The following is a 108,516-nucleotide window of genomic DNA, read 5'->3' on the forward strand; positions in this document are numbered from 1 at the left end:
GTAGATCTAATCCAGTGTACAATTTCATACAGCACCTCCAAGGTTAGATTGGACTCTTTCCTTGAAGCATACCAGAGTGCCGATGCGCTCTGGTATGCTGAGGTGCCTTCATATGATTATCAGGTCTCCTGTGATAATGTTCATTTCATAAGGTAACGGGCTGTTGCCCAAACCCCTTTCACCCTTCGACAAGCTCAGGGCGAACGGTATAGCTTTTGATATTATGAACTTTGTCCGTTCGTGCTGAGCCTGTCGAAGCACACAATCGGTTTGGGCAACAGCCCGGTAAGAGGTGACACCTCTTACACTCAACAACCCCGCACATGATGAATTGTCAGAAAGTACAACTCGATGAGGTTCCCTTGCCAAGATACCAGACGTGACCATATAGGTTCACAGGGCATTCGACGCGTAGAGGAGGGCCATGGGAGAAAAATATCAAAGCCCCATTGAAATGGCAAACCGTAAAGACCGGTTCCTAAGATGTTCTGATTCTGAGCCTGACTATTTGACTATTATTTCTTCAGCGTCTTCATGAGCCCAAAAACAGTGCATGCGGCTCCCGCGATGAACAAAAAGAGGACCCTATCCGAAACGCCGGCGCCCATCATCCTGCCTGCACGAGACCCGAAGGTTCCGTACTCATTGAATCCCAGTACCAGCAGAACAATTCCTACGACGAGAATGACAACGCCTATGGTGTTATTCTTCATGGCAAGCCCCCTTTTTGTTGCCTTTACACGCACCTGAACATACCAAGTCTATCGCAGGCGTTGATGAGTGTCAAGGAACGTTCGCGGCCGGGAAGCCTCATGGTCACTCACTGAGTATATTTCAAGATCAAATCCCAAGATGTTTCGAAGGCTTTCTGTTCAACGCTTCGCATCTTTCAGCCCGATGAAGACCCGCGCGAAACTGTCGGCGATGATCTCCTCGATCTCGTCCAGCATCGTTGCTGCTGAATCCGGGTCCCCCGCTCCTGCCGTCGGGTCCAATGCCGCACACACAGCGATATTCTTTTCCAATCTCGCGAACGCCTTCGTGAGTTCATGCATCGCATCGACAGCATCCGCTGAAAAATCGTCTTCTTCCGTTCCGCCCAGGTTAAGCCCCACGATGAAATATTTCACTATCGACGCATCGTCGGTCAGGTGCTGCAGCACGCCCTGATAATTGTCCGGATACTCTTGCTCCGGAAAGTAAAAGGGGGCCACTTCCGGCTTCCATTGGGCAATGAAGTTCCAGAGCGACAGCAGATTATTACTCAGTTGTTCAGCATCTTCTTCTGAAACAGGATCGGCAGGGTCTTCCTCGAAGATCACGGGCAGATACTCTCCAGGATCGGCTGGATCCGGCGCGGCCAGGCCTCCGTAAAAGAGGCCGTAGATCTCATGAAGCGTTCGTTCCGATCCGACCCTGGCGAGCGCTTCGCGCGTTAGGTTGTCGTCTGTGTAGCTCGTTAAAGTATTTCCCATCGTTCGCATCCCCTGTCGCGTCGTGTCGTTATTATAGAGGTGCTTATTATTATACGTCATGAGCGATACATTCGCAGGTAGAATAAATGGTCCACGTACGGCGCAACCGGCCGGGTATCTATGAAATGAGGATCATTCGGCTTTTGTGAGGGTCTTTTTTCACCCTATATCTTTTTTTTGCATATCCCTTCGTGGCCTGAACGGACCCCATGTGCATGTTGCACAGGGCCGCTTCGGGGACATGCGGGGTTGGTTTAAAGACGTTTCACCAAAAGCTTCCCATGCGAAAATCTAGGCATGCGACCGAGTCCGAGGGTTAAACATTTCGGACTGTCTGAGCCCAAAGGGCGAGTTTCCGAAATGTACCGAGGACGACCGAGCATGCCGTAAAGGATTTTCGCCGGGTGCCCTTCTTTGGGTCCCTTTCTTGGGCACGCAAGAAAGGTGACAAACATGAAATATGGGCGCCAATACTACATAATAAGTCATATAGATGCTTATTCCACTCACATGAAAGTCAGAAGAGCCTGAAATGACAAGGGATGTACGATATGCTCCAGAGGAGACCCGGGTGGCGTCTTGCGCGTGCGTTTGTTTTCCGGACCGGATGTTCCCGGAGCAAGCAGGCCACTATGGCCAAACAATAGCGGAAAAGGGAAATGTCAAAATAAAAGACCAGATAATCGTATAAAGGACACCTCCTATGGGTTCTCGAATCAGATCGTCAAGATACAAGACGTGATCCTAAAAGGCCGCTTTTTACTTGAAGCGTGTTCGTCGTCTGATGGTCCTTTTTCTGCTGCATTTCATGCACATGCTTCACTGTTTTCTGCTTCTGGCTCTTATCTTTGTCCTTCTTGCCGCCCTTGTCTCCCATCGTACTCCTCCTTTGTGCACCTGGATATAGTGTATATAGGTATTATATCATATTTATTGTCTTCTGTTAGTTGCAGAGGGAAGATGCAGTGCGGGATGCGGAGTGCGGAGTGAAATCGGTAAAGCATGGAGCATAGGGCAGTAAAAACATGTTCAAAGTTTTGAGTTCTCCGCTTGGAGTGCAGGGCGCTCAAGCTCTACGAGCAGTGGACAATGATCGCTGTGTTGTTTCCAGTTGTCATATGACCCAATCTCAACGCGGCGCACTTCTTTCGTCCATGTCTCGGGGATAAAACAGTAATCTATGTGGAATGGCTGCTGCTCGTTCCAGCGAAAGTAGCAGGTAGGCCTGGTCTCCTTCCCGTGTGCCTCTCCGCAGAAGGAGTGGTATGCGCTGACCAGACCCAGCTCTGACAAGAGCACAACCAGGGCAGAGTGATTCAGTTCGCGCGGGTGCTTGGTATCCCAGATAACGTTTGAGTTCAAGTCGCCAATTATAGCAAACGCAATAATTAAGGTCTTAATTCTTCCTTCTTAATTTTTATATCTTACTTCTCTGTCAGTGATATCCGCGCTCTCCGAATGGCTTGAGCTTCTCCAGCCACATTTCCTCAAGCGCTTTCAGATCGTCCCGGTAATCGTACCCCGGATCATCAACGGGCTTGAGTTCGTCCAGAACCTCCATAACGAAGTTCTGCTCTCCCAGCTCCTTCCAGTCCTGTGCAAGGCCGGCACTGGGGAGAAAGGTCCCCATCTTGAGCTGAAAGCGGATGCTGTTGATCGTGCCCGGGGTATTGGCGCTTGCCGTAAGATACACGCGGTTGTTCCTGATGTTCCTGACCTGAACGATCCCCATCGGCTGGATGCTGTTCTTGTATTTTTTGATCAGTTCCCTGCGATCCATCATGTTCTTCCTTCCATCTTTTACCGCGACCGCGCTCATTCCCTCATGCCCACCCGGGGGCAAGCCCGTGGGTGACCTCGTCATTGATGAACCGGCGGATGATCTCCCCTCCCCGCGGCATGATATTCTGAAACTGCAGTCCGACACCGGTCAGGCCCGGGATTCCCGCACGGTCCGTGTCGCGGTAAATGACGCGGGCATCCACCCAGACGATCTGTCCGTAGAAGTTGATCTGGATGGACACCGGCGCGTTCAGCGGATAGGACTTCAGCGTCCGTATATACATGCCTTTCGCGGAGAGCATGACCGCACATTCTCCCCGATCGAAATCGAGCGGCGCGCCATCCACAATAACGGACAGACGGGTCCGGATGCGGACGTTTCTGCGGCGCGATCCGGGCTCGAGGATCGGATGGACCATCCGGTATAGATCATCTGCCTGGACCGGCTTGTTGAGACAGCCCGCCGCACCTTCCTGAAGGCACTGCTGTTCGAGTTCCGGAGTCAGCTCCCGTGTCATGATAATGACCGGCACGGTACGGGTAACGGGCTCCTGCCTTATCCGGCCCATCAGTTCGAGGCCGCTCATTCCCCTGAGATTCATTTCCGCAATGATAAGGGACGGCGCTGATACGGTTGCCATCTCAAGGGCCCTTTGGGCGTTATTTGCCGAACAGGCAGGGTATTCGAACCGCTGGAGGATCATGGACATGAAGACAAGGTTGTTGGCGTCGTTGTCCGCGACAAGCACGAACCGTGTTGCGCCTGAAGCGTATGCTGGGTCGGGTTGTATATGCATAGGCGAGGTTTCCGGATGCAAAGTTACTATAAAAGAAGGGATTTGTCAAAGACATTAACGGTGTTGAATTCAGGGGTCGGGGATCAGGGTTCAGAGAACAGACTACAAAGATCGGCCAGTATAACTTCGGATTGCGGGATGGAACTGAGGGAAAATGTGTATCTACAATCAGTCGGCGCCCAGGTCCGCGAGCAAAGACCGCGGATCCCAAAACGTCTCCTCATTGACAAGAAAAAGGGGCTACAGCAAATGCTGTAACCCCTTGACTTATTTGGTAGCGGGGGCCGGATTTGAACCGACGACCTTCGGGTTATGAGCGGCAAAAAGCCATTTTTTAGAGACCTTTGATTAAATCCTGGTTTCCCGTTTTGCTTTGATAATCGAGTCGTTATCTGCGTTACAATGATTATGCCTTTTACGGTGATTTCGTGCTAAAAGGAATTTTTTATCACATTTTTATCACACGAAAAAAGGCACTGACCTTCGCGCTTTCAACACGACGGTCGCATTTAATCAGGCGAAAAGCACCGACACGTTGCCTGTCTTACGCCGCCTTTTTAATCTTTAATGACTTCGACGGTCTAATCTTAGGCTCGATAGACATTTTCAGTCCCATGGAGTGCAGCAGGGTAAGGATGCTCTTGATCTCGGGATTTCCTTTTTTGGAAAGCATTCGGTACATGCTCTCCCGGTTCAACTTCGCCTTTTCAGAAACCGCAGCCATGCCGCCGTGCGCCTCCGCCACGTTCCGCAGGGCAAGAAGGAACAGCGCCCGGTCACTTTCTTCCATCGCCGCACTGAGATAGGCGGCAGCCTCGCGGGGATCCTTCAAAGCCTCGATGAGGTCTTCTTGATAGGTTGTCGTTTTCTTAGCCATTGCTCTTTCTCCTCTTGTGGTCCTCCCAAAACGTACGGGCCTGGGTGATGTCTTTTTTCTGAGATGACTTGTCCCCGCCCAGCAGAAGTAGGACCACGGTTTTCTTGTCCAGTCCGTAATACACCCGATATCCCGGACCGTAATCGATTTTCAATTCGTAGACGCCCTCTCCGACAGAACGATTCTTGCCGAGGTTGTCACGCCAAGGCGTGATCGAGCCGGATACGAACTTTCTGCCGCGCCACAATATCCTTAAGGCCATCGAGCCATTCCTTAAACGGCTTCCCGCCCGCTTCGGTCAGATAATAGGATATCGTGTAGAGAAAGGCTTCCACAGGAAGCAATGTAGCATATAAGCTACATTTATGCAAGAGCTTTTTTAGCAGGTTAGTACTCCTCCGGCAGCAGAACCGTGAATCCCTCATACTCTGAAAAGCAAAGCCACAGCGTGACAGTAGCAGACCGGCGCAGATCTGTCTGGTAGATGACTTCGAAGGGCACGAGGGTCTTCTCCCCTGCCCGCTTGAAAGCCGCTGCAGCCAGAAACAGCGTATCCCATAGCCGCCCGCTGTAGTCCTGCCAGCCGGAGAGCAGCTCCGGCACCTGTACGAGCGCATGTACACCCACGGTGATGCAGACCGGAACCTTGAAGCCAGCCTCGCGCGCCTCTGGCGTATCGCTCACATCGAGCAACTGACCGTCTTCGATAGCCTGTTCACGCGTGTACATATGAATCACGCCCCACCCATGAGCAGAAGCAGTGCAACCCCCTCGAGGACCGAACAAGACTTGCGATTTTAAGTTATCTGCAGTTATCGCGGGAAGGATGAAAGAGATTGGACAGTATTAGCACAAATTTATCACAGGGCAAGAAAAAGGGGCTACAGCAAATGCTGTAACCCCTTGATTAGGTTGGTAGCGGGGGCCGGATTTGAACCGACGACCTTCGGGTTATGAGCCCGACGAGCTACCGGACTGCTCCACCCCGCGATAAGAAATGCATATTAAAGGAGAGCAGCGATATTGTCAAGTTAATTATAGCATCTTCGGCTGGTTGGAGACAACCTTGAGGGCAAAATGCCATTCTTTTGTAAAGATCATCATGCCCTAACCAAAGAAAGGGTTGACAGGCGGCCTATATTTTGTTGCCAAAAACAGTTTTTTGAGTTATAATTACATCAATGGGCGTCAGGCTAAGGTTAAGATCGTTTTTTTGTCACTCTCATCTCAATGAGGTCGTGATGAAGCGGAAGGCTGCACTCATATTGATATGCATTGCGTTGCTGTTCTTCCTTTGCCGGCCGCGTGCCGGCATGGCCGATATCTATCAGTACACCGATAAGAACGGCGTGGTCCATTTCAGCAATGTGGGCGTCGGCAGTGCCAAAAAATATAAGCGCTTGAAATCAACGGTTACGGCAGAACAACGCATGAAAACCCAGGCGCGTTCCTCCGCCGCGTCACGGACGCAGCTCTCATCGTCAAACCTTCCAAGCGCCTATATCGATATTATCAATACCGCCTGCAGCCGCCACGGCGTCGACCCCGCGCTCGTGCACGCGGTTGTGAAAGTGGAATCTGATTTCAACCCCTATGCGCTGTCACGAAAAGGCGCAATGGGACTGATGCAGCTCATGCCCCAGACCGCTCTGGTGATGAACGTCGGCAACTCATTCAACCCCCATGAGAACATCGACGGCGGCGTGAAATACCTCCGGTATCTGATAGACCGCTATGAAGGGAACCTGCGGCTCGCGCTTGCGGCATACAATTCAGGCGAGACGGCGGTGAAAAAATGGGGGACCATCCCGCCCTACCGGGAAACACAGAATTATGTGCAAAAGATCATGAAGCTCTACAATGGCGAAGAACTGGCATTCAGAGCGCGGCACACCATCTATATGTACTATGGCGAAGATGGCGCGCTCACACTTACCGACGATCCTTCAAAACAGAATAATTTCAAGCGCAAAACCTCGAAGAGCCTGTAATCCTTCCTTCAAAGCATTCAGCCGCGACGTGCATGGATCTCCCCGAATGTCTTTCCCGCAAAAAGCGATCTCATCCCGGATCCCAGAGAACAGCCCCGACGATGGATACTGATATTCACCGATCTTAGTGATGATGAAGTCAGCCCTGGCCTCGGGCTCTTATCCGCGATCATCCGGATAAACGAATTTTTTCTTTTCCCCTTTCAAAGTCCCCTCTTACCTCCGCCGGATGGTTCGTCATACCCGGGCTTTGCGAAAATGACACCTCATCGCGCCCACGGTGATCATGATCACATCATTAAACACGTGATGCAGGTATTGTAAGCATCTTTTTACAACCACCGCACGCAGGCGCCTATTCGGACAGTCATAGTGCGTCTCAAATTTGAACTAGAGTTTGACTAATTCCAATCTGAGCGTTATTTTGTTCAGAGAACCATCACGGTTGGTTATGTATTTTTTCTAATGCTCAGACTGTTCTTGCATCAACGGTTTTTTCAACAAAAAGAGACACGAACTGTCGCAGGCCCGGACAGCCGGAATGATGGTTTCCGGTCACATCAGCTTCACTATTACAGGGGGGCGTACCTACGTGCGAATACGTTCATATATCTGGTTTTCTATCTTGTTTGCGTTCATTTCGATCTCCTCGATCGCTTCGGCCCTTGACGTCACCGGCCAATCCCGGACCTACCTGCTGAGCCGGGAGACCGCGGACTCCAGGCAGTTGATGCCGCTCTACGAATACCTCAATTTCCGGGTGGACAACTCAGCCAGGGATTCCGTGTCATTCAACTTCGGCGGGTGGTACCGCCATGATCTGCAGAACGAGAGCTACAACGGCAGATCCAACGATGACCTCCAGTACGCTTATCTCAGCATAAAAAGATGGGCCGGCAACACACAGCTCGATCTCGGCAGGGTGCGGGTGAATGAGGGTGTGGCTTCCCTACTGGTCGATGGTGTTCATGCCCGTACTGAACTGAAGGGCGGGCTCACCATCGCGCTCTATGGAGGAAGCCCCGTTGAAACAGGATTTGACACGAGGAGAGGCGACTCGGTCGTGGGCGGAAGGATCTCAGAGTGGATCCCGGGATACTTCATCCTCGGCGTATCTCATCTCGATGAAAAAAACGGTGGGAACAGCTTCAGGAGAGAAGAAGGTGTCGATATCTGGCTCCGGCCGGTATCGACGCTGGAAATTCAGGGAATGTCTTCGTACAATGCCATCGGTCGCGGCTGGATGCAGCACAATTATTATGTGACCATCGGTCCCTTCGGCGATCTGCGCCTGAATGGCGAGTACACCAAAGTCGATTATCAGCAGTACTTTTCCTCCATGACCGTGAGCGCCTTCACCTTCCCTTTCATCGATCCCAATGAAACGATGACAGCGACCGGAGGATCGATAGACTATGCCGTCACCAGCACGATCACCGCGGTAGCAGATTACAGGAACTTTCATTACCGCATTGCCGGTATAGCCGACTACTACGGCGGGAAAATTGCCTATGCCGGAGAATCCACCGGCATGGGGGTCAGCGGTCACCGTATGGACGGCGCGACCGATCGTCTGAAATATGATGAGCTGGGAGCATACGTGTCCCGGAAAATCGCCAGGGCGGACGTCACGTTGCAGTTTCTTCATCTTGCCTACAAGCAGGAGATCAACGGGGTCAATAATGCGGACAGTGCTTCTGTGGCGCTGGGATTTGCCCTTACGCCGAAAGCACGGCTCGTGGCCGATGTGCACTATAGCAGGGGCCCTGAGTTTAAACGTGATGTCCGCGGCATGGCCACGTTTGTGTATTCTTTTGACGCCCATTACGAATCCGGGATGAAAAATGCTCAGCCTGCGGTCAAAAAAAGGCGAAAGCACCAGGAAACCCTAAGACGACCTCTTCAGGAGAGCTCATGATGAATACCCATGATAAGACGATCATCCTTGTAATTCTGGCCCTGACCGGCGCCCTGCTGTTTTCCTGTGCCGTTCACCGGAACACCGCACTGAAGCACCCCGAAAACATCGGAGACACGCAAATGTGCAGCGAATGTCATACCGACTGGAGGGCGGCACTGGACCACCTTGATCACCGGTCTGGTTACATGAGAAAGCACAAGTTCTACGCGTCTCAGCATAAACAGGCCTGCGAAGTCTGCCATGCGGAGTCCTTCTGCGCCGACTGCCACACGAACAAGGAAGAGATCAAGCCGAGCGACAAGTTTAAGGAATCCCCGGGACGGGACTTGCCGCACCGGGGCGATTATCTGAACCAGCATAAAATTGACGGCAAGATAAATCCTGCATCCTGTGTCCCCTGCCATGGTCGTCAGAATAATGAGAGGTGTATCGTATGTCACCGATAATCATGAAAGCCGGAGTTGCACTGGGCGGTGCCCTGCTGCTCCTTTCCGTTGGATGCAGCGATGCACGATCACCCCGGTCCCTGATCAATCCGGAAACGGGAAGACACGCCGCAGCATGGGAAACACCTGATTCACACGGTGCGGCCGCAAAGGCAGCCGTTACTTCGACTACGGGTTTTTCCACCTGTCAGGAATGCCACCGTGATGATTTCACCGGGGGAATGTCCAACATCACCTGCATGAACACAGCCGGCTGTCATGGGGCCGGCGTCAACGCGCCGCACTCTCCCGCGCCCTGGAGAGGCGGGACGCGGACCCACGTGAACACTGATCAAAGCAACGCCCCGATCTGCGCCTCATGCCATACGAATGGAGCAAACTCTTCTGTTCAACCTTCGACGTTTGATCCGGCGGCAGCTCCCGGATGCTTCAATAACACGCTCTGCCACTCTACCCCGGTCCATCCTGTAGGCTGGCAGAACCCGGATTCCCACGGTGTGACCGCAAAAGGAACGCCAGGGGCGACAGCAGGATTCAGTCTCTGTCAAACCTGTCATGGGAACGACTTTGCCGGGGGAACTGCGCTGAAGACCTGTTTGAACACGGCGGGATGTCATGGATCGGGCGTCAATGCTCCGCACTCACCCATACCATGGAGGGGCGGAACGAGGACCCACACGTCAACAAACCCGAATAATGCCACGGTCTGCGCCCTTTGCCATACCAATGGGGCCAATTCAACGGTTCAGCCGTCACCCTATGACCCGATTGCATCGCCCGGCTGTTTCAACAACACCCTTTGCCATGCGGATGTCGGCGCTCCTCACGCAGTGCCGTTCATTGATCCCACGCTCCACGGACCTCTTGCAAAGGCGGACCTGACATACTGCCAGGCGTGTCACGCCGATCCATCCAACAGCGGCGCGGGAAGCAACCCGAGATTCAATGTCGCCAAAGGCAGCCTCGCTACCGGCTGTGAAGGGGCCTCATGCCATGCAACGAATACCGCGCATCCTGTGCCCTGGAAGTGGGCAACTGCGACCAGCCATCAGACAGCGGGCAATATGACAAATGCCTGCGTTCTATGCCATGGTGTGGCTCTCGCCGGCGGTGCGGGTCCGGCATGTTCAACGTGCCATACGGCCGGATCGCCATTGACACAAACAAACTGCACGTCATGCCACGGCAAACCTCCGACCGGCGCGGTTTCTCCGAACGTCGCGGGCAAGCACGGCAAGCATGATGCCCTTGCGAACATCACCGGCGTCTGTAATACCTGTCACAACGGGGCGGGAACAAACACTGCGAATCACGACTACAGCGGTGGTGTGGTCAATGTCGCATTCCTGGGGACAACCTATAATGCAAAGACCGGTACTGCCTCGTATAATGCAGGCGGTTTCACTTGTTCCAATGTCAGCTGCCATGGAGGCCAGACAACGCCAAGCTGGCTTACTGGCACGATCACGCTATGCACGTCATGCCATGCTTTCGGTACATCTCAGTACAACAGCTATGACTCGGGAGAGCACTCAAAACATCTCGTAGACGTGGGAGCCGATTGCATCGACTGCCATGACACTTCAAAGCTTGCGACTGTCCATTTTAATGATCTGAATACAACAATAATGCTCCAGTCTGGACAGACAATGACTAATGTTTATAACACATCAGGTAAATATTGTGCCTTTACTTGCCACCTTTACGGAACGGACAAATTACACGATAGTGAGATGAAGTGGTAACACCTCCGCATTAACGAAAAAGGCCGCTCCTCTTATGAGAAGCGGCCTTTTTTATGCACACAACTTACTTTTCTTTCTTCAACGTTGATATCCCCAGCGGCACATAAAGCGGACAGAAAGCAACAATGCTCGTCACCAGCATGATAACGGCGAGAAGGCCCAGGATCAGGGCCGCCGTGCCGCTGATGGAATCCGCTAAATAGAGGACACCGACCACAATCGCGAAGATCACGCGGACTACCCGGTCAATCATACCCATGTTTTTTTCATGGAGTTCACCCCCTTCCCTATTTTATTCATTGACTGATCATAGTCTTAATAAAGACTGCATCAAACTTTTTTATGACTTGTTCCATTTAGTCGTCATTCCGGTATGATACCAGCCGGAATCCAGTGTCTTTGATCTTTTGTTATCTTGAATAAAACCTGGATCCCCGATAGAAACATTCGGGGATGACGAAGAAGTGCAGGTGTAGTATCAGCATGTGACTATTATAGCATTGATCGTCCGGAACAGCGTTGCCCTCAAAACATTCTTCAACGCTGGACACCTCGCGCGATATCAGCTATACTCTCTTCTGGGAGATCGCCATGGACATACTCAATCCTTTTTTGCTCTGCCTCATTCCCCTCATGGTCGCGCTGGACGCTCCGGGAGTGCTCCCGCTCTACGTGGCCATGACCGAAGGAATGAAGAAAAACGAACGCAAGATCATCGTCCGGCAATCCATCCTCACGGCATTCCTGATCACCATCGGCTTCGTGCTGATCGGCAGGGCAATTTTCACCGCGCTCGGCATCATGGTCGAGGATTTCATGATCGCGGGCGGGATCGTGCTCATGATCATCGCGGTCCTCGATATCGTACGCGCGGGCGAGAAAAGAATAAATATCAGCCCAACGCTCGGCGTGGTCCCGCTCGGCACCCCGCTCATCGCGGGTCCGGCCACGCTCACGACGACCCTGGTTCTCGTCGGCAGCTACGGATATGCGCCTGTCATCCTGTCACTCGTGCTGAACATTCTCCTGGCCTGGCTCATCTTTTCCCAGGCGGACCGGATCATAAAACTCATCGGCATCAACGGATCGCGCGCCTTTGCCAAGGTCGCGGCCCTGATCCTGGCGGCCATTGCCGTCAAGATGATCAGGAGCGGGATAGTCACGATCATCGGAGGGTGACATGCAGGTGCAACATGCACAGTGAGGGGTAGATGATGAGAAGATACGGGAACAAGGCATGAAGGAAACTCCTGACGAAATAAAACCATCAGGAATCCGCAACCGCCGCGTCCACATGGCGAACGAGCGGACGTTCCTCGCGTGGATACGGACAAGCATCGCGATCATGGCCTTCGGGTTTGTGGTGGAAAAATTCTCGCTCTTCGTGAAGCAAATGGGGTATTACCTGGGGAGGGAGACTGTTCCCCCGACCGCGGGTTACTCGCCGATCATCGGGATCGTTCTCGTCGGTCTCGGCGTCGTGATGGGAGTACTGGCGTTCATCCGGTACAAGATGGTGGAGCGTCAAATTGACGAAGATACCTATAAACCGTCGATCATCTTAAGTGTGCTCCTTGCCATATCGATCCTTGCGATCGGCTTTTTTCTGGTCTTGTATCTGATTCACACCCTGTAGACCACCGCGAGAGGGTCAAAACGTGGAATACATTTCTCTGCTCTCCGGGCAATTTCCCTTGATCGGACTTTTCCTTCTGCTCATCCTGGGCGCGATAGGACTGCCCTTTCCCGAAGACGCGACGCTCATCCTGTGCGGTTACCTTATCTCCCACGGCGTAATACCGCCCTTCCGCGCGCTCATCATGGTGTATGCAGGTCTGCTGATCGCGGACACGATCATCTATCATATCGGGAAGAAATACGGCCGTTTGATCGTTACCCACCGCTGGTTTTGCCGGTTCCTTTCGCCGCAAAAACTTCAATCGCTGGAAAAGATGTTCAATCGCCGGGGGATCTTGATCATTCTGTTCGGACGGCAGGTGATCGGCCTGCGGGGCCAGATCTTTCTCGTGGCGGGAATCATGAGGATGAGATACCTGAAATTCATTCTTACTGATGCGGTCTCGGCGCTCGGGACCATCACGCTCATGGTCGGGATCGGTTACGCGGGGGGGAACAGCCTGGAACATATTCAGAAGGACATGGAGAGCATGGCGCATTGGGTGATCGTTATCGCGCTGACCGTCGTGACGATCTACCTGATAATCAAATACTTCAGGTCGCGGCGGGAGTTATCGCACTAAGAAATCAGCGCGTCTTGATGATATACCCTGCGATCATCAGGTCCTGCCCGACGCTTCGCGAGGTGACGTCCCGGAGCCTGACCGCCCGGCTGAGCGTTGCCGGAGAACTGCCGCCGATACAGCACAGGGAGTCCGTTCCCGCCATGATCATGGGCGCGATGAACAGGACGACCTTGTCGACGATACCCGACTTCAGCGCCGATGCGTTCACCTCGGCCCCGCCTTCAATAAGCACGGACGTGATCCCGAAGCTGCCGAGCATTTTCATGAGGTATTTCAGATCCACATGCCCTTTCCTTCCCCTGGCCAACAGTATTTCCACGCCGGCGTCCAGAAGCTTGACGAGCTTGTCTTTCGGCATGCTCTCGAGCGCTGCAATACAGGTCTTTGCCGATGATCGCTGAGTGATGACCTTTGCCTTCAACGGGGTTCTGAGCCTGGAATCAACAATAACGCGGATGGGATCGCGGCCTCCGGGAAGCCTTGTGGTAAGGGAAGGATCGTCTTTCAGGACCGTGTTGATGCCGACGAGAATGGCATCGTTGCGGTCGCGCAGTCTGCGCCCCTCTTCTCTCGCCTTTCCGCCGGTGATCCATTTCGACTCGCCTGAAGCCGTGGCGATCTTGCCATCAAGGGTCTGGGCGATCTTGAGAGTAACGAAGGGCGTTCCGGTCGTGATATATTTTATGTACGCCTCGTTCAGCTTTTTTGCCTCCGCCTCCAGCACACCGGTGGTGACTTCGATGCCCGCCTTCCGCAGGGTTTTGATGCCGCCTCCGGAAACACGAGGGTTCGGATCGATCATGGATACCACGACCCTCTTCACTTTGCTCTGCAGAACGAGCGGTATGCAGGGCGGCGTCCGTTTGTTCGTGTGTGAGCATGGTTCGAGCGTCACGTAAAGCGTGGCGCCCTTGGCTTTCGTCCCCGCCTTTTTGAGCGCGATCGCCTCGGCATGCGGTTCGCCAGCCTTGTGATGGTATCCGCTGGCGATGACCCGGCCGCCCTTCACCACGACGGCGCCGACCATGGGATTCGGACTCGTGCGGCCTTTGGCCTTTTCGGCCAGCCTGAGCGCCATGCGCATGTATTTTTCGTCGAGAGATCGTATATTCATATTTTTGCACCGGACCCTATCGAGCAAGAAAGCCGCGCTTTGAATTCACCCGGTAACCCACGGGAATAATGGCGTCAAGGTAGTAATGCTTGATTGTCCTGGAAACCTGTCGTTTTCCCTCGGCTTGAACTACTAAGAAATCCTTAGTAGTTGCCTCTTCATTGAGTTCGGCGTCCACAAATATGCGTTTCAGATGCATAGTGATATTTTCGGGCGTTGTCTCAAAAAGTTCCGACATCTGCTTTTGCGTCAGCCATACCGTCTCACCGTCCAGCCGGACCTGAACCGCGCTCTGTCCGTCAGCGTCTTCGTAGATAATTATTTCACTCATGTTCGATAGCTCCGGCATGTCATTACGATAATACGGGGGAGAGAAGTCGGGTTTCGCTATGCTCTACCCGACCTACCAACTTTTTTTGTCATCTGAGTTCCATAGGTCGGAAATTTTTCCATTGCGTTTAATCATATTCTTTTTCTTGATCTCACGACTTTATAATCGGCCGCGGTCTCAGCAACACCGTTTCCTAATCCGGCGGATATATTCACGGTCAACTTTTTCCCCAGCGCTGAAGCAAAACGCTCCAGTGTCGATAATTTAATGTCTTCCGCATGGTTTTCAATACGGGAAATCGCCGTCTTTTTGGTTTTTAATTTCCTCGCCACTTCATCCTGGGTCATTCCTGCCGACTCCCGAGCTTCCCTGAGAACAACTCCGACTTTAAACAACTCATACCCTTCTTCATACCCTCTGGCAAATGCGCTGTCGCGCTTTTTTCTTTCTTTAATATATTTTTTTAAACTGATCATTTGTGCCTCCGCAGATAATCCTTCCGATACGCCTCCGCCTTATCAATTTCACTTTTCGGCGTCTTTTGAGTCTTTTTTCTGAGCCCATGCGTCAGAACAACAACTGTTCCACTCAACATAAAACAAAATAGCCGATAAGCGTTCGAACCGAGTTGAATCCTGCATTCCCAAATTTCATCGCTACCCGTCAGCTTTTTGAAATACGTTACCGGGATAACATCCAAATCCTCCAGCAGTCGAAGAACCCAGGTGACTTTCTGCGCCACTTTCCCGGGCAACGCATCGAGAAAATCTTTTACCGGGCATTTGCCATCGGCAGTTGAATATAAGATTACAGTTCGCTTCATTCCGTCATCGTGAGGTTAACATTGACGTTAACTTTTGTCAAGAATAATCGATTTGCTTTCGCGCAAACAAAAAGGGCGGCTCTCGCCGCCCTTTTCAGACTTGGATGAAATATTACTTGGTCCCCGACCCGCCCACGCCCTTCTCTTTGAGTTTGGCGTGCGCCGCGGCAAGCCGCGCGATCGGCACGCGATAGGGTGAGCAGCTCACGTAGTTGAGCCCTGTCCGGTAGCAGAATTCCACGCTCGCCGGATCGCCGCCATGTTCACCGCAGATGCCGACCTTGAGGTTTGGCCGGGTTTTGCGGCCCTTCACAACACCCATCGTTACGAGCTGGCCCACACCTTCCTGGTCCAGGGTCTGGAAGGGGTCCTTTTCGAGAATGCCGTTCTCGGTGTAGTAACCAATGAACTTGCCCGCATCGTCGCGGCTGAAGCCATAGGTGGTCTGCGTCAGGTCGTTCGTGCCGAAGGAGAAGAACTCGGCCTCCTTCGCGATCTCATCCGCAATGAGTGACGCACGCGGGAGCTCGATCATGGTCCCGATCATATACTCGATCGTTACCCCCTTCTTTTTCATCACCTCTTCCGCCGTGGCCTTGATCAGTTCCTTCTGGTTCTGGAACTCTTTCATGATGCCCACGAGCGGCACCATGATCTCAGGCACGACTTTCTTGCCCTTTTTCGCCAGCTCGCAGGCGGCCTCAATGATGGCCCTGGTCTGCATGCGGGTTATCTCGGGATACACGATGCCGAGACGGCAGCCACGATGGCCGAGCATGGGATTGAACTCGTGCAGATCTTCGACCCGGTGGAGGAGTTTTTCCTTCTTCGCGATAGACGCCTTGGGCGCCTTCTTTGCCTGCATCACGGCGACCTCGACCATAAGCTCCTCGCGCTTGGGCAAAAATTCATGGAGCGGCGGGTCCAGGAGACGGATGGTGACCGGGAAACCGGCCATGGCCTCGAAGAGCCCCTTGAAATCGGAACGCTGCATCGGCAGAAGCTTCATGAGCGCCTTCTCGCGCGCATCGGTGTCGTTCGCGAGGATCATCTGCTGCACGAACGGCAGCCGGTCCGCGGCAAAGAACATATGCTCGGTCCGGCAAAGCCCGATGCCCTCGGCGCCGAACTGGCGCGCCATCTTTGCGTCGCGCGGAATATCCGCGTTCGCGCGAACGCCCATGGTGCGTATCTCATCAGCCCATGTCATGAGCGTGCCGAAGTCGCCGCTCACCGTGGGTTCCACGGTCGGGACCTTGCCGAGAATGACGCGGCCGGTGCCGCCATCGATGGTGATGCTGTCTCCCAGTTTTACGATCACCCCGTTGACCGTGAACTTCTCTGCCTTCAGGTCGACCTTGATGGTTTCACAGCCCGCAACGCAGGGCTTTCCCATGCCGCGGGCCACGACCGCCGCGTGGGATGTCATACCGCCGCGCGCCGTGAGGATGCCCTTGGCCGCGTCCATCCCGTGGATATCGTCGGGAGTGGTCTCGGGCCTGACGAGAATGACAGGATACTTCTTGGCCTGTTTCACGGCTTCGTCCGCGGTGAACACGACCTTGCCGGAAGCAGCGCCCGGTGACGCGGGCAGGCCCTTGGCGATCACCTGGAGCTTCGCCTTGGGATCGATGATGGGATGGAGGAGTTGGTCCAGAGACGCGGGCTCAACTCGGAGCACCGCCTCTTCCCGGGAGATAAGCTTCTCGCCGACCATGTCCACGGCGATCTTGACCGCCGCATGGGCCGTGCGTTTGCCCGTGCGGGTCTGGAGCATGTAAAGCGTGCCGTCCTGCACCGTGAATTCGAAGTCCTGGATATCGCGGTAATGCTGCTCCAACCGGTTCGTGATATCGCGGAGCTGGCGGTACACCTGCGGCATTTCTTTTTGAAGGTCCGCGATGGGATGCGGAGTCCGGGTGCCGGCCACCACGTCCTCGCCCTGCGCGTTCGTCAGATACTCGCCGTAGAACTCCTTGGCCCCTGTCGAAGGATCTCTGGTGAACCCGACGCCCGTGGCCGAGGTGTCTCCCATGTTGCCGAAGACCATGGCCTGGATGTTCACAGCCGTGCCGAGGGTGCCCGGAATATCGTTCAGTCTGCGGTAGGTGATCGCGCGGGGGTTATTCCAGGAACCGAAGACCGCGTCGCGCGCCATCAAAAGCTGTTCCCAGGGGTCCTGCGGAAATTCGCGCTTCATGACCTGCTTCACCTTGGCCTTGAACTTGTCCACCAGCCCCTTCAGGTCCCCTGCCGTAAGATCGATGTCGAGGAGAACCTTCCTTTTCTTCTTCGCGTCATGGATAAGCTGCTCGAACACGTCCTTCTCGATGCCCATCACCACATTGCCGAACATCTGGATAAAACGCCGATACGCGTCCCAGGCAAAGCGCTCGTTGCCGGACATGCGGATAAGTCCCTTGATCGTGGTGTCGTTCAGGCCAAGGTTCAGGACCGTATCCATCATGCCTGGCATGGAGAACTTGGAACCGGACCGCACGGACACGAGCAGAGGCTTGTCCGCGTCGCCGAACCGGTAGCCGCTGACGGCATTCTCCATCATTTTCATGTACTCGCGCATCTCCGCGTCGAGGCCGTCCGGCACGCGATTACCGATCTCATAGAACAGATTGCAGACCTCGGTGGTGATCGTGAACCCCGGAGGGACCGGCACACCCGCATTCGTCATCTCAGCGAGGCCCGCGCCCTTGCCTCCGAGCAGGTCTTTCATCGTCCCTGTCCCGTCGGCCTTACCCTTACCAAAAAAATAAATATACTTTTTTCCTGTAGCCATAGAACTATCCTCCCTGAAAAAGTTTGGCATCTTCTTTTTTTTACCACAAAGACACCAAGACACGAAGTTAAATTTTTTCTTAGTGCCTTCGTGTCTTCGTGGCATGATCCGGTTTATGTATTCTTCGTTTCTTCCGTTCCCAGCACCAGCCGCGAGAAATCCGCGATCCCGGCGAAAAGCCCCGTAACGCCGGCGAGAAGCGCCAGGCGGTTCTCTTTCACTTCGTCGTCCTTGTCCATGACCATGACCGTATCAAAGAAGTCGTCAACCGGCCTCCTGAGCGACGCGATGTCGGCGAGCGCCCCCCGGAAATCGAGCTTCGCCGTCTTCTCCTTCACCCGGTCCTTGATCTCCGTGAACGCCGCGTGGAGGGCCTTCTCGGCGTCCAGTTTGAGGACGCTCTTCTTGACCGTGCCAGTAAAATCCTTCGGCAGGATATTTCCCGCCCGCTTGAGCGCCGTGACCAGCGGTTGATAATCTTCCGACATCCTGAGGCCGTCAAGCGCCCGCACCTTCTCCCGCGCGATAAGCGGGTCGTCGAATCCGACCGACAACGCCGCATCCACCACGTCGGAGCGGATGCCCTCCGCGGAAAGGATGCCGGCAACCCTTTGACGGAAGAAATCGAGCGTGTCTGAGCCGACACGGGACTTATCCTGCTTCGCGAGGTCGTATGCCTTGCACGCCTCGGCTATGAGATCGGCCAGCGACAACCGCAGTCCGCGCTCGAGCAGCATGTTCAGAATGGCGACGGACTGCCTTCGAAGGCCATAGGGGTCTTCGGACCCGCTCGGGATAAGACCAACGGAGAAACAACCCGTGATCGTATCGATCCGGTCCGCGATCCCGACACAGACTCCTTCAAGCGTCCCGGGCAGTTTGTCGCCCGCGAAACGAGGCAGGTAATGTTCAAGAATCGCGTCAGCCACCCTCGGATCTTCTCCTGAAAGGAGGGCATACTGCCTGCCCATCACACCCTGGAGTTTGGGGAACTCCCCCACCACGCCGGTCAGCAGATCGGCCTTGCACAGTTCGGCGGCCCGCTCGGCCACCTTGACATCCGAGTTAAAAAGCCCCGCGAGGTACGCTGAAAGGGTCTTTACGCGCATGGTCTTGTCAAAGGTCGTACCGAGTTTCTCCTGATAGGTGACCTTATTGAGCCCTTCAACGTGTTGATGCAGCGGTATTCGTGAGTCATGATCAAAAAAATAGGCCGCGTCCGAAAGTCGCGCCGCGAGCACACGCTCGTTCCCGGCACGAATGATCTCCATGTCCTCGGCCCGCGTGTTGCTGATCGTGATAAAGCATGGCAGCAGGCTGCCATCAGGGGCTACCACGCTGAAATACCGCTGGTGCTCGCGCATGGCCATGATCAGGACCTCTTTCGGCACCCTGAGGTAATCCTTGTTGAACGTACCCATGACCGCGACCGGAAACTCCACAAGATTCGCCACCTCGTCCACCAGGCCCGGGTCATCGAGCACCGCACCGCCCTGTGCTTTCGCGAGGTCCTGTATCTGCGTTATGATCCGCTGTTTCCGCACCTCGGGATCGATCACGACAAAGTTCGGTTCGATCTGCGCAGCATAGGACTTGAAATCCTTGACCAGGAACGCGCCGGGACTCATGAACCGGTGGCCGCGTGAAAGGCTGCCGCTCCTGATTCCGCCCAGCTCGAAGTCCACCACGGAACCGCCCCACAGGGCAAGCACCCAGTGGATGGGCCGGGCGAACCGGATGTCCTTGTCCATCCAGCGCATGGTCTTCTGGAACGGGATGGAAAGGATGAACCCCGGCAGCGCCTGTTTGAGCCATGCTGCCGTGTCCCCGCCCTTTTCATCGATGCGCGCCACCACGTATTCGCCTTTGTCCGTGTTCTTGATCGCGAGCGCGCTCACCGGGATGCCGTTTTTCCCCGCGAACACGGTCGCCGCTTTTGTGGGATTGCCTTCTGCGTCAAAAGCGATTTTTCGCGGAGGGCCGGTCACTTCCTTCGAAATATCCGCCTGGCGCTCGTCCATCTCGGGAACGTACAGGACAAGCCGCCGCGGCGTGCCGTAGACCTTCAGATCACCGCGCGATGCAACGCGCCCCGAGGCAAGAAGCGCGGTGAACAGTTCTCTCATCTTCTCAAGCGCCGGGATAACGAACCTCGACGGGATCTCTTCGGTGCCGATCTCTAATAAGAATTCTTTGGACAACGAATACTCCTTAAAAACTTTTTCTCGCAGAGGCGCAGAGCTCGCAGAGAAAATAATATGAACCTAACTGGCTGTTGAAAAACTACTTTATGTCATCCTGAACAAAGTGAAGGATCTCTCATCTGTTTGGAAATACGAGATTCTTCGCTGCCGCTCAGAATGACAGACAGATTGGACGCGTCAATTTGTCTTTCTCCGCGTCCTCTGCGCCTCCGCGAGAGACGAATTTCGCTTTGCCTTGACTCATCTTTTCAACATCGGAAACCCCTTCGCCTCGCGGTCCGCCAGGTACGCATGGGCGCACAAACGCGCGAGCTTCCGCACGCGTCCGATGTAGCCCGTGCGCTCGGTCACGCTGATCGCGCCGGCGGCATCCAGCAGGTTGAAGGTGTGAGAGCACTTGAGACAATAATCATAAGCCGGGAACACGACCCCCGCCTTGATAAGCTTCCCGCTTTCCCGCTCATAAGCCTCGAACTGCCGGAAAAGCATCTCCCGGTCCGAAAGTTCGAAGTTATATTTCGAGAACTGAACTTCCGTGTCATGGTGGATATCGCCGTACTTCACGCCCTTGGTCCATTCGAGGTCATACACATTGTTCACGCCCTGAAGATACATGGCAAGTCGTTCCACACCATAGGTAAGCTCGGCGGAAACAGGTTTAAGATCGATGCCGCCCACCTGCTGGAAATAGGTGAACTGGGTCACCTCCATGCCGTCAAGCCATACCTCCCACCCGAGGCCCCAGGCCCCGAGCGTTGGTGATTCCCAGTCGTCCTCGACAAAACGGATATCGTGCTTCAGGGGATTGATGCCGAGTTGAACAAGGCTCTCGAGATAGAGTTCCTGGACATTTTCCGGATGGGGCTTCAGGATCACCTGGAACTGGTAGTAGTGCTGCAGGCGATTGGGATTCTCGCCGTAGCGCCCGTCCGTGGGCCTGCGTGAGGGCTGGACGTAAGCCGCTTTCCACGGTTCAGGGCCGAGAACGCGAAGAAAGGTGGCGGGATGGAAGGTCCCTGCGCCGACCTCAGTATCATACGGTTGATGAATGACACAGCCCTTCGAGGCCCAGTAGTTCTGTAACGTGAGAATAAGGTCCTGAAATGTCAATGATTGCCCCTGCCCGGATTAAAACGGAAAGATAGGAAAATAGAGTGCTATTATACAAAAACCTCTTCTGTTGTCAAGAAAATATCAGATTGCGCTCCATTAAGAGCAGGCCAACGATAAATGATGATTATTTGGATGGCCGGATCAGTTTACAATTCGGAAAATGAGACCGCTTAACAAAGAAGCAGCCACTGCAAAACTTCATTAATGATATTTCATCTGGTGTCTTGAGATGTAGGTTAAGACATTTGTCCCCCTTGATGATTTGAGCCTTTTCACGTTACGTTGGAATTCTTTCAAAGTTAAGATAACGTGGAATTAAAGAAAATTAACTTTGCTCGAACACACCGCTATTAAGCCCGCATATTTATCGTCTTGATTCTTAACGTTTTTTTTTGATGCCTCATTTGCAAGTCCGAGAAGTTGTAACCTTTCCCGACTACTTTTCACGACCGTTCTGTGCTTCTTCTTTAGGCAATATTCAGAAAGAGTTTAAATTTCAAGACAATATGCAATAACAGATAGTGTAAGGTTTCTAGACAAGAGAGCAATAGAGGCAGGTATTTTATCTTTATATTGGACCATTCCCACGGTAATTTTTTATAATATCATGCCCTGAGAGATTTCCATAACATTCTAATATAATTATGAAAATACTATTTTTATCTGGACGAATATTAAGATATTCTTACTCTTATATATTCTGGCAGTATTATTGCTACGTTAGTAGTATATAAACAATTAATTTCATTTGTATCTCTATTCTCCGCACACCTTTTCCCTTATTCGTGACGCAGCAGAATAGCAATAATGAAAGGAGAAAACCATGAAGATCATGATACGGATATTGTTGGCGACCGCTTTTCTTATAGCGGGTTTTGCAGCCGGCTTCCCTGCCGGAAAGAGCGCAGGATTTACATCGGGGAGCGAGTGGGCTCTTGTGCAGGCCAACATCGTCGCACGTGAGGCCGGGGTGTTCATGCCTGTTTCTTTGTACGAGGGGGAGATCCGGGTAGTGATCAAACAGCCGAGACATCTCTATAAACGAGCGTGGGAGCTGGCCGACAAAAATGAAAACGAGATGCGCCGGGTGAACCGCGGGGAGAGATCCTTGAGTAAAACCGTTCTCTTGGTGCAAAATGTGTCCATGATGCAATAACCGATTCACCGTTCCACAGTAAACGTTGCGTGGAAAAGCCGGCATGGTCTCTGCTTTCCGTTATTCTGATCAGTTATCGTCTGCTTTTTCACCTGATGCGGCAGGGGGTTTTTCGTGTAAGGCTCGAAAAACTCGAACGCGAGGGTGGCTGTCTGTCATATTCAAAACAACTTACTGCAGACAATGCCTTCCTCTTCAAATGCAATTCCCAGGTCCTCGCCCTTTTGTTCGAAGAAACTATCGTCCATGGCCCCTTGCATCCCGTGTTTTTTATACGCCCAGTCCGCATAATGATAATTCAACCGGTCGATGAGGACATGGTCCACCTTGCCTTTCAGGAGATCAACCAGCCCCTCGGCGCCGGGAAGCAAGGGAGCAACCATGACAAAGGTCTTTATCCCTTCCGCGTGAAGGATCGCCAATGCCTCGACCCTTTTGGCTATTGGCGGCGCGCCCGGCTCGAATATTTTCCTTATCTTTTCGTCCGCGGTGGTTATGGTGAACCCAACCTCGCAATCGACTGACCTCTTCAGTATATCGATGTCCCTTACCACCAGCGGGGATTTGGTCTGGATGGTACACGGCCAGCCATGTTCCACGAGGATCTCGAGGCATTTCCTCGTGATCAGGTATTTCTTTTCCACAGGTTGATACGCATCACATACCCCGCTTATCCAGACCCTTCCGATTTTCTTTTTCTTCACCTCATGAAACAGCAATTCGGGGGCATTGATCTTTATATCGACAAAATTCCCCCATGGTTCACGGTGTCCTGTAAATCTCTTCATGAATTTGGCGTAGCAGTAGACGCACGTATGCTGACATCCAACGTACGCATTCAAGGCATAGTCATAGATCTGTGACTTCGACAGGATGCTTTTTGCCTGTATCTCTTTGATGATCATTGACTACTCGTATTGAGGATACTTTAATTATTGAAGGGGAATTACCGCACCAGCAATTCTCTGAACGCCTTGATAAGACGCCTGTTGTCCCACCAGGTCCGCACCGCGATCCTGATATAGCGTCCGTCGAGCCCGGGAAAGGAAGAGCAGTCCCGGACAAGAATCCCGCGTTCGCCGAGTTTATTGATGAACGTCGGCACGTCCAGGGAGGTGATCTTAATGAGGATGAAATTCGCCGCGCAGGGGAAGGTCTCCACGCCGGGCAGGATCCTGAGGGCGGAGAGAAGACGTCCGCGCTCTTTCTCGATCAGCCGGCGGGTTTTCTTGATATAGGGCCAATCGCCCAGGGCCGCGATCGCGGCCTGTTCCGAAGGGATGCTCACGGTCCACGGTTCCTGCCGGTCACGCAGGACCGCAATGGTCTTCTCATCGGACACGGCGTATCCGATCTGGAGTCCCGGCATGCCGAAGAACGCGGTAAAGGTCCTCAGACAGATGAGATGGGACGATTCCACGGCTTCTTTGATGATCGAATCTGAGTCCATGAAGTCGAAGTCCATGAAAGCTTCGTCCACTACCAGCCGCACCCCGTGCTGGAGCGCAAACCGCGCGATCTCGAGCATCTCCGCTTTGGGGACGATCGGGCCGGTCGGGTTGTTTGGATTGCAGAGGAAGGCCATATCCACATCTTTGAGCGCAAAGGACATCTCCAGGGGGTCCACCCGGAAACCTTCACGCTCCAGGAGAGAAAACGGAACAACTTCGCCGCCCGCGTCTTCCACCGCGACAGCGTATTCCGTAAAGGTCGGAAATGGTATCAATACCTTCTTTGGCCTGAAAACGCGCGGGATGAGGTGGATGAGAGCGTTCGAGCCGTTGCCGCAGATGACGTGTCCTGATTTTATGCCGAAATACCGCGCGATCGCCGTGCGCAACTCAAGCAGGTCAGGGTCGGGATAGCGGCCGATGGAAGAAATCGCTTTTTTCGCCGCCCGTTTCGCGGCCGACGACGGCCCCAGGGGATTCATGTTCGAGCTGAAATCGAGGATCTTGCTCTCCGCATAACCGTAGCGCCGTGCCGCCTCGTAGATATTCCCGCCGTGGGTTCGAATCGTCTTCCGAGCGATCACCTCGGCATTTATCATAGTATCGATTTCTGTTTCCGTATTCTGCACTGCGCGTGTCCCCTTTTCTTTTGGAATGCGGAGCTTGAATTGAAATGCAAGGGGCAGTTGCCTCTCCTTCCGCAATTCGCTTTCCGTACGCCGGATTTCCATTACAATTCCGCTGCCAGATCGGGGAACCGTTCGCTCATGAAGTTTTCAGCCGTTTTTCTGGCCAGGGCGGCCGTGGGCTGCTGCATGACGAGCGACGCAAGTTCGACGGCGTCCTGCATGCGGACCGATCTGACCACCTTTTTTACCCAAGGGATCGCGGCCACGTTCATGCTCAGGTGCTGGAACCCCATGCCGAGAAGGATCGCGGCGTACAACGGATCCCCTGCCATCTCTCCGCACATCGCGAGGGTGATGCCGGCGTGGTGCGCGGCCTCGGACACCCGCTGGAGCAGCCGGAGCACGGCAGGATCGAGCGGCTCGTACATATATGCCACGTGCTCGTTCTGGCGGTCGATCGCAAGCGTGTACTGGATCAGATCGTTCGTGCCCACACTGAAGAAGCTGACTTCCCGGGCGAGAAGATCGGCGATCAAGGCGGCTGATGGTATCTCGATCATAACGCCTATCTGGACCTTCTCGTTGAACGCCTTGCCTTCCTCCCTGAGTTCCGCCTTCACGGACTCCATGATCTTCTTGGTCTCATACAGTTCGGGCAGGCCGGAGATCATCGGGAGGAGGATCTTGATATTCCCGTGGGCCGTCGCCCTGAGGAGCCCGCGCAGCTGGGCCTTGAAGATATCGCGATTCTGGAGGCAGAAACGGATCGCGCGCAGCCCGAGCGCGGGGTTCGCCTCCTTGTCGAAACCGCCGAGCAGTCCGATCTTGTCCCCGCCCACGTCGAGCGTGCGGATCACCACCTCATAGGGGGCCGCCTTCTCCACGACATGGCGGTAGGCTTTGTAATGTTCCTCCTCGGTCGGCAAAGTCGTCCTGTTCAGGAACAGAAACTCCGTGCGGTAGAGACCGATGCCGGTGCCGCCGTGGTCCGCCGCTGATGCCACTTCCTCCGGCAGTTCGATATTGCCCTGGAGCTGGACCACATGACCATCAAGTGTCTCGGCGGGCAGCGACTTGATCTTTTCGAGGTCCTTTTCAAAATATTTGTATTTCTGCTGCTTCTTGAGATAGTCGAGAAACGTATCTTCTTCGGGGGCGGTGATCACAACGCCGTGAATACCGTCAAGAATGATTGCGTCGCCGGTCTTGACCGCCGCCGTGATGTTCTCAAGGCCCACCGTGGCGGGGATGCCGAGTGATCGCGCAAGGATGGCGGTATGCGACGTCCGGCTGCCGGCATCGGTGGCGAAACCGAGGATTTTGTCCTTCCGCATCATCAGGGTGTCGGTCGGCGCGAGGTCATGGGCGATGATTATGGCCTCTTGACTGATGTCGGCAAGGCTCTCCTGCTTATAACCGACGAGATTACGGAGGACCCGCTCGCCCACCTGTTCAATGTCCTGCTTGCGCTCTCGAAGATACTCATCCTCGATCGTGTCGAACTTAAGCCCGATTTCAGTGATCGTTTCCTTGAGCGCGCCTTCGGCGTTCAGATACGACTCCTTAATGCGCTTGATCGAGCCGTCAACGAGCATCTTGTCCTCGAGCAGCATGATGTGCGTTTCAAGAATATAGCGGTGGGACTTGCCGATGTCCTTGGTGAAGCGCTTTTTAAGGTCCTCGAGCTGGGCCTTGGATACCTCCACCGCCTTCTTGAACCGCGCCACCTCATCCTTGACGCTGACTTCCTCGATCCTCCGGCCCGCCACCACCACTTTGCGACGGTCGAGGAGGTACGCCCTGCCGATCACGATACCCGGCGATGCTACAATACCTCTGTAGATTTTTTCGTGCGTCATGCTTATTCCTATCCTCTGCTCTGAACGTTATACTCTGAACGGAGCCTGCCCTAAAATCATGTCCTCGAATAATTCTATCGGGGAGATCTTATCGGGGGAACTCCGAACTCTAAACTCCGAACGTTATTCTTTCTCCCCAAACTTGTGCTTGAACAGGTTCTCCATCCCTTCCACGGCGAGATCCTCGTCTTCTCCATGCGCGTGAAGCAGTATGGTGCTCCCTTTGGCCGCGGCAAGCATCATGATTCCCATAATGCTCTTGCCGTCCACTTCGAGACCGTCCTTGACCAGCGTAATCTTGGACACGAACGCGCTCGCACACTTCACGATCTGGGCCGCGGCCCGTGCATGGAGTCCCAATTTATTCTCGATCAACAGATCTTTTTTCTTCATTCAATGACTCCCGCGTAAGACAGGGCAAGACAGAGCGCTGCCAGCCCCAGCATAAGTTTTATCGGCGAACCGCCCCGCCGCAGAATCACAACCAGTATCAGGGAGACAACCAGCCACACGAACGCCATCTGCAGGAGCGGCATACTGACGGCCGGCTGGAATTCCGTCCTCCAGTCCGGGACCATCCCGATAATGCCTCCGAGAACGGTAAGCGTGATCAGTTTCAACCGTTTTGCGATGTTCATCAGACTGTGCCTTGCCATGAGCGCCATGGCATCACCGCCGCTCCGGTACCCCCAGAACAGCATGCCGGCCCTGAGGCCTACATGCCACACATTGTAGAACACCAGAAACAGGAGCGGCGCCCACCAGTGTCCGGTCATGAGCAGCGCGACGGCCACGACTGCCGTAAACGGCTTGAGCGCGCCCCAGAAGAAGGTGTCTCCGAGCGCGCCCAGCGGCGCCATAAGCGCCGACTTCAGGCTGGAGACGTCTTCACTCACCTTCCTGCCGAATGACCGGTCCTCCTCGATCCTGACGACTGCACCCAGGATGAAAGAAGCAAAGTACGGCTGGGTATTGAAATACTCCAGATGGATACGCAGCCGGGATTCGTATTCGGCTTGTTCCGGATAAAGCTTTCTCAGCACGGGTTCGATGGCAAACGCGAAGCCAAGCGACTGCATAAGTTCGAAGCTCCATGACGCCTGGATCAGCAATGCCCTTCGAAACACTCCGAACAGGTCACGAGCGCTTATTCCCTTATGAACGTCGTTCACGGTATCGTGCCCCCAACCACCCGCCGGTCACGGTAAGCAGTATGATAATAAGCGCCGGGGCATGGAAGAGCAGCCCGGCCAGCGCCGCTATCATGAACCCGCTGAAAAAGAAAAGATCGACCGTTCTCATGGAAAGTTTGCCCACCACCAGCGCCGCCCCAACCAGGGGAAGAAGTTTCACGAACAGGGACATTGCCCGGTGAACACGCTCCGGCATATGATTAAACGCTGATACCGCTGCAATGCCCGCCGGCAGGAACACCAGCAACAATACAAATGACTTCAGAAAAAATACCGGGAGTCCGGACAGGTGTGCGTGGACCAGCGCGCGTCCGGGATACGGTCCCGGGCCGGTGACGAGCGCGTCGGCCAGCCGCGAGTTCCAGTGCCTGACGATGCCGTCGGCCTTCATGGTTGCCGGCACCATCGCCGCGGTCAGGAGAAGACTGAATCCGATGACCGGCAGTGACGCTTCCCCCGGGCTCCCCAGCGCCGCGATCGCAGTCGCGGACACCGTGCTGATCGTTGCATCCGCAGGCACAAAAGAGCCGATCGGCATATCAAGCACCCAGATGAGCTCAAGAACGACGCCCACGACAACACCCGCGCCCGGATCACCGAGCATCCATCCCGTCAGGGGGCCGACAACGATAGGTTGCGAGATCATGAATTGTCCAACCGCGGTCCGGTCAAGCCCGACGAGTCCGCCGGCCAGCGCGATGCCCGCAATCGTGAGGATCATAGGTAAATCGAATATCGGCATAGGACACCCTTACCATTACTCCGCACTCCACAATCCGAATTACGCATTCAGTCAGACATGGCAGACCGTGAATACCTTTTCGAGCGCCACAGGCCGCTGGGTCGGGACCGTCTGGATAGTGACCCTGATACCCATCGCGGCAAGCTCCTTGAGCGCCGCCAGATCCTCGTCATCGACCGCAAGCACATCCATGAGCTTGCGTTTTCCCGGCACATAGTGCATGCCGCCGATATTGATCTCCCGGCAGTCCAATCCTGACTTTATGGCCCGAAGGACGTCGGCGGGATTCGAGAACAGCAGGATGATGCGGTCGGTATTGAGCGCCGCGGCGCGCACCTGACTGCAAATGTCCTCAATCCGGCCGATGGCAACTCTCAATCCCTGAGGCACGGAGAGTTCCATGATGGAACGCTGGAAAGCGTTTGACGCAACCCGGTCGTCGGCAACAAAAATACAGGTCGCCTTTAAATAATTTACCCAGCCCTCCACCACCTGGCCATGGATCAGGCGGTCATCGATGCGGCTCAATACTATCATGAGAACTTACTTTTTCCCCTTCAACATTTGACTCGCTATCACGATGCTCTTCTGCGCCGCTTCCTGGACGAGCCTGGCAAGCTCGGGAAGCGATCTTTCATCACGGTGGTTCGCGAACTTGATCAGCATCGAAAGGTTTACGCCGGTGACCACTTCGACTGATTCTCCCAGAAAGGCGAGGGCAATATTGGAAGGAGTCCCGCCGAACATGTCGGTAAAGAGCATGACGCCTTTTTTATTGTCCACTTTTTTGATCGCGGCCTGGACCTCGTCCCTGAGCAATTCCGGAGCACTCTCCTGCTTCACGCTGACCGTCGCAACCGCATCGACCTTTCCTACGATCATCTCAGCGGCCTTCACCAGCTCTGCGCCCATATCCTCGTGACATACCACCACCAGTCCGATCATGCTCGAATCTCCTTTTGAAAGAGTCTCTATCGTTCATTGAGCCGACTCATCAGACCGATCGGACAGATCAGACTGATTAGACAAACTCCATAAACTCTTTCACACTCCCCTGTCCCTATGTTTAATAATGACCTCGTAACCACTCAGTCTGAGACGCTCCGCGATCATCAGTGAGACCGCGATCGACCGGTGCCTGCCGCCCGTGCATCCGAATCCGATCGTGAGATAGCTTTTCCCCTCGCGCCGGTAGCGCGGCAGGAGGTACTCGATAAATCCCTGGAGCCTGGCAAGAAACTCCGTGGAATCGGGTTGCGCCATGATGTACTCCCTGACCCCCGGATCTTCCCCCGTCCGGGGCCGGAGCGCAGGCACAAAATGCGGGTTCGGCAGGAACCGCAGATCGAACAGGAGGTCGAGGTCGTAGGGGACGCCGAATTTGTACCCGAACGTAAGCAGGGTAATCACCATGGGCCGGCCGGCGTCTCCCGCGGCGTACTGCCGCTCTATCGCCTGACGAAGATCATGGACCGTGTAGTCCGTGGTATCGATGATCCGGTCAGCCAGTTTCCTGACCTCGGCAAGCACCGTCCGTTCCTCTCGAATACCGTCCAACAACGCTGTCGCTCCCCGCGCCAGAGGATGAGGTCTTCTTGTCTCACTGAAACGCCGCACGATGGCCTGGTCCGAAGCGTCCAGGAAAAGCATTTCAATGGTGATGCCCTGGGTCTTCAGATCCCGGTAAAGGGCCGGAAACCTTTCGGGGAAGCCTTTTTCCCGGATATCGATACCGATAGCCGAACGGGAGGCCTCCTCCGATCCCCGGGCGAACTCAACGAACGCGGAAAGCAGCGCGAGGGGGAGGTTGTCCACGCAGTTGAACCCCATGTCTTCGAAGGCCTTCAGCGTTGCGCTCCGGCCTGAGCCGGAAAGGCCCGTAACGATCACCAGGTGCGTACGATTCATTCCGTGAGCTTCTTTCTGAGCTTTTTGTCAAGGTCCCGTGCGGTAAAGATGCCGCTTTTTTTCAACATCTGATTTCTGGCAGCCACTTCTATGAGCGTAGCCATGTTCCTGCCCGGCTTGACCGGCAGTTTCAGATAGGGCAGGTTTACCCCGAGGATCCGGTAGCGTCGTTCGCGCAGACCGATGAGGCTGTACTGATGCCCCTTCTGCCACTCTTCCAGCTCCACGACCAACCGTATCTTGCACGCGCCGATCGTCGCCGATTTTCCGAACAACGCCCTGATGTCGATGATCCCGAGCCCCCGGATCTGCAACAGGTCCATACTCATTTCCGGCGGCCTGCCGCTGATCTCGCTGTTCTTCTTTTCCAGGATTACGATGTCATCGGCGACAAGTTTGTGTCCGCGAAGCACCAGGTCGAGTGCGGCCTCGCTCTTTCCGACGGCGCTTTCTCCAATGATGAGCGTACCGAGATCAAAGATCCGCACGAGCACGCCATGAAGACTGGTTCTCGGCGACAGTTTATCCAACAAAAGACGTCGAAGGTCCGGCAGGTTCTTGCTCTTGAGCACTGGGATCTTCGAAGCTGACGCCGAATCAAGAAGCTCTTTGCAGATTTTGCCGCAGCTGACCAGAATGCACGCCGGCTTCTGTTTCACCAAGGCACGGGCAAGCAGGATCCGCTCGTTCACGGGAAGAGACCGCAGGTAGATGACCTGGCTTGGACGAAGATACATGACGCTCGAGGCGGTCCACCTCCCCGAACCCGGCGACGAAAGCTCAGGGGCCGTCATCTGCGCCGACAGGATCTCCCTGCCGAGACCGGCGCGTCCCGCAAGTACCGTCGTGGTTCCCGTCAATGCCTCGACCGTAACCTTCACTTTTTCAGTACGGCCTGCGGCTGCGGATATTTGCTGTCCTCTTGATATATCAGCCTCTGAAGATCCAGTCGATGGGGCGCCGTTCTCAGGCCTTCCCGTAAAACAGGATTTTTTAAAATCCGGGATATCCGGGCCAGCGCCTTGAGGTGATCTCCCGGTTTGTCTTCGGGCGTCACGAGCAGAAAAAAAAGAAAGACCGGTTTCGAGTCCATGGACTGGAAGTCGACCCCCTTGCTTGATCTGCCGAACGCGACGATCATCTCTGAACCCACGGGCAGCTTGCCGTGCGGGATCGCCACCCCGTCGCCGATGCCGGTGCTGCCGAGCGATTCGCGCTCGAGCAATGCGCACAGAAGTTTCTCTTCATCGTCGACCCTGTTCATGGATTTGAGCAGCCGGGCAAATTCGCGGAGGACCCCCCTTTTGTCGACTGCCTCAATCTCTTCAAGAATCAGGTTATCCTGTAATAAATCCCGAATCGTCGGCATCTCCATCCATCCTTATTGAGCAGGCTCAATGAGTCCGACATTCCCGTCTTTTCTTTTGTAGATGACATTGACATGACCGCTGCCGGCGTTCGCAAAGATGAAAAAATCCTTGTCCAGAAGCTCCATCTGCATAACAGCCTCTTCCGGCTGCATCGGCTTGAGATCAAAACGCTTGGTTCTAATGATCTGGGGGATACGGTCCTCGGGGTGAGACGATGCCGACGCCGTGGCAACACTCTCGGCCTTGTTGCTTTGATGCTTGTGGTCGATCAGCTTTTCCCGATACCGTCTTACCCTTCGCTCAAGTTTCGCGATCAAGAGGTCGATCGCCGAATACATTTCTTCCGTTTCTTCCGATGCCTGGATTACCAGACCATTTGATTTGATAACTGCTTCGGCAATATGGTGGACTTTCTTTACGACCGAAAGGGTAACGACCACCTGAATGTTCTTCGGAAGATACTTTTCCAGCCTGCTTAACTTCTCCGTTGCGTACTGCTTGAGCGCTTCCGTCGCCTCGATGTGCCTTCCTATCACGGTAATCTGCATTCTGTACCCTCCTTGCTGTGAAATTCCAAATCTCAAGCATCAAATCCCAAATAATATCCAAGATCAAAATTCCAATTTCCAAAACGTTTGTGATTTAGAGTTTGGTGCTTGGAGCTTATTTGATATTTGCCTGCACCCAGCGGTAACGAGCGCTTGCCGCGAGTGCAGGGCGGTGCTTGTTTATTGGTGCTTGGTTTATTCCATCATCCCGTCCTCTTCCGCACGCTGGTCGGCGGTATCCGCAGTTCCTCTCGATATTTCGCCACGGTCCTTCTCGCGATCTCGACTCCCCGCTCTTTCAGAAGATCGACGATCTGCTGATCCTTGAGCGGAGTTCCAAGGTCTTCCTCTTTGATCAACTTTTGGATCGTGTCCTTGACGGTCAGGGACGAGATATCGGTGCCGGTGCCGTCGGAAAATCCTGTGGTAAAGAAATACTTCATCTGGAAGAGCCCCTGGGGGGTGTGCATAAACTTGTGCGTCGTCACGCGGCTGATCGTGGATTCGTGCATCCCGATGTCTTCCGCCACGTCCTTGAGAACCATGGGTCTCAGATGCGATATGCCCTGGTCCAGAAATTCGCCCTGGAACTTGACGATGCTTTCGGCAACCTTGTAGATGGTCTTGTTTCGCTGCTCCATTCCCTTGATGAGCCACTGGGCCGAGCGCATGCGCTCCTCGACATACTCCTTGGTCACCTTGTCAAGGACCTCATTCCGGCTGAGCAGCTTGCGGTAATAGGGATTGATGCGGACCCTCGGCAGCCCTTCGTCGTTAAGCTGCACCACGTAGCGGTCCTCTACCTTGATCACATATACGTCCGGCACCACGTAGTTGGTATCATCGGAAAGGTAAGGTATGCCGGGCTTCGGTTCCAGTTCGTGGATGATTACCTGAGACGCCTCCATAACCTCCTGGAGCGTTACATTCAGGGCCTTGGCGATGTTCGGATATTTTCTCTTCTCCAGGTCTCCGAGGTGGTCTTGAATGATCTTCTCGACGAGCGTACCCTGAAGGTCGAGCTGTTTCACCTGGATCAGAAGGCATTCCCGGAGGTCTCTCGCTCCGATACCCAGGGGTTCGAAGCCCTGGATAAGATCGAGCGCCCGTTCCATCTCCCGTATGGACTCCCCGGACTGCTGCGCGAGCTCGTCGAGCGTGGCGCGAAGATAGCCGTCATCATCGAGGTTGCCGATGATCCATTCTCCGCTCTTCACCAGGTCGGGGTCCGATGCCGAAAGGTGGAGCTGCCACAGCAGGTGGTCGCTCAGCGAAGGGAGGCGTGTCAGGGTCTGGTCGTAGGAAGGCAGTTCTTTGTCATCCGCTTCCGCATTGCCATAGTCGCGGCCGTCCCCCATCTCGTTGAGATATTCATCCCACTGGGGGCCGAGTTCGAGATCGCTTTTAAGCTCCTGGGTCCCTTCCTGCTCGGTCGCAGTCTCGAATGGCTTTTCCGCGGACGTTTGCGTCTCGGATACGGCCTCGCCTTCTTCTGAAGAGAGTTCCTCCCCCGACTCCTCGGAAGACACCTCTTCAAGGACCGGATTCTCGATCAGTTCCTGGGAGACCGACTGAGACAGTTCGAGACGCGACAATTGCAGCAGCTTGATGGCCTGCTGGAGCTGCGGTGTCATGATGAGCTTTTGTTGCAGTTTTAGTTCAAGCCGTGCTTCCATTGATTAATGCAGAGATCAGTAGTCAGGATTCAGAGTCAGGAGAACCTATAAATAAAATTCCTGACTTCTGACTTCTGGCTTCTGGCTTCTGGCTCCCGACTTCTTCATGTATTTCTATAACCGAAAATCCTCGCCCAGGTACAACTGCCTTACCTGCGGGCTTGCCATGATCTCAGCCGCGCTTCCTGCCATGATGATCGCCCCTTCGCTGATGATATATGCCCGGTCGGTGATAGCGAGTGTTTCTCGAACATTGTGATCGGTGATCAGCACCCCGATCCCCTTCGTCTTCAGGAGGGAAATGATCCCCTGGATATCCTGGACCGCGAGAGGGTCGATTCCCGCAAAGGGCTCATCCAGGAGGATAAACTTCGGTGACAGCGTAAGGGCGCGGGCGATCTCAACCCTCCGCCGCTCACCTCCCGAAAGCGTATAGGCCTTGCTCCCTGCCAGATGTGCGATCCCCAGTTCGGCCAGAAGCTGGTCCCGCCGCTCCCTGCGTTCAATGCCTGAAAGATCCATGGTTTCGAGAATGGCCATCAGGTTCTCAGCAACGGTCAGTTTCCTGAAGACGGACGGTTCCTGGGGCAGATAGCCGATGCCGTGCTTCGCCCGCTGATACATCGGCATGGTCGTGATATCCGCGCCGTCCAGAAGCACCCTGCCCTGGTCCGGCCGGACAAGCCCGACGACCATGTAGAACATCGTGGTCTTGCCCGCTCCATTCGGTCCAAGGAGCCCGACGACCTCTCCATGGTTCACCTGCAAGCTAATCCCCCGGACGACATTTCTGCCGCGGTAGCCCTTTTCCAGTTTTACCGCCTCAAGCGCCTGCATGCTATCCATGTCAATTACTTTCTCTTCCTGTTCTCCAAAGACTTGTCCTTGTAAAACATCACCTTGCCCCTGCCTTCAATGATGCTGCGATCATCGGCCATGAATAGTGTTATTTTTTCTCCGCCGATCTTGTTCTCGTTCTCGACGATGCTGGCATCTCCGGTAAGAACGATCGTTCCGGCCTTGCGGGAATACAGGGCATTCTTCGAGAGAGCCACCCTGCCGTCTTTGCGCACCGCAACATTGCCATGGGCTTCGACAGCCTTTATCTCCTTTGACCCGGCATCGTAATGCACGACCATGACATCCGACGAAAGCGTCATCCCTTCTTTTTTGAGGGTCACCTTCTCGGTAAACGTTACCGTGTCGGCGAGCTTTTCCGCATGCATGCGGTTCGCAGTGATCACCAGGGGTTCCCCGGCGTTCTTATCGGGCCGCGCATTTCCGGATGTCGCCGCAATGAGAAACAGGGATGCGGCGAGGAACAGGCTATTCCTGAAGCACTGCTTTGACATCGTTCTTGACCATGATCGCACGCATGTCCACATTCGCCGATATACCCGTCCCTTCGAGGTAGATCTCGCTTCCGAGCAGCTTGAACGGGTCAGCGGTCCAGACAACCCGTTCCCCGGCCTTCCAGAAGAGCGAGTCGGTCGTCAGCAGATAGCCGTCGCTCGTAATGACCCTGACCTCCCGTGTCACCCGGCGGAGTGAAGCGTTTCCGCTGGAGGTATCCATGGTCCCTTTTTCACCAAGGATCGTTGCTTCCTTGTCCTGGGGGCTCGTAAACACTATTTTTATATCCTGTAATTGAGCTTCCTTGTTATCGTACAGGTCCGCATTCCCGGCATCCATGCGCCACGAGACCTTTCCGTTCTCGGACTGGGTGAATCGGAACCCGTCCATGCTCATGATCAGCCGCGCTCCGGGGGCAGGATGAAAGAGGGAAGGCATGGTGATATCCGTTCCTCGCAGAAGAAGGTAACTGCCGAAGACAATTGCAATAATGATGATGACTGCCGAAACCACCTTATACAAATTAATGCCGAATATCATGGTATGAATACCTGAAGAGAGTATGGCGGCCTGCGAGGCCGCCATATGCATAATTTATACCACAGGTTCCGGTTTCTGTAAAGACCTAAATCTTGACCAAGAAACAACACGGGGAATATATTCTATTGTGGAGGGTCCTGCTTCGCTTTCAGGATGGACAATTCCCGTTCCTTCTCCAGCAGGAGCTGCTCGAGACGCATTTGGGATGATATGTCGCGAACCACGGACTGGACGAACTGTTTTCCCATGAGTGACAGCGCTACGGCGCTCACCTCAACAGAAAGTACGGTGCCATCGACCCGTCTGAGCTTTCCGGATCTGACCGATGGGCGTCCTTCACTGAGCTCCGCGAGAACTTCCCTCGGACGGGCGGCGTCGACAAAGAGCTCGAACAGGTTCTTGTGCAGAAGATCATACTTCGCAACCCCGGTAAGGCGGGCGCCCTGTTCGTTCGCAAATACAATGTCTCCGTTCTCAGCAAGGACGAAAATGGACTCGCTGGCGTTTTCAACAAGCGTCCGATACCGTTCTTCCGATGCCCGGAGCTCCTCGGTCTTTTCAGCGACCCACTGCTCCAGTTCGGAGTTCATTTTGCGCAGTTCTACCTGCATCTGTTCGTTCTGGATCGTCGTGGAAAGAATACCGGAGAGCGTAGTAAAAAAATTGATCTCTTCGTCGGTAAAGGTCTTCGCTTTGGCATAGAACAATTCCATGATCCCGACAAGAGCGCCGTTGGAATACACATAGAGCGGCAGGCAATAGAGCGACTGGTAGCCGGAAAGCACCAGACCGGTTATCTCACGGAATCTCGTATCAGCACGATACTCTTTGAGCGTGACCGGTTCAAGCCTCCTTCCGACCCATCCTTCGATCCCCTCGCCAAGCGGAATGCGGACGTTGCCGACCGCGGATTCCTGCACGCCGTTGGACGCCGCCAGCACCAGATCGTCCCTTTTCTTATCGTAGAGGTAAATAAAACAGGCATCGGCCTCCATGACCCTGGCGGTCGTATCGGCAACATCCTTCAGCCGGTCCGAGAACAGCCGGGGCGAATTCGCCGCATAATTCACATCGTACACGCCGAGGAACTTGATAAACAGGTCGTCCTTGATATCGAGAAGCTCCTCCTGTTTCAGGTGCAGTTCAAGATTGGCGTCCTCCAGACGGCGATAATACGGGAAAATGGTTTTCCGGTACAGCACAAACGACGCCAGGGGGACAAGGAGGACCAGTGCTGAAATGAGGAGCGCAGCGTACCGGTCATCAAGCGAGACGAAGTACCCCGCCGTCGCGCCGATAAGAACCGCGGCGATCAGAATAAGCGACAGTATGAAAATCAGGACCCCCTTGCTGTGTTCAAAACCGCCCTTCGGCATGCTTCACACCTCCATCATTAGTTCCCCCTCCACAAGCGGGGATTATCGGTTTTTTACGAGACGAACCAGGTCGCTCACCGCCTGGTCAACATGGACCGGCACGTCAACAAGCACGCCCTGTTCCCGAAGTTTGACAAAAAGCTCCGTGAGAAGAGGCGGGTCGATGTTGGACGCCTTCAACGCTTCGACCTGCAGAAATATATCCGCCGGCGCCCCGGCAGTGATCACGCCGTGCCCCTTGGCGAGCACATATACCCGGTCGGCGAACCCTGAGACCAGGTTGAGGTCATGCGTGGACATAACGATCGTCATGCCCTCGCCATTCCGCTTGTTCAACAACGCCACCAGTTCTGTCCGTGATCGGGAATCCAGCCCCTCGAACGGCTCATCCAGGATCAAAAGTTCCGGCCGCATGACGAGCGCTCCCGCGAGCGCCACCTTCCGCTTCTCTCCGCCGGAAAGGTAGTGGCATATCTTGTCGCGCAGGTGCCGGATCCCGAGTTCATCCATGATCTGCTCGACCATATGGCCGCTCTCCTCTTTCCCGTATCCGTAATTCCGGGGGGAAAAAGAGATGTCCTCCCAGACCGTGGGAGAGAGGATCTGGTCGTCCACATTCTGAAGCAGAACCCCGATGCGTTCCCGAATAGAATTGTACTGCTTCGAGGGATTAATGCCGAACACGGAGACCTTGCCTTCGTCCGGCGCAAGCAGTCCCAGAATATGGTAGAGAAGCGTGGTTTTGCCCGAGCCGTTCCCGCCGAGCACCACCACCCGTTCACCGCGATTTACGACAAAATCAAGACCGCAGATATGTATCTCGGTGGTGTCGGGGTACACATGCTTCAGACAGCTTACACTGACGATGGATTCCATAGCGCGGCCTCCAGCCGCAACCAAAAAGGCTGTCATCCCCCGCTTGATTCATGCGGGGGCTGGCCCCGAATCTTGCCCTCGAATGTTTTAATCGGGGGGTCTTTATCGGGGATCTGGGTGTCAAAAAAAACTGGATTCCCGATAGAATCGTTCGGGAATGACCGATGAGAGAAAATGCAATCCCCTCTGCACTCTTTTCTCTTACTTCCACACAATCACCAGCATGAGCACTGCGGTCCCGGCCCCGAGGGGAAGCCAATCTTCCCCCTTGAAGCGTACAGAACCCTTCTCCGCCATGCTGCCGCTGTATCCCCGGACCACCATGACCGCATAAAGGCTCGAGGCGCGCTCGACCGCCCTCACCAGCAGCATCCCGATGCCTTTTGAAATATTGGAACTGTTCTTATATAAACTACCGGGAGAAAAACCTCCGCGCAGCCGTATGGCCGCGCCAAAACTGTTCATCATATCGAGGAGAATGAAGAGCGTCCGATAGGTCATGAACAGTCCCGCTGCCAGGACCTCGGGAAGCAGGGCGCTGAACAGGGAAAAGATCCTCGGGTAGGGAGTGCTCACAATGAGCATGAGCACGGCGAATGAAGGAGTTATTGCCTTGACGATAAAGAGCGCGGCAAGCCACCATCCGCCCCGCAGACTGACCGCATACAATATCGCGAACAGGGCGGCATACCATGACAATCCCATCACCCGGAACCAGGGAAGCCCTGACGCCGCTGCCACGGCAAGCAGGACCCCGTATCCTGTCAGGAGCGAATAGGGGTTTCGGGAGATGACCGCGGAAGACACCACGAACAGCAGAAAAAGGATTTTCGCCGGGGTCGAGGCCCTGTGGAAGGGTCCGGATCCGCGTGCGGCCCAAAGATCGATCCTGGCGACATCTATCACTGCAGATTCCTCATTTATTATCGGCCAGCCCTTTCACGATGCAGCGCATGGTCAAGCAGATCCGGCTTGACCTGAGAGATGAACCTTACTACGGCACCGGTAATCGCCGCTTCTATGGTCCAGCCGATGCTCCCCAGCGATACTACCATGATCGCAAACATCCGCACCGACATCTGTCCATGCTGGAGCAATCCATGTTCATCGCCATGGCTCATGAGTTCCGGGCTGGCATGGGAAACAGCTACAATGCTTATCAATGCCAGCGTCGTCATGAAGAGGGTCAGGACCGTCGCAACTGCGGCGCTCCAGAACACGGGAAGCCGGTCCTTCAACAGATAAAACAGGGTGTGGCCCAGGACCGCCTCGGAACCAAGGAGCAGGGTATTGAGCCCGATCACCGTAATCCCTCCGTGCCCCATGAGGGCAAGCATGAGGTTCGTGATGAACGCCGCCAGAAATCCGAGGGCCGGACCAAGGAGAATGCCTGCAACGACCGAGAGGTTGATATGATAGGCCAAAGGAAGGATCTCGAGACTCATGGCCACAAGCATCACGGCGCTCACCGCTCCAAGGAGAGGGATCTTTTTGATCCTGTCCATCCCCCTCAGCCTGAACAGGCTGAACCCCAGGGCAAATACCATGACGATCAAACCAAGGACCCAAAGGCCTACGGGCAGGATGCCGTCCGGAATATGCAAGTGAGTCATGTGAAGACTTTCTTACCGCTCGATCCCGAATTCCAAACCACCAAATCATCCGCTCGAGATTTCTGACCTGGCGCAGGGACTGTATTTGTAATGTGATCCCGGGTGCCGGGAATTCCCAATTTGCCTTCCGTCACCTGTCCCCCCTGCGCTCCCTCTTGATAAACATAAACGTTCCGCTGCTGCTTATGAAGATATTTACTACCCAACTGATAAGGCTGATGACCAGCGCCCCGAAAAACGCGGCCCGAAAAGACTCGATCACGAAACCGGACACGAGCGCTGAAACAAGCATAAGCATGGCGGCATTGACCACCAGGGTGAACAGTCCAAGCGTCAGGAGATTGATCGGGAGCGTCAGGAGAAGCACCACCGGTCTGATCACCGCATTCACCACGCCAAGGATAATTGCGGCGATGATGCCCATTCCCAGGCTTTCGATTCTGATGCCATTGATTATTGATCCGGCAACCACAAGCGCGAGCAGATTGATGGACCAGCGCAGAAGAAAACCGAACATGCAACCTCCTCAAACAAAAAAATCTTATCATACTTCCACCCTCTTTGCAACCGCGGAATAGAAGCATGGCGGAAGAATCTCATTGACTTTGCACTGCTACTATGCTAAATATTTCAGTGCTATCAAAGCACTATCATCGCGATTTTTATTGAAGGAAAGGGCATTCCAGGAACATGAGAATTGCAAAAAGAGCACAGGCCATAAAACCCTCTCCCACGCTCGCTACAGCGGCAAAAGCCAAAGCCATGAAGGCGCAGGGGATCGATGTGGTGGATTTTGGAGTGGGAGAACCTGATTTTGACACGCCGGAGAACGTGAAGCAGGCGGGCATCAAGGCGATCCAGTCGGGGTTCACCAAGTATACCCCTGCCGGCGGCACGGACGAGTTGAAAGAAGCGGTCATTGAGAAATTCAAGCGGGACAATAATCTCTCGTATGAAAAATCCCAGGTCCTCATTTCCTGCGGGGCAAAACACAGCCTCTATAATATAGCCGAAGCATTGTTCGATCCGGGAGACGAGATCATCATCCCCTCGCCCTACTGGGTGTCCTATCCCGACCAGGTGCTCTTGAACGATGCGACACCCGTCATCGTCGAGACCACGGAGGCGGAAGGCTTCAAGCTTTCGGCACAGAAGCTCGAAAAGGCCATCACCAAAAAAACCAAGGCCCTGGTGCTGAACAGCCCCTCCAATCCTACCGGCCTCGCGTACGACAGAAAAACGCTCGAAGAGATCGCGGCAGTTGCCGTGAAGCACGGGATATATGTGATCTCCGACGAGATCTATGAAAAGCTGCTCTATGACGGGTTCACGCATTTCAGCATCGCCTCGTTCAGTCAGGAGATCAAGGACCTGACCATCGTGGTGAACGGCGTGTCCAAGTCACACTCCATGACCGGCTGGCGCATCGGCTTTGCCGCCGGTCCCAAAGAGATCATCACCGCCATGGCCAATATCCAGAGCCAGAGCACCTCGAATCCGTGCTCCATTTCCCAGAAAGCGGCTGTCGAAGCGCTCCGCGGGCCCCAGGATTTCATCAAGACCATGAACATCGAATTCGACAAAAGAAGAAAATACATGGTGGAGCGTCTGAACGGAATCCCGGGGATTTCCTGTTTGATGCCCGTTGGTGCGTTCTACGCCTTTCCGAACGTTGCACGGCTCTACGGAAAATCAGTAGCGGGAAAACCGATAAAAAACTCATCGGATCTCGCGACCTATCTGCTTGAAGACGCAAAGGTGGCGCTCGTTTCAGGAGACGCCTTCGGCGCGGACCCGTATATCAGGCTTTCCTACGCCACCTCCATGGAAACCATTCAAAAGGGACTCGAGAGGATTGAGAAAGCGATTGCCGTGCTTCGCCCATGATTCAGGCCGTCAACGGTCAGAAGTACAGAGACGAACGCTGATCCCGTCTGACTTCTCACGGTCTGTTCTCTGATCTCTGCATACTGTCTTGAGGGGGGATATTATTATGATTATGAAAATCGTTACTTCTGTTTTGGCAGTATTGCTCGTCGCGATGGTTGGCGCCGGTGCAGTTTTCTACCTGAAAGAGTACAAGCCCCTGAAAGCGGACTACGATCGCATGAAGACTTTCCTGCCCGCGTATGAGAAGACCAATGCTGAATTAAAGCTGTTAAAAGAGAAAGCGAGCAAGGAAACCGCGTGGCTCAATCCGGCGATCGATGCCCTCAGCACCGGCCTCGGCAATGAGATCAAGGCCGGCACAGCCGAAGTCCTCTCAGCGGGCGATAAGATCGTTGTGAACATCTCTGAACAGGCGCTCTACCTGCCCGGCTCCTATACCTTTTCAAAAGAGAGCCCTCAACTCCGATCGAACCTCGTTGCTCTGCTGAAGAGCGACCGGCTGAAGGGCAAAGATATTTATATCGGCAACACGACCCATGCCGTTCCGGCACAGGGCAGGGGCAGAAAAAAGGTCCCGGCAAAGGACGCAAGAACGCTCGCCGCGGAACGATCGGCCGCGCTCATCAGGGATTTTGAGAAGAACGGGGTAAACCAGGACGCGCTCATTGCCTCTGCATACCCGTCAAAACAGCCTGCGACGGGGTTGTTGATCAAGGACCGTAAGACCGTCATCATCATCGAGAACCCGACGACGGTCGCCCTGGCTGCGACGAGACCGGAGGCCGCTCGACAATCCCCTGCAAAGCCGGCTCCCGATACCAAGAACACCGTGACCGCGCCCGCTCCTCGCGCGGCATCGCAGACGCAGCCAAGGCCGATCCCGATACTTCCGGCCGGGCAGAAAGCGCAGTGATCCTTTTTGAACCACATGCGCTCACTAGAATGCGCTGATTTCCGGAGTGACAATGTCTGATGAAGATTTAGCAGAGAGAATCGCCCAGCTTGAGCAGGATCTGAATGAATCCCGTGCCCACGAGAAAACACTGGGCGACCTGCTCGAAAAAAAGCTGAACGAAGTTTATATCCATTACCATATCTCGCGCACCATCGGTTCCCTTCTGGACCTGCGGGAGATGCTGCGGCAGGTGTTCGACATCATCCAGAAATCCCTTTCCTTCGAGCGGATATCGGTCTATTTGCTCGATGAAAAGATGGAAAATCTCGATCTTGTCTTTTACAGCGGACTCGACATTCATGACAAAATATCCCTGCGGATCGGCGAAGGCACGCCCGGAAGAATCGCGGAGAACGGCGAGCATGTCCATATTCACAACCTTGCCGTGTTCTATGAGACCTTCAATGACTTTGTCCACATTCCGGGAGAGGAAAAGCTCAATGGATCGTACATCGGCATCGCGCTCAAGGCGCACAATACGACCATCGGCATCATCGGCATGGACAGTTCCGCCAAGTACGGGCTGAGCGTGGACGACATGGATTTCATGGCCATCCTTTCCTACCAGCTGGCCGCCGGTATCGAGAAATCCCGGCTCTTCGACAAAATTCAGCAGCTGTCGCAGCACGACGGCCTCACCGGTCTCTATAACTACCGGATGTTCCTTGAAAAGCTTGAACAGGAGATCAACAGGCTGCAGAGGACCGGGAAAACGCTCTCGCTCATAATGCTCGATATCGACCACTTCAAACAGTTCAACGACAACTTCGGCCACCAGGTAGGTGATGCCGTCCTGAAAGAGCTTGCCGTGATCATGCTGGCGCAGAGCAGAAGCCATAGCATTGACATCTGCTGCCGTTACGGCGGGGAGGAATTCGCCATAATCATGCCCGAGTTGGATCATGATAACGCGATGATCGTGGCCGAACGCCTTAGAAAAACGGTGGAGAACCATATGTTTCCGCTCAAGGACAATAAACGGGAAGGCAAAGTTACCATCAGCCTCGGGGTTGCCGCTTTCAAGAGCGGCGAAGAACTTACCCCCGAGAAGCTCACGAAAAAAGCCGATGATGCGCTGTATGCTTCAAAAAGAAACGGGAGAAACCGGGTAAGTTTCACTCAGTAGGGAAATAAACGGGGAAACGGCATTTGCCGCGGATTACTGCGGATAAAGCTCGGATACCATCAGATTTTCCCGGACACATCACCGCATATCGATTTCAACATCCAACATCAACAAGTCAGGTTCACCAAGCGGAATCCCCGGAAAACAAGACATCATTATTTCAGCATCATCGTGTCAGACCCTGACTTCACTGTTGCCGGACCATCATCTTATTCAGGTGTTCCATGAATCCGATTGCCCGCTGCCTGCCCGCGCCGTCCTGTTCAAGGGTTGCATACTTGCTGACATACTTCATCGCCATATCATACTTCCCCGCCTGCTCCAGTGCCAGGGCCACGTTCCAGTATCGAGCCGGGACATCCGGCTGTTGTTCGATCGCCTTTAAAAAATATTGTAAGGCATTTTCGTAATCTTTTTTAAACATTAAAACCTGTCCCATGGTATTGAGCGCCTGCGGCAGATTGGGGTCAGAGGTAAGCGCAGTCTGCGCGAGCGAGGCGGCCTCTTCATATCGCCCCGTCTGCAGCAGCGCGATCGACAGATTATTCAGAAGGCTGGCATCATTGCGCGCATGGCGCAGTCCCGTCTGCCACGCGGAAATCGCGTCATCCATGCGATTCATCCTGAAATAGACCACGCCGATCTCCCGGTACAGGTCGCGCAGAGGAACGCTGCCGTCGTCCTTTAAGGCGAGTACGGTATTGAATTCCCGGAGTGCCTCTTCAAGACGGCCTACCGTGGAAAGCGCCTGGCCGTAATTCTCATGGGCTCTGCGCTTGTTCGGAGAAGTTTTCGTAATGTTGCCCCAGAGGGTTATAAAATCCTTATAGATGCTGTTTCTCTGAAATGCGGTCGCGGCAAGGGCACAGATGATAACAAGGGAGAGCATCAGCGTTGTGATCGATACGCCGGCTGATTTTTCGCTTATTGCCGTTCTTGCAGTATCGGTTGTTTTGTCCCTTTTCGTTTTTCTCATGGCAATATTCTAGTATCCTCTCCGCGTTGATGTCAAGATAAATGAGCGGTCTTTCGACTCCGAGGTACCCTGCTCGCATGATGGTTGGAAGCACTACGCTATTTCATCCGCTCCATGACCGTTCCCGGATAATAGCGCGACAGGATCGATTTGAAATCATGGCCTTTCCCCGCCATTTCCTTCGCGCCCCACTGACAGAGTCCCACCCCGTGCCCCCTGCCCCTGCCCGAAAATACCGCTTCACCCTCAGACAACTCCAGCTCAAAAAAAAGGCTCGGGATCTCTGTAGTGCCGAGTGCGGCTCGAATGATCTCAGCCGGAACGGTTGTTGCGCCGCGCGCGGACCGAATGGTGACATTCATGACCCTGCCGGCGGGGGTGATGCCCGCTATGCTCATAGCCGTAATGTCGTCAACGCGAAATCCCTGACGCCTCAACGCAGCGGAGACATGGAAAACGCTCACCCGCTTTTCCCAGAACTCATCCTTGAGAATATTCTGACACTCGCAGTCGACCCCCTTGAGATAGGGTGCATCAATGCCCCACATGAGAGAGGCATTCTCCGTATGTCCCCCGCAGTTGGCGTGATAGAATGCGGGGATTAATTCCCCCCGATACGTCAGAATAAGCCCTCTGGTCTCCTTTACCGCCCGCACCGCGTTTATCTGCTCGCCATTTGCGCCGTTATATACCTGGCTCATGATCGTCGCGAGAATATGGTACGGTTTTTTCCCTGCAGTTCGTTTTTCGTAGAGCGCATAGGTCCGCGATGCCACGGCCTGCGCCTTCAGCGCTTCGAACTCCCAATCGGGCGGGATTTCAGCGGCGATCACCCCCCCGAGATACTCCTCAAGGTCAAGATCGTTCACAACAAGGAGAAGCCCGTTCTTTTTCTTTCTCAGTTCCAACCAGCCCCGGTAACGTTTGCCGTTCACCTGGGTGAACGCGTCAATTGATCTGATCCGCACCGGTTTTCCACCTACGGACGCGGGAGTGAATCGCAGTAATTTCTGATGACCGCCCGACGGCGACCCGGCGATCAATAAATCTGAAGAGGATTTGATCGAAACGACCCTTTGATCATCGGCGATAGCGACACGGATATTTTCAGAGGCGGAAACGGGCAGAGCGAACAACACAACGACCGCGATACAGAACAGGAGGGAATATTTCATATACAAATTCCCCTCACCCCCCGCCCTCTCCCCATCGGGGCGAGGGCGTGTTTAACTTCCTCTCCCCCGAGGGGAGAGGATTGAGGTGAGGGTAACTTTTCACACCCTGTCGTGAACGGAAGTCTCATGAACGCTTTTCGTATCTTTCTTTTTCACTGTAGATACAACCGCAGTATTGCTGCCGGTAGAGCCCCATGGCCCTGGACTCCACGATCCCCTCCCGCCAGCCGCTTCGGAAATCCTCGTAATAGAACTCGATGCCGTGTTCCGATGCAGTCTCGTGAGCTATTCCTTTGATCAGGTCATGCTTCTGATACTTGCTGTACAGAAGAGAGCTGGTGAACACACCAACCTTCTTTTCCCGGGCCGCAGCGGCGGCGGCATCCAGTCTCATGCGGTAACAATGCTCACACCTCCGGGTCCCTGTGCCCGCGATACGAAGAAGGAACGAATCGAGGTCGTAGCCGTCCCGATAGTGGGTCTCAAGACCCACGCGTGCCGAGAACTCCCTGACCGTATCTATCCTTTTTTTGTATTCCTGATAGGGATGGATATTCGGATTATAAAAATATCCTGCAGGATTAAATCCTTCTTCCTTCAGCCTGAAATACGGATAGAGCGCGCAGGGAGCGCAGCAGATATGGAGAAATATGTTCATTGTTTCAGACTTTCAACGAGACAAATAAAGCTGAACTACGGAGTCTTTTTCCTGACTTCTGACTTCTTTTTTCTGCCCCGTCTTTTTTACAATAGTCTTTCCTGATTTGATGCGGGCTTTTTTCTGCCGAAGTATTCATACGCAAGGCGCGTTGCCTGCCTGCCCCGGGGAGTACGGTCGAGAAAACCTTCCTGGATCAGAAAGGGCTCATACACATCCTCGAGCGTGTCCTTTTCTTCGCTCAGCGCTGCTGCAAGGGTTTCGAGGCCTACCGGCCCTCCTTCGAACTTGTCGATGATCGTCAAGAGAAGTCTCCGGTCCATTTGATCAAACCCTTTTGCGTCAACTTCAAGACGGTCCATGGAGCTCTCGACAAGCTCCTTCGTGATCGCCCCGTCGCCCTCCACCTGTGCGTAATCCCTTACCCTTCGGAGCAGACGGTTGACGATCCGCGGCGTACCGCGGGAGCGGCGGGCTATCTCGGCGGCCGCGGCTGCATCGATCTTCGTTCGCAGAAGATCCGCCGAACGCTGCACAATGGTCCTCAGTTCGTCGGGGGAATAGAAGTTGAGTCTGTCGATCACTCCGAAACGGTCCCGGAGCGGCGACGTCAGGAGACCGGTTCTCGTAGTCGCCCCCACAAGCGTAAAGTTCGGCAAATCAAGCTTGATGGAGCGCGCTCCCGGTCCCTGGCCGATAATGATGTCGAGCTGAAAATCCTCCATCGCCGGATACAGGATCTCTTCGACCACCCGGTTCAGCCGGTGGATCTCGTCGATGAACAGGACGTCACGCTCCTGAAGATTCGTAAGGATCGCGGCCAGGTCGCCGGCGCGTTCGAGCACCGGGCCGGACGTGGACTTGATGTTCACGCCCAGCTCATGCGCGATAATGTTCGCGAGCGTGGTCTTGCCGAGCCCCGGCGGTCCGCAGAACAACACGTGATCGAGAGCCTCACCCCTGCCCTTGGCGGCCTCGATGAAGACGCGCAGGTTTTCCTTGATCCTGTCCTGGCCCACGAAATCCTCGAAGCGGACCGGTCTCAGGCTCCTGTCGAGCTGCACATCGTCATCGTTCTGTTCGGGTTCTATGATCCTCTCCGGCATTACCCTCTCCCTCATTGCTCACCAAACAACAGCGGGCTACCTCTTCATCAACAGGTGCAACGCTTCCCTTACCAGTTCTTCGACCCCGAGGTCGGGACGCGCATGTCTGATTTTTCTGACGGTTTCTTCCGCTTGCGGCCTCTTATATCCAAGATTCACGAGCGCTGATATGACATCTTCACTGTCATCCGACAATACAGCAGAACCTGATAATGACGGAAGAATCGAAGGAACAACCAGCTTCATCTTGTCTTTCAGTTCAAGGACCATGCGGGCCGCGGTCTTTTTCCCGATGCCGGGGATCATGCAGAGCCTTGAATCATCGGAGGCCTGAATAGCGTGTGAAAGGTCCTGGACGGAGAGGCTGGAAAGGATCGCAAGCGCAAGTTTGGGACCGATACCGGACACGCCCAGGAGCAGCAAAAACATGTTCTTTTCCGCCTCGGTTAAAAAACCGAAGAGGGAAAGCGAGTCTTCGCGCAGATGGGTATGAATATGGAGACTGACGTCCTCTCCGTCATCAGGGATCCCGCAAGAGGTCGAGAGCGGCACGGAGACCTGATAACCGACGCCGGCAACATCGATGATCAGATGGTCGGTGGCCTTGTGCCTCAGTCTGCCTGAAAGCCATGCGATCATACGATCAGGCCTGCGTCCCGCGGATACCGGCGTGCCTGAAACCGCTCACGCCTCTCCCGGATTGCCGCAGGGAAGATGAGTTTTTAAGAATTTCCCTGAGCCGCGAAGAATGGATATGACAGATCGCTGCGGCAAGCGCGTCGGCCGCGTCAGCGGGATGGGGAACCTTGGGAAGATCGAGCAAGGTCTTGACCATCATTTGCACCTGTTTTTTTTCGGCTTTGCCGTTTCCCACCACCGCCTGTTTTACCTCGAGCGGGGCATATTCGAATACCGGCAATCCGGCATTCATAGCCGCGAGAATCGCAACACCCCGCGCGTGCCCGAGCTTAAGCGCGGATTGAATATTCTTGGAGACGAACAGGTCCTCAACCACGACCACCTGCGGCCGGTGCTTGGCAATGATCTTCTCAAGCTCTTCATATATTTTTTTGAGCCTCAGGGGAAACGGCTGTTTTGCCGACGGACTGATGCCTCCCGATACCACGTGGAACAACTTATGGTCCTCCTCCATTACGATCCCGTAACCGGTCGTCAGCGTCCCCGGATCAATTCCCAGCACCTTCATAACCCCCCCCTATAAACGTCATTGCAAAATGCAAAGTGCAGAGTGCAAAATGTAAAATAAAATAAGCGGTTCATAGACTTTGCAATTTGCATTTTGCAATTTGCATTCGGCGTGCGAAGCATGCCGCTACACCGCGTTCAAAATCTCTTCCGGTATGTCGAAGTTGGCATACACATTCTGGACATCGTCATTGTCCTCGAGCGTCTCCACCAGTCGGAGCATTTGCTGAGCTTCTTTGCCGTCGAGTTTTACGTAGGTCTGCGGGATCATGGTGATCTCGGCAACCTCCAGGGAAACACCCGCATCTTCGAGCGACTTCCGCACCTTTTCAAAATCGTTCAGCGCCGTCGTGACAACGAAATTGTCGTCCTCAGGCTGCATGTCCTCGGCCCCTGCGTCGAGGGCCAGCGTCATAAGCTTTTCCTCATCGACCTTGGCGCTGTTGACCACAAGATACCCCTTCTTGTGGAACATCCAGGAAACGCATCCTGCTTCGCCCATATTGCCGCCGGCCTTGCTGAAGATATTACGGATCTCGGATACCGTCCTGTTCCGGTTGTCGGTCATGGACTCGATAATGACCGCTACGCCGCCCGGCCCGTATCCCTCGTAGATTATCTCCTCGTACGAGACCCCCGGCAGTTCACCCGTGCCTTTCTGGATCGCGCGCTTGATATTCTCGGCCGGCAGGCTGATCGATTTCGCCTTGGCGACCGCGGTCCTGAGCCGCGGATTACCGTTGGGATCACCACCGCCCAGTCTGGCCGCCACGGTGATCTCCTTCCCGATCTTTGTAAAGCTTTTTCCACGCTTCGCATCAGTTGCGGCTTTCTTGTGTTTCGTTGTTGCCCACTTTGAATGACCTGACATGAAACCTCCTGTAATTCAGATAAATATTGCAAAATGCAAATTTGCGATTCGCAAAATTAGCTTCACCTTTGCACTTTGAATTTTTCATTTTACAATTTGCATTCAGCAGTTATGGATTGCAGCTACTCATGCTCCATTTCTTCCTTGGGTTTTGTGAAGATCATCCGTCCCGCCGCGGTCTGGAGCACGCTGGTAACCGCCACATCCACGTTCTTGTTCATGTGCTTGCGGCCGTTCTCCACCACGATCATCGTGCCGTCGTCAAGATAGGCCACTCCCTGACCCAGTTCCTTGCCCTCTTTGAGAACGAACACCCGCATGCTCTCTCCCGGAAGCGCCACGGGCTTCACGGCATTCGACAGGTCGTTGATATTCAGGATCTTGACGCCCTGAAGTTCCGCGACCTTGTTGAGGTTGAAGTCGTTTGTGATGACCTTGGCGCCGAGCGACTTGGCCAGGGCGATCAGTTTACTGTCCACTTCACGTATCTTTGGGAAATCCTCTTCAGTGATCCGGACCTCCATGTGGCTCATCTTCTGGATACGGTGCAGAATATCGAGTCCGCGCCTTCCCCGCGCCCGCTTGAGGGAATCCGAGGAATCGGCAATATGCTGGAGTTCGTGAAGGATGAACTGCGGGATGAGGATCGTGCCGTCGAGGAATTCGGTCTCGCACACGTCCGCGATCCTCCCGTCGATGATCACGCTCGTGTCCATGATCTTGGTGTTCTCTTCCGCACCGCCTTTGAAGAGCTTTTTTAAGTTCGCGGGGTTGAACTTCTCGCCCTCCCGGATACCAATGACAATGCCTATGTAGCCGAAGAAACCGTTCATGAGCAGAAGAATGAATTGCACGATGCTGCGATCAAGCGGTACGTACTTGAGGGGTGCGGCGATGATGGTGGCCGACGTCAGGCCGAGGATAAAACCGAGTATCCCGCCGATAATAACCTTTAAGGCGACTCTTCTGAACAGATATTCAGTAAGAATGATCATGATCGCAACACCGCACCCAACGGCCATGCCTTCGACTTTGCTGACCTGATCATACAGCTGTGTGGCCTCATAGTAACCAAGAAGCGTGCTTAATAAAACAAACAATATACGGATGAGGATAAGTCCCATTGTTCTCACCTCCCTTGATAAAATAGAAAATAAAATAAATGATGCGGGTTTCAAGCCTCTTGCAAATATTTTCCTGCTGTCCTTCCTGCGGCGACCCACAGCCGGGATCTCGTGCTCACCGCTTGAAAAACCATATCACCGGCAAATGTCCGGCGGTGATGACGGACCGTTTCGCAAGAACCTTATATACTACCTGTCTGTGAGGGAACCGTGCCACCGTTGAGGAAGCGAGGCTATTCCGGACGTACGGTAACAAACAGATCGTGCCCCTTCCTGCGGAGGAGGAGCAGCAGTCTTTCTTCGGCCTTGATCTTCGAAGCGATTCTCTTATACTCATCCAGTGATGCGATATTTTTCTGGTTTATCTGGAGAATAATATCACCAGGCCTGATCCCGACCTCAAAGAGCTTGCTGCCGGGTTCGATCTTTACGACAACCACGCCTTTTTCGTTTTCCTCAAAACCAAAGCGTTGCGCGAGGTCGGGCGTAAGTTCGCGCACGACAAGTCCGGCAAGCGCACTGCTCTCTTTCGCATTGTTCTCCTCTGCTTCGTTCTCCGGTGACGACGCATCCGCCAGCTTTTTGGGCAGCTCCGCGATGACCACCTCAACCACGACCTCCTTTTTATCACGAAGCAATGTTACTTTCACCGTCGTGTTGATCGGGGTCTGGGAAACCATGTTCCGGAGATGGCCCGTATCCTCAACCAGCTTGCCGTTGTACTGAAGGATCACGTCGCCCTGCTTGATCCCCGCTTTCTCGGCGGGGCTGCCCTTCATCACACTGCTCACGAGCGAGCCTTTCTGGTCCTTGACACCGAATTCATCCGCGAGGTCGGAGGTCACCTCCTGGATGCTCACGCCGAGCCATCCGCGTACCACTTTCTTGTACTTGAGGAGGCTGTCCATGACCTGTTTCGCCATGCTGCTCGGTATCGCAAACCCGATCCCCTGGTAACCGCCGGTCCTCGACAGAATCGCGGTATTGATACCGATCAGCTCTCCACGCGCGTTGATGAGCGCGCCTCCCGAGTTGCCGGGATTGATGGCCGCATCGGTCTGGATGAAATCTTCATAGTCCGCGATGCCCACGTTCGCCCTGCCGACGGCGCCGATCACACCCATGGTCACGGTCTGGTTCAAACCAAAAGGGTTTCCGATCGCGAACACGATCTCTCCCACCTTCAGTTTGTTGGAATCGCCCCAGGGAAGCGCGGTAAGCCCGTTGACATCGATCTTGATGACCGCGAGATCGGTCTTCGGGTCAGCGCCGATAAGTTTGGCCTTGTAAGCCTTTTTCGTGGAAAGAAGCACCTTGATCTCCTGGGCCTTCTCGATCACGTGGTTGTTCGTGATGATATATCCGTCCTCGGACACAATGACTCCGGACCCCAGACTCTGCTCCTTCTGCTCCTTCGGCGCGTTGGGATGCGGGACCTGGTCGCCGAAGAACCTCCTGAAGAACGGGTCCTCGAAAAGGTCAAGGGGCATTTCTTCGCGGGACTTGATCACCCTGGTCGTGGAGATGTTCACCACAGAAGGTGTTGCCACCGCGGCAACCTCGGATTGGGCCTCGGAGAGCTGCGTCAGGACATCAACGGACTTCGACGATATCTGACTCTTGGCAGGAAGCTGGTTCATGATCTCGAGATGCGAAGAAAGAAGAAGACCGACGAATACGCCGAGGACGAGTATGAACAACAGGGACAGGGTGAATCTTTTCTTATTGATCATGGGGATGAATAACCTCCGGATGGTACATCTGCATTAGGATGAACCCTTGCGAACCAGCAAACTCTATTCTACCAGAAAGGGATGAATCTTTTCAAGCCCTTTTTATTATTGATAAAAAAGACATGTTGACCTATAATATCATTGACCGATCCCTTCAGGAAAGAGAGAGCGATTTTTGTCGACAAAAGACCGTTCAAAGAGACCTGCTGCAGGTCACCTGGAAAAACTGGACAAAACATATGTCTGGCATCCCTTTACCCAGATGAAAGACTGGGAAAAGGACGCTCCGGTCATCATCGAAAGCGGCAAGGGATCGATCCTCACCGATATCCGCGGCAAAAAATACATCGACGGCGTATCATCGCTCTGGGTCACCGTCCACGGACATCGAAAAAAAGAGATCGACCAGGCGGTGGCTCGACAGCTCAAGAAGATCTCCCACTCCACCCTGCTGGGACTCTCGAACGTCCCTGCGATACTGCTCGCGGAAAAACTCATCGCACTGGCGCCGAGGGGGCTCTCGAAGGTATTCTATTCCGACAGCGGATCGACCGCGGTCGAGATCGCGCTCAAGATAGCCTTCCAATACTGGCAGCAGAAAGGGCCGGAATACCAGCGAAAGACCGGTTTTCTTTCTCTCGCCGGAGCTTACCACGGCGACACGATCGGGTCCGTGAGCGTGGGCGGCATCGACCTGTTTCACACCATCTACAAGCCGCTCTTGTTCCACACCCGCAAGCTTGAGTCTCCCCATTGTTACCGCTGTGAGTATGGACTCACCTATCCGGAATGCCAGAAAACCTGTTTTATGCATGCCGAGAGAACGATCCAGAAATACGCCTCCGTGACCGCCGCCCTTATCATCGAACCCCTTGTTCAGGGGGCCGCCGGCATGCTCGTCCAACCGCCGGGTTACATAAAGCGGATCAGGGAACTCTGTACGAAGAACAATATTCTGATGATCGCGGACGAAGTGGCAACCGGATTCGGCAGGACCGGAAAGATGTTCGCCTGCGAGCACGAACAGGTTTCTCCGGACATTTTGTGCCTGGCCAAGGGGATCACCGGCGGATACCTTCCCCTCGCGGCCACGCTCACCACGGAGGAGATCTACCGAGGCTTTCTCGGTGAATACGAGGAGTTCAAGACCTTCTTCCACGGCCATACCTACACCGGGAATCCACTTGCCTGCGCCGCATCCATCGCCAGCATCGATCTCTTCAAAAAAGAGAAAACGCTGGTGAGGCTCCAGCCGAAGATAGCTCACCTGAAAAAGGAATTGGCGCGTCTATCAGAGCTCAAGTATGTCGGAAATATCAGGCAGAAAGGCTTCATGATCGGAATTGAAATGGTAAAGGACAGGGCGACGAAGATGCCCTATGCGCCTGTGGACAGGATCGGCGCAAAAATAGTAATGGAATGTCGCAAGCGCGGCCTTATTATCCGTCCCCTTGGAGATGTTATCGTGCTCATGCCGCCGCTCTCGATATCGCTGCAGGAACTCAAACAGATGATGCAGATCGTATTTACGTCGATCAAGCTGGTTACGGAAACCAGTTGAGCGGTGTTGACCTTAGTCTCTTTTCTCCGGATCAACGCCTCCGGAATTCTGTGAGGCCGCATCGTCACCGTCTTGAGTAAGAGCGTTGAGTTCTTTCAGCGCTTTAGCCGCTTTTTTTCCCTTTTCTCCAGACTCATGCTGAACCGCGTTAACCTCGCCCTTCAGGGTTTTGAACATGTTGACCACATCCTCCCCATGAGCAACTATCAGGTAAACAGACATCCCCCACAAAACGACCGCGCGGACAATTTTAATGGCCTTTTTATGGTCCGCATCGATGATTCCCAGGATCACAAAAACGAACAGGGCGCTCACCACGACTACGACGGAGATCAACACCCTGCCGCTGAAAAAACTTTTTGTATATCCTTCAATCGATACTGTTCCCCGGTCAGAGGATGATTCTGCATTCTCCGGAATTGCTTCCGCCTGTACCTGGGGCTGCTTTTGTATTGCGGGGTTCCTCGCTTGTTCCTGATCCATGTTGACTATTTTGGCGGTTGCCCGACACGGTTCAGGAACAGACTGAAGATCATCGGCGAAACAAATGATGCCGTTTTGATCAATATATTTGTAGATGGCCGCGAAACTATTCGACGTTGCCGACAACACAATGGCAATCACAAAAACCAGTATGAGCCGTGTCTGCATGTTCATCACCATCCTTTTGAAATCGGTGCCTAAAAACGATAATAATTAAATTTCGGCACAAAGTCAATGCATTCATTTTGGCAATTTTCAAACCCAGACGTAACGGTTTTCTTGGCGTGATCCCCTGAGTGGCCGGTTCATTTTTTGGCTATTGCGGCTTTGCGAGAGATGCTTTTAGTTTTTCCCTTCGTGCCTCTCACTTGTCCTGTATCGCACAATTTCTGAATACGTTGCATTTATCATGGATTTATATGATAATGTTTCATGCATGCTTCACCGGAGAAGACAATGGATAAAAAACAGGTCATGAGCTGGTGTCTCTTCGATTTCGCGAACTCGAGCTACTCGGCGGTGATCGCCGCGGTCATCTTCCCGGTCTATTACGCCGGCGTGATCGTCGGGAACACCTCCGGTGAGGGCGACCTCTGGTGGGGACGGGCCATCTCCCTGAGCATGCTCTTTATCGCACTCTCCTCTCCGTTCCTCGGCGGCATCGCCGACTATGCGGGTCTGCGAAAAAGGCTTCTTGCGTTCTATACCGCGATATGCGTCGTTGCCCTGTCGGGATTTACGCTCCTCACGCCGGGCGCGGTCATCGCCGGGTTCATCCTAGCCGTATTCGCAAACATCGGTATGGAAGGCGGCCTGGTCTTCTACAATTCCTTCCTTCCCCGGATAGCCCCGGCGGAGTATCACGGCAGGGTGTCGAGTTGGGGCTTCAGCATCGGATACGCAGGCTCCATCTCCTCGCTCCTGATCGCACTGCCGCTCGTCAAAGCCGGGCATTACGGCATGACGTGGATTGCAACCGCGGCCTTCTTCGCGATCTTTTCCCTTCCCGCCTTCCTGTTTCTGCCGCAAGACTCGCGGGCCGATGTCACGGCGTTTCAAGCAGGGACCCGTGGCGTTGGACTGGCCTGGAAAACCATCAAGAAACTCTGGACACGCAAAGAACCGAGAAAATTTCTGATCGCCTATCTGTTCTATGAAGACGGGGTCAATACGGTCATCGTCTTTTCAAGTATCTTTGCCGCGACAACACTGCATTTCGGGACCGGCGAGCTCGTCGGGCTCTACATCACCGTACAATTGACGGCACTCATCGGCGCCTTCCTCCTGGCAAAACCCACCGACACCTGGGGGCCCAAAAAGATCGTGATGCTTTCCCTCGTCCTCTGGACTCTCGTGGCCGTTATAGCCTATTTTGTGCAGACCAAACCGCAGTTCTGGGCCGTGGCATGCACCGCCGGACTGGGGCTCGGGAGCGTACAGGCCGGCACGCGCGCCTTTTACACCCAATTCGTGCCAAAGGGCAGCGAAGCTGAATATTTCGGTGTGTACTCCCTTGTGGGCAAATCCTCCGCCATCCTCGGGCCTCTCGTCTTCGGTTTCGTGTCGTCAACCTTCGGAAGCCAACGGCCCGCGATCCTCTCCATTGCGCTTTTTTTTATCATTGGGCTGATCCTGCTCAGCAAAGTTAAGGGTGGAGGACCGAACGTCAGTAAAGGGTGAAACTAACCGGGGTGCCATAAGCCTCCTATCGGAGCAACCCGGCATAAAACGGTACGGTCTATTGGCGTGCTTCCGAACTTCCGGCTCCTGACCTCAGACCACCGGTTCATCAGTATTTCTTCTTGACAAAACGGGGGCTTCCCCTTATAATTCGATGCTTACAGCGCTTGCAGCCTCCAGAGTGATCAAAATGGCCATGAAGATCAACGATATACCGCCAGAGGGGCTTACACTGGAGCTGAAACAGAAGCTGGACCTGTTCGACACGGGAACAGCATCAACGGCCTTTACCTCGATCCTTTCCATCAGGCCGATGGGTGCCGGTGCCTTCCACATAAAAGGCCGTGTTCAGGCTGACCCGGAACTCGAGTGCAGCCGGTGTCTGAAAGTTTTTTTGTATCACAGCGATACGGAACTGGATATAACCCTTGCGCCGGAGAAAGCCCTTGGTACTGCCCCGGAGTATGAGTTGGGTCAGTCAGAGCTCGACGTGGAGTTCTACCGGGGCGAGGAGATAGAGCCGCTCGATCTGGTAAAAGAGCAGTTGTTGATTACCGTCCCCATGGTGCCGCTCCATCGTCCCGACTGCAAGGGCCTCTGTTCCGTCTGCGGAACGGACCTGAATGAAACGGACTGTGGTTGCAAGAAGGACAACCCGGGTGAATTCGGGGCATTTTCCGTCTTAAAGGATCTCTTGAAAAAATGACGGTTTCTCATCTGGAGAAACGTCACCCTGAGCGAAGCGAAGGGTCTTGTAACAAAAATAGCTTAAGGAGTTTACCCGAACATGGCAAATCCAAAACACAAAACATCCAAGTCCCGCAGGGACAAGAGGCGCACTCACAAGCACCTCGAGGCCCCGAATCTCACTGCCTGTCCGCAATGCCAGGAAGTGAAACAGCCCCATCACGCATGCCTGTCCTGCGGCACCTACAACGGCCGCGAGATCGCAACGATTAAGCAGATATAACCGGAGCTTGCTCAAAGGCAAAGGGATGATACTGTATTTTCCGGTATGACTCTTTGCCTTTTATATTGCGGAGAGCTCGTATGAAGATCGCTGTTGATGCTATGGGGGGAGACAATGCGCCTCAAGCCATCGTCGCCGGAGCTGTACAGGCGGCGAAGGAGTATGGGGTCGGCATCATCCTGGTGGGCATTGAACAAAGCATCCAGGCGGAACTCAAAAAGCACCCCCACGCACGGTCACTCCCGATAGAGGTACGGAACGCCACCGAAGTGGTGGATATGCTCGATTCTCCGGTCACGGTCTTTCGGAGAAAGAAAGACTCTTCGATCCGCGTGGCCAATGAGCTTGTCAAGAGCGGCGAAGCAGTGGCCGTTATCAGCGCGGGACATACCGGCGCGGCCATGGCCACATCGCTCTTTGTCCTGGGAAAGCTCGAGGGGATCGAACGCCCGGCCATCGCCACGTTCATGCCCACGATGAAAGGCACCTCCATCATCCTGGACGTGGGAGCGAACGTCGATTGCAAACCGAACCATCTTCTGCAGTTCGCCGTAATGGGCGAGGTCTACGCCAAGTACCTGCTCAAGAACCCCAACCCCCGCATAGGTTTGCTCTCCATCGGCGAAGAGGCGACCAAGGGGAATGAGCTCACCAAGGAGGCGTTCAAACTCCTGACCGAGACATCGCTTAATTTTATCGGCAATGTTGAGGGGCGTGACGTAATGTCCGGCAATGCGGACGTGGTCGTCTGTGACGGTTTTATCGGCAATGTGGTGCTCAAGCTCTCCGAAGCCGTGGCGGAAGCCATCGGGCTCATGATCCGGGAGAATATCGGCGACAACTTGATCAAGAAACTCGGCTATTTCATGATGAGGCCGGTCTTCCGGGCCCTCAAACGCCGAGTCGATTACGCGGAGTATGGAGGAATGCCCCTCATCGGCATCAACGGCATCAGTATCATCAGTCACGGCAGATCGTCGGCCCAGGCAATCAAGAACGCCATCCGCGTCGCCGCCGAACTGGCGAAGAGCGAGGCAATCAGGCACATCCACGAGGACATCGAAAAAAACATGGAACTGGTCAGGGCCAAATGATCCACGCGCGAATAACAGGAACCGGGTCATACGCACCGAAGAAGATCGTCACCAATCATGACCTCGAGAAGCTCGTGGACACGAGCGACGACTGGATCACGGAACGCACCGGCATCAAGGAACGCAGGATCGTGGAAAAGGGGCAAACCACGTCGGATCTGGCTTACGAGGCAAGCATAAAAGCGCTGAAAGCCGCGGGTCTTGGCGTCAATGACCTGGACCTCATCCTTGTAGCGACGACCACTCCGGACATGGTGATGCCGAGTCTCGGCTGCGTACTCCAGGATAAGCTCGGCGCAAAAAAAGCCGCTGCGTTCGACATCTATGCCGCTTGTTCCGGATTCCTCTACGGCCTGTCAGTGGCCAATGCATTCATACAATCCGGAATGTATAAGAATATCCTTCTGGTAGGCGCTGAGGTCCTTTCTCGCTTCACGGACTGGGAGGACCGGACCATGTGCATTCTCTTTGGAGACGGAGCAGGCGCGGTCGTGATCCAGCGGCATACGGGCAAACACGGGGTCCTCTCCACCCATCTGCACTCAGACGGTTCCCTCGGAGAACTCCTCTATCTTCCAGCAGGCGGGGCACTGCATCCGGCATCACACGAAACAATACATAAGCGCATGCACTTTATGAAAATGAAGGGAAACGAGCTGTTCAAGGTGGCGGTGCGCGCGCTCGAAGGCGTGGTGCAAGAAACCCTGGCATTCAACAAGATAAAGCCGGAAGAGATCGACTTTCTCATTCCGCACCAGGCCAATTTGAGGATCATCCAGGCCATGGCACAGCGCCTGAACATGCCCATGGAAAAGGTCGTGCTCACGCTTCCAAAATACGGCAATACCTCCGCGGCCTCAATTCCCATGGCGCTTGACGAGGCGGTCCGCGACGGCAGGATCAAGGAAAATCATCTCCTCTTGTTCGAGGCCTTCGGCGGCGGGCTGACCTGGGCATCCGCCCTGGTGCGATGGTAACGCCATCGCACATTGTAAATTGGAAATTGAAGATTGAAGATTGACAATTTCACAGTTGCATTGCCCGCAATTTAAAATTTTCAATTTCCAATCTCAAATTTTCAATAATTATGTTTTGGAGGAATAAATGGATTACCTGCTGACTGAAGACCAGATCATGATACGAGACCTTGCCCGGCAGATCGCGGTGGAAAAGATCGTGCCTGTGCGCGCCGAGCTGGATGAACAGAACAAGTTCCCCACTGATATCATGAAGGCCATGGCCCAGGCGGATCTCTTCGGCATCTACATCCCCGAGGAATACGGCGGCCTCGGGAAAAAGAGCCTCGAGCTCTACATCGCCATCGAAGAGATCTCCAAGGCATGCCTTGGCGTATCCACGAGCTATGCAGCCAATGCGCTCGGCAGTTACCCCATCCTCCTCCACGGCAGTGACGCGCAGAAGAAGAAATACCTGCCCGACATCGCATCGGGAAAGGACCTCGCGGCGTTCGGCCTTACCGAGGCAAACGCTGGCAGCGATGCCGGCGGCATCCAGACCACCGCGAAACTCGACGGCAACGAATACGTGCTGAACGGCACCAAGCAGTGGATCACGAACGGCGGCGAGGCCCGGATATATACCGTCATCGCCATTACGGACAAATCCAAGGGAGCGCGCGGCGCTTCGGCCTTCATCGTGGAGAAGGGCACGCCGGGATTCTCCTTCGGGAAAAAAGAAAATAAGATGGGCATCCGGGCATCATCCACGACCGAGCTTATCTTCAACAACTGCCGCATCCCGAAAGAAAACCTTATAGCCAGGGAAGGCATGGGATTCATCGTGGCCATGAAGACCCTCGACTGCTCGCGCGCCGGTGTAGGCGCACAGGGTGTGGGCGTTGCGCAGGGGGCAATCGACGAGTGCATCAAGTTCGCCAAGGGCAGGGTCCAGTTCGGCCAGCCAATCACCTCCTTCCAGGCCATCCAGCATATGCTTGCGGACATGCAGACCCAGACCGAGGCCGCCCGCGCCCTCGTATACTCTGCGGCCCGCATGATGGACAGCGGAGCAAAGGACTTCTCCCGGGCATCGGCCATGGCCAAGGTCTTCGCGACCGACACGGCCATGAAAGTCACCATCGACGCGATACAGGTCATGGGCGGATCGGGCTATATGAAGGAATATCCCGTCGAAAAGATGATGCGCGACGCCAAGATCCTCCAGATCTACGAGGGAACCAACCAGGTCCAGCGCAACGTCATTGCCCTCGATATGATCAGGGAAGCGACGAAACTGAAATAACTGACAAGCACCAAAACCCAAACATCAAACAGCAAATAAATTCCAATATCGAAATACAAAATGCCAAATGAGCCCCTTGCAGAAGTCCCAATTCCGTCATTCCCGCAGCGATTCTGAGCGGGAATCTGGTTCTCACTGTTTGAATAACCATATCCCCGATAGAGACGTTCGGGGATGACAAACAGTTTTGCATGAGCCTCAAACGTTTCGAATTTGGGTAATTGAGATTTGGAGCTTATTTGATATTTGTAATTTGTTATTTGGCATTTTGGAGATTCCCGTGAACATCATTGTTTTAGTCAAACAGGTCCCCGACACGTCGGAAGTCAAGATCAACCGGGAGACCAATACGCTCATTCGCGACGGCGTACCGAGCATCATCAACCCGTATGACATGTATGCCATTGAAGAGGCCCTCCGCTTGCGCGAACAGCACGGCGGCAAGGTGACCGCCGTGACCATGGGCCCGCCTCAGGCTGCCGATTCCCTGAAGGAAGCCGTTGCCCTTGGCGTTGACGATGTGGTGCTCCTGTCGGACCGGGCCTTTGCCGGGGCTGACACCTGGGCGACGTCCTATACGCTCGCGATGGGCATAAGGAAGATCGGCAACTTCGATCTCGTGATCGCGGGCAAGCAGGCCATCGATGGCGACACGGCCCAGGTCGGTCCCGAAACAGCGGATATGCTCGGCATCCCCTTCGTAGCCTATGTCCGAAAGATCGAAAAAGTGGAAAACGCAATGTTGGTGGCCGAACGCATGATGGATGAAGGATACGACGTGGTCGAGACCTCCCTCCCCGCGCTCATTACCGTCGTGAAAGAGATCAACCAGCCGCGCCTGCCGTCGCTCAAAGGCAAGATGAAAGCCAAAGGGCTCAAGGTCGTTTCCTGGACCGCCGCGGATATCGGCGCGGACCAGAACCTGTGCGGCTTGAAGGGTTCTCCCACCAAGGTCGTCAGGATATTCCCGCCCGCGCCGCGTGGACAGCGGGAGATCCTTTCCGGCAGCATCGAAGAGCAGGTCTCGACGGTGGTAAAGAACCTGAAAGAACAGGCGTTGATATAACATTAATGCAAACTTCAAATTGCAAAATGCAAAAGGGGAAATATTCTACAATTTTGCACTTTGCATTTTGCATTTTGAAATGGATTTAAGGAGTTCCCGTGAGTATTAAAGTCATATCGGATACATGCACCGGATGCGAGACCTGCATTTCCGCGTGTCCCTTCGGCGCCATTGAAATGCGCGAGGGCAAGGCGTTCATCACCGATGCCTGCACCCTGTGCGGCGCGTGCGTAGAGGTCTGCGAGTTCAAGGCCATCGAGAAAACGGATGAGGCTGTCGGTCCGGCTGTCGACCTCTCAGCGTACAAGGGAGTATGGGTCTTTGCTGAACAGCACAAGGGCGGCATTGCCAGCGTTGCCCTCGAGCTCCTTGGAGAAGGCAGGAAGCTGGCTGATAAAAAGAACACCACCCTCTCCGCCGTTTTCATCGGCCACGGCATCAGGGCCGCAGCTCAAGAGCTTGTCGCCTTCGGTGCGGACACCGTGTATGTCGCCGATGACCCCGCGCTCAAGGATTTCAATGACGATTCCTATGCCGCAATCCTGATCACCCTTGCAAAGCAGCATAAACCCGAGATAATCCTTGCCGGTGCAACGGCGATCGGACGCTCCTTCTTTCCCAAGGTAGCATCTTCGCTCCATACCGGCCTTACCGCTGACTGTACCGTGCTCGATATCGATGCCGACACCGGCCACCTGCACCAGACCCGTCCCGCCTTCGGCGGAAACATCATGGCCACCATCGTCACCCCCAACCACCGTCCTCAAATGGCGACGGTGAGGCATAAGGTGATGAAACCGGCGCCGCGCAATGATTCACGAACCGGTGAGATCATTGACGTGAAGTATGACCCGTCAGGAGCAGTCCGCGCCAGGGTCATCAAGATCGTGGAGGAACTGGGCGAAACCGTCAACATTTGTGAAGCGGACATTATTGTCGCAGGCGGCCGCGGACTGGGGAGCGCCAAGAACTTCCAGCTGCTGGAAGAACTGGCGAAAGCGCTTGGCGGCGCGGTTGCGGCGACACGGGGCGCTGTTGATGAAGGATGGATCCCCTACTCCCACCAGGTGGGCCAGACAGGCAAGACGGTCTGCCCCAAGCTCTACATCGCCTGCGGCATCTCCGGCGCGATCCAGCATATTGCCGGGATGCAGTCATCAGACGTCATTGTCGCGATCAACAAGGACCCCGATGCGCCGATCTTCAGCGTCGCGACGTATGGCATCGTCGGCGATGTGCATGAGGTGCTTCCGATCATGATCAGGAAGGTCAGGGAAATGCGGGGATAACTATGAAAATAGCATTCGTCTTTCCCGGCCAGGGTTCGCAGTACCTTGGCATGGCAAAGGAGTTCGTAGAAAATTTTGATGAATCAAGGGAAGTCTTTGCGGTCGCAAGTTCAGTGCTCGGCTATGACCTCCTCCAGCTCTGTCTGAACGGCCCGGTCGAGAAACTGAACCTTACCGAGTACACCCAGCCCGCAATACTGAGCGCGAGCATCGCCATATTACAGCCGCTCGTGAGAAGAGGATTGGAGGCTTCTGCTGCGGCCGGCCATAGCCTCGGCGAATATACCGCCATAACCGCAGCCGGCGGGTTCGAATTCAAGGACGCCGTCGCGCTGGTACAAAAGCGCGGCAGGTTCATGCAGGAGGCCGTACCTGAAGGAACCGGCCTCATGGCCGCAATTCTCGGCATGGAGCGGCAGGACGTAGAAAAAACTTGCCATGAAGCAGCCAAAAATGGTATAGTTGCCCCTGCAAATTACAACTCTCCGGGTCAGATCGTTATCGCCGGCGAGAAAACGGCCGTGGAAAAGGCCATGGAGCTTGCCAGGGCTGCCGGAGCGAAAAAAGTGATCCCGCTCTCCGTAAGCGTGCCTTCACACTGTGCCATGATGAAGCAGGCCGGAGAGCGGCTTGCGCAGGAATTCGAAAAAGTAACCATCCGCGATCTGAACATCCCGATCGTGAATAACGCGGATGCGAAGTTTATCCGGACGGCTGCGGAGCTCAGGACATCGCTCATCAAGCAGATCAGTGCTCCGCTCTTTTGGGAAGATTCGATCAATACTCTGGTCAGCGGCGGCTTTGATACCTTCATCGAAATCGGACCCGGCAAGGTACTCTCCGGCCTGATAAAGCGGATCACAAAAAACTCAAAAGTGCTGAACGTCGAAGACCAGAGAAGCATGCAGGAAACCTTAAAAGCATTGGAAATTGCAGGTTGAAGATTGGAAATTTTAAATTTCAGGAAGACACCGGTACGACGAAATTAAATTTTCATTTTCCAATTTCCAATCTTCAATTTCCAATGAGGAGTTGCCCATGAGTCTTAGCGGCAAGATAGCGCTCGTCACCGGCGCTGCACAGGGAATCGGCAGGGATATCGCGCTTGCGCTCGCGGCAGATGGCGCTGATGTCGCAATCTGCGACGTGAACCTCGAGGCCGCGCAGAAGACCGCCGCGGACATCGAAGCAAAGGGCCGAAGATCCCTTGCCGTCAAAGCCAACGTTGCCGCGTCCGCCGACGTCATCTCCATGATCGATCAGGTTGTCGAGAAGCTCGGCAGGATCGACATCCTGGTGAACAACGCCGGCATCACCCGTGACGGGCTCATTCTCCGTATGAAGGAAGAGGATTGGGACCTGGTGCTCAGCATCAATCTGAAAGGCTCGTTCTTGTGCACCAAGGCAGCGCTCAAGTACATGAGCAAACAGCGGGGCGGAACCATCATCAACATCGCCTCGATCGTCGGCGCCATGGGCAACGCCGGTCAGGCGAACTACGTTGCATCCAAGGCAGGCCTCATCGGCTTGACCAAGACCATCGCACGGGAATATGCGAGCCGCGGTATCACGGCAAACGCCGTGGCCCCCGGTTTTATCGATACCGCCATGACGCAGGCGCTGTCGGAGAATGTCAAGGCGGAACTCGCGAAGCAGATACCCATGGGCAAGCTCGGCACCTCTGAAGATGTGGCAAATGCGATCCGTTTCCTTGCTTCACCCTGGGCGTCATACATTACCGGCCAGGTGATCCATGTTAACGGCGGAATGTACATGTAGGGTCAATATTCATTACGATTCAATGCAGACGTATGATGCACGGTAGTAAGAACATAATCAGAGGAGGATGACAATGGCAGATGTGGTGGCAAAAGTAAAAAAGATCATTTCCGAGCAGCTCGGCGTACCAGAAGCGGACGTAAAACCCGAGGCGTCGTTCGTGAACGACCTTGGCGCTGATTCACTCGACACCGTGGAGCTCGTTATGGCGCTCGAGGAGGAATTCGGCGTGGAGATCCCTGATGAAGATGCCGAGAAGATAGCGACCGTGCAGAACGCGATCGACTATATCAAGGCGAAAGCAAAGTAACAGTCAGACAGCGGGAATACGGAAGATCAGAGAACAGATGACGGATAACTGACTTGAGGTTATGATTCGGTCTGTCTTCTGTGCTCATTCTTCTATTCCTATGCTATGCTGTCCTCTGTATTCCGCAGTACTTCCGAAAGCCAGAAGACCTCTCACTCAGGCACACGAGTCGGTTTTTTGGCTTTTCGGATTTTTTGCTCTGTAAGAGACAGCCTGTATTCTGGTAAGCGGGCAACATCATATATGCAGGTTTGTGAAACTACGTGGCACACTATCCTCCGCTGGAGCATTGTTCTCTAATGGAGTTTATGCAGGAGGTACCGTCGTTTGAAAAAAAGAGTTGTCGTCACCGGCGTCGGGATGATCACCCCGGTCGGCCTGGACACGGAAACAAGCTGGGGCGGCTTGATCAACGGCAGGTCCGGCATAGGCCCGATCACGCAGTTCGATGACAAGGCCATCCCCACGCAGATCGCGGGGGAGGTCAAGGGATTCGATCCGGCCAAGTACATCGAAGCCAAGGAGATCAAGAAGATGGATCGGTTCATTCATCTCGGGATCGCCGCGAGCCAAATGACGATGGACAGCTCAAAGCTCATCGTGACGCCCGAGAATGCAGAGCGCGTGGGTGTCACGGTCGGCGCCGGCATCGGCGGGTTGCCCGCGATCGAGCGGACCTACCGTGCATACATGGAAAAGGGTTTCCGCCGGATCACACCCTTCTTCATTCCCATGTCCATCATTAATGAGATGGCCGGGCATATCTCCATGCGCTTCGGCGCGAAAGGCCCGAACTCCTGCGTCGTTACTGCCTGCGCCACGGGCACCCACTCCATCGGCGACGCCTTCAAGATCATACAGCGCGGCGACGCCGATGCCATGATCGCCGGCGGCAGCGAGTCCTGCATCTGCCCTCTCGGCGTCGGCGGGTTCAACGCGATGAAGGCCCTCTCGACCCGAAACAGCGAGCCCGAGCGCGCCAGCCGTCCGTTCGACGCGGAGCGTGACGGCTTCATCATGGGTGAAGGCTCGGGAATGCTTGTTGTCGAGGAGCTGGAATTCGCCAAAGCACGGGGGGCGCATATCTACGCCGAGGTGATCGGCTATGGCATGTCCGGCGACGCTTACCATATCACCTCACCGGCTCCGAACGGCGAAGGAGCGGCCCGGTGCATGAAGATGGCCATCAAGGACGCCGGCATCAACCCGGCTGACGTGGGTTACATCAATGCCCATGGCACCTCGACCAAGTATGGCGACGAGCTCGAGACCCTGGCGATCAAGACCGTCTTCGGCGATGACGCCTATAGAATACCGGCAAGCTCCACAAAATCGATGACCGGCCATCTGCTCGGCGCGGCCGGCGGTGTTGAAGCCGTCATTTCCGTTCTCGCGCTGGACCGCGGCGTCCTTCCGCCCACGATCAACCTGGAGAACCCTGATCCGGAGTGCGATCTGGACTATATCCCGCACACGGCCAGACAGGTCCAGGTGGAGATAGCCATGTCCAACTCATTCGGCTTTGGCGGCACGAACGCCTGCCTGGTCTTCCGGAGATTTCGAAAATAAGATGCCTTCCCTCTCGGACATCCAGCAGCGAATCGGGTATACCTTCAAGGACGCGGAGCTCCTCGAACGCGCGCTCACCCACAAGTCCTACGCGAACGAAAACCGGGTCCCCTATCACAATGAACGGATGGAGTTCCTCGGCGATTCCGTCCTTAGTCTCGTCATAAGCGAATATCTGATGAAAACCTGCCCAGACTCGACCGAAGGCGACCTCTCAAGGCTCAGGGCGGCAGTCGTGAGCGAACCCGCCCTCGCCGCCGTTTCCCGTGGGATCGCGCTTGGCGACCATCTTCTGCTCGGCAAAGGAGAAGATCAAACCGGCGGAAGGAACAAGGATTCGCTCCTTTCCGACTGTCTTGAAGCCCTCATTGCAGCCGTCTATCTGGATTCGGGCAAGGATGCCGCAGAGTCGCTCGTCATTCGCCTTTTCGAAGAGGTCATAACGAAATCCAGCACATCCGGCGGGTCGCTGGATTATAAGACCGAACTCCAGGAACTCTGCCAGGAACAACTCAAACAGCTTCCGGAATACCGCAGTGTTTCCGAGACAGGCCCTGATCACCAGAAACTGTTCGAGATGGAAGTATGGGTCAAGGGACAGCTTTCCGGCCGCGGCCTGGGGAAGAGCAAGAAGGAAGCGGAACAACGGGCGGCTAAGGAAGCGCTGGCGATGCTCTCAGAGAAAACAAACCACTGCTAATCAGAAACAACCGCGCTTACCAGGATGTTCCCGTAGAATATAATCCCTCACGTTGATCTTCGAGAAACACACCCGCGAACCCCGCTTTCAGATCCTCTTTTATATAAGTCCGACAGAGAGTCAACTTCTTTTTTCTTGCTGAGCTTGGACAAATATGATACGCTCGGCCATCATTTGATATCGCTTTTTGCGGAGCAAAGTTATTTTCCGCCTCGACAATACCTGAACTTTGTTTTTCAATAAGACGGGAACCGATCACGCTGTCATTTAGCATATTCCTTGTTAAACTCGCTAATATCACTAATCCGTTATTAGCGAGGGGGGCTAATCAATAACTTAGTCGTGAGGATAAGTAGTTATGAATAACAACGTACGGCGATGGCTAATAACTCCTATCATCGTAGCGTGTCTGTATTGGTCATTCGATGGCATTCTATATTTTGCCAGCAGCCTCCTCCCATCAATTAAAACATGGATCATCACAAAGACCATATGTTTGCCAATTCTGTCTGTTGTCGTTTTTGCCCTCATTATTACTACCCGGACTAAATCGAAAAAAGACATTCTAATTATTGGCTTCATGGCTACGCTGGCAATCTGGCTCTTAAGTTCCTTTTATATGCTTTTCATGAGTGCCTTTTCTGAAAAAGGAATGATGCCAATTCTCGGTGTAGCTTGGTTAATCATATATTTTCCTATGACAGCGATTATGGCCGCAACTTACAGTGGCGGTCTTTGGGGTTTATTTGCAACAACAATAATACTACCAACGGCTACGATTATTCTAAGAATCAAGCCACCGAAAGGTTTGTCAGAGTAGTCACTGAGACAAGAAATGATCCTAACACTCGCGTCGTGAGGGTCGCTAATAGACGCGCCCCTCACGCGCTCGTTAATCAAGTTTTTGATAAATTCATTTCCCTAATTGGGGTAATATTTTTTATAAGCGATTTGCTTTTTCCAGTATGGCTGATCAGTATTATTGTTTTTCTAAAAAAGGAAGAGTGGGAATCTTGGAAAGCATGGTGCATAGCTTCAACATTCTGTCTTGTCCAAGCTTATTTTGTAGCGAAATTTATAGGGTGGAATCTTGGAGCATATACTTTGATTTGGGCGGGCACATTGGCATCGTCGTTGTTTTATGACTTGCCACCAAGCACATCAATAACTTCCTATCTCACACCTTTTCAGTTGTGGCTAGAATTTTGGGTCGCCCCTCCTGTGATAATCGTCATTATTCCAACTTTGGTCATATATATTTTTTCAATAAAAATTAAAACGTATGCAGCAAAGAAGAAAATAGTCTAAAATAAATGAAATTGTATAACGAATCGTTCCACGCCGACCGCTTCGCGCCGCAGGAATGGGGCGATATATAACGGCATGAAAGGCGATCTCTAATTGTGAATACTTTAGAAAGGACGTGCGGCACGGTAGGCGCCGTATTCGCTATCGTCGGTTTGGCTTGGTTTCTGATCTGTTTTTCTGCTCCTGAAGCAACATGGTGGAATTCTCTCTGGTTCTTCTTCATCATATTTTTATTCTCACTATCTTTAGGCATTATTGGACGGAAGACCAGCAGAGGCATTACAGGCATACTTATTGGAAGCCTTGGTTTTATAGGTGTCAGCCTGCTATTGTACGTTGGATATCCATAGTATTGTCGACGTTTCTTTCCAAATAGTAGCGAATCACGACCGATCCCCCTCCAAAAACCTTAAAATATTCATTTGACAGCCGGTATAATTAAGGTATAATTTCTATACCATGGAATTCGAATTCGACCCCAAGAAAAGCGAAAGCAACAAACAAAAGCACGGGCTTGATTTCCATGAAGCGAAAGCTTTGTGGGATGACCCCGATCTCATTGAGATCCCCGTTCAAACCATTGATGAGCCACGATACCTGGTGATTGCAACGATAGAGGGGAAGCATTGGTCGGGAGTCATCACCTATCGAGGCGATAAGGTAAGAATTATATCGGTGCGACGATCTAGGAAAGAGGAGGTGGATATATATGAAAGTGAAAGCGCGTGATTTCGACAAGAAATTCGATGAAGGTGCGGATATTTTGAAGCACCTTGATTTGAAAAAGGCAAAAAGGCCCGAGCGGGAGCAGAAACGAGTAAACGTCGATTTCCCTGTGTGGATGATCCAATTATTGGACAAAGAGGCAAAACGTCTCGGAGTCCCCCGCCAGTCAATTATCAAAGTCTGGGTGGCGGAACGCCTTGAAAAAGCATCGTAGACGTTTCAACCACGCCGTCGAGAGGGTCGCTGAGAAACACGCCCCGCACGGCGGCGTTGACCGAACTGACGCTGCAATTCCACCATCACACCGCTCATTCAGTTTTCTCCACAATAACTCTATCCGCCCATTGATTTTTTCGGTACAATACGACCATGATCATCCCCTTCTTCATCCCTCATTCCGGCTGCCCGCACCAATGCGTGTTCTGCAACCAGAAGAACATTACCGGGCAAACTAAGCCGGTTGCTCCTTCAGCAATCCCTCAGAAGATAACCGAGTACCTCGCCATCAGCAGCTCAGAGAAACCCGCACACGTGGCATTTTACGGCGGAAGCTTTACGGCCCTTCCGTTTGAAACGCAGAAAGCATATCTCACCGCTGTCCAGCCATTCATTACCGCAGGTACAATCGAGGGCATCCGTCTCTCCACCCGGCCCGATTGCATCACAAACAAAGTCCTCACACTGCTCAAGGAATATCACGTCACCACCCTTGAGCTCGGCGTCCAATCTATGGATGATGCGGTTCTTACGCGTTCCGGCCGTGGTCATACTTCAACCGATACCGTGAATGCGGTAAGCCTGATAAGATCCTATGATTTCCTGATCGGCCTTCAGCTGATGCCCGGTTTGCCCGGTGATTCTGCCGATGGTTTCATGAAAACAGTGGGCACGGTCATTGGGCTCAGGCCTGACTTTGTCAGGATCTATCCCGCTCTCGTGATCAAAGACACACCGCTTGAAGACCTGTATACGTCAGGGCGCTATATACCGCTCTCGCTTGATGATGCAGTGGCGTTGTGTCGGGATGCCCTTGAAAGATTCGAACTGGCGGGAATCGACGTGATAAGGATCGGGCTGCAGCCGACAGAGGAACTGGAAAAACCCGGCACGATCATAGCCGGGCCGTATCATCCTGCTTTCAGGCAACTGGTGGAATCTTCGATCTTATTGGATAAAATGCGGTCCGCATTGCGCTTGAGCAGGACTAAGGCAGGTATGGTGACTTTTCAGGTAAATCCCAAAGACCTTTCCGCCGCAATAGGTCAGCACCGTTCCAATATTGGACTTCTCAAGAAGGAGTTCGGACTGCAGGAGCTATCCATTGTAGCGGAGATAACCGTTTTGAAAAGGCGTGAAACTCTTCTTTGCTCATCTTCTTAACATGGAACTTCTCAGGATCTTATAACCATCTGCTCACACGAAGGCACAAAGACACGAAGAAATTCAATAAATCCTATCCGCTTTAAACACAAGGCCTGAAGCCTTTCTTTGCGACTTCGTGGCTTTGTGTGAGACTGGACTGATTACGCACCTTGAAATATTATACTACTTGCGTCAACATATATCAGGACGCTTCCACCACAACACGGTTCTTGACCAAGGAAACCTCACTCACTGCTCCGCGTATCTTCTTTTCCTCACCGAACAGGTTGCGCATCACGACCTCGCCGTTCTCAACGCGAATACTATTCACCGACTCAAGGAGCAGTTCCTCTTTGCCCTGCTTTTTCACATACGCCTTCAGATCGCACATTGTTGACTCAACCTTTCGTCGCGAAGAACCTTAAAAAACAGTAAACCCGCCGTGACGCTCGGACGGCGGGCTATTTTCTTACGATCTTGTCGATACTTTCAGGAGGCGCCGACCGGATCGAGCCGGCCTTCTGCGTGACGCCCCTGCATTCAGCCAAGTATGAAAGAGTTCCGCAAACAGGTTTCGCTGTCTTCACGTTCGCCGGGTGACGCTTATTGATGCTTTTATCTGCTTTATGCTTCATACCTCATCACCATCGATGTTTTTCCATGAATCATCTATACCACGTGCTTCGGGAGAAATCAAGGCAAATCAATAAAGCGCGCTTCTGGATAGTCCGATGTCTTGCCGGAAAGAATCTTCTCATCACAAAGGCTCTGTGCGATGGGATGCCGCACCGCTCATCATCCCAGGAAATGTGGACGCTCTTCCCGTTGTTTTGCGCATACTTATTTTATCAACGCGTTCCAGTCCGCCGAAAACCTTTCCATGCCCTTTTCCGTCAGGTCATGTCTGATGTCATGGGATTCCCAGGGCTTCGAGAGATCGTAATCTCGGTACAGGATCGCCTTCAGTCCTTTTGTGTCATAGTGGTACTCATTGCCGGGGATGGTGAGCCCCTTCTCCCCCCATATCTTGATCATTTCGAACGGTGCGGTGATGATATCGGAGCCGAGTTTGAGCGCATACAAAAAATGGTCGAGACTCCTGACGCTCGCGGTCAGCACCTCCACGTGGCCATCGCCCTGCTGATACATCCTGATGATGTTGGCGATCAGGTCCATGCCGTTCTCTCCGCGGTCATCGAGGCGGCCGATGAACGGCGAGAGGAACACCTGTTCTTTGCGCGCACCCAGTGTTGCCGCATACACTGCCGCGGCCTGTTCCTGGGTGAACACCAGCGTCATATTCACCCGGAGCCCGGCCTTGACAGCCTGCTCTGCCGCCTTCAGGCCTTCCCGGGACGTGGGAAACTTGATGTGAGCGTTCGGGACCCAGTCGAACATCTCCTTGCCCTGCTTCAGCATTTCCCCGGCATTTGTTGCTGCATCGGCATAGACCTCGATGGAAACCGAACCCTGGGGGATGAGACTGGATAACGTATTGACGACTTCCCGGTAGAAGGTGAATATCTCCTCCTTGCTGAATTTGCTACCCTGCTCCAACCGCTTCCGGGCCTCCGGGTTTTTCGCGATAAGCGTGGGGTTGGTGGTCTGTCCGTCAAGAAACCCGATCTGTTCGAGCACTGCTTTCGTTTCTTCTGGGTTCCCTCCATCCAGAAATATTCTTGTTTTCATATTGCTCGGTCTCATAGAATCTCCTTTATTTTTTTTATGATAGCTTTTCTCGATATCTCTTCATAGTCAAGAAGTTCCTTCGGCTGCCCGCTCTTCGGCATCTTTCGCACTGCCAGGGAATGAATGGCGACGGCAACGCCGGCGAGCGCACTCCTGACCGCTTCATTGATGCCCCCTTCGGCAAAATGGTCTTCCACGGTAATGATCCTCTTCGTGGCCCGCGCGGCCTCGGTAAGCGTCCGAACATCGATGGGCTTGATGCTGTACAGGTCTATCACCGTGATGAAGATACCGTCCTTTTTCAATTCGTCATGGGCAGCGAGGGCCTCATGAAGCGTGATCCCTGCCGCGACCACCGTGGCGACATCCTTCGTGCTTCTCTTCAGGACCTTGCTGCCGCCGATGCGGAACACCTCGTCGTTCCGGTAAAGAATCGGCATGTCTTCGCGTGTCGTACGGAGATAGACGATCCCCTTGTGCCGTGCCGCCTCTTCCACCAGCTTTTCCGCGGACACCGCGTCCGAGGGATACAGGACCACGCTGTTCAGAATGGTCCTGAACATGGCGATGTCCTCGAGCCCCATCTGCGAAGAACCGTCCACCCCTATTGATACGCCCGCGTGAGATCCGCAGAACTTGATGTTGGAATCAGAGTACTGGCACATCCTTATCTGGTCAAAAGCACGCGTGAGAAATGCGGCGAAGGTGGACACGAACGGGATCCTCCCGCGCAGTGACAGGCCCAGGGCGGAGCCGACCATGTTCTGCTCCGCGATGAACATCTCGAAGAACCGGTCAGGCCAGGTCTTCTTGAATATCTCGGCAAAGGTCGAGTTGCCGACTTCGGCATCCAGAACAACGATATCAGGATACTGAGGGTATATCCGCTCGAGCGCTGTGCCGTAGGCATGCCTTGTGGACACCGGCTTGCCCCCGTCGTACGAGAGCGGTTTGGCCTTCTCAGCTTTCCGGTTCTTCGGCTTGACATCCTCCGGTCTCTGCATCTCGCCGCGGATCGTTAGATCAAGCGGACCGAGCTCTTCAAGCGCGCGAAGGAGTTCATCTTTTTTGAGCGCCTTGCCGTGCCAGCCGTTCCTGCCCTCGATGAACGATATGCCCTTCCCCTTTTCGGTCTTTGCGATGATCATGACCGGCTTATCATGGACCCTCCCTGCTTGTTCATAGGCAGTAAGGACCTGCGGCAAATGATGCCCGTCGATAACGATCGGCTCCCATCCAAAAGCGGAAGCTTTTTTCTTATAGATGTCCATATCGTGGCCATACATGGTCTCCCCGCGCTGTCCAAGCCGGTTCACGTCGAGAACACCGACGAGGTTATTCAGCTTGTAATACGCGGCGATCTCCATGGCCTCCCATTGTGATCCCTCGGCCATCTCGCTGTCGCCGAGCAGCACATAGGTGCGGTAGGGAAGCTTGTCGAGATACTTCGCGTTCAGGGCCATTCCCACGCCGATCGAAAGCCCTTGACCGAGCGAACCGGTTGCCGCTTCAGTATACGTAAACGCCGGTGTCGGATGGCCTTCCAGAGGACTGCCGAATTTTCGCAAGGTCATCATCTCCGTTACGGTCACCTTCCCGGCGGCAAGCCAGAGAGCGTAAAAGAGAGGCGATGCATGGCCCTTTGAAAATATCAGCCGGTCATTGTTCGGGTGCTTCGGTCTGTCCGCGTCGAACCGAAACGCGCCGCCGAACATCAAACCAACCATCAGATCAGCAGCGGAAAGGGACGAGGTGGGATGTCCGGAGCCTGCCTCGGTTGTCGAAACCAGGCTCCAGTAGCGGACCAGTTTCGCAAGCTTTTCCAGTTTCACCATATCTGTCATTGCTTGACTCCCTCCTGTTTCCGTTTGAACTTCTGATATAGCATAGGCGCCAGGGCGAATAGTCCCAGCAGGGCAAAGGACCAGAGCACACGGGGCGATGCGACCTCGCTCATGCTGGTGATCGTGGCAAGGCTGGCGCCGGCGTTGCAGAATACGAAACTGCCAGGAATAATGCCGATCATGGTCCCAAAGAAGAATGTGCGCAGAGGGATCTTCGTGAGTCCTGCCCCGAGGTTGATCAGGAAGAAGGGGAAGACCGGGACCAGCCGCAGAAACAGGAGGTAGTTGAACCCTCTTGTCTCGAGTTCCCTGTTTATTTTTTCAAGACGCGGTCCGAATTTGTTCTCAATCACATCGTGGAACAGATAACGGGCCACCAAGAAGGCCAGGGTCGCGCCGATTGTGGCGCCGATATTGACGTACAGGGTCCCCATGACAGCGCCGAATATGGCGCCTGCCGCGAGGGAGAGGATCGCGGCTCCGGGTAGAGAGAGCGTTGTCTGGATGATGTAGATGGCGATAAATGCACCGGCCATTGCGAAACGGTTCTTCTGATAGAGCGTGGTCAGCGCATCGCGGTTGGCCTTGAGCGATTCCAGGGTAAGGAACCTTCCGAGGTCGAATACGAAGAACAGCGCGATGAGCGCTGCAATGATTACCGCGAGAATGAGCTTTTTGCTACCCAAAATATCTCCTGCCTTTTATGATCGCTGCCATTTCAACCATGCCGTGAAAAGCTTCTTGATGAACGGTGTTAACCTCGTCCGGTTGTACACGTCAGCCAGCCGCTTGATTGCTTCGGCCTGGGTTGGATAGGGATGGATGGTCTTCCCGATGGCCGAAAGACCGAGCCCCGCGGTGATGGCAAGAGACAGTTCATTGATCATTTCACCTGCATGGCTCGCGACAATGGTAGCGCCGAGTATCTTGTCACTCCCCTTCTTCAAATGCACTCTGGCAAACCCTTCGGCTTCACCATCCAGAAGCGCCCGGTCAACTTCTGAAAGGGGCACGGTAAGCGTAAGGACCTCGATCCCCTTGTCATGAGCGTCTGTTTCGTACATTCCCACATGGGCCACTTCCGGGTCCGTGTACGTGCACCAGGGGACCACAAGGGAGGACGTCTTCTGTCTGCCCTTGAACAACGCGTTCGCGATCACGATGCGCGCCAGGGCGTCGGCGGTGTGCGTGAACTTGTAAGGAAAGCAAATGTCCCCGGCAGCATACACGCGCGGGTTTGATGTCTGGAGCATATCGTTCACCATCACACCCGTCCCCGGATCGAAGGCGATCCCCGCTGCTTCAAGACCCATCCCGTTCACGTTCGGGGCACGGCCCACGCTTACCAGTATCTCGTCTCCGGTCAGTTCCACCGTCTTTCCTCCCTGCTCAAGCGTGATGACCTTATCAGCGCCCCGCTTCTCCGTTTTCAGGATCTTCGCGTTCAGGGACAGTTTGACGCCGTCACGCAGCATGGACTGTTGGACCAACTCCGCGGCGTCAGCGTCCTCGCGTACAAGCAGATGGTTGGCAGTCTCAATGATGGTCACCTCGCTTCCCATGCGGGCAAAAGCCTGGGACAACTCACAGCCGATGGGACCGCCGCCGATCACCAGGAGTCTTTTCGGAAGCCCGGTCAGCCAGAAGACGTTCTCATTGGTAAGGTATCCCGTCTCCTCTATCCCGGGAATAGGCGGGGCAGCTGCCCGCGCGCCGGTGCAGATGGCGGCTTTTTTAAAGCGAAGTCGCAGGCCGTCCACCTCGATACTGTCGGGACCGATGAATGTTCCTTTGCCGAGAAAGACGTCAATGCCGAGCTCTTTGCTGAACCGTTCAAAAGAATCATGTGCGCTGATCCCGGCCCTGATCCGCCGCATGCGTTCCATGGCCCTGCCGAAATCGATCCCTGCGCCTGCGCCGCAGGTTATGCCGAATTTTCCGGCAGTCTTCACCGCGTAAGCGGCGCGGCCTGCCCGGATGAGCCCCTTTGAGGGGACGCAACCGGCATTCAGGCAATCCCCACCCATAAGATGACGTTCAATGAGCGCGACCTTTGCCCCCAGCCCTGCCGCCCCGGCAGCAGTTACCAGCCCCGCCGTGCCTGCGCCGATCACTACAAGGTTATATCTCGGAGCAGGCTCGGGGTTTCTCCATCCTGCGGGATGTACATTGTTGAGAAGCCTCTGATTATGGTCGTCTTGAGGATAAATTAAGGGATGCTGTTCCATGCATGGGTCCTTATTACTCAGGTTGTCAGGTTCACGGTTCATGGTTTAAACGGTTTTCCAACCTTGAACCGTGAACCTGGAACGTTGAACCTCAGTAGTTCAAGTATTCTTCAGCAGGCGGCCATGTGCAATGTCATCGCGCCTGAACATGACGACCCCTGCCCTGCCGTGCACCCGAAGCAATGGTCATCCACGGAAATAGTACGCCGGGAAAGTGCGGCATGGTCAAAGTCACTGATATGCGTCGGAACACCGCGATCCACGCCAAGACCGAGCGCCTGGTTAAAATCGCAGTCATACAGTCGGCCGTCCCATCCAATGCTCACCAGTGAACGGCACATGACGGTTTCGAGCGTGGCGGGATTGAACGCCGAAGCAAGCATTTCCTGGTAGATTTCCAGATTATCATTTCTGATCAGTGCCTCTCGAAATCTTCCCACCGGCATATTGGTAAAAGCGAACAAACGGTTAAATGTCACCTGATGTCGGCACATCAGCTCTCTCTTATAATCCGCTTCCAGTGCGCGCTGCGCAGGCGCCAGAAAAGCGCCCCGGGGATTGTAGACCAGGGTGATCGACCGGCCGTCCGGCCCGATTCCGAATCCCACGCGATTAAGAACGCGAAGGGCCCTGATGCTCTTGTTAAAAGCTCCGCTGCCCCTCACCGCGTCAACGTTCTCTTCCCGGTAGCAGGGAAGCGAAGCGACAAGGTCCACACCGTGGTCCCGGTAAAATTCCGGAAGACCTTCCTGCCCCTTTTCCAGTAATACGGAAAGATTCGTGCGAACGATTACTTTTTTACCTGCCATCTTCGCGCGGGTAACGAGCATTTGGAAATGAGGATGAAGTTCCGGAGCCCCTCCGGTAATGTCCAGAGTCTCAATCGGGTTATCGGACAGAACGCGCAGCACCTCCTCCACGGTCTCCCGCGGCATTGATTCCGATCGGGCGGGACCAGCGGATACATGGCAATGGGTGCACGCCATGTTACATCGGTATCCAAGATTCACCTGTAAAATCTGGACCCCTTGTGCTGTTAATGGTTCTTTGATTACGGACTGGACCTTGTCATTAAATTTTGTACTATCCATGTAAATCGACCTCACTCATTATGAACACTCTCTGACTTTTGAAATTATAACACACTTACCTGTCCGTGTCGTATTTACTCATCACAGCGCAGCCTTTAGCCGCAAACCAATAAACTGTCATCCCCGAATGCCTTTATCGGGGATCTGGTGTTGAAAGAATAACCGGATTCCCGATAGGAACGCTCGGGAATGACAGATAAGTGGGAATGGCGTGCGACAAAGATTTTCACTAACGTGTCAAGTTTAGAAATGAAATAACATTAACAGCCGTCAGCTTATACAATGATCTTCTTCTTCATAAATTTGAACGGGAACGGTGCAAGCAGGATAACAGCAACGACAAGCCATATCATACTCCCGATCTCGGTGCTTATGCTGCCCGCTGAAAAGGCGCGGCAGATATTGACAAGGTGATACAGCGGCGAAAAGAAGGCGAGACGGGCAACCACGTGCGGCATGGCATCCAGCGGGAAAAAGATGCCGGAAAAAAGGAACAGCGGGGTCATGAAGAGCGTGTAGAAATAACTGAATGAATCGATGCCCGGCACCATCGCGCAGAACATGACCGAAAGTTCGGCAAAGATAAGCCCGCCCAGGAAGACAAATGGTATCGCAAGCAGGATAAGAGGCGAATCAACAAGACCGAACAGGGCGATCACTATCATTATTGTAATTCCAAAGATCACGCTCTTGGTAGCGCCCCAGATGAGCTCCCCTGCAACAAGATCATCGAGGTTCACCGGCGTCGCGAGGATGGCGTCAAAGGTCTTCTGGAACGTCATGCGAATATAGGTGCCATAGGTGCATTCGTAAACCGCCGCAAAGACCGATGAGGACGCCACAATGCCCGGCGCAATAAAATTGATATAGGGCCGGCCATGGATGTCCTGCACGAATGCGCCGAGACCGAATCCCATCGCCACCAGGTACAGGGCCGGTTCGAAGAAGTTGAGCGCAAAGCTCGTCTTATACAGTTTGGTATAGACCAGCCAGTGCCGTTGCCAGACGCTGAATACGCGCTTAATCCGCAAGGCTCCTCCCCGTCAGTTTGAGATACACTCCTTCAAGGTTGCCGCCGTGCAGTACCATCAAGTTCGCCGGAGAGTCGATCGTCACGATCTTTCCCGAGTCCATGATCGCTACGCGATCGCAGAGTTTCTCCGCTTCTTCCATGTAATGGGTCGTGAGCAGGAGCGTGGTATTCTGGAATTTCAGCGTGTTCAGCTTGTCCCAGACCGCCCGCCTGCTGTGCGGATCCAGTCCGGTCGTGGGTTCGTCGAGGAGCAGGATCTCAGGGTTGTTCACGAGCGAGCGGGCGAGCAGGAGCCGGTGCTTCATGCCGCCGGAAAGCTGGTCGATCTTTGCATTCGCCTTGTCCTGGAGCTCCGCGAATTCAAGCAGCTCGCGGACAAGCCGCATACTGCCTTTCTTCTTGATATCAAAGTACCTCGCATACACAACGAGGTTCTCGGTCACGGATAGATCAGGGTCGAGGTTGTCATCCTGCGGCATGATGCCGAGACGGGCTTTGATGTCGCTCTGCTCAACAGTAACGTCCCTGCCGAAGACCGTGACCGTGCCCGACGTCGGCGGCATGAAACAGGAAATGATGCGCATGACCGTGGTCTTCCCTGCCCCGTTCGGGCCAAGAAAGCCGAAGCACTCACCCTGTTGAATGGCAAAGTCGATACCATCGACGGCGCGAAGGCCGTTGTAGTCTTTTATGAGATTTTGTGCAGTGACGATGTCCATGGGAAATGATTTGCAGCTGTTAGAGAGAACCGATGAACTCTTCAGGAGTCTGTGCAAGGACTAATTTTTTCGATAAAGAAATGAAGACACTGTCACGAGATACGAGGGTCATGGGTTCCAGTCCCATGCAGAGAGAAAGGTGGATTGCATCAAAGGGATCCAAAGGGTACACCGCCTGTAAGGTATTTGCCTTAAGCAGGCTGATTTCATCTGGAATTAGAACATCAATGACTGAGGTGATTTCGGCAAGATCTTCCTCTACCTGGCTTGACGAAAAAGCCTTCTTTCTCCGCAGAAGATACCGGACTTCCATGAGGGTCGTCAAAGAGATGAAAGCGGATATCGACTTATTCTCAGCACGCCGCACGATTTCATGCGGTGCTTTCCAGAGCTCTTTTCCAGATTGAGTTTCAAGCTCCTGAACCAGCCAGTTGACGACAACATCCGTATCAAGGAGGACCTTGGGGATATCCATGAGCTACTTCTTCACCTTACCATAGGCAGATGCCCGCTGCTCCCGGACGAACTGTGCGGACATCTTTTCCTTCGGCAGAATGTCTGCATACTTTCCCAGCATGCCGTCAGAAACGCTTTTTTTTCGTTTCTGGAGCGGTTGTGTGGTTTTCAGTGTCTTCATGGCCTCTTTCAGGGTCGATAACATTATGTGTCTCCTTGTTCTTATGACGTATAATAACATATGAAAAAGGAAGCCGTCAACTGCAATACTCGGCGATCCCCTTCACCTCGATAGCCGCATCGAAACACCCCGCAAATCGTACAATGTCCATGATCAATGAGAGGAACCTACTGATATGAAACTTACACATTTCGATTTCCTCGCAAGTTCATACGTACAGGAAGTTCTTCTTGCCAATTCAACATCTCATCCAATCACGATTCATGCCAAAGTCGCGTAGGTTGGGCAAAACGACTCATCTTGCCCAACAGCTTCCCGGTTAACACGTTGGGCTTTACAAAGAACGTTCAGCCCAACCTACGGAACTGCCCGGAAGCCGTTATAGTCTTTTATGAGATTGCGAGCTGTAACGATGTTCATAAAGAAATGTGTCTGCAACGATCCTTGTCTGATTAGTATGAAAAGAGGGCGTCCCCATTGGGCAGTTATTCGATCCGTTTTAATCAACCAAGCTTTGTTCGTGCCCTGTCGTCGCCTGAATGCGTCACAAGCTACCTGACGGAATCAGCCTTCTTGGTCTCAACCCCCTCAAGGTCCTTGAGTATTTTCTCGACCCTCTTCCTGAGGTCGAGATGCTTATCCTGAACCTGAGCCGACTTCTTTGTGTCATGACGCGACTGGGCAAGCTCCTTTTCAAGCTCCCGAACGCGCTTCTTGTGTGAACGATTTTCGTCCACCAGCTTCTTGATCCTTCTCTCGATCTCGGTAAATTTTTCCGCAAGGTCTTTCATGTCGTCTTCCCCCGACTTAATCCGCAACTCCTGTGGTCTTGGCGTAGATCCGCTTGTATTCGGCATAGTTACGCAACACTTTTTTCACATAGCGTCTGGTCTCGGCATAGGGTATCATCTCGACAAACAAGTCCCACTCTCCGTGCGACCCGTTCTTTGCGATCCATCCCTGGACCGCCTCGGGTCCCGCGTTATAGGCCGCCGCAACCAGGAGCGGGTTGTTCCGGAACTGTTTCATGAGATGACTGACATACCAGGTCCCGATATTGATGGCTGTGTCGGAGTCAAAGAGCTTTTCCCGATCAAATTCTGGAAGCCCGTTCAGCTGGGCGGCCCACTTCCCGGTGGCCGGCATCACCTGCATCAGCCCCCGCGCTCCGGCGGAAGAGAGCGCATCGGGACGGAACTGGCTCTCCTCCCTGATAATGGCGGCTATAAAGTAGGGGTCCTGCTTGAACTTTCCGGCATACGTGACGATGCTGTCCCAGTAGCCCTGCGGATAAGCAAGGAGCCACAGATTATCAGTCATGCCGGGTGTCGGACGCTCAAGAAAGCGTTCGTAACCCCGAAGCACGATGATAAGGGAGCGATAATAATCTCCCAGCTCGAAAAAAACCTTGCTTAATTCCATGAGAGCGATGCGCCTTCTCGGCACCTTGTCCTTCAGCGACCACAATTCCGCTGCCGCCTCTGCCTTCATATCAAGATGCACGAGCTCAAAGATCTTTCTGAACGGTTGTTCCGACGAGAGCATCTGCATTATTTCTTCCGTCCAGAGAGCGGGCTCATTCTCACGTCCAAAATCATCCGGCTCGTCATCAATAAACGGGGCTTCAACGAACGCGGTCGCCGTATCGGCGGCATCGTTTGTCTGTACACCCGCTTCAGATCCCAGCGCCGCCATTCGTTCGGCTGCCCGATGCCCGTAGTAGGTATAGGGGCCTTTCTTGAGAACCTGCCTGTAGTATCCAACTGCCTGGGCGGTCTCTTCACGTTTTTCCGCTGTCCTGCCCTGCCAGTAGCGGGCCTGATTCACCAGGAACGATCGGGGATAGCGGTTGATTAGGTCCTGGAAGGTGTTTTCCGCGTTCACATAGTCGCCGGAAGTGTAGTGCCACCATGCTTTCCACCAGATGGCGCTGTCCGCGAACTTGCTGTCGGAATACTCTTTCACCAGTCTGGTGTAATACTGAAGCGCCTTCTCCATATCACCGGCTTCCCGGTAGATGTTACCGGTAAGGAATAGTGCGTCATCACACCATTCGCTCCCGGGGAAGTCATCAAGAAGTTTCTGGAAGGTCTGCACCCCCCGGTCCCAGTCGCCTAGCTTGCTGTAAGACCTCCCCAGCCAGTAGAGCGCCTCGGAGACCCTCTCATCGGAGGGATATTCCCGTATCATTTTTTCAAGGATGACCGAGGCCTCTCCCCGTTTCCCGAGATAATAAAGCGATACCCCGGTGCGATAGAGCGCGTCCGGCCGGTCCGGGGAGTCCGGTTCTTTATCCAGAAATTTCGTGAAGGTCTCAACTGCTTTGTCATGCAGACTGATCCGGAACAGATTTCTGCCGCGTTCGTATAATTCTGCGGATGCGAGTTCGGGGATTTCAACACCGCCTGCCTTAAGGATTGAAAGTGCTTTTTCAACCTGCTGGTCGTTCGGATCGCCGGGATATCTTACCCAGACATCCTGGTAGGCCCGCACTGCCCGCGCAAGGTCCGCTTCCGCGGTCAGTGCGCGTCCGAGTCCCAGACCGGCGGCAGGCGCGAATTCGGAGCGTGGATTGTTCTGCAGGAATTCCTCGAAGACCACTGCGGCCTCGGGATAGGCGTACGATTCGAGAAGCGCCTGGCCCCGCTTGAACGCTGCGCGCGCGATAAGCGAACTGCCGGGATACCGCTCGCTCACCTGCTCGTACAAGGCGGCCGCCTCCGAATACCGGGCCTTGGCAAAGTGATAATCCGCCAGCAGAAAGACAGCGTAGTCGGCAAGCTCGGGATATTCCGCCTGCACGCGGAGCATGGACGCGTTGGCCTCGGAGGGCCGGTCAAGCTGGATGAGTGCCTGTTCCGTAAGGAACAATGAACGTTTATACCAGGGAGTATCCGGATAGAGTTCACTGATCCGGTGCGCGATGATGAGTGCGTTCTCGGCGTTTCCCGCTTTACAAGCGTCCCGGCCTTCCTTGAATCCTTGTTCAGCATCGTCAGCAGTCAGCGTGAATCTCGAAGAAAGCGCATCAGGTATGCCGGGATGGGGCGTCTTGCCGGCCGCACACGCTGAAACTATCAGAAGCACGGAAAGTGAGATGATTTTATTTAGGTAACTCATTTTTTTTGAGCGATGGTCTTCACGATGTCGCTTTGACCCGCACATTATAATAGTGCCCCCTGCCGGGCATGTCAAGTGAAGTTATGCCTGAGACCCGGCGGACTATCTCTCTGATAACGTTAGCTACGACAAAGGAAGCGGGGCAACTGGGCCAACGCGGTTTCAAGGCGCAGGATGAAGCGTTCTTCAGGAGAGGTTAATGCGTCGGCGATCCCGGAGGAAGGAGCAGGCGGTGTGTCAGGGCTGTAGACGAACAGGTGGAATGCAACAGAGGTGACCGGTTTATCCGGAAGCGGCAGCTTTTCGATCTCATTCACAAAATCGATCCATCGGTCCGCCATCCGGATCTGCAGGGCTGCATCCTGGGTCTTTAGGTAATCATCCACGGTTCCTGCGGGCTCAGTCGCAAGACCGTCGCAAAGATTCTGTCCCGGAAGGACGAACCTGGACTGCATGTCGTTATACACGCGACCTATCGGAAAGAGCCTGCATGCCAGCGGCCGTGCCTTATAGATGCGGCAGCCGTTCTCCGTCCAGAAGTGGCAAACAGGGTCACGCGGCAGCATGACCAGAGGAAAACCGTTTGCCCGCTCTGTATCGACAACGTCGAGCAGGTCTTCATAGCTCATGTCGCTTTCGCGGCAAACGAGTGCAATCTCGTAGGGATTAAGGACGATCGGAGCGCTCGCCTTGCAACAGGTGGAATCGCAGCCGCGGGTCCCGCACGTCAGCTGCATGAGATCGGTTTCCACAAGCACCGAGGCATCGGCGCCGGCGATCGTTATGACAGGCGTATGATTGTTTGACATCAATCGTTATTACAGGTCTCGATGGTCATTCCCGAGGCCTCATAAGCCTGCCCCGGTAAGCTTGTAGCCGGGGGGAATCCGGTATAAGAACCAGATCCCCGATGGAACCGTCCGGGGATGACAACTCAGTTGGTGTAAAATCTATGATTAGAAGACCCATTACACCTCACTTCGTGATCAATCGTCCGCCCAACTTTGCCTGCCACACCACCAGGATGGGGCTGGCCACGAAAATCGACGAATAGGTCCCAATAATCACGCCCATGAGCAACGCAAGCGAGAAATCATGCAGCACCTCTCCTCCGAAGAGTACGAGCGGGATGAGCACGATGACCACCGTGAGCGAAGTGATGATCGTCCGGGACAGCACTTCGTTGATGCTGTAGTTCACCAGCTGAGGCAACGCATCCTTCTTGTTGCGCTTCAGGTTCTCCCTGATCCGGTCGAAGACCACCACCGTGTCCGTGAGAGAATAACCCGCAAGCGTAAGCAGCGCGGTCACGATCAGCAGGTTGATCTCCCAATTCAAAATGTAGAAGATACCGAGAACGGCAAAAACATCGTGCATGGTCGCAATAGCGGCTGCCACGCCGAATTTGAACTCGAACCGGAACGCGATATAGAGAATGATGGCTATCATCGAGACCGTGATGGCCACGAGCGCGTCGCGCTGGACCGCCTTGCCTATCACCGGCCCGATCTCCATGATGCTATCGACCTCAAAGGCATTGTTCGGGAACTCCTGCCTGAAGAGGTTCTGGATCTTTTCCGATGTCCCCTCGGACTCCCGGAGCCTGATCAGGATCTTGTTCCCTTCTCCGACCTGCTGGATTGAGGCGCCTATGAATCCGTTCTTATCGAGGGCAGCGCGCGCTTTTTCCACCGGCATCTGTTCTTTGAAGCTGAGTTGCATTGTGGTGCCGCCCACAAAGTCGATGCCGAGGTTCGCCTTGCCCCGGCTGACCTGGATCAGACCGACGATGCCGAGGGCGATCAGCAGGCCCGAGACGGCAAATGAGACGTTTTTCCAGCCCATGAAATCGATATTTGTCTTATGCAATATTTGAAGCATTTCAACCTCCAAAATACAATTATTTTAACCACAGAGATCACAGAGGGCTCGGAGAAAAGCTATTATAAAGAACGGACTTACCTCCGTGTACTCTGTGGTAAATCTTGATTATTTTTTCTTTAAATGCTCAATTTCTCCAGCTTCCACTTCGAGTTGATGATATCAAAGATCACCTTGGTGCCGACAAGGGCGGAATACAGGTTGATGATGATGCCGAGACTGAGCGTCACGGCGAATCCCTTAATGGCGCCCGTACCGAACAGGAACAGGGCTCCCGCCGTGATAAGCGTGGTCACATGCGAGTCGAGGATCGTCAGGAACGCCTTGTCGTAGCCCGAGTCGACCGCGGGCCTCGGCTGTTTGCCTGCGCGGATCTCCTCGCGAATGCGCTCGAACATCAGCACATTCGAGTCCACGCCCATGCCGATGGTAAGGATGATGCCCGCGATGCCCGGCAGGGTGAGCGTTGCATTCAGGAGCGCCATGGCGCCCAGGAGCAGCACCATGTTCAGGACCACGGCATAGTCCGCGATAAGCCCCGACATCCGGTAGTAAACAACCATGAAAATGAGGACGAACGCTCCTCCGAACAGCGCCGCTTTCACGCCTTTGTCGATGGAATCCTGGCCGAGAGACGGGCCCACGGTCACGTTCTGCACGATCTTCATGGGCGCCGGAAGCGATTCGCGCAAAACGATCGCGAGCTTCGCGGCCTCGTCATGCGTAAAGTTCCCGGTGATCTGGGCGTTGCCGCCGCTGATCCGGTCCTGGATGCGCGGCGCGGAGTGCACCACCCCGTCAAGCACGATGGCCAGCTGCTTGCCCACGTTGTCTCCGGTGACGCGGTCGAAGATCTTCGCTCCTTCGTTGTCGAATGAAATGGAGATCGCCGGCTTGTTGAATTGGTCGATGCCGACCTTGGCCTCTTTCAACCGGTCGCCGGTCAGGAGCGTCTGACTATACACGAGATACGGTCGCTTGATGACCTTACCGCTCTCGTCCACGTCCTCGCCATAGAGCAGTTCGCTGTCAACAGGGACCTCGCCTGCCAGCGCCTTCTGCGCGTCATCCGTGGTGTTCAGCATCTTGAACTCCAGCCTGCCGGCGGTCTTGATGAACGAGATCGCCTCCTGCGGGTTTTTCACGCCCGGAAGCTGCAGCGCGATCTGATCGTTCTCCTGCCGGTAGATGGCAGGTTCTGCAACACCATACTTGTCCACCCTCCGGCGGGTGCGCTCAAGCGCCTGCGTGACAGCCCATTCCTTGAGCCGCCTGACCTCGGCCGCTTTCATGGCATAGACCATCTCGCCCTTGGACTGGTTTTTCATGTCGATGATGGCATAGCTGCCTTTTACGAGTTTCTCGACGTTCTCGGCGATTGCATCGTCGCATTTTGCGGTGATGTCCTGACCCGACCTGCTGAAGACCACTGCGAGCTTCTGCGACGCCGCCGTGGTCTGGAGATCAGCCACAATATTGTCCACGGATGACTCCACTGCCTTGGCAGTATCCACCTCCATCACCAGGTGGCTGCCGCCCCTGAGGTCAAGTCCCAGCGAGATCTTGGGCACGCTCTGCTTCCACCAGTCCGGCAGCCCCGCCGACAATGGCGTTGACGGCACGAACAAAAACAGAGCGACCGCGACTGAAAGGGCGATGAGCGCCAGTCTCCATTGAATACTCTTCTTCATATACTGCCTCCTAAAACGCAACAAAGATTAGCTGCACATTATACGAATGTCACGAGTGAAAACCTGATTTCAGTTTTCCTCTGCGGCCCATGCGTCCGCTGTTGCAACAATGCCCATGGATCGATCTACTTCTTCCCTTCTTCCGGCTTCACGACATCCCCCACCGAACCGCGGGTGACCTTGATCTTAACGCCTTCAGCGATCTTGACCGTGAGGGTATCGGGATTCACCCCCTCGACCGTGCCATAGATGCCGCCTGCCGTGACGATCTCGTCGCCCTTCTTGATCGCATCCAGCATTTTTTTGTGCTCTTTCATCTTCTTCTGCTGGGGGCGGATCATGATGAAGTAGAAGATGGCGAAGATCACGACCATCATGATGATGCCCTGATACCCGCCGCCTCCCTGGGCCGCCGCATCGCCTCCCGGCGCTCCCATTGCATACGCTGTTGCGATAAACATAGTGTTGCCTCCTGTCGATGGAATCCTTATTTTCTCCGTCATCCCCGAATGATTCCATCGGGGATCTGATTTTATTTTTCCTGCTTCAAAAAACCGGATTCCCGATTGAACCCTCGGGAATGACCATTTTATTACGACTCGATCTAAACAATTCAGTCAACGAAGATTGAACTGTCCTGCGATTCTCTTTTGGTTAAAAATTCTTTTTTGAATTCCCTGAACCTCCCCTGCCCGATGCTCAGCCTGATGTTTCGCATCAGGTTGAGATAGAAATAAATATTATGGATCGTCCCGAGCCGCAATGCCAATGTCTCACTTGCATTGAACAGGTGCCGCAAATAAGCCCTGGTGAAGTTCCCGCAGGTATAACAGCCGCACCCGGGATCGATCGGTCGATGATCACATTCGTATTGGGCGTTCCTGATCACCACCTTGCCGAACGAGGTGAAGAACGTTCCGTTCCGGGCGTTCCGCGTCGGCATCACGCAGTCGAACATATCGATTCCGAGGTCAACCCCTTCCACGAGGTCTTCCGGCGTCCCGACCCCCATCAGATACCGGGGCTGGTCCCCGGGAAGCGAGGGGACCGTCGCCGACAGCATTTCGAACATCATGGGCTTGGTCTCTCCCACGGACAGTCCGCCGATCGCATACCCGTCGAAGCCTGTATCAACAAGCGCCTCCGCGGAGTGCTTTCGAAGATCGGGGTAGATCCCGCCCTGAACTATGCCGAACAGCGCCTGGCCCGTGTCTTTTTTCGCATCACGGCATCGTTTTGCCCAGCGAAGCGTGCGCTCAAGCGACTCATGGGCATAATCCCGGGTCGCCGGGTACGGCGTGCACTCATCAAAGGCCATGATGATGTCCGCGCCGAGCGCCTCCTGGATCTCCACGGCGTACTCAGGCGTAATCAGGTGCTTGGCGCCGCCGTCAAGGGGGGACTGGAACGTAACCCCCTCTTCCGTGATCTTCCTGAGTTCCGCAAGGCTGAAGACCTGGAACCCCCCGCTGTCCGTAAGGACCGGTCTATTCCAGCCCATGAACTTCTGGATCCCGCCGAGCTCCTTGATCAGCTCATGACCCGGCCTCAGGAACAGATGGTACGTGTTCGAAAGGATGATCTCCGCGCCGAGGTCCACGAGGTCCGCCGGCGAAAGCGTCTTGACCGTGGCCTGCGTGCCCACGGGCATGAACACCGGGGTATTGACCTCGCCGTGGGAGGTCGTCATTTTGCCCAGGCGGGCGGAAGACGCAGGGTCCGTTTTAATTAAAGAAAAATTGAACACTGTTCTCAGTGCGGAGTGCGGAATTCGGAGTGCGGAGTAACAGGCTTGCGGATTTTCATTACTCCGCATTCCGCACTCGTTACACTCGCTACATTCTCTCCGGCGCATTCACGCCAAGGATCTTCAGCGCGCTCTGGATCACCGTCTTCACCTGTTTCATCAGGAACAACTTGACGGCGGTCCGGTTGAGGTCCTCGGTAATGACCCGGTGCTTGAAATAATAGTTATGCAGCAAACCGGCGAGGTCCTGGAGATAAAACGTCAGCCGGTGCGGCTCGTATGCCAGGGCCGCCTCTTCGATGATCTCCGGATACTTCGCGAGCGCCTTGATGATGTTCCGCTCTTCTTCGAGATCAAGCAGCGAAAGATCAACAACATCGCTCTTCGGGATACTGATGTTCCTGGTCTCGGCCTCGCGGAACAGGCTCGCGATCCGGGCGTGCGCGTACTGCACGTAGTACACCGGGTTCTCCCGCGACTGCTCCTTGGCAATGTCGAGATCGAAGTCCAGATGGCTGTCGGACCGCCGGGTGAGAAAAATATACCGTGCCGCGCCGCTGCCCACGTCCTGCACCACGTCCCGAAGCGTCACGAAGTTCCCTGCCCGCTTCGACATGGGCACGGGCTGGCCGTGGCGCAGGATCGAGACAAGCTGGACCAGCAGCACATGGAGCGAATCTTTGGGATGGCCGAAGGCCTGGATCACTGCCTGCACGCGCGGGATATAGCCGTGATGGTCCGCTCCCCAGATGTTCACGAGCGTCGTGAACCCCCGGCCAAGCTTGTTCCGGTGATAAGCGATGTCCGTGGCAAGATAGGTGTAGCTCTTGTCCTTTTTCGTCACCACTCGGTCTTTATCGTCGCCAAAGGTGGTCGAGCGCAGCCACAGGGCACCGTCCTGTTCATAGCAGTTCCTGCTTTCCATCAGTTCATCGATGGACTGCTGCACCGAGCCGTCCTTGAGAAGCGCTGCCTCGCTGAACCAGGTGTCGAACCGTACGCCGAAGGACTCAAGGTCGATCCTGATGTCGGCAAGCATCGTTTCTTTTCCGTAGTCGCCGAACTGGTGAACGCATTCCTCAAAGGGAACATTCAGATAGTTCTTGCCGTGGAGCGTGATGAAGCCCTGGGCGATCTCTTCGATGTAGCTTCCGTGGTATCCGTCGTCGGGAAACGGCACATTGTTGCCGAGCGCCTGCTGATACCTCGCATAGACCGACTGGGCAAGAAGCCGGACCTGTCGGCCTGCATCATTAATGTAGAACTCCCGGGTGACATCATACCCTACCGCGGCAAGCAGATTCCCCAAGGCATCGCCGATCGCCGCGCCCCTGCCGTGCCCGACGTGAAGGGGTCCGGTCGGGTTCGCGCTCACGAATTCCAGGAGCACCCGTTCTCCCTGGCCGATGTTCTTCAGTCCGTAACCGGGGCCTTCCGAATCTATGTCAAAGAGCGTCTTCTTCCACCGGTCCTGCTTAAAGGTAAAATTGATAAACCCGGGACCCGCGATCTCGGTCTTCGCGATGATCCCGTCCTCGTCCTGGATATTGGCAATAATGATCTCGGCGATCTTCCGGGGCGGCCTGGACTCCGGCTTTGCCAGGGTCATGGCAAGCGCTGTGGCAAGGTCTCCGTGGCTCTTTTCCCTTGGGGTGTCAAGCGTGATTGCCGGCAACGTGTCGAGCTTCAGTTCTCCCTTTTCTTTGGCCCGCGTAAGGGCCTGGAGCAGGATTTCAGTCAGGGTTTGTTTCATGAATGATTTTTCCTCACCCTCTCCCCGCTGGAGCGAGGGTATACATTATTCCTTCCTATCCCCCAAGGGAGAGGACCGAGGTGAGGGGAACCGCGCTTCGACATCAGATCATGAATTACCCGTGAAACAGGCAATTCATGCACATTACAAGCAAGAAAGTATATCGTATCTTCAATAAAAGTCAATAAAATAATCCCTTTACTTAGCAAAATCCGTGTGGTATTTTATAAAAAGAGGCGCAAACCCGTATGTGGGTCCAGATGAACGTAAATACCATCCTCTTCGACAGCAGAAACAGCAGTTATATCGTCGTTTTGAAGGATGAAACAGGAAAGAAGATCCTCCCGATCTGGATCGGGGCCGCGGAGGGAAACTCCATTGCCCTGGCCATGAGCAACGTCAAACCTGCCCGTCCCCTCACCCATGACCTGATCGTCACTATCTTCGACCGCCTGGAGGTCGAGATCGCCCGCGTGGTCATCAGCGACCTTATCGAGAATACGTTCTACGCATCGCTCTATCTTCTGCACAACAACAAGGAATTCCATATCGATTCCCGTCCCAGCGACGCCATTGCGATCGCGATCCGCATCAATGCGCCCGTGTTTGTGGAAGAAGAGGTGATCGCCAAGCAGGACTCGACGACGCTCGACACCTGGATGAAGAACCTCGGAGAGAGCGGCGGGACGGAGTACAACGCATAAACGGTCAGAATCGATACTGATCGCTGACCTTTATTGGAAATTGAAAATTGGAAATTTGAAATTGTAAATTTTCAAAACGCAACGCCCTTTAAATCCGCACTCCGCAATCCACATTCCGCAATTAGATCATATCCCCCACCTCGGCGAAAGATCGTTCTCGACCCCCATGCTGTCAAGTACCCTTCCCGCGATGAAGTCCACCATGTCTGAAATGTGTTTGGGGTGATGATAGAATGCGGGCATGGCCGGGATGATATGGCACCCGATCTCTGCGAGGGTGAGCATGTTCCTGAGATGGATGGCCGAAAGCGGCGTCTCGCGCGGCACGAGGATGAGTCTCCGTTTTTCCTTGATCATGACGTCCGCGGCGCGCTCAATAAGGTTCGATGCAAAGCCATTCGCGATGGCCGCCAGCGTTTTCATGGAGCAGGGTATCACGACCATGGCGTCCACCTTGACCGACCCGCTCGCGATGGTCGCGTACATATAATCTTCATCAAAGTACGTGATCTGCCCTTCTTTTGCCTCGAAGTGCCTCTCAAGCGCGAACTGAATATCGGTCTCCGAGCCCTTGAGCAAAAGCCCGGTCTCGTCGTTCAGGATCGAGAGCCCGTCGCCGGAAATGCAGAGGTAGATGTTGTGCCCCTCCTTAATGAGCCTCTGAAGTACCCGGTAGGCATAAGGAGCGCCTGATGCCCCGCTGATCGCCACGGTATAGGTTGACATGATTTACCTCTTTCTTTTGTTCTTTCCTTCGTCATCCCCGAGTGCTTCTATCGGGGATCTGTCGCTGTACTCTCTGCTCCATAAATCAGATTCCCGATTAAACCTTCGGGAATGACCGTTTTTGTAAAACTCGGATGGCATATTTTATCACCTCAGATGCCATTTCTGATTTCCAGCGTCTTGACCGCCAGCCCCGACAGCATCAAGCTCGCCAGCATCGCCAGCCCCGCGCCCATGCCGAATGCTGTGGCCGCGCCGAACTTCTGCCAGACCAGGCCGAAAAGCAGCGAGGCGGGAAACGCGCCGAACCCCACAGCCAGGTGATAGAGGCCGAAGGCGGAGCCGCGCAGATGCGTCGGGGCAAAGTCAGCGACGAGCGCCTTCTCCACCCCTTCGGTCAAACCGAAGTATATCCCGTACACCATGAACAAAGCCCAGACATGCCACTGGCTGCTCGCGAACGCGAATCCCCCGTAGACCAGCGCGTACACGATCCATCCCGTGACGATCACTTTTTTTCTGCCGATTCGGTCTGACAGGATGCCGCCCGGGACCGAGAACCCCATTTTTACCACATGGAGCGCCACCCAGATCGCGGGTAAAAGCGCTATCGGCACGCCAAGCTGCTGGGCACGCAGGAGCAGGAACGCGTCCGTCGAGTTTCCGAGCGTGAAGACCAGGACGATCGCGAGATACTTTCGGAATCCCGCAGGCATGCCCGCCCACGCAGCCCTGAAGTTGAATCCGCTCGATGGAACAGGCAACGGACCGTCCGCCGGGCTTTCCTTTAACCCGGCAAAGAGCAGGAGCACTGCCAGCAAGCCGGGGATGAACGACAGCAGGAAAAGCGTCTTGAGGTTCTCCTGGGGAGTGTCTTGGAGGACCAGAAGCAGACCGGTCGCGAGGAGCGGACCGATAATTGCGCCGCCGTGATCCATGGCCCGGTGGAACCCGTAGGCCATGCCCCGAAACTCCGGCAGCGTTGAGTCGGCGATGATGGCGTCGCGCGGCGATGTGCGCAGCCCCTTACCCACACGGTCCGAGAAACGGAGCGCCAGAACCTGGGGCCAGGAGGTGGCAACGGCAATGAGCGGCCGGATCACGTTCGAAATGGAATAACCGGCAACGATCCAGCCCTTGCGCCGCTTCACCCGGTCCGACAGGTAGCCGGAGGTGAGTTTCAGAAACGATGCCGTAGACTCGGCGATGCCCTCGATGATCCCGAGCGCCGCGGGCCCCGCGCCCAGCACGGCAGTGAGAAAGACCGGCAGGAGCGGGTAGATCATCTCCGATGCGCCGTCATTCAAGAGGCTGACGAATCCGAGGATAACGACGTTTCTGGTGAGGCCTTTTCGCCGGCCGGATTGGGTAGATCCTGTTTCATTCATGGCAGACATAATGAATGCTGACTTTACCCGATTTGAGCCATTTTTTCAATAACCATATTTGATAAAGTCGGGGAAAAGTCCTGTCTCACACGAAGACACAAAGTCACGAAGGGGAAACTCTATAATTCGAAATTTTTTTCTTTGTGATCTTTGTGGCTCCGTGTAAAAATTGGTTTTTTGCAGACTCATCATGCTTGTTCTTCCGAAAAAAGAGGCCCGGGAGCGTTTCAAACCATTCGTCAACATAAAAATCTTGCTTCTTTATATTCAATGCTATAAACTATAGAGGTAAATTAGTTGGTAATAATTTGTGCACGGGGGAGGAATAATCTTATGCCGGACGTGGTGCTGGTCTCGAACATTGAAAAAATTGCCAAACTCAATATCTACCTGGAGGATTCGTTCAATAATTCCCGGTACTCCGAGATAACCCAGGCCATCGGTATGCATTCCCTTCTTATCGATCCTCAGCATACCATGAAAGACCAGGCCGGTCTTTATCGCAGTATTCTGAACATGATAAAAGAAAGGATCAGCAAGAGCAAAGGGAAAAACTACGGGGTCTGGTATGCAAACTTTCCGAACCTCATGGACGAACTGATATCTTCAAAACAGGTTGTGACCGACAACGCTTCACAGACAATTATCGCGTCTCACCGTGATGCGTATGGGCCTTTCAAGTCCGTTGATGACTTTTTCTTCTGGGCTCTCGACGACCGGAAACTGTCCCTGGACCAGATCGTCAAATATATCGAGAAGACCGCTGAGAAGCATTGAACCTCAATTCGAATGCTAAATGTTAAATGAAAAGAATAAACAGTGTGTCTTCACCTTTTGCATTTTGCATGTTCATTTTACCTTGATCAGTTTCATCACTTCCTCAACCGTTATTTCCTCCATGCAGCGGACACCGATCTCGCATTTCCTCTGAAAACAAGGCGAACAAGTTATCCCCGTGCGTACAACGACATGCGATGGACCATACGGTCCGGTCCTCCACGGAGCGGTAGGGCCGAACAGCGCCAGGACTTTTGCCCCGGCCGCGGCCGCAAGGTGCATGGGGCCGGTGTCGGTGGAGATGAAGAGGTCGGCAAGAACCGCGAGAGCCGCCAGTTCCTTGAGCGTGGTCTCCCCTGCCCAATTCATCGCTGTTTCGCTCATCAGTGAAATGATCCGATCATTGACAGCCCGGTCTTCCGGGCTCCCCGTAAAAATGACCACGGCATTTTTCTCCTTCACCAAACGGTCCGCCAATTCAGCGAACCTCCTCTCAGGCCAAAGTTTGGTGTTCCACCGCGCCACCGGATTCATTGCTACAAGCGGCCTGTCCTGCAAATTCATGGCTTCTATTTTTTCCCGGATTGCCGTGACTTCGCGCTCGATCGGAAGCGTACACAGGGAAGATGGATCCCTGGCGCCGAGATACCGCGCCACATTGAGATATCGCTCAAGGGCGTGTTTCTCGATATCATAAGCAGGCAGTCGCTCGTTCAAGAACAGGTGCGAAAGCTCGCGCGTCCTGTTGAAACCTATCTTGCGCGTCGCTCGGGCGAGACCAATGAGCATGCCGCTCTTTAGGAGCCCCTGAAAGTCGATGGCAATGTCGTAGCGTATGCTCCGCAGGCCCCGGATGAACCGGATGATATCCCCTATCCCTCTGACCACCTTCAACGGGTTCCGGAGCATCCTGAACCATGTTCGTCTGCGCGAAATCAGCAAGCGACCGATAAGGGGATGGCCTTCAAGGATGCCTGCCGCGGCCTCTTCGACCACCCAGGTGATCTCGCTGTCAGGATAGAGTTTTTTTATCGCCTCAAGCGCCGGCAGCGTCTGCACCACATCGCCGATGGCGGAAAGTTTTATAAAGAGTATTTTCATAACAGACACGTGTGCCAATCATAAGCCATCTGTCTGACGCAGTCAACCTGAAACAAAAAAAGAAGCAACCTCTCATCACTGAGAGATTGCTTCTTCATGTCTTGATCAGATGATTCAAATAAAGGAATACGCTAGAACCGATAGCTGTACATGACTTGTGCATTGGTCTGACTGTGCGTCACGGTCCCGCCAGCAGGGGCATTCGGTCCGGAGGTCTGCTTCACTTCCGGAGCGTAGGTGAACGAGGCATCAATGGTCGATGCCTTGTCGATCATATAACCTGCGCCCACTATCACGTGCGTCTTTTCGATTGCCGGAAACAATGCGTTCAGATAGGTATCAGGGATCGGGTTATTGGCGTAATTGATGCCGCCGCGCAGTGTCCAGTCAGCATCAATCTTGTAAGCTGCGCCGATCATGATCACATTTTGGTCATCCCACTTCTGGTCCATGGAGGCGTTAAGCACGGTGTTGTCAAATGCCGCAGCCATGCCGGCCTGGCCTGCATCCACGGTAAAGGTCATCTTGAATTCTTTCATCACCGCGGCCCAATTGATCCACTTGTAATCCGCCACGATCATCAGATCGTTGGACACCTTAAACGCCATACCAATTCCCGCCATCTGCGGCCATTCAAAATCCTGCACCTTGATCTTGCCGGTGAGTGGAATCGTCGCAGGCATATAGCTGCCGTTAGGAGTACCGGTTGTCGCATAGCCGATATCCATATTTACGTTAAAGCTCACCTTGGCGCCGCTTGTTTCCAGATCGCTTAAAGCGGTTTTGCTGTGATACGCGGCTCCGATCGAGATATCGTCATTCACCTTGTATACACCGCCCACTTTAGCGCCGAAACCAGTCCCCTTTGCCTTGCCGGTAAATGCGCTGGAATCGGAAAAATCAAAACGGGCCCAGGGAACAGGGTTAGCAGGATTAAAAGCTCCTGCCATATACATTCCGGCAAAAGCATCCACCATGCTGCCGGATGCAAAACCATATTGATGCTGATTCGGCGTGGACATGTCCATCCCCGCCATATTAAAGAACTGCTGGCCGTTCATCGCCATCTTCAGGTCCATCCCCGCCCATACAAAATCCACGGAAGCGCCGACGCTGAAGTTCTTGTCTATCTCATAAGCGAACGGCACAAGCACTCTTCCGACGCTCACCTCGGAACGGACCTTCTCACCCGAACCATATGCCAGGAACGAGTTGGCGTCATATTCCGACCCCATGCCGCCCTGGGAGAACATGCCCACGCCATAGGACATTTGGCCAGCCTTTTGGACCCAGCCGATTGCCGGCATGTAGAAGGCGTTTGCGGATGATGACGATGACGCACCTGGTGTCGTAGAGAATGAATTCGATTCATCCTTAGCCGTGATATTTGGCCCCAGATATCCCAGCGCAACGTCAAGCCGGTTGCCCTCGGGCATGAGACCAAGCGTCGCGGGATTGTTCATCATCGCCGCGGTCCCGTTATCGTAGGCCATGGAAGCGCCGCCCATTCCGGTGGCGATCGGTCCATATCCCTCCAGATTCATGCCGTTCGTGGCAAACGCCGTCGTGGAAACCATTACCAAAGCGATACTGATGAACAACAGGTACAGCACAACAGGCAATGTCTTTTTCATCTCTTCCTCCTTTTTAATTTTTGTCTCCATTTTCATCTTTTCCTCCCCAATAGCCCTACCCCTTTTATCTTGTTAAATAATAAAACAATGCCAACCGTGCGAATCATCCTCTCATAGTTTCTATCTTCTCATGACAGTGATGATCCGATGCACAAGCCAGAGCGTGATCAGCACATACACGGCGCCGAAAAGAAAAATAAACGCGACGATGAGGTCTTTTATTTCCTGAGACAAGACAATAAAAAAGGGTGTCGTAAGGTAACCGATCAAAAAGAAAGTTGCGAGAGATGAAAGAGCATTCCATGCTCTTCCTACTTCACCGTCAGGGATCGATTTTTTATAGTCATACGCCTTCACTACCGCGATCAGCATCGTTATGATGGCAAGACCGCTGACGACAGTAAAGAGATCGAACCCCAACATGTCCATGCAGCTAAGTCCTCCGCGCACTTGGAGCAATTATTCCACGTTTATGCCATTCTGTCAAGGCTGAACGATGTTCATTCCACTTTTTATACCTGTTTTTTAACTTGCTTTTTATTGCAGTTTTGCTACAATTTTCTCAAGTGCTCAAGACAATGAACACAGCATTCCGCTCTGGCGGGTTTAAAACAAGTCGCATCAATCCGGAACATTCTGCCTTGCTGTCAAAGGGTCAAGCTTTTTCTTTTCCTGATGAGAAGCAATTAGCCTTTGGGAAACGGGCCAGATGGGCAAAGAATACGGAGGAGGTTTTCCATGCCGAAAAAAGCTGCGAGCAAAAGCACTGCAAAGAAATCAACTTCTCGAAAACCCGCAATAAAAACAGTAAAAAAGAAGGTCGTCAGGAAGAAATCGCCCGTGAAAAAAGTCGTGAAAAAGAAACCATCCCCGGGAAAGGCCGTTGTCAAAAAGAAAGCTCCCGGAAATAAAACCTCAAAAAAGACCGCTGCAAAGAACAAACAAACGGTTCAATCCAAACTGTTTGAGATCGAACCCGGGCCTCCGCCTCCGGGTATTCCTCCCGTTGAAGAACCGGCCCGGCATGATGAGGCCATCGGCACGGTAACCCATTATTACAGCCATCTTGGCGTGGCCATAGTCCAGATCAACAACGGCGCGCTCAAAACAGGCGACTCGATCCACATTCAAGGCCATTCCACGGATTTCACCCAACCGGTGGAGTCCATGGAGTTTGAACATCAGCACATAGACCGGGCTGCGATCGGTCAAATCATCGGTTTACGGGTCAAGGACCATGTACGGGTACACGATATCGTGTACCTGATAAAATAGCACCGGATTGCGCCAATACATGTCTGACGCGATCTTGCCGGCGCAGGTCATTATGCCTGCGCTGTATTTGTTTAGAGGCAACTGCAGGTTGTCAGGTTCACGGTTCAGGGTTTATAGTTACTGCTTCCCAACCGTGAACCCTGAACCGTGAACCCTAAACGTTGAACCAGCATAACTCAAGGAGCTCATTATCCCGACTATTTACGGCAACACGACCGGCCTCAAGCCTGCTGAAATAAGGACGCTCGAACGTCTCTACCGCAGAAAGATGCCTCCTGACACGATCATCACTCCCGAGGCCGCTCGCGCGCTCTCTGAAGCTTCAGCCGGTATCGGACGTCAGGTCGGCCTCATCATCGATCGTTCCGGAAGCATCCGGAACGTGCTCGTGGGGACGAACCATGACATCCTCATCCCCGACCTTTCGGAGCACCGGCTTGGCGCGCGGCGCCTGCGCGGGGTGCGGTTCATCCATACGCACCTGAAAAACACCCCCCTGAACCAGGAAGACCTTACGGACCTGGCACTTCTCCGGCTGGACATGATCGCGGCGCTCGCCGTCGGCCCCAACGGGATCCCCGGGACCATCTCGCTTGCCTATCTTGTCCCGCCGAATCCCTCGGGAATCATCCATGAGATCCGTCCTCCGCAGTCCGTGCACGCCCTTGACGTGGATGCGGCGGAATTCATCTCAGACATCGAACGGGAAATGGAGCGGGCGCAATCGGCCCTTGTGGTCGCGAAAAAAGACCGCGCCATCCTCGTCAGTGTATCGAAGAAGAGCAAGCACGAACAGGAAGAGTCCATTGAAGAACTCAAGGAACTCGCCCGAACGGACGCGATCACCGTGCTTGACACCGTGGTCCAGCGGCCGCACGATATCAACCCGAGATACCTGCTCGGCGAAGGAAAGCTCAAGGAGCTCATCATCCGTTCCCAGCAGCTCGGCGCCGACCTCATTGTTTTTAACCAGGACCTGACCCCCGCGCAGGTCAAGTCCATCGGCGACATCACCGAAATGCGGGTCATCGACCGCACCCAGCTCATCCTCGACATCTTCGCGCGGCGAGCGCACAGCGGAGACGGCAAGGTGCAGGTGGAGCTTGCCCAGCTCAAGTATCGCCTGCCCAGATTATCGGAACGCTCCACCGCCCTCTCGCGGCTCACCGGCGGCATCGGCGGACGCGGCCCGGGCGAAACAAGGCTCGAGGTCGATATGCGCCGCGCGCGGGACAAGATCCGGAGATTGGAGAAGCAGCTCGACGCCCTCGGAAAGGCCAGGGACCAGCGGCGTGAACGGCGCATCAAAAGCGAGATCCCCATCGTCTCGATCGCGGGCTACACGAACGCGGGCAAGTCCACGCTGTTCAATACCCTGACGCGCTCGGAGGTAAAGGCGGAGGACCTGCTCTTCGCCACGCTCGACACCGCAACGCGCAGGCTCCGCTTCCCTCGCGACCGCGAGGTGGTCATCACCGACACCGTGGGATTCATCAAGGACCTGCCGAAGGACCTGCTTGGCGCTTTCCGGGCAACGCTTGATGAGATGCAGGACGCGGACCTGATCCTGCATGTCGTGGACATCAGCAACCCGCGCTTCGAGCAGCAAATGGAATCGGTCAACAATCTTTTGACGGAGATCGGTCTTGACGAACTCCCCCAGATCGTCGTGCTGAATAAAGCCGACCTCGTGAACCGTCTCTGGGCCAGGGCCATCTCGGCGCGTTTCAAGGGCGTGGTTTGTTCGGCGATCGATCCAAATACGTTGGGAGACCTACTGAAGGAGATTGAGAAAAGGGTGTGGGGCCAGGACCGTTCAGGGTTCGGAGTTCAGAGTTCCGGGTGAGATAGCAGCCGCGGGCTTCCGCCTGCAATTCCATTGATGCAGATGTCCTGCCGTGCGATTTTTACCGGCCAGAGATCTTCTTCCACCGCTCCAGCTTCAGTGGAGAAACAAAATCGTTGACAAACCGATTCGCCTCTTCAAGCCAGTTCAACTTTGCCTCAGGCGACGCATCTTTAAAGTATTTTATCGTCTCCTGCGAGGGACGAAAAACAAACGGTTTCTTTCGCTGTATCTGGTTGATCATTTCTTTTCCTCAGCATTCTCCAGCGCCTCTATTGCTTCGATGTCCGCGAGGTCCTGCGGCCTGCCTGCCGCTTTTTTGAGTCTCTTCAAATGCGCTAACGAAACAACGGGTATCGTAATCCCTTTTGCCGTAACACGTACGAGATCTTTCATGACCTCTCCGAAGGGAATCTTTTCCTCGATAAATACGTCTATCAGCGTCATCGGCTGCCCGGGGTCAACGAACGAGAACACCTCCATACCCTTTTCCCGCTTCCATTGGCCTCTTGTGGCCGGATCAAGCAATCCCTCGGCTTTCACCGGATTTCGCGGTAGGTATCCCAGCTCATGCATGGCATGGATAAAGCGCTTCAGGTTTTCCGGTTCCAGGTCCACGATCAGATCAAGATCAGCCGTAAGCCTTACCACGCCGTGAAGCACCAGGGCGATGCCGCCTGCGACAACGTACCGGATGTTGTTCTTTTGAAGCGAGCTGAACACATTTTCGTAATACATTCGGAAACCCCTCAGCATCAGGTTTTTTTGTGGGCAATTGTATCCCGATTATAGTGGAAATGGGGTGGATTGGGAAGAATAAACTTGGGGTATTCTAAGGGGATCCCGGTTCTTTGGGGTGAATATTTTGGAGAAAACTACAGTTTTTTATCCGATCAGCTGATGAATTTTTAGCTTTTATTCCGCATCCCGAAATCCACATTCCGCATTTGTTTTACTTCCCTCCAATCGAGAGTTCCTTAACCCGGAGCGACGGACTCCCGATCCTGCCGGAAAAGCGGAGGTCACTGCCGACGGCGTCCACGTTCATCATCAGGTCCAGGATGTTGCCCGCGATCGTGATCTCGCGAACAGGGTAAACTTTCCTGCCTTTTTCGATCCAGAAGCCGGTTGCGCCCACGGAGAAATCGCCGGATATATGGTTCGCGGTATGCGCTCCCATTACCTCGGTAACGTAAAGCCCCCTGCTCATCGAGCCGATCAGTTCTTCAAGCGAATTGTTTCCCGGTTCGATGTACAGGTTCGTCACGCCCACTCCGGGAATGCCCTTGAACCCGCCGCGCATGCCGTTCCCGGTCGAAACGGTCTTGTCCTTGTTTGCTGTATAGGTATTATACAGGAACAGGGCAAGCCTGCCCTTGTCGATGACCGTTTTCTTCTTCATAGGCACCGTCTCGTCATCCGAGGGCGCGCTGCCGAGCCCTTCCGCAAGCAAACCGTCGTCATATACCGTGATGAGCGGCGCGGTCACGTCTTTGCCGAGTTTGGTCATGAAAAGAGACCGTTTCTTCTGCACGCTCTCCGCGGAAAAACCGGAAGCCAGGATCGACAAAAAATCTCCTGCCACTTCGGCATCAAGGACCACGGGCGCCTTCGCCGAATCAATATGCCTCGCGCCAAGAAGGTCGAGCGCCTTCCTGGAGGCCCTGCGCGCAACCTCCTCGATCATCAGCTTTCGGTAAAACCGCTTAACGTCGAAATCAGATCCTGCCTGCGATTCTCCCTTTTCTTCGGCAACCACCTCGATGCTCGATGATGCGGCGGTGCCGCGGAACGAGACCTCGGCCCCGTGGGTATTCATGATCAGGGTCTCGGACCCCGCGAAGCTCGCGGACGCCTTTCGGATACGCTTGATCCGCTGGTCCACGCCAAAGGCCTCGCGTTCCATGGCCAGGACGCGGTCGATCTTTTCCTTCTCGCTCAGGGCGACCAGTTCGGGATCATATATTGATAGTGATTGATAGTTGGCAGCAAACGTTGCGGGGATAGAATTGAACACATCTGCGCCGACATTTTGCGCGTTCGTCAGTGCCGATCGTGCCAGGGTTTTGAGTGCATTCTCCGAGAGGTCTGTGGTAAAGGCAAATCCCATCTTCCCGTTGACGAGTATCCGCAAACCCGCTCCGATGTCTTTGGCGCGATCAAAGGCGTCGACCTTCTGTTCTTTGACCTCTATGCTGGTGGATGCTGAGGAGCGGATAAAGACCTCGGCGTCGTCCGCCTTAAGGTCTTTCGCGAGGGAGAGGATTTTTTCGGCGATGGGTTTGTGCAAAGGATCTTCACCTCAACTCGTAGCTACATAGGTTCACGGTTCAAGGACTTCGGCGAGCTCAGTCGAGCCGTTCATGGTTTAGACATAAACAACGCCGGAACTTTGAACCTGAGTAGTTACGCTGTTTTAATCGAAATAGCTCGCCGACGCCGTGTCCGACTCCCATACGGTGACGCTGGCGACCTCAAGGTTCTCGTTATTGATCTTCTTGGTCATCGTGTCGTAGATCCACTTGGCCAGGTTCTCGGACGAGGGGTTGATCTGGGTAAAAGGGAAAATATCGTTCAGAAAGGTGTGCTCGAGCTGGTCCAGCACATCGCGAAGGGATTTTTTGAGCTCGTGAAAGTCCATGGCCAGACCGATATCGTCCAGGCGCTCCGCGGTCACGGCAATGGTCACGCGCCAGTTGTGGCCGTGCAGCTTCTCGCACTTGCCCTTATAGCCCCGGAGCTGATGGGCCGCCGCGAATTTTGATTCAACCATGAGTTCATACATAGGAATGGATAATATGGCATGGACCTCGAAAAGTCAATAAGGAATAAATTGCGTGTCAACCCAAAATTAAAATGTCCGGGTTTAAGATACGGTGTTGAGTTTCCTCCTTGCTCTGACAATTGCCTTCGCAGGAGACTTCCCCGTATGCGTCACTGACGGATACCACGTTCCTCAGATTCCGGATTGCCCCCGGACACCCTTGCTGTTCGGCTAATGGGTCCTTTCATCGAGGATTGCGGAGGACTTGTCCCGCCAAGTCGTCGGACTTGCACCCCATCTGACCGGCCGGTAATAAAATACCGGACCTCATGCCTGGCATACGATTAATAAAGGGCCGGAGAAAATCTCCGGCCCTAAGTGGTTTGTGGTTTTTTTTAGCTTCCGTAACCGCCTTACTTATTTGTCTTAGCGGTTATTTCAATCGTCGTTCCCACGTTCATTATTATGTTTACCTCTCTTCTCTTTACATTCTGCAACGAACATGGTCATAATCAGCGAAGCGTTGTTTGAGATATTTGGATCGTTAGGAACGTCCACCACGACGGTCCACTTAATCGTCTCTCCGTCTTCCGTTCTCGGATTATAGTGATAAATCTTGTTGACGTTCTCCAACGCATAAAACGTCACACGCGCCCAAGTCATCACCGCTTCACCATCTTTATACAGGGTGATGCTTCCGGTCACGGTATCCCCACCGAAATTCCTGGTTTTAATTTGAATGGGCACAGCCTTTCTGCAATTCTTTATGACCGAGGGCACCCTGAAGGTCACGAGGCCCACATCTGAACCTGTTCCACATCCTTCAATTGAGGTGTGTACAGGCATTGGCTGTGCAGCCGTCGGTCGTGCAGATGCTGTTGTCATTGCACGATGCCGGCACGGCGGCCGTATGCACGCATCCTGTTGCAGCAGCGCAGGTGTCCGTGGTGCAGATGTTGCTGTCATCGCAGCTGATCGGCGTAAACACGCAGCTGCCGGCTACGCATGCATCTGTTGTGCAGGCGCTGCTGTCGTCGCAGACCATCTGAGTGTGGATACAAGCTCCTGTTGTCGGATTACAGGAATCGACTGTGCAGGCATCGCCGTCATTGCAGCGTGTGGCTTCGTCAGCGCACGGGTTGCAAAGCGAGGGGCATGCCACGCAATCTACAACATTCGAGCATACTCCCGCGGAGCAGGAATCCACGGTGCAGGCATCGCTGTCGTCGCAGGTGACCGGGGTGTGAACACAGGCGCTTGCACTGCAGACATCTGTGGTGCACGCGTTGCCGTCATCACACGAAGCAGCACAGGGTGCCATCATGTTGAAGTTGGTATTGAAGCTCATGAACGGGCCATCCACCATGGGATAGCTGTTCTTGCCGTCGTTATTCCAATCAGTTGACATCAAGTCCCAAACCTTGGTTGCCACCTGGGAACCGCATGCCGTTGTCCACAAGGCTGACGGTGCATACATGGCGTTCGGTGACCAGACATCCACCACGTCGATGTTCTTACTGGCGCCCCAGTCAAAGAGCATGTGGGCGCCAAGCTGTCCCGCGCCAACGGTAAAATTGGAGGAAACTGGAGCCCGTCGGACCATGCCACCTCGCAGCAAGCTGACGGGGTATCTGGTCATTAATTTTTCCCGTACTTCACCCTCACCTAACCTCTCCCATCAAGGGAGAGGAACCTATAAGTTGACCCTGTAGCGAGCTACAGGGAATTGCAAGTTAAAGTTATAAGACGTTACTGAGGAATAAAATTCTTTTCAAAACGGAGAAATTTTCTCGTAAAGACACAAAGGTCGCAAAGGAACTCTTTTTCTTGATTTAAACCCCAATGATTCGGTATTTCTTTCGCGAGCTTGGTGACTTTGCTAAATATTTTCTCGCCCTGTTGAAAATTAAATAAAAAGTGCAGCGCCTCATGATGAGGCGCTGCACAATGGGTAAATACTAATCTACCACATAGTTTTACTGCACTTTAATGGTCATTCTGTCTGTATCTCTACCGCCATTACCCTTGTTGGTAAGGATCAGTTTGCCCGCATCTCCTACGGTCGGGCAGCTTACTGACAGGGGCACAGTAAGAAGAACGCCGTTCCATGTCCCGCTCGAAGGATCCGGTCCTGACCCTTTATGGCAGTCAATGGCCACTATCGAGCCGACTGAAACGGTTACCGTGCTCGTCGTGGAAGCAAGGATGCAACCATTGGTCACCGTGAAGCTGGTTTTAATCTGCAGGTCCACGCTGTTCGGGCTCTGTCCGCCGCCACGAATAGTGACGGACGTGACACATACAGGCTTGCAAGTATCAGTGGCCTCATCGCAAACCGGTGTGTTTCCTGAACAAGGATCGGCACCGCCAACGCAGACGCCGTTGGAACAGGTGTCGTTCGATGTGCAGAAGAGACCGTCGTCGCAGGGTGCCGTGTTGTTGTTGTACACAGGCAGGCCTGTTGCCGGATCACAGGAATCGTCTGTACAGGGGTTGTTATCGCTGACAATGGGTTTCGGAGTGAATACGCACCCGGTTGCCGCGTTGCAGGAATCATCTGTGCAGAGATTACTGTCATTGCAAACGATCGTGGTGTTTACGCAGCCGGTTGCCGGATCGCACGAATCGGCTGTGCAGGCGTTGTTGTCGTTGCAGTTTTTCTGTGCGTATACGCAACCGCTCGCCGGATTGCACGTATCGTCTGTACAGGCGCTGTTGTCGTCGCAGACGATCGGTGTGACTACGCAGCCGCTCGCCGTATTGCATGAATCGGCTGTGCAGGCGTTGTTGTCGTTGCAACTGATCGGTGTGAATACGCATCCAGTCGCAATGTTGCAGGTGTCGGTTGTGCAGGCATTGTTGTCGATGCAACTGATCGCTGTGTTTACGCAGCCGCTCGCCGTATTGCATGAATCGGCTGTGCAGGCGTTGCTGTCATCGCAGCTGATCGTGGTGTTGACGCAGCCGGTTGCCGTATTGCACGAATCGGCTGTGCAGGCATTGCTGTCATCGCAGCTGATCGATGTGAATACGCAGCCGCTTGCCGGATCACAGGAATCCGTAGTGCAGGCGCTGTTGTCGTTGCAAGTGATCTCTGTGTGTACGCAGCCGGTTGCCGCAACACAGGAATCGGCTGTGCAGGCGTTGCCGTCTTCACAGCTGATCGGCGCGAAGATGCAGCCGGTTGCCGCAACACAGGAATCGGTTGTGCAGGCGCTGTTGTCATCGCAGACGATCGTTGTGTATACGCAGCCGCTCGCCGGATCACAGGAATCCGTGGTGCAAGCGCTGTTGTCGTTGCAGGTGATCCCTGTGTGTACGCAGCCGGTTGCCGCATCACAGGTATCGGTTGTGCAGGCATTGCTGTCTTCACAGCTGATCGGAGTAAATACGCAGCCGCTCGCCGGGTTACACGTATCCGTCGTGCAAGCGCTGTTGTCATTGCAGGTGATCCCTGTGTGTCCACATGCGCCTGTTGCCTCGTCACAGGTATCTGCTGTGCAGGCATCGCTGTCATTGCAGCGTGTGGCGGCATCGGAGCAGAGATTGCAACCCGTCACCGGCTCACATGAGCCTGTGGGACAAACAACGTCCACGTGTGTGCAGGTATTGTTCGAACACCCATCGGTTGTGCAAACATTGTTGTCATTGCACGATGCCGGTATGGTGGCCGTATGCGCGACGCCGGTTATCGGATCGCATGAGTCGATGGTGCAGATGTTGTTGTCATCGGTGCTGACCGCTGCATGAGCGCAGGCATTGGCTGTGCAGCCGTCGGTCGTGCAGACGTTGTTGTCATTGCACGATGCCGGTACGGTGGCCGTATGCGCGACGCCGGTCACAGGATCGCACGAGTCGATGGTGCAGATGTTGTTGTCGTCGGTGCTGACCGGTGCGAAGACGCATCCTGCTGCCGCATCACAGGTATCTGCTGTGCAGGCATTGCTGTCATCGCAGCTGATCGATGTGAATACGCAGCCGCTTGCCGGATCACAGGAATCCGTAGTGCAGGCGCTGTTGTCGTTGCAGATGATCTCTGTGTGTACGCAGCCGGTTGCCGCAACACAGGAATCGGCTGTGCAGGCGTTGCCGTCTTCACAGCTGATCGGCGCGAAGACGCAGCCGGTTGCCGCAACACAGGAATCGGTTGTGCAGGCGCTGTTGTCATCGCAGACGATCGTTGTGTATACGCAGCCGCTCGCCGGATCACAGGAATCCGTGGTGCAAGCGCTGTTGTCATTGCAGGTGATCCCTGTGTGTCCACATGCGCCTGTTGCCTCGTCACAGGTATCTGTTGTGCAGGCATCGCTGTCATTGCAGCGTGTCGCGGCATCGGAGCAGAGATTGCAGCCCGACACCGGATCACATGAGCCTGTAGTACAAGTTACCTCTGCGTGTGTGCAGGCATTGTTCGAACACCCATCGGTTGTGCAAAGGTTGCTGTCATTGCACGATGCCGGTATGGTGGCCGTATGCGCGACGCCGGTTATCGGATCGCATGTGTCGATGGTGCAGATGTTGTTGTCATCGGTGCTGACCGGTGTGAATACGCACCCGGTTGCGGGAACGCACGTGTCGGTCGTGCAGGCATTGCTGTCAGTGCAGGGGGCATTCGGTGTGAATACGCACCCGGTTGCGGGAACGCACGTGTCGGTCGTGCAGGCATTGCTGTCATCACAGGGGGCATTCGGTGTGAATACGCACCCCGTTGCAGGCACGCACGTGTCGGTCGTGCAGGCATTATTGTCAGTGCAGGGGGCATTCGGTGTGAATACGCACCCTGTTGCCGGAACGCACGAATCGGCAGTGCAGGCATTGCTGTCATCGCAGCTGATCGCCGCGTTTACACAGCCTGTTGCGGGTACGCACGAATCGGCAGTGCAGGCATTGCTGTCATCGCAGCTGATCGCCGCGTTTACACAGCCTGTTGCAGGTACGCACGAATCAGCGGTGCAGGCATTGCTGTCATCGCAGCTGATCGCCGCGTTTACACAGCCTGTTGCAGGTACGCACGAATCAGCGGTGCAGGCATTGCTGTCATCGCAACTGATTGCCGCGTTTACACAGCCTGTTGCGGGTACGCACGAATCAGCGGTGCAGGCATTGCTGTCATCGCAGCTGATCGCCGCGTTTACACAGCCTGTTGCAGGTACGCACGAATCAGCAGTGCAGGCATTGCTGTCATCGCAGCTGATTGCCGCGTTTACGCAGCCTGTTGCAGGTACGCACGAATCAGCGGTGCAGGCATTGCTGTCTTCGCAGCTGATCGTGGTGAAGACGCAGCCGCTCGCCGGATCACAAGTATCGGTGGTGCAAGCGCTGTTGTCATCACAGGGGGCATTCGGTGTGAATACGCACCCGGTTTCAGGAACGCACGTGTCGGTCGTGCAGGCATTGCCGTCAGTGCAGGGGGCATTCGGTGTGAATACGCACCCTGTTGCAGGAACGCACGTATCGGTCGTGCAGGCATTGTTGTCAGTGCAGGGAGCATTCGGTGTGAATACGCACCCGGTTGCCGGAACGCACGTATCGGTCGTGCAGGCATTGCTGTCATCGCAGCTGATCGCCGCGTTTACACAGCCTGTTGCAGGTACGCACGAATCGGCAGTGCAGGCATTGCTGTCTTCGCAGCTGATCGGCGTAAACACGCAGCTGCCGGCTACGCATGCATCTGTTGTGCAGGCGCTGTTGTCATTGCAGACAACATCCTTGCAGGGATCCAGGACTACGCAATCGCCGGTTGCCGGATTGCAGGCAGCCCCTGGTGCACAGACAACCGGTGCATAGACGCATCCTGTCGCCGCATCACAGGTGTCTATTGTACAGAGGTTGTTGTCAGTGCAGACGATCGGTGTGAAAACACAGCCGGTCGCCGGATCACAGGTATCCGTTGTGCAAACGCTGTTGTCGTTGCAGGCGATC

111 protein-coding genes, 1 tRNA gene and 2 pseudogenes are annotated in these 108,516 nt (G+C 54.2%); 35 read left to right on the top strand and 79 right to left on the bottom strand.

Features of this window, described 5'->3' with window-relative positions:
- Positions 1-515: 515 nt before the first annotated feature.
- From M0R70_07700 to M0R70_07740, 9 genes and pseudogenes are all read right to left on the bottom strand, one after another.
- Positions 516-713 carry a DUF3185 family protein gene (locus tag M0R70_07700; GenBank protein MCK9419246.1) on the bottom strand — a complete coding sequence of 66 codons (198 nt, stop codon included), beginning with the start codon at positions 711-713 and terminating at the stop codon, positions 516-518.
- A 159-nt stretch (positions 714-872) separates the two neighbouring features.
- A complete protein-coding gene (locus M0R70_07705; GenBank protein MCK9419247.1) occupies positions 873-1,475 on the bottom strand; it encodes a UPF0149 family protein in 603 nt (200 codons plus the stop codon).
- Positions 1,476-2,199: 724 nt separating this feature from the next.
- The gene (locus tag M0R70_07710; protein ID MCK9419248.1) at positions 2,200-2,352 is read right to left on the bottom strand and encodes a hypothetical protein; all 153 of its coding nucleotides are present in this window, start codon (positions 2,350-2,352) and stop codon (positions 2,200-2,202) included.
- A gap of 558 nt (positions 2,353-2,910) precedes the next feature.
- Positions 2,911-3,294 carry a GIY-YIG nuclease family protein gene (locus tag M0R70_07715; protein MCK9419249.1) on the bottom strand — a complete coding sequence of 128 codons (384 nt, stop codon included), beginning with the start codon at positions 3,292-3,294 and terminating at the stop codon, positions 2,911-2,913.
- A 4-nt stretch (positions 3,295-3,298) separates the two neighbouring features.
- Positions 3,299-4,054, bottom strand: a complete 756-nt coding sequence (locus M0R70_07720) for a response regulator (GenBank protein MCK9419250.1) — start codon at positions 4,052-4,054, stop codon at positions 3,299-3,301.
- Positions 4,055-4,598: 544 nt separating this feature from the next.
- Complete coding sequence (locus M0R70_07725) at positions 4,599-4,931, bottom strand: putative addiction module antidote protein (GenBank protein ID MCK9419251.1); 333 nt, start codon at positions 4,929-4,931, stop codon at positions 4,599-4,601.
- Positions 4,924-5,266, bottom strand: a pseudogene (locus M0R70_07730) (type II toxin-antitoxin system RelE/ParE family toxin). The gene M0R70_07725 and the pseudogene M0R70_07730 overlap by 8 nt, the downstream one beginning before the upstream one ends.
- Before the next feature lie 52 nt (positions 5,267-5,318).
- A complete protein-coding gene (locus tag M0R70_07735) occupies positions 5,319-5,660 on the bottom strand; it encodes a hypothetical protein (GenBank protein MCK9419252.1) in 342 nt (113 codons plus the stop codon).
- Positions 5,661-5,844: 184 nt separating this feature from the next.
- Positions 5,845-5,921: transfer RNA gene (locus tag M0R70_07740), tRNA-Met, on the bottom strand.
- 251 nt (positions 5,922-6,172) lie between these two features.
- Between M0R70_07740 and M0R70_07745 the strand changes: the two genes are divergently transcribed.
- From M0R70_07745 to M0R70_07760, 4 genes are all read left to right on the top strand, one after another.
- Positions 6,173-6,922 carry a lytic transglycosylase domain-containing protein gene (locus M0R70_07745; GenBank protein MCK9419253.1) on the top strand — a complete coding sequence of 250 codons (750 nt, stop codon included), beginning with the start codon at positions 6,173-6,175 and terminating at the stop codon, positions 6,920-6,922.
- A gap of 592 nt (positions 6,923-7,514) precedes the next feature.
- Complete coding sequence (locus M0R70_07750) at positions 7,515-8,840, top strand: hypothetical protein (protein MCK9419254.1); 1,326 nt, start codon at positions 7,515-7,517, stop codon at positions 8,838-8,840.
- Entirely contained in the window at positions 8,837-9,289 is a 453-nt protein-coding gene (locus M0R70_07755; GenBank protein MCK9419255.1) for a cytochrome C, read from the top strand. The genes M0R70_07750 and M0R70_07755 overlap by 4 nt, the downstream gene beginning before the upstream one ends.
- Positions 9,277-11,034 carry a CxxxxCH/CxxCH domain-containing protein gene (locus M0R70_07760; GenBank protein ID MCK9419256.1) on the top strand — a complete coding sequence of 586 codons (1,758 nt, stop codon included), beginning with the start codon at positions 9,277-9,279 and terminating at the stop codon, positions 11,032-11,034. The genes M0R70_07755 and M0R70_07760 overlap by 13 nt, the downstream gene beginning before the upstream one ends.
- Before the next feature lie 64 nt (positions 11,035-11,098).
- Here the strand turns inward: M0R70_07760 and M0R70_07765 are convergent, their stop codons facing one another.
- Positions 11,099-11,293: a DUF2892 domain-containing protein gene (locus tag M0R70_07765; protein MCK9419257.1), complete on the bottom strand. Its 195-nt coding sequence runs from the start codon at positions 11,291-11,293 to the stop codon at positions 11,099-11,101.
- 260 nt (positions 11,294-11,553) lie between these two features.
- On the opposite strand from M0R70_07765, the gene M0R70_07770 reads away from it, so the two are divergent.
- Genes M0R70_07770 through M0R70_07780 form a run of 3 tightly spaced genes read left to right on the top strand, consistent with a single transcriptional unit; the run spans position 11,554 to position 13,295 of the window.
- Entirely contained in the window at positions 11,554-12,213 is a 660-nt protein-coding gene (locus M0R70_07770) for a MarC family protein (GenBank protein MCK9419258.1), read from the top strand.
- Between the two features lie 58 nt (positions 12,214-12,271).
- On the top strand, positions 12,272-12,670 hold the full coding sequence (locus M0R70_07775; protein MCK9419259.1) for a DUF202 domain-containing protein: 399 nt from the start codon (positions 12,272-12,274) through the stop codon (positions 12,668-12,670).
- Between the two features lie 22 nt (positions 12,671-12,692).
- Positions 12,693-13,295 carry a DedA family protein gene (locus M0R70_07780; GenBank protein MCK9419260.1) on the top strand — a complete coding sequence of 201 codons (603 nt, stop codon included), beginning with the start codon at positions 12,693-12,695 and terminating at the stop codon, positions 13,293-13,295.
- A gap of 4 nt (positions 13,296-13,299) precedes the next feature.
- Here the strand turns inward: M0R70_07780 and ribD are convergent, their stop codons facing one another.
- From ribD to glyQ, 7 genes and pseudogenes are all read right to left on the bottom strand, one after another.
- Positions 13,300-14,412, bottom strand: coding sequence for a bifunctional diaminohydroxyphosphoribosylaminopyrimidine deaminase/5-amino-6-(5-phosphoribosylamino)uracil reductase RibD (gene ribD / locus M0R70_07785; GenBank protein ID MCK9419261.1), 1,113 nt, complete (start codon positions 14,410-14,412; stop codon positions 13,300-13,302).
- Between the two features lie 16 nt (positions 14,413-14,428).
- Positions 14,429-14,743 (bottom strand): virulence RhuM family protein, encoded by a 315-nt coding sequence (locus M0R70_07790; protein ID MCK9419262.1) that lies wholly within the window; start codon positions 14,741-14,743, stop codon positions 14,429-14,431.
- Between the two features lie 206 nt (positions 14,744-14,949).
- Positions 14,950-15,219, bottom strand: a pseudogene (locus M0R70_07795) (helix-turn-helix transcriptional regulator).
- Positions 15,216-15,566, bottom strand: a complete 351-nt coding sequence (locus tag M0R70_07800; protein MCK9419263.1) for a type II toxin-antitoxin system RelE/ParE family toxin — start codon at positions 15,564-15,566, stop codon at positions 15,216-15,218. Before M0R70_07800 ends, M0R70_07795 begins: the two are co-directional and overlap by 4 nt.
- Before the next feature lie 112 nt (positions 15,567-15,678).
- Positions 15,679-18,360, bottom strand: coding sequence for a pyruvate, phosphate dikinase (gene ppdK, locus M0R70_07805; protein ID MCK9419264.1), 2,682 nt, complete (start codon positions 18,358-18,360; stop codon positions 15,679-15,681).
- Between the two features lie 113 nt (positions 18,361-18,473).
- On the bottom strand, positions 18,474-20,561 hold the full coding sequence (gene glyS, locus M0R70_07810; protein ID MCK9419265.1) for a glycine--tRNA ligase subunit beta: 2,088 nt from the start codon (positions 20,559-20,561) through the stop codon (positions 18,474-18,476).
- A gap of 243 nt (positions 20,562-20,804) precedes the next feature.
- Positions 20,805-21,674 (bottom strand): glycine--tRNA ligase subunit alpha, encoded by an 870-nt coding sequence (gene glyQ, locus M0R70_07815; GenBank protein MCK9419266.1) that lies wholly within the window; start codon positions 21,672-21,674, stop codon positions 20,805-20,807.
- Between the two features lie 826 nt (positions 21,675-22,500).
- On the opposite strand from glyQ, the gene M0R70_07820 reads away from it, so the two are divergent.
- Positions 22,501-22,833 (top strand): hypothetical protein, encoded by a 333-nt coding sequence (locus tag M0R70_07820; GenBank protein ID MCK9419267.1) that lies wholly within the window; start codon positions 22,501-22,503, stop codon positions 22,831-22,833.
- Between the two features lie 161 nt (positions 22,834-22,994).
- Here the strand turns inward: M0R70_07820 and M0R70_07825 are convergent, their stop codons facing one another.
- From M0R70_07825 to M0R70_07925, 21 genes are all read right to left on the bottom strand, one after another.
- Entirely contained in the window at positions 22,995-23,738 is a 744-nt protein-coding gene (locus M0R70_07825) for a radical SAM protein (protein ID MCK9419268.1), read from the bottom strand.
- Positions 23,739-23,779: 41 nt separating this feature from the next.
- Positions 23,780-24,913: a threonine-phosphate decarboxylase CobD gene (cobD, locus tag M0R70_07830; protein MCK9419269.1), complete on the bottom strand. Its 1,134-nt coding sequence runs from the start codon at positions 24,911-24,913 to the stop codon at positions 23,780-23,782.
- A 101-nt stretch (positions 24,914-25,014) separates the two neighbouring features.
- Positions 25,015-26,772, bottom strand: a complete 1,758-nt coding sequence (gene ptsP / locus M0R70_07835; GenBank protein ID MCK9419270.1) for a phosphoenolpyruvate--protein phosphotransferase — start codon at positions 26,770-26,772, stop codon at positions 25,015-25,017.
- A 123-nt stretch (positions 26,773-26,895) separates the two neighbouring features.
- On the bottom strand, positions 26,896-27,165 hold the full coding sequence (locus tag M0R70_07840) for an HPr family phosphocarrier protein (GenBank protein MCK9419271.1): 270 nt from the start codon (positions 27,163-27,165) through the stop codon (positions 26,896-26,898).
- Positions 27,162-27,944, bottom strand: coding sequence for a PTS system mannose/fructose/sorbose family transporter subunit IID (locus M0R70_07845; protein MCK9419272.1), 783 nt, complete (start codon positions 27,942-27,944; stop codon positions 27,162-27,164). Before M0R70_07845 ends, M0R70_07840 begins: the two co-directional genes overlap by 4 nt.
- Positions 27,928-28,707 carry a PTS sugar transporter subunit IIC gene (locus tag M0R70_07850; protein MCK9419273.1) on the bottom strand — a complete coding sequence of 260 codons (780 nt, stop codon included), beginning with the start codon at positions 28,705-28,707 and terminating at the stop codon, positions 27,928-27,930. The genes M0R70_07845 and M0R70_07850 overlap by 17 nt, the downstream gene beginning before the upstream one ends.
- A 51-nt stretch (positions 28,708-28,758) precedes the next feature.
- Positions 28,759-29,244, bottom strand: a complete 486-nt coding sequence (locus M0R70_07855; protein ID MCK9419274.1) for a PTS sugar transporter subunit IIB — start codon at positions 29,242-29,244, stop codon at positions 28,759-28,761.
- Between the two features lie 6 nt (positions 29,245-29,250).
- Positions 29,251-29,652, bottom strand: a complete 402-nt coding sequence (locus tag M0R70_07860; GenBank protein ID MCK9419275.1) for a hypothetical protein — start codon at positions 29,650-29,652, stop codon at positions 29,251-29,253.
- A 99-nt stretch (positions 29,653-29,751) separates the two neighbouring features.
- Positions 29,752-30,615 carry an RNase adapter RapZ gene (gene rapZ, locus M0R70_07865; GenBank protein ID MCK9419276.1) on the bottom strand — a complete coding sequence of 288 codons (864 nt, stop codon included), beginning with the start codon at positions 30,613-30,615 and terminating at the stop codon, positions 29,752-29,754.
- Complete coding sequence (hprK, locus tag M0R70_07870; GenBank protein ID MCK9419277.1) at positions 30,612-31,496, bottom strand: HPr(Ser) kinase/phosphatase; 885 nt, start codon at positions 31,494-31,496, stop codon at positions 30,612-30,614. The genes rapZ and hprK overlap by 4 nt, the downstream gene beginning before the upstream one ends.
- The gene (locus M0R70_07875) at positions 31,493-31,984 is read right to left on the bottom strand and encodes a PTS sugar transporter subunit IIA (GenBank protein ID MCK9419278.1); all 492 of its coding nucleotides are present in this window, start codon (positions 31,982-31,984) and stop codon (positions 31,493-31,495) included. Before M0R70_07875 ends, hprK begins: the two co-directional genes overlap by 4 nt.
- 12 nt (positions 31,985-31,996) lie before the next feature.
- Positions 31,997-32,533 carry a ribosome-associated translation inhibitor RaiA gene (gene raiA / locus M0R70_07880; GenBank protein MCK9419279.1) on the bottom strand — a complete coding sequence of 179 codons (537 nt, stop codon included), beginning with the start codon at positions 32,531-32,533 and terminating at the stop codon, positions 31,997-31,999.
- Positions 32,534-32,736: 203 nt separating this feature from the next.
- Positions 32,737-34,209 (bottom strand): RNA polymerase factor sigma-54, encoded by a 1,473-nt coding sequence (gene rpoN / locus M0R70_07885; protein MCK9419280.1) that lies wholly within the window; start codon positions 34,207-34,209, stop codon positions 32,737-32,739.
- Positions 34,210-34,323: 114 nt separating this feature from the next.
- A complete protein-coding gene (gene lptB / locus M0R70_07890) occupies positions 34,324-35,046 on the bottom strand; it encodes an LPS export ABC transporter ATP-binding protein (GenBank protein MCK9419281.1) in 723 nt (240 codons plus the stop codon).
- Between the two features lie 14 nt (positions 35,047-35,060).
- Positions 35,061-35,561, bottom strand: coding sequence for a hypothetical protein (locus M0R70_07895; protein ID MCK9419282.1), 501 nt, complete (start codon positions 35,559-35,561; stop codon positions 35,061-35,063).
- Positions 35,536-36,153 carry an LPS export ABC transporter periplasmic protein LptC gene (gene lptC / locus M0R70_07900; protein MCK9419283.1) on the bottom strand — a complete coding sequence of 206 codons (618 nt, stop codon included), beginning with the start codon at positions 36,151-36,153 and terminating at the stop codon, positions 35,536-35,538. Before lptC ends, M0R70_07895 begins: the two co-directional genes overlap by 26 nt.
- 71 nt (positions 36,154-36,224) lie before the next feature.
- Positions 36,225-37,478 carry a PAS domain S-box protein gene (locus tag M0R70_07905; protein MCK9419284.1) on the bottom strand — a complete coding sequence of 418 codons (1,254 nt, stop codon included), beginning with the start codon at positions 37,476-37,478 and terminating at the stop codon, positions 36,225-36,227.
- Positions 37,479-37,520: 42 nt separating this feature from the next.
- A complete protein-coding gene (locus M0R70_07910; GenBank protein ID MCK9419285.1) occupies positions 37,521-38,354 on the bottom strand; it encodes an energy-coupling factor ABC transporter ATP-binding protein in 834 nt (277 codons plus the stop codon).
- Positions 38,355-38,555: 201 nt separating this feature from the next.
- Positions 38,556-39,260, bottom strand: coding sequence for an energy-coupling factor transporter transmembrane protein EcfT (locus M0R70_07915; GenBank protein MCK9419286.1), 705 nt, complete (start codon positions 39,258-39,260; stop codon positions 38,556-38,558).
- Between the two features lie 17 nt (positions 39,261-39,277).
- On the bottom strand, positions 39,278-39,967 hold the full coding sequence (locus tag M0R70_07920) for an energy-coupling factor ABC transporter permease (protein MCK9419287.1): 690 nt from the start codon (positions 39,965-39,967) through the stop codon (positions 39,278-39,280).
- A 130-nt stretch (positions 39,968-40,097) separates the two neighbouring features.
- Positions 40,098-40,484, bottom strand: a complete 387-nt coding sequence (locus M0R70_07925) for a phage holin family protein (GenBank protein ID MCK9419288.1) — start codon at positions 40,482-40,484, stop codon at positions 40,098-40,100.
- Between the two features lie 173 nt (positions 40,485-40,657).
- Here M0R70_07925 and M0R70_07930 point away from each other — a divergent pair, with 173 nt between their 5' ends.
- The 3 genes from M0R70_07930 (at position 40,658) to M0R70_07940 (ending at position 43,938) form a co-directional block, all read left to right on the top strand.
- On the top strand, positions 40,658-41,854 hold the full coding sequence (locus M0R70_07930; GenBank protein ID MCK9419289.1) for a pyridoxal phosphate-dependent aminotransferase: 1,197 nt from the start codon (positions 40,658-40,660) through the stop codon (positions 41,852-41,854).
- A gap of 106 nt (positions 41,855-41,960) precedes the next feature.
- Positions 41,961-42,770 (top strand): hypothetical protein, encoded by an 810-nt coding sequence (locus tag M0R70_07935; protein ID MCK9419290.1) that lies wholly within the window; start codon positions 41,961-41,963, stop codon positions 42,768-42,770.
- A 52-nt stretch (positions 42,771-42,822) separates the two neighbouring features.
- Complete coding sequence (locus M0R70_07940) at positions 42,823-43,938, top strand: sensor domain-containing diguanylate cyclase (protein MCK9419291.1); 1,116 nt, start codon at positions 42,823-42,825, stop codon at positions 43,936-43,938.
- Positions 43,939-44,125: 187 nt separating this feature from the next.
- Here M0R70_07940 and M0R70_07945 read toward each other — a convergent pair whose 3' ends face one another.
- From M0R70_07945 to M0R70_07985, 9 genes are all read right to left on the bottom strand, one after another.
- Complete coding sequence (locus M0R70_07945; GenBank protein MCK9419292.1) at positions 44,126-44,914, bottom strand: tetratricopeptide repeat protein; 789 nt, start codon at positions 44,912-44,914, stop codon at positions 44,126-44,128.
- A 98-nt stretch (positions 44,915-45,012) separates the two neighbouring features.
- A complete protein-coding gene (locus M0R70_07950; protein ID MCK9419293.1) occupies positions 45,013-46,089 on the bottom strand; it encodes a SpoIID/LytB domain-containing protein in 1,077 nt (358 codons plus the stop codon).
- A 124-nt stretch (positions 46,090-46,213) separates the two neighbouring features.
- The gene (locus M0R70_07955; GenBank protein ID MCK9419294.1) at positions 46,214-46,747 is read right to left on the bottom strand and encodes an epoxyqueuosine reductase QueH; all 534 of its coding nucleotides are present in this window, start codon (positions 46,745-46,747) and stop codon (positions 46,214-46,216) included.
- Between the two features lie 86 nt (positions 46,748-46,833).
- Positions 46,834-47,853: a Holliday junction branch migration DNA helicase RuvB gene (gene ruvB / locus M0R70_07960; GenBank protein MCK9419295.1), complete on the bottom strand. Its 1,020-nt coding sequence runs from the start codon at positions 47,851-47,853 to the stop codon at positions 46,834-46,836.
- Positions 47,854-47,889: 36 nt separating this feature from the next.
- Positions 47,890-48,492, bottom strand: coding sequence for a Holliday junction branch migration protein RuvA (gene ruvA / locus M0R70_07965; protein MCK9419296.1), 603 nt, complete (start codon positions 48,490-48,492; stop codon positions 47,890-47,892).
- A gap of 4 nt (positions 48,493-48,496) precedes the next feature.
- Positions 48,497-49,060, bottom strand: coding sequence for a crossover junction endodeoxyribonuclease RuvC (gene ruvC / locus M0R70_07970; protein MCK9419297.1), 564 nt, complete (start codon positions 49,058-49,060; stop codon positions 48,497-48,499).
- Between the two features lie 126 nt (positions 49,061-49,186).
- Positions 49,187-49,930 carry a YebC/PmpR family DNA-binding transcriptional regulator gene (locus tag M0R70_07975; GenBank protein MCK9419298.1) on the bottom strand — a complete coding sequence of 248 codons (744 nt, stop codon included), beginning with the start codon at positions 49,928-49,930 and terminating at the stop codon, positions 49,187-49,189.
- A 122-nt stretch (positions 49,931-50,052) separates the two neighbouring features.
- The gene (locus tag M0R70_07980; protein ID MCK9419299.1) at positions 50,053-51,054 is read right to left on the bottom strand and encodes a PIN domain-containing protein; all 1,002 of its coding nucleotides are present in this window, start codon (positions 51,052-51,054) and stop codon (positions 50,053-50,055) included.
- A 233-nt stretch (positions 51,055-51,287) separates the two neighbouring features.
- Positions 51,288-52,787 carry a DegQ family serine endoprotease gene (locus M0R70_07985; protein ID MCK9419300.1) on the bottom strand — a complete coding sequence of 500 codons (1,500 nt, stop codon included), beginning with the start codon at positions 52,785-52,787 and terminating at the stop codon, positions 51,288-51,290.
- Between the two features lie 175 nt (positions 52,788-52,962).
- Between M0R70_07985 and bioA the strand changes: the two genes are divergently transcribed.
- A complete protein-coding gene (bioA, locus tag M0R70_07990; protein ID MCK9419301.1) occupies positions 52,963-54,348 on the top strand; it encodes an adenosylmethionine--8-amino-7-oxononanoate transaminase in 1,386 nt (461 codons plus the stop codon).
- Between the two features lie 12 nt (positions 54,349-54,360).
- On the opposite strand, the gene M0R70_07995 is transcribed toward bioA, so the two are convergent.
- Positions 54,361-54,999 (bottom strand): hypothetical protein, encoded by a 639-nt coding sequence (locus M0R70_07995; GenBank protein MCK9419302.1) that lies wholly within the window; start codon positions 54,997-54,999, stop codon positions 54,361-54,363.
- Positions 55,000-55,287: 288 nt separating this feature from the next.
- Here M0R70_07995 and M0R70_08000 point away from each other — a divergent pair, with 288 nt between their 5' ends.
- From M0R70_08000 to M0R70_08080, 17 genes are all read left to right on the top strand, one after another.
- Complete coding sequence (locus tag M0R70_08000; GenBank protein MCK9419303.1) at positions 55,288-56,511, top strand: MFS transporter; 1,224 nt, start codon at positions 55,288-55,290, stop codon at positions 56,509-56,511.
- A 190-nt stretch (positions 56,512-56,701) separates the two neighbouring features.
- Positions 56,702-57,217, top strand: a complete 516-nt coding sequence (locus M0R70_08005) for a DUF177 domain-containing protein (GenBank protein MCK9419304.1) — start codon at positions 56,702-56,704, stop codon at positions 57,215-57,217.
- Positions 57,218-57,298: 81 nt separating this feature from the next.
- Positions 57,299-57,481 carry a 50S ribosomal protein L32 gene (rpmF, locus tag M0R70_08010; protein MCK9419305.1) on the top strand — a complete coding sequence of 61 codons (183 nt, stop codon included), beginning with the start codon at positions 57,299-57,301 and terminating at the stop codon, positions 57,479-57,481.
- A gap of 80 nt (positions 57,482-57,561) precedes the next feature.
- Complete coding sequence (gene plsX, locus M0R70_08015) at positions 57,562-58,575, top strand: phosphate acyltransferase PlsX (GenBank protein MCK9419306.1); 1,014 nt, start codon at positions 57,562-57,564, stop codon at positions 58,573-58,575.
- Positions 58,575-59,552 carry a ketoacyl-ACP synthase III gene (locus tag M0R70_08020; protein MCK9419307.1) on the top strand — a complete coding sequence of 326 codons (978 nt, stop codon included), beginning with the start codon at positions 58,575-58,577 and terminating at the stop codon, positions 59,550-59,552. Before plsX ends, M0R70_08020 begins: the two co-directional genes overlap by 1 nt.
- 127 nt (positions 59,553-59,679) lie before the next feature.
- Entirely contained in the window at positions 59,680-60,837 is a 1,158-nt protein-coding gene (locus M0R70_08025; GenBank protein ID MCK9419308.1) for an acyl-CoA dehydrogenase family protein, read from the top strand.
- Positions 60,838-61,117: 280 nt separating this feature from the next.
- Entirely contained in the window at positions 61,118-61,903 is a 786-nt protein-coding gene (locus M0R70_08030) for an electron transfer flavoprotein subunit beta/FixA family protein (GenBank protein ID MCK9419309.1), read from the top strand.
- A gap of 98 nt (positions 61,904-62,001) precedes the next feature.
- Positions 62,002-63,192 (top strand): electron transfer flavoprotein subunit alpha, encoded by a 1,191-nt coding sequence (locus tag M0R70_08035; GenBank protein MCK9419310.1) that lies wholly within the window; start codon positions 62,002-62,004, stop codon positions 63,190-63,192.
- A gap of 2 nt (positions 63,193-63,194) precedes the next feature.
- The gene (fabD, locus tag M0R70_08040; protein ID MCK9419311.1) at positions 63,195-64,133 is read left to right on the top strand and encodes an ACP S-malonyltransferase; all 939 of its coding nucleotides are present in this window, start codon (positions 63,195-63,197) and stop codon (positions 64,131-64,133) included.
- A 97-nt stretch (positions 64,134-64,230) separates the two neighbouring features.
- Entirely contained in the window at positions 64,231-64,971 is a 741-nt protein-coding gene (fabG, locus tag M0R70_08045) for a 3-oxoacyl-[acyl-carrier-protein] reductase (protein ID MCK9419312.1), read from the top strand.
- Between the two features lie 73 nt (positions 64,972-65,044).
- Positions 65,045-65,281, top strand: a complete 237-nt coding sequence (gene acpP / locus M0R70_08050) for an acyl carrier protein (GenBank protein ID MCK9419313.1) — start codon at positions 65,045-65,047, stop codon at positions 65,279-65,281.
- Positions 65,282-65,641: 360 nt separating this feature from the next.
- Complete coding sequence (gene fabF / locus M0R70_08055) at positions 65,642-66,850, top strand: beta-ketoacyl-ACP synthase II (protein ID MCK9419314.1); 1,209 nt, start codon at positions 65,642-65,644, stop codon at positions 66,848-66,850.
- Position 66,851: 1 nt separating this feature from the next.
- The gene (gene rnc, locus M0R70_08060) at positions 66,852-67,550 is read left to right on the top strand and encodes a ribonuclease III (protein ID MCK9419315.1); all 699 of its coding nucleotides are present in this window, start codon (positions 66,852-66,854) and stop codon (positions 67,548-67,550) included.
- Positions 67,551-67,908: 358 nt separating this feature from the next.
- Entirely contained in the window at positions 67,909-68,370 is a 462-nt protein-coding gene (locus M0R70_08065) for a hypothetical protein (protein MCK9419316.1), read from the top strand.
- Between the two features lie 947 nt (positions 68,371-69,317).
- Positions 69,318-69,587 (top strand): BrnT family toxin, encoded by a 270-nt coding sequence (locus M0R70_08070; GenBank protein ID MCK9419317.1) that lies wholly within the window; start codon positions 69,318-69,320, stop codon positions 69,585-69,587.
- Positions 69,574-69,798, top strand: a complete 225-nt coding sequence (locus M0R70_08075) for a BrnA antitoxin family protein (GenBank protein MCK9419318.1) — start codon at positions 69,574-69,576, stop codon at positions 69,796-69,798. Before M0R70_08070 ends, M0R70_08075 begins: the two co-directional genes overlap by 14 nt.
- A 155-nt stretch (positions 69,799-69,953) precedes the next feature.
- Positions 69,954-70,964 (top strand): radical SAM protein, encoded by a 1,011-nt coding sequence (locus tag M0R70_08080; GenBank protein ID MCK9419319.1) that lies wholly within the window; start codon positions 69,954-69,956, stop codon positions 70,962-70,964.
- Positions 70,965-71,148: 184 nt separating this feature from the next.
- Here M0R70_08080 and M0R70_08085 read toward each other — a convergent pair whose 3' ends face one another.
- The 19 genes from M0R70_08085 to argS form a co-directional block, all read right to left on the bottom strand.
- Positions 71,149-71,337, bottom strand: coding sequence for a CooT family nickel-binding protein (locus M0R70_08085; GenBank protein MCK9419320.1), 189 nt, complete (start codon positions 71,335-71,337; stop codon positions 71,149-71,151).
- Between the two features lie 70 nt (positions 71,338-71,407).
- The gene (locus tag M0R70_08090) at positions 71,408-71,581 is read right to left on the bottom strand and encodes a hypothetical protein (protein ID MCK9419321.1); all 174 of its coding nucleotides are present in this window, start codon (positions 71,579-71,581) and stop codon (positions 71,408-71,410) included.
- Positions 71,582-71,786: 205 nt separating this feature from the next.
- Complete coding sequence (locus M0R70_08095; protein MCK9419322.1) at positions 71,787-72,650, bottom strand: transaldolase; 864 nt, start codon at positions 72,648-72,650, stop codon at positions 71,787-71,789.
- On the bottom strand, positions 72,647-74,479 hold the full coding sequence (locus M0R70_08100) for a transketolase (GenBank protein MCK9419323.1): 1,833 nt from the start codon (positions 74,477-74,479) through the stop codon (positions 72,647-72,649). The genes M0R70_08095 and M0R70_08100 overlap by 4 nt, the downstream gene beginning before the upstream one ends.
- Positions 74,476-75,165 (bottom strand): TVP38/TMEM64 family protein, encoded by a 690-nt coding sequence (locus M0R70_08105; GenBank protein MCK9419324.1) that lies wholly within the window; start codon positions 75,163-75,165, stop codon positions 74,476-74,478. Before M0R70_08105 ends, M0R70_08100 begins: the two co-directional genes overlap by 4 nt.
- A gap of 15 nt (positions 75,166-75,180) precedes the next feature.
- The gene (locus tag M0R70_08110; GenBank protein MCK9419325.1) at positions 75,181-76,707 is read right to left on the bottom strand and encodes a mercuric reductase; all 1,527 of its coding nucleotides are present in this window, start codon (positions 76,705-76,707) and stop codon (positions 75,181-75,183) included.
- 110 nt (positions 76,708-76,817) lie between these two features.
- Positions 76,818-77,798 (bottom strand): arsenosugar biosynthesis radical SAM protein ArsS, encoded by a 981-nt coding sequence (arsS, locus tag M0R70_08115; GenBank protein MCK9419326.1) that lies wholly within the window; start codon positions 77,796-77,798, stop codon positions 76,818-76,820.
- Between the two features lie 275 nt (positions 77,799-78,073).
- Complete coding sequence (locus tag M0R70_08120; GenBank protein MCK9419327.1) at positions 78,074-78,829, bottom strand: ABC transporter permease; 756 nt, start codon at positions 78,827-78,829, stop codon at positions 78,074-78,076.
- Positions 78,819-79,550, bottom strand: a complete 732-nt coding sequence (locus tag M0R70_08125; GenBank protein ID MCK9419328.1) for an ABC transporter ATP-binding protein — start codon at positions 79,548-79,550, stop codon at positions 78,819-78,821. Before M0R70_08125 ends, M0R70_08120 begins: the two co-directional genes overlap by 11 nt.
- Before the next feature lie 19 nt (positions 79,551-79,569).
- Positions 79,570-80,025, bottom strand: coding sequence for a PIN domain-containing protein (locus tag M0R70_08130; protein MCK9419329.1), 456 nt, complete (start codon positions 80,023-80,025; stop codon positions 79,570-79,572).
- Between the two features lie 3 nt (positions 80,026-80,028).
- A complete protein-coding gene (locus M0R70_08135) occupies positions 80,029-80,211 on the bottom strand; it encodes a hypothetical protein (protein MCK9419330.1) in 183 nt (60 codons plus the stop codon).
- Positions 80,212-80,738: 527 nt separating this feature from the next.
- Entirely contained in the window at positions 80,739-80,978 is a 240-nt protein-coding gene (locus M0R70_08140) for a hypothetical protein (GenBank protein MCK9419331.1), read from the bottom strand.
- A 16-nt stretch (positions 80,979-80,994) separates the two neighbouring features.
- Positions 80,995-83,307, bottom strand: a complete 2,313-nt coding sequence (locus tag M0R70_08145) for a tetratricopeptide repeat protein (GenBank protein ID MCK9419332.1) — start codon at positions 83,305-83,307, stop codon at positions 80,995-80,997.
- A gap of 119 nt (positions 83,308-83,426) precedes the next feature.
- A complete protein-coding gene (locus M0R70_08150; protein MCK9419333.1) occupies positions 83,427-84,116 on the bottom strand; it encodes a YkgJ family cysteine cluster protein in 690 nt (229 codons plus the stop codon).
- Between the two features lie 166 nt (positions 84,117-84,282).
- Positions 84,283-85,188 carry a protein translocase subunit SecF gene (gene secF / locus M0R70_08155; GenBank protein MCK9419334.1) on the bottom strand — a complete coding sequence of 302 codons (906 nt, stop codon included), beginning with the start codon at positions 85,186-85,188 and terminating at the stop codon, positions 84,283-84,285.
- A gap of 119 nt (positions 85,189-85,307) precedes the next feature.
- Positions 85,308-86,879 (bottom strand): protein translocase subunit SecD, encoded by a 1,572-nt coding sequence (gene secD, locus M0R70_08160; protein MCK9419335.1) that lies wholly within the window; start codon positions 86,877-86,879, stop codon positions 85,308-85,310.
- A gap of 125 nt (positions 86,880-87,004) precedes the next feature.
- Positions 87,005-87,340, bottom strand: coding sequence for a preprotein translocase subunit YajC (gene yajC / locus M0R70_08165; GenBank protein MCK9419336.1), 336 nt, complete (start codon positions 87,338-87,340; stop codon positions 87,005-87,007).
- Positions 87,341-87,492: 152 nt separating this feature from the next.
- On the bottom strand, positions 87,493-88,569 hold the full coding sequence (gene tgt / locus M0R70_08170; protein ID MCK9419337.1) for a tRNA guanosine(34) transglycosylase Tgt: 1,077 nt from the start codon (positions 88,567-88,569) through the stop codon (positions 87,493-87,495).
- 145 nt (positions 88,570-88,714) lie between these two features.
- Positions 88,715-90,379 (bottom strand): arginine--tRNA ligase, encoded by a 1,665-nt coding sequence (argS, locus tag M0R70_08175; protein MCK9419338.1) that lies wholly within the window; start codon positions 90,377-90,379, stop codon positions 88,715-88,717.
- A gap of 260 nt (positions 90,380-90,639) precedes the next feature.
- Here argS and M0R70_08180 point away from each other — a divergent pair, with 260 nt between their 5' ends.
- Positions 90,640-91,083, top strand: coding sequence for a bifunctional nuclease family protein (locus M0R70_08180; protein ID MCK9419339.1), 444 nt, complete (start codon positions 90,640-90,642; stop codon positions 91,081-91,083).
- A gap of 126 nt (positions 91,084-91,209) precedes the next feature.
- On the opposite strand, the gene M0R70_08185 is transcribed toward M0R70_08180, so the two are convergent.
- Positions 91,210-91,809, bottom strand: a complete 600-nt coding sequence (locus tag M0R70_08185) for a UbiX family flavin prenyltransferase (GenBank protein MCK9419340.1) — start codon at positions 91,807-91,809, stop codon at positions 91,210-91,212.
- Positions 91,810-91,961: 152 nt separating this feature from the next.
- Positions 91,962-93,206: an MFS transporter gene (locus tag M0R70_08190; protein MCK9419341.1), complete on the bottom strand. Its 1,245-nt coding sequence runs from the start codon at positions 93,204-93,206 to the stop codon at positions 91,962-91,964.
- A gap of 324 nt (positions 93,207-93,530) precedes the next feature.
- On the opposite strand from M0R70_08190, the gene M0R70_08195 reads away from it, so the two are divergent.
- Positions 93,531-93,974: a hypothetical protein gene (locus M0R70_08195; GenBank protein MCK9419342.1), complete on the top strand. Its 444-nt coding sequence runs from the start codon at positions 93,531-93,533 to the stop codon at positions 93,972-93,974.
- A gap of 72 nt (positions 93,975-94,046) precedes the next feature.
- Here M0R70_08195 and waaF read toward each other — a convergent pair whose 3' ends face one another.
- The 3 genes from waaF to M0R70_08210 all read right to left on the bottom strand — a co-directional run bounded on the left by waaF (position 94,047) and on the right by M0R70_08210 (position 97,138).
- Positions 94,047-95,075: a lipopolysaccharide heptosyltransferase II gene (gene waaF, locus M0R70_08200; GenBank protein MCK9419343.1), complete on the bottom strand. Its 1,029-nt coding sequence runs from the start codon at positions 95,073-95,075 to the stop codon at positions 94,047-94,049.
- Positions 95,076-95,206: 131 nt separating this feature from the next.
- Entirely contained in the window at positions 95,207-96,709 is a 1,503-nt protein-coding gene (locus M0R70_08205) for an outer membrane protein transport protein (GenBank protein ID MCK9419344.1), read from the bottom strand.
- Between the two features lie 120 nt (positions 96,710-96,829).
- A complete protein-coding gene (locus tag M0R70_08210) occupies positions 96,830-97,138 on the bottom strand; it encodes a hypothetical protein (protein ID MCK9419345.1) in 309 nt (102 codons plus the stop codon).
- Positions 97,139-97,287: 149 nt separating this feature from the next.
- On the opposite strand from M0R70_08210, the gene M0R70_08215 reads away from it, so the two are divergent.
- From M0R70_08215 to hflX, 3 genes are all read left to right on the top strand, one after another.
- Positions 97,288-97,620: a hypothetical protein gene (locus tag M0R70_08215; GenBank protein MCK9419346.1), complete on the top strand. Its 333-nt coding sequence runs from the start codon at positions 97,288-97,290 to the stop codon at positions 97,618-97,620.
- Positions 97,550-97,984, top strand: a complete 435-nt coding sequence (locus tag M0R70_08220) for a hypothetical protein (protein MCK9419347.1) — start codon at positions 97,550-97,552, stop codon at positions 97,982-97,984. The genes M0R70_08215 and M0R70_08220 overlap by 71 nt, the downstream gene beginning before the upstream one ends.
- Positions 97,985-98,252: 268 nt before the next feature.
- Positions 98,253-99,830: a GTPase HflX gene (gene hflX, locus M0R70_08225; GenBank protein ID MCK9419348.1), complete on the top strand. Its 1,578-nt coding sequence runs from the start codon at positions 98,253-98,255 to the stop codon at positions 99,828-99,830.
- Between the two features lie 61 nt (positions 99,831-99,891).
- Here hflX and M0R70_08230 read toward each other — a convergent pair whose 3' ends face one another.
- From M0R70_08230 to M0R70_08260, 7 genes are all read right to left on the bottom strand, one after another.
- Positions 99,892-100,074 carry a hypothetical protein gene (locus M0R70_08230; GenBank protein ID MCK9419349.1) on the bottom strand — a complete coding sequence of 61 codons (183 nt, stop codon included), beginning with the start codon at positions 100,072-100,074 and terminating at the stop codon, positions 99,892-99,894.
- Positions 100,071-100,568, bottom strand: a complete 498-nt coding sequence (locus tag M0R70_08235) for a nucleotidyltransferase family protein (GenBank protein MCK9419350.1) — start codon at positions 100,566-100,568, stop codon at positions 100,071-100,073. The genes M0R70_08230 and M0R70_08235 overlap by 4 nt, the downstream gene beginning before the upstream one ends.
- A gap of 214 nt (positions 100,569-100,782) precedes the next feature.
- Positions 100,783-102,120: a TldD/PmbA family protein gene (locus tag M0R70_08240; protein ID MCK9419351.1), complete on the bottom strand. Its 1,338-nt coding sequence runs from the start codon at positions 102,118-102,120 to the stop codon at positions 100,783-100,785.
- A 126-nt stretch (positions 102,121-102,246) separates the two neighbouring features.
- Positions 102,247-102,603 carry a 6-carboxytetrahydropterin synthase QueD gene (queD, locus tag M0R70_08245; GenBank protein MCK9419352.1) on the bottom strand — a complete coding sequence of 119 codons (357 nt, stop codon included), beginning with the start codon at positions 102,601-102,603 and terminating at the stop codon, positions 102,247-102,249.
- A gap of 429 nt (positions 102,604-103,032) precedes the next feature.
- Positions 103,033-103,440 carry a hypothetical protein gene (locus tag M0R70_08250; GenBank protein MCK9419353.1) on the bottom strand — a complete coding sequence of 136 codons (408 nt, stop codon included), beginning with the start codon at positions 103,438-103,440 and terminating at the stop codon, positions 103,033-103,035.
- On the bottom strand, positions 103,418-104,233 hold the full coding sequence (locus M0R70_08255) for a hypothetical protein (GenBank protein MCK9419354.1): 816 nt from the start codon (positions 104,231-104,233) through the stop codon (positions 103,418-103,420). The genes M0R70_08250 and M0R70_08255 overlap by 23 nt, the downstream gene beginning before the upstream one ends.
- Positions 104,234-104,570: 337 nt before the next feature.
- Positions 104,571-106,952 carry a hypothetical protein gene (locus M0R70_08260; GenBank protein MCK9419355.1) on the bottom strand — a complete coding sequence of 794 codons (2,382 nt, stop codon included), beginning with the start codon at positions 106,950-106,952 and terminating at the stop codon, positions 104,571-104,573.
- 103 nt (positions 106,953-107,055) lie between these two features.
- On the opposite strand from M0R70_08260, the gene M0R70_08265 reads away from it, so the two are divergent.
- Complete coding sequence (locus M0R70_08265) at positions 107,056-108,381, top strand: hypothetical protein (GenBank protein ID MCK9419356.1); 1,326 nt, start codon at positions 107,056-107,058, stop codon at positions 108,379-108,381.
- Positions 108,382-108,516: the final 135 nt, after the last annotated feature.

This window comes from Nitrospirota bacterium, assembly GCA_023229435.1.
In the GTDB taxonomy this organism is placed as follows: Bacteria; Nitrospirota; UBA9217; order UBA9217; family UBA9217; genus JALNZF01.

Coding starts and splice junctions, on each gene's coding strand:
- M0R70_07700 (MCK9419246.1), bottom strand. CDS start 713: ATGAAGAATAACACCATAGGCGTTGTCATTCTCGTCGTAGGAATTGTT.
- M0R70_07705 (MCK9419247.1), bottom strand. CDS start 1,475: ATGGGAAATACTTTAACGAGCTACACAGACGACAACCTAACGCGCGAA.
- M0R70_07710 (MCK9419248.1), bottom strand. CDS start 2,352: ATGGGAGACAAGGGCGGCAAGAAGGACAAAGATAAGAGCCAGAAGCAG.
- M0R70_07715 (MCK9419249.1), bottom strand. CDS start 3,294: ATGAGCGCGGTCGCGGTAAAAGATGGAAGGAAGAACATGATGGATCGC.
- M0R70_07720 (MCK9419250.1), bottom strand. CDS start 4,054: ATGCATATACAACCCGACCCAGCATACGCTTCAGGCGCAACACGGTTC.
- M0R70_07725 (MCK9419251.1), bottom strand. CDS start 4,931: ATGGCTAAGAAAACGACAACCTATCAAGAAGACCTCATCGAGGCTTTG.
- M0R70_07735 (MCK9419252.1), bottom strand. CDS start 5,660: ATGTACACGCGTGAACAGGCTATCGAAGACGGTCAGTTGCTCGATGTG.
- M0R70_07745 (MCK9419253.1), top strand. CDS start 6,173: ATGAAGCGGAAGGCTGCACTCATATTGATATGCATTGCGTTGCTGTTC.
- M0R70_07755 (MCK9419255.1), top strand. CDS start 8,837: ATGATGAATACCCATGATAAGACGATCATCCTTGTAATTCTGGCCCTG.
- M0R70_07760 (MCK9419256.1), top strand. CDS start 9,277: ATGTCACCGATAATCATGAAAGCCGGAGTTGCACTGGGCGGTGCCCTG.
- M0R70_07765 (MCK9419257.1), bottom strand. CDS start 11,293: ATGGGTATGATTGACCGGGTAGTCCGCGTGATCTTCGCGATTGTGGTC.
- M0R70_07775 (MCK9419259.1), top strand. CDS start 12,272: ATGAAGGAAACTCCTGACGAAATAAAACCATCAGGAATCCGCAACCGC.
- ribD (MCK9419261.1), bottom strand. CDS start 14,412: ATGAATATACGATCTCTCGACGAAAAATACATGCGCATGGCGCTCAGG.
- M0R70_07790 (MCK9419262.1), bottom strand. CDS start 14,743: ATGAGTGAAATAATTATCTACGAAGACGCTGACGGACAGAGCGCGGTT.
- M0R70_07800 (MCK9419263.1), bottom strand. CDS start 15,566: ATGAAGCGAACTGTAATCTTATATTCAACTGCCGATGGCAAATGCCCG.
- ppdK (MCK9419264.1), bottom strand. CDS start 18,360: ATGGCTACAGGAAAAAAGTATATTTATTTTTTTGGTAAGGGTAAGGCC.
- M0R70_07820 (MCK9419267.1), top strand. CDS start 22,501: ATGAAGATCATGATACGGATATTGTTGGCGACCGCTTTTCTTATAGCG.
- M0R70_07825 (MCK9419268.1), bottom strand. CDS start 23,738: ATGATCATCAAAGAGATACAGGCAAAAAGCATCCTGTCGAAGTCACAG.
- ptsP (MCK9419270.1), bottom strand. CDS start 26,772: ATGACGCACGAAAAAATCTACAGAGGTATTGTAGCATCGCCGGGTATC.
- M0R70_07840 (MCK9419271.1), bottom strand. CDS start 27,165: ATGAAGAAAAAAGATCTGTTGATCGAGAATAAATTGGGACTCCATGCA.
- M0R70_07850 (MCK9419273.1), bottom strand. CDS start 28,707: ATGCCGATATTCGATTTACCTATGATCCTCACGATTGCGGGCATCGCG.
- M0R70_07855 (MCK9419274.1), bottom strand. CDS start 29,244: ATGATAGTATTGAGCCGCATCGATGACCGCCTGATCCATGGCCAGGTG.
- M0R70_07860 (MCK9419275.1), bottom strand. CDS start 29,652: ATGATCGGACTGGTGGTGGTATGTCACGAGGATATGGGCGCAGAGCTG.
- rapZ (MCK9419276.1), bottom strand. CDS start 30,615: ATGAATCGTACGCACCTGGTGATCGTTACGGGCCTTTCCGGCTCAGGC.
- M0R70_07875 (MCK9419278.1), bottom strand. CDS start 31,984: ATGCCGACGATTCGGGATTTATTACAGGATAACCTGATTCTTGAAGAG.
- raiA (MCK9419279.1), bottom strand. CDS start 32,533: ATGCAGATTACCGTGATAGGAAGGCACATCGAGGCGACGGAAGCGCTC.
- rpoN (MCK9419280.1), bottom strand. CDS start 34,209: ATGGAAGCACGGCTTGAACTAAAACTGCAACAAAAGCTCATCATGACA.
- lptB (MCK9419281.1), bottom strand. CDS start 35,046: ATGCAGGCGCTTGAGGCGGTAAAACTGGAAAAGGGCTACCGCGGCAGA.
- M0R70_07895 (MCK9419282.1), bottom strand. CDS start 35,561: ATGTCAAAGCAGTGCTTCAGGAATAGCCTGTTCCTCGCCGCATCCCTG.
- lptC (MCK9419283.1), bottom strand. CDS start 36,153: ATGCATATGGCGGCCTCGCAGGCCGCCATACTCTCTTCAGGTATTCAT.
- M0R70_07905 (MCK9419284.1), bottom strand. CDS start 37,478: ATGCCGAAGGGCGGTTTTGAACACAGCAAGGGGGTCCTGATTTTCATA.
- M0R70_07910 (MCK9419285.1), bottom strand. CDS start 38,354: ATGGAATCCATCGTCAGTGTAAGCTGTCTGAAGCATGTGTACCCCGAC.
- M0R70_07920 (MCK9419287.1), bottom strand. CDS start 39,967: ATGACTCACTTGCATATTCCGGACGGCATCCTGCCCGTAGGCCTTTGG.
- M0R70_07925 (MCK9419288.1), bottom strand. CDS start 40,484: ATGTTCGGTTTTCTTCTGCGCTGGTCCATCAATCTGCTCGCGCTTGTG.
- M0R70_07930 (MCK9419289.1), top strand. CDS start 40,658: ATGAGAATTGCAAAAAGAGCACAGGCCATAAAACCCTCTCCCACGCTC.
- M0R70_07935 (MCK9419290.1), top strand. CDS start 41,961: ATGATTATGAAAATCGTTACTTCTGTTTTGGCAGTATTGCTCGTCGCG.
- M0R70_07940 (MCK9419291.1), top strand. CDS start 42,823: ATGTCTGATGAAGATTTAGCAGAGAGAATCGCCCAGCTTGAGCAGGAT.
- M0R70_07945 (MCK9419292.1), bottom strand. CDS start 44,914: ATGAGAAAAACGAAAAGGGACAAAACAACCGATACTGCAAGAACGGCA.
- M0R70_07950 (MCK9419293.1), bottom strand. CDS start 46,089: ATGAAATATTCCCTCCTGTTCTGTATCGCGGTCGTTGTGTTGTTCGCT.
- M0R70_07955 (MCK9419294.1), bottom strand. CDS start 46,747: ATGAACATATTTCTCCATATCTGCTGCGCTCCCTGCGCGCTCTATCCG.
- ruvB (MCK9419295.1), bottom strand. CDS start 47,853: ATGCCGGAGAGGATCATAGAACCCGAACAGAACGATGACGATGTGCAG.
- ruvA (MCK9419296.1), bottom strand. CDS start 48,492: ATGATCGCATGGCTTTCAGGCAGACTGAGGCACAAGGCCACCGACCAT.
- ruvC (MCK9419297.1), bottom strand. CDS start 49,060: ATGAAGGTGCTGGGAATTGATCCGGGGACGCTGACGACCGGTTACGGG.
- M0R70_07975 (MCK9419298.1), bottom strand. CDS start 49,930: ATGTCAGGTCATTCAAAGTGGGCAACAACGAAACACAAGAAAGCCGCA.
- M0R70_07980 (MCK9419299.1), bottom strand. CDS start 51,054: ATGGGACTTATCCTCATCCGTATATTGTTTGTTTTATTAAGCACGCTT.
- M0R70_07985 (MCK9419300.1), bottom strand. CDS start 52,787: ATGATCAATAAGAAAAGATTCACCCTGTCCCTGTTGTTCATACTCGTC.
- M0R70_07995 (MCK9419302.1), bottom strand. CDS start 54,999: ATGCAGACACGGCTCATACTGGTTTTTGTGATTGCCATTGTGTTGTCG.
- M0R70_08000 (MCK9419303.1), top strand. CDS start 55,288: ATGGATAAAAAACAGGTCATGAGCTGGTGTCTCTTCGATTTCGCGAAC.
- M0R70_08005 (MCK9419304.1), top strand. CDS start 56,702: ATGGCCATGAAGATCAACGATATACCGCCAGAGGGGCTTACACTGGAG.
- rpmF (MCK9419305.1), top strand. CDS start 57,299: ATGGCAAATCCAAAACACAAAACATCCAAGTCCCGCAGGGACAAGAGG.
- plsX (MCK9419306.1), top strand. CDS start 57,562: ATGAAGATCGCTGTTGATGCTATGGGGGGAGACAATGCGCCTCAAGCC.
- M0R70_08025 (MCK9419308.1), top strand. CDS start 59,680: ATGGATTACCTGCTGACTGAAGACCAGATCATGATACGAGACCTTGCC.
- fabD (MCK9419311.1), top strand. CDS start 63,195: ATGAAAATAGCATTCGTCTTTCCCGGCCAGGGTTCGCAGTACCTTGGC.
- fabG (MCK9419312.1), top strand. CDS start 64,231: ATGAGTCTTAGCGGCAAGATAGCGCTCGTCACCGGCGCTGCACAGGGA.
- acpP (MCK9419313.1), top strand. CDS start 65,045: ATGGCAGATGTGGTGGCAAAAGTAAAAAAGATCATTTCCGAGCAGCTC.
- fabF (MCK9419314.1), top strand. CDS start 65,642: ATGATCACCCCGGTCGGCCTGGACACGGAAACAAGCTGGGGCGGCTTG.
- rnc (MCK9419315.1), top strand. CDS start 66,852: ATGCCTTCCCTCTCGGACATCCAGCAGCGAATCGGGTATACCTTCAAG.
- M0R70_08065 (MCK9419316.1), top strand. CDS start 67,909: ATGAATAACAACGTACGGCGATGGCTAATAACTCCTATCATCGTAGCG.
- M0R70_08070 (MCK9419317.1), top strand. CDS start 69,318: ATGGAATTCGAATTCGACCCCAAGAAAAGCGAAAGCAACAAACAAAAG.
- M0R70_08080 (MCK9419319.1), top strand. CDS start 69,954: ATGATCATCCCCTTCTTCATCCCTCATTCCGGCTGCCCGCACCAATGC.
- M0R70_08085 (MCK9419320.1), bottom strand. CDS start 71,337: ATGTGCGATCTGAAGGCGTATGTGAAAAAGCAGGGCAAAGAGGAACTG.
- M0R70_08090 (MCK9419321.1), bottom strand. CDS start 71,581: ATGAAGCATAAAGCAGATAAAAGCATCAATAAGCGTCACCCGGCGAAC.
- M0R70_08095 (MCK9419322.1), bottom strand. CDS start 72,650: ATGAGACCGAGCAATATGAAAACAAGAATATTTCTGGATGGAGGGAAC.
- M0R70_08100 (MCK9419323.1), bottom strand. CDS start 74,479: ATGACAGATATGGTGAAACTGGAAAAGCTTGCGAAACTGGTCCGCTAC.
- M0R70_08110 (MCK9419325.1), bottom strand. CDS start 76,707: ATGGAACAGCATCCCTTAATTTATCCTCAAGACGACCATAATCAGAGG.
- arsS (MCK9419326.1), bottom strand. CDS start 77,798: ATGGATAGTACAAAATTTAATGACAAGGTCCAGTCCGTAATCAAAGAA.
- M0R70_08125 (MCK9419328.1), bottom strand. CDS start 79,550: ATGGACATCGTCACTGCACAAAATCTCATAAAAGACTACAACGGCCTT.
- M0R70_08130 (MCK9419329.1), bottom strand. CDS start 80,025: ATGGATATCCCCAAGGTCCTCCTTGATACGGATGTTGTCGTCAACTGG.
- M0R70_08135 (MCK9419330.1), bottom strand. CDS start 80,211: ATGTTATCGACCCTGAAAGAGGCCATGAAGACACTGAAAACCACACAA.
- M0R70_08140 (MCK9419331.1), bottom strand. CDS start 80,978: ATGAAAGACCTTGCGGAAAAATTTACCGAGATCGAGAGAAGGATCAAG.
- M0R70_08145 (MCK9419332.1), bottom strand. CDS start 83,307: ATGAGTTACCTAAATAAAATCATCTCACTTTCCGTGCTTCTGATAGTT.
- M0R70_08150 (MCK9419333.1), bottom strand. CDS start 84,116: ATGTCAAACAATCATACGCCTGTCATAACGATCGCCGGCGCCGATGCC.
- secF (MCK9419334.1), bottom strand. CDS start 85,188: ATGCTTCAAATATTGCATAAGACAAATATCGATTTCATGGGCTGGAAA.
- secD (MCK9419335.1), bottom strand. CDS start 86,879: ATGAAGAAGAGTATTCAATGGAGACTGGCGCTCATCGCCCTTTCAGTC.
- yajC (MCK9419336.1), bottom strand. CDS start 87,340: ATGTTTATCGCAACAGCGTATGCAATGGGAGCGCCGGGAGGCGATGCG.
- tgt (MCK9419337.1), bottom strand. CDS start 88,569: ATGACGACCTCCCACGGCGAGGTCAATACCCCGGTGTTCATGCCCGTG.
- argS (MCK9419338.1), bottom strand. CDS start 90,379: ATGAAACAAACCCTGACTGAAATCCTGCTCCAGGCCCTTACGCGGGCC.
- M0R70_08180 (MCK9419339.1), top strand. CDS start 90,640: ATGAACGTAAATACCATCCTCTTCGACAGCAGAAACAGCAGTTATATC.
- M0R70_08185 (MCK9419340.1), bottom strand. CDS start 91,809: ATGTCAACCTATACCGTGGCGATCAGCGGGGCATCAGGCGCTCCTTAT.
- M0R70_08190 (MCK9419341.1), bottom strand. CDS start 93,206: ATGTCTGCCATGAATGAAACAGGATCTACCCAATCCGGCCGGCGAAAA.
- M0R70_08195 (MCK9419342.1), top strand. CDS start 93,531: ATGCCGGACGTGGTGCTGGTCTCGAACATTGAAAAAATTGCCAAACTC.
- waaF (MCK9419343.1), bottom strand. CDS start 95,075: ATGAAAATACTCTTTATAAAACTTTCCGCCATCGGCGATGTGGTGCAG.
- M0R70_08205 (MCK9419344.1), bottom strand. CDS start 96,709: ATGAAAAAGACATTGCCTGTTGTGCTGTACCTGTTGTTCATCAGTATC.
- M0R70_08210 (MCK9419345.1), bottom strand. CDS start 97,138: ATGGACATGTTGGGGTTCGATCTCTTTACTGTCGTCAGCGGTCTTGCC.
- M0R70_08215 (MCK9419346.1), top strand. CDS start 97,288: ATGAACACAGCATTCCGCTCTGGCGGGTTTAAAACAAGTCGCATCAAT.
- hflX (MCK9419348.1), top strand. CDS start 98,253: ATGCCTCCTGACACGATCATCACTCCCGAGGCCGCTCGCGCGCTCTCT.
- M0R70_08230 (MCK9419349.1), bottom strand. CDS start 100,074: ATGATCAACCAGATACAGCGAAAGAAACCGTTTGTTTTTCGTCCCTCG.
- M0R70_08235 (MCK9419350.1), bottom strand. CDS start 100,568: ATGTATTACGAAAATGTGTTCAGCTCGCTTCAAAAGAACAACATCCGG.
- queD (MCK9419352.1), bottom strand. CDS start 102,603: ATGGTTGAATCAAAATTCGCGGCGGCCCATCAGCTCCGGGGCTATAAG.
- M0R70_08250 (MCK9419353.1), bottom strand. CDS start 103,440: ATGCCTGTACACACCTCAATTGAAGGATGTGGAACAGGTTCAGATGTG.
- M0R70_08255 (MCK9419354.1), bottom strand. CDS start 104,233: ATGACCAGATACCCCGTCAGCTTGCTGCGAGGTGGCATGGTCCGACGG.
- M0R70_08265 (MCK9419356.1), top strand. CDS start 107,056: ATGGTGGCCGTATGCGCGACGCCGGTTATCGGATCGCATGTGTCGATG.